The sequence below is a fragment of the Pseudomonas fluorescens genome (assembly GCF_902497875.1).
Lineage (GTDB): Bacteria > Pseudomonadota > Gammaproteobacteria > Pseudomonadales > Pseudomonadaceae > Aquipseudomonas > Aquipseudomonas fluorescens_BR.
Map to the genome: position 1 here is coordinate 1 of NZ_CABVHY010000026.1, position 100,382 is coordinate 100,382.

The following is a 100,382-nucleotide window of genomic DNA, read 5'->3' on the forward strand; positions in this document are numbered from 1 at the left end:
CAGGCTGTTGGCCAGGGCATTGCCGGTGCCGTTGAGATTGGCACTGCCGCTGAGTTCGATATTTTCCAGGTTGGCGCCAAGGGTGTAGTTCAGCGAAGTACGGACAGTATCGTTGCCGCCCCCTGCCAGTTCGATCAGGGTGTCACCGAGATTATCGAAGACATAGATATCGTCGCCGCTGCCACCCGTCATGCTGTCGCTACTGGCACCCCCATCGAGCAGGTCATTGCCGGCATCGCCGTTCAGGGTGTCATTGCCGATGCCGCCGAGCAGCGTGTCATTGCCGTCGCCGCCCTGGAGCAGGTCGTTGCCGGCACCGCCGTCAAGCAGGTTGTTTCCGGCATTGCCGATCAGGGTGTTGGCCGCCCCGTTGCCGGTGCCATTGAGGTTGCCGCTGCCGGTCAGGGTCAGGCGCTCGAGGTTAGTGCCCAAGGTGTAGCTGATGCTGGCCTGGACCAGATCATCCCCGGCGTTGCTGCCCTCCACCACCCCATCGCCGGCGGCATCCACCACAAACGTGTCATTGCCCAGACCGCCTTCCATGCGGTCGTTGCCGCTGCCGCCGTCGAGGAAGTCATTGCCGCCGTTGCCATACAGCGTGTCATTGCCTCCCAGGCCCAGAAGACTGTCATCGCCGGGATTGCCGTTGATCACGTCGGCGCCGTTGGTTGGTACCACCGGCGGGTAATAGAGATTGGCCAGTGCCTCGGTGACACCCCACACGCTGCCGTCGGCGAACTGGATGCGGTCGATCGCATGGGCCGCGTCGAGAAAGCACAGGCTGACGGTGAGGGTCTCGCCAGTGGCCAGCACGGAGAGCACCAGGTCGTTGCCGATGCGGGTCAAGCGGATCTGGTTGGCGTTGAGGTTGGTCAGCCGCAGGGTGTCAATGTCGGTGCTGGCACTGCCGGCGTTGTCGATCACATCATTGCCATAGCCCTGGCCGAAGCGGTAGGTATCGTTGCCGGTTCCACCCAGCAGCCGGTCATTGCCAGTGCCGCCGTCCAGGGTATCGTCACCCCCATTGCCGTAGAGGGTGTCATTACCGCCCAGACCATTGAGGGTATCGGCCGTAGCGCCACCCGTCAGAGTATTGGCGCTTTCGTTACCGTTGATCGTGGCCATGACCTAACCCCTTATGAGTACGATGTTTTATCCGACTCTAGGACTGTAGACCGTGGCAATTGAATGGCCTTCATCCGTTTGAATGACCACGCAACCTTTCGTCTAATACTCGGATCCAACACGGGATCAGGGGCGCAGGAAGTCCTGGCTGGAGCTGCCGAAGACTCAACCAGTCATTGACACTTTCGACACTTCGGCCGGCGGTTTTCCGGCCCAGAGGTTGACCCGCCAGGCACAAATGATCGACCTCTTTACCCGGCTGATCGGGGGTTGAGGACGGGTTTGTCCTGCCCCCGGCACCCTAGGTATCTACATTTTTTGATGCCTGGAGGGGTGTAGCAGCTGTCGAGTAGAACGAGGCAGCGTCCGGCTGCAAAGCAGCCGTAAGACCCTGCACCTCGGTGTGTCAGATAAACCGCGAGCACAGCTTTTACGAGGACTCCGTCCTCGGACGCTGCCTCGTTCTACTCGACAGCTGCTACGGGAGTTCTAGCCTTTCGAGATGTGCAGATACCCATGCCCCGGCACCTTAGACGTACAGCTGCACATCACTCGCCGTCAGGGTCGCCACACCAGTCAGGGTCACCACCGCGATGGCGTTACCATTGGCTGCGCCGTCGGCATCGTAATAGAGCGTGTGATCATTCTGGTTGAACACCAGATGCGCTCCGGCCACCTCGTTTTGAGTGCCGTTGACATTGGCCAGCATCTCGGCGACGGTCTGGCCCTGCAGGTTGAACAGCCCGCTGTTGAGCGCCAGCATGTCGGCGCCCTGCGTGAAGTCGGTAACGGAGTCGATATTGTCGGCCCCAGGCGCGGTGGAGAAGCGGAAGATGTCGTCGCCCACGCCACCGCTCAGTATGTCGTTGCCACTACGCCCGTCGATGTCGTCATTGCCGGCCAAACCGTTCAGCGTGTCGTCGCCGTCACCGCCGTTGAGCGTATTGGCCTGCGCGTTGCCATTCAGAATGTCGGCGGTCCGCGCCACCGACGCGCTGGTAGGCGCATCGATGACGATGCGCAGATCGAACATCACCGTTGCCACTTGCGATGAGAGGGTGGCGTCGTTGATGTCTTTGACCAGCATGGTGCCGGCGGTCGTGCCGTCGGTGATCCAGAGTTCAGAACCGTTGGCGATGTCAGAGGCTCGGAGCAAGACTTGGCCGCTGCTCAGGGTCGCTACCAGGGCTGGGCTCGAACCTCCAGAACCCGGATTGATGTCCTTGAGCAGCATGGTGCCGGCGGCCGTGCCGTCGGTCACCCAGAGTTCCTGGCCGTTGACGGACTCGAACGCAGTGAACAGGACCTGGCCGTTGCTCAGAGTGGTCAACAGGCTGGGGGTCGAAGAACCGTTCGGACCCGGATGGATGTCCATGAGCAGCGTGGTACCGGCGGTCGTGCCGTCGGTGACCCAGAGTTCCCGGCCGTTGCTGGCGTCGACCGCACTGAACAGGAACTGGCCGTTGCTCAGAGTGGTCAATGGGCTGGGGGACGAACCGCTCGGCCCCACAAAGATGTCCTTGAGCAGCGAGGTGCCGGCGGCCGTGCCATCGGTGATCCAGAGCTCCTCGCCGTTGCTGGCGTTGAGCGCAGTGAACAGGACCTGACCGCTGCCCAGGCTGGTCACCAAATGATTGACCGGCTGCGAACTGCTCGCACCCGGATTGATGTCCTTGAGCAGTACCGTGCCCGCCGTCGTGCCATCGGTGACCCACAGTTCCTGACCGTTGGTGGCATCTTGCGCGCGGAACAGGACCTTGCCGTTGCCCAGGGTGGTCATTGGGCTGGGGGATGAACTGCCCGATCCCACAAAGATATCCTTGAGCAGTGAGGTGCCGGCGGTCGTGCCATCGGTCACCCAGAGCTCAAAACCGTTGGTTCCGTCCGTGGCGACGAACAAGACCTTGCCACTGCCCAGCGTGGACAACAGGCTGGGATTCGAATTGCTTGAACCCACAGAGATGTTTTTGACCAGGGTGGTACCGGCGGTCGTACCATCGGTCACCCAGAGTTCCCGGCCATTCGTGCCATCGAACGCGCTGAACAAGACCTTGCCGTTGCTCAGGGTGGTCCACAGGGCGGGGTTCGAAGCACCGTTCGGACCCGGATTGATGTCCTTGAGCAGCGTGGTACCGACGGCCGTGCCATCGGTCACCCAGAGTTCCAGATCGTTAGGGGCACTGAGCGCAATGAACAGGACCTTGCCGTTGCCCAGGGTGGTGAACAGAGCCGGAAACGAACCGTCCGTACCCGGATTGATGTCCTTGAGCAGCGTGGTGCCGGCGGCCGTGCCATCGGTCACCCAGAGCTCCTGGCCGTTAGTGGCACTGAGCGCACTGAACAGGACCTTGCCATTACCCAGGGTGGTCAACAGGCTGGAGCCCGAACTGCCCGTTCCCACAAAGATGTCCTTGAGCAGGCTAGTACCGGCGGTCGTGCCGTCGGTGACCCAGAGTTCCCGGCCGTTGCTGGCGTCGACCGCACTGAACAGTACCTTACCATTGCCCAGGGTGGTCAACAGGCTGGGGGACGAACTGCCCGCTCCCACAAAGATGTCCTTGACCAGTGAGGTGCCGGCGGTCGTGCCATCGGTCACCCAGAGTTCCTGGCCATTGGTGGCGTCTAGCGCGAAGAACAGAATCTGGCCGTTGCTCAAGTTGATGAGGGCGATCGGGGCTGAACTCTGCGTGCTGGCACTCGCAATATCCTTCAGCAGCATGGTGCCCGCTGGCGTCCCGTCGGTTACCCAGGGTTCTGCGCCATGCGTGGCATCTACGGCCCAAAACAGAATCCGTCCATCGGACAAGTGCTGGGCGCCTGTAGGCCCTGAATTGCCCGTATTGACATAAATATTCTTGAGCAGCGTGGTGCCGCTGGTCGTACCATCGGTGATCCAAAGTTCTCTGCCGTTGCTGGCATCGCTCGCGCTGAACAGGACCTGGCCATTGCTCAAAGTGGCCAACAGCGCGGGACTCGAACTGCCCGCACCCGGACTGATGTCCTTGAGCAGTGAGGTGCCGGCAGCCGTGCCATCGGTCAGCCAGAGTTCCTGGCCGTTGCTGCCATCGTTCGCACTGAACAGGACTTGGCCATTGCTCAAAGTGGTCAAGAGGGCGGGACTCGAACTGCCCGCGCCCGGACTGATGTCCTTGAGCAGCAAGGTGCCCGTGGTCGTGCCATCGGTCACCCAAAGCTCCTGGCCATTAATATCCTGCGCGCGGAACAGGACCTTGCCGTTGCCCAGGGTGGTCATTGGGCTGGGGGATGAACTGCCCGATCCCACAAAGATATCCTTGAGCAGTGAGGTGCCGGCGGTCGTGCCATCGGTCACCCAGAGTTCCTGGCCATTGGTGGCGTCTAGCGCGAAGAACAGAATCTGGCCGTTGCTCAAGTTGATGAGGGCGATCGGGGCTGAACTCTGCGTGCTGGCACTCGCAATATCCTTCAGCAGCATGGTGCCCGCTGGCGTCCCGTCGGTTACCCAGGGTTCTGCGCCATGCGTGGCATCTACGGCCCAAAACAGAATCCGTCCATCGGACAAGTGCTGGGCGCCTGTAGGCCCTGAATTGCCCGTATTGACATAAATATTCTTGAGCAGCGTGGTGCCGCTGGTCGTACCATCGGTGATCCAAAGTTCTCTGCCGTTGCTGGCATCGCTCGCGCTGAACAGGACCTGGCCATTGCTCAAAGTGGCCAACAGCGCGGGACTCGAACTGCCCGCACCCGGACTGATGTCCTTGAGCAGTGAGGTGCCGGCAGCCGTGCCATCGGTCAGCCAGAGTTCCTGGCCGTTGCTGCCATCGTTCGCACTGAACAGGACTTGGCCATTGCTCAAAGTGGTCAAGAGGGCGGGACTCGAACTGCCCGCGCCCGGACTGATGTCCTTGAGCAGCAAGGTGCCCGTGGTCGTGCCATCGGTCACCCAAAGCTCCTGGCCATTAATATCCTGCGCGCGGAACAGGACCTTGCCGTTGCCCAGGGTGGCGAACACAGCGGGGAACGAACCGCTCACACCCGGTCTGATGTCCTTGAGCAGCGTGGTGCCGGCGGCCGTGCCATCAGTCACCCAGAGTTCCGAGCCATTAGTGGCATCGCTCGCGCTGAACAGGACCTGACCATTGCTCAAAGTGGTCAATAGGCTGCCCGTTCCCACAAAGATGTCCTTGAGCTGTGAGGTGCCGGCGACCGTGCCATCGGTGATCCAGAGTTTCTGGCCATTGGCATCGAACGAACTGAACAGAACCTTGCCGTTGCCCAGGGTGGTCAAGAGTCCGAGGATCGTACCGCCGACACCTGGGTTGATGTCCTTGAGCAGCGTGGTGCCGGCGGCCGTGCCATCGGTGATCCAGAGTTCCTGGCCGTTGGCGGCATCGAACGCGGTGAGCAACACCTGGCCGTTGCCCAGGGTGGTCAACAGTCCGAGGCTCGAACCGCCGACACCTGGGTTGATGTCCTTGAGCAGCATGGTGCCGGCAGCCGTACCGTCGGTGACCCAGAGTTCCTGGCCGTTGGCGGCATCCAACGCGCTGAACAACACCTGGCCGTTGCCCAGGGTGGGCAATTTCGCGAGGTTCGAACTGTTCGCCCCCACAAAAATGTCCTTGAGCAGTACCGTGCCCGCCGTCGTGCCGTCAGTAATCCACAGTTCCTCACCGTTGGTGCCGTCACTCGCTCGGAACAGGACCTTGCCATTGCCCAATGTGGTGAACAGGGTGGGACTCGAACCACTCGCACCCGGATTGATGTCCTTGAGCAGCGTGGTGCCGGCGGCCGTGCCATCGGTGATCCAGAGTTCCTGGCCGTGGGCGCCATCGTCGGTGGCGAACAGCTTGACGCTCCGCGTGGCCGCGACGTTGACCGTCACGCTTGCGCTGTTGCTGCTGACACCACCGTCGCTGGCCACGTAGCTGAAGCTGGCCGCGCCGTTGAAGTTGGCATTGGGCGTGAAGCTGACGCTACCGTCAGCGTTGAGCACGGCCGTACCACCGGTGCCGCTGGTGACCGAGGCGATCACCAGGCTGGCATTTTCGACATCCGTGTCGTTGCCCAGCAACTGCGCCGCCGTGTAGGTCACTGGCGTGCCCTCAATGGCGACCAGGGTGTCGGGGATGGCCTGCGGCGCATCGTTGACCGGCGCCAGGTTGAAGCCTTGCGTAGCGGCGACCGAACCGCCGTGGCCATCGATGACCTGGTAGTTGAGCGCAACCGCGCCGTTGTAGTTCGCATCCGGCGTAAAGGTCCAGCTGCCGTCGCCGTTATCGAGCAACGCCCCATGGTTGGCGCTGAGGTTGGCGACGGCCAAGGTGTCACCGTCCAGATCACTGGCGTTGGCCAGCAACTGCGCAGCGGTAATGCCATAGGCCGTGTCTTCCGTGCCCGAAGGTAACGCGCTCGGGGCGCTGACGATCGGCGCATCGTTGGTGTTGCCGATGCTCAGATTGAAACTGCTGCTGGCGGTGGCATTACTGGCATCGGTCGCCGTGACTCTCAGGCTCAGGCTGCCGACATCGGCATTGCCCGGCGTACCACTGAAACTGCGGTTGACCGAATCGAAGCTCAGCCAGCTCGGCAATGGGTCGCCATTGGCCAGGCTGGCGCTGTAGCCGAGGCTATCGCCGACATCCACATCGGCGAAGGTGGCGAGCGGCACTGTGTAGCTGAAGGGCGAGTCTTCGCTGGCGTTCTGCGCGAGCAGTGCCGTCGCCACGTTCGGTGCATCATTCACCGCCACCAGGCTAAAGCCCTGGGTAGCGACAACCGAACCGCCGTGGCCATCGATGACCTGGTAGTTGAGCGCAACCGCGCCGTTGTAGTTCGCATCCGGCGTAAAGGTCCAGCTGCCGTCGCCGTTATCGACCAATGTGCCGTGGTTGGTGCTGAGGTTGGCGACGGACAAGGTGTCACCGTCCGGATCGCTGGCGTTGGCCAGCAACTGCGCAGCGGTAATGCCATAGGCTGTGTCTTCCGTGCCCGAAGGCAACGCGCTCGGGGCGCTGACGATCGGCGCATCGTTGGTGTTGCCGACGGTCAGGGTAAAACTGCTGCTGGCCGTGGCATTGCTGCCATCGGTGGCCGTGACTTTCAGGCTCAGACTGCCCACATCGCCATTGCCCGGCGTACCACCGAAGCTGCGATTGACCGGATCGAAGCTCAGCCAGCTCGGCAATGGGTCTCCGTTGGCCAGGCTGGCGCTGTAGCCGAGGGTATCGCCGGCATCGACATCGGCGAAGGTGGCGAGCGGCACGGTGTAGCTGAAGGGCGAGTCTTGGCTGGCATTTTGCGCGACGAGTGCCGTGGCCACGCTCGGAGCATCATTCACCGCTACCAGGCTGAAGCCCTGGGTAGCAGCGGCCGAACCGCCATGGCCATCGATCACCTGATAGTTCAGCGCAACCGCGCCGTTGTAGTTGGCATCCGGCGTAAAGGTCCAGCTGCCGTCGCCGTTATCGAGCAACGTGCCGTGGTTGGCGCTGAGGTTGGCGACGGACAAGGTATCGCCGTCCGGATCGCTGGCGTTGGCCAACAACTGCGCGGCGGTAATGCCATAGGCCGTGTCTTCCGTGCCCGAAGGCAAGGCGCTTGGGGCGCTGACGATGGGCGCATCGTTGGTGTTGCCGACGGTCAGGTTGAAACTGCTACTCGCCGTCGCATTGCTGCCATCGGTGGCAGTCACTCTCAGGCTCAGGTTGCCCACATCGCCATTCCCCGGCGTGCCGCTGAAGCTGCGGTTGACCGGGTCGAAGCTCAGCCAGCCCGGCAGCGGGTCTCCGTTGGCCAGGCTGGCGCTGTAGCCGAGGGTATCGCCGGCATCGACATCGGCGAAGGTCGCGAGCGGCACGGTGTAGCTGAAGGGCGAGTCTTGGCTGGCATTTTGCGCGACGAGTGCCGTGGCCACGCTCGGAGCATCATTCACCGCTACCAGGCTGAAGCCCTGGGTAGCAGCGGCCGAACCGCCATGGCCATCGATCACCTGATAGTTCAGCGCAACCGCGCCGTTGTAGTTGGCATCCGGCGTAAAGGTCCAGCTGCCGTCGCCGTTATCGAGCAACGTGCCGTGGTTGGCGCTGAGGTTGGCGACGGACAAGGTATCGCCGTCCGGATCGCTGGCGTTGGCCAACAACTGCGCGGCGGTAATGCCGTAGGCCGTGTCTTCCGTGCCCGAAGGCAAGGCGCTAGGGGCACTGACGATCGGCGCATCGTTGGTGTTGCCGATGGTCAGGGTGAAGCTGCTGTTCGCGGTGGCATTGCTGGCATCGGTCGCCGTCACTCTCAAACTCAGACTGCCCACATCGGCATTCCCCGGCGTGCCGCTGAAGCTGCGATTGACCGGGTCGAAGCTCAACCAGCTCGGCAATGGGTCGCCGTTGGCCAGGCTGGCGCTGTAGCCGAGGGTATCGCCAGCATCCACATCGGCGAAGGTGGCGAGCGGCACGGTGTAGCTGAAGAGCGAGTCTTGGCTGGCGTTTTGCCCGAGCAGTGCCGTGGCCACGGTCGGCGCATCATTCACCGCAGCCAGGCTCAGCTGCGCCGTGGTACTGACCGGAACGCTGCCATCGCTCACAACCACGGCAAAGGTCACTGGCCCATTGAGGTTGCTCGCCGGGGTGAAGGACCAAGTACCGTTGCCATTATTGGTCAAGGAACCGAGGCCTGCGCCAACGCTGACGCTCTGCACGCTCAGGGTAGTGCCGGCATCCACGTCGCTGGCGTTGGCCAGCAGCTGGGCGGCGGTGATCGAATAGGTGCTGTCTTCCGTGCCGTTGGGCAAGTTGACCGGTCCGCTGACAGTCGGCCCATCGTTGACCGCGGTGACATTGATGTTGAGGGTATTGGGGTTGACCGCGAAGGCCGTGCCGTCGCTGACCTTGAAGCCGATGCTGGCGTAGTCGCTGCCATTGCCATTGAGCGCCGGGACGAATTGCAGTTTGCCGGCGTCGAGGTCGGCCTTGCTGATGACCTGGTCCTGAACCACCGCGATCCAGGCGCTGCCGTTGTGGTACTGCAGGCTGCCGAGCACTGGCAGGCTGGTGATTTTCACCGCGGCCAACGGGGTGTTTTCCGGGTCGCTGTAGGTGCCGAAGTCGGCGCTGCCGAGGATGACCAGCGTGTCTTCCAGGGTGGTCCGGGTGTCGTTGGTGGAGGTCGGCGCGACGTTGACCGGGCTGGTCGCCGCGGCCTTGAGGGCGGCAGCGTTCCAGGTCACGTTGTTGTCGAAGCGCACCCGGTCGATCTCGTAATCGAGGCCCAGATAAAAATTTTTCAGGGTCAGGGTCTGGGAGGTCGCGAGCACTACCATCTGCAGGTCGTTGCCGCTTTGCACGAAGCGCACGTGGTTGCTGTTGAGCCCCACCAGTTGCACGGTATCGATGTCGGCGCTGACGCCGCCGCTGTTGTCGATCACGTCATTGCCGTAGTTAGTGCCATACAGGTAAGTGTCGCTGCCGCGGAGGCCGGCGAGCAGGTCATCGCCGGCACCCCCATCGAGGCGATTGATTCCGGTGTTGCCGGTCAGGCTGTTGGCCAGGGCATTGCCGGTGCCATTGAGATTGGCGCTGCCGCTGAGTTCGATATTTTCCAGGTTGGCGCCAAGGGTGTAGTTCAGCGAAGTACGGACGGTATCGTTGCCGCCCCCTGCCAGTTCGATCAGGGTGTCACCGAGATTATCGAAGACGTAGATATCGTCGCCGCTGCCACCCGTCATGCTGTCGCTGCTGGCACCCCCATCGAGCAGGTCATTGCCGGCATCGCCGTTCAGGGTGTCATTGCCGATACCGCCGAGCAGCGTGTCATTGCCGTCGCCGCCCTGGAGCAGGTCGTTGCCGGCACCGCCGTCAAGCAGGTTGTTTCCGGCATTGCCGATCAGGGTGTTGGCCGCCCCGTTGCCGGTGCCATTGAGGTTGCCGCTGCCGGTCAGGGTCAGGCGCTCGAGGTTAGTGCCCAAGGTGTAGCTGATGCTGGCCTGGACCAGATCATCCCCGGCGTTGCTGCCCTCCACCACCCCATCGCCGGCGGCATCCACCACAAACGTGTCATTACCCAGACCGCCTTCCATGCGGTCGTTGCCACTGCCGCCGTCGAGGAAGTCATTGCCGCCGTTGCCATACAGCGTGTCGTTGCCTCCCAGGCCCAGAAGACTGTCATCGCCGGGATTGCCGTTGATCACGTCGGCGCCGTTGGTTGGTACCACCGGCGGGTAATAGAGATTGGCCAGTGCCTCGGTCACCCCCCACACGCTGCCGTCGGCGAACTGGATGCGGTCGATCGCATGGGCCGCGTCGAGAAAGCACAGGCTGACGGTGAGGGTCTCGCCAGTGGCCAGCACGGAGAGCACCAGGTCGTTGCCGATGCGGGTCAAGCGAATCTGGTTGGCGTTGAGGTTGGTCAACTGCAGGGTGTCAATGTCGGTGCTGGCGCTGCCGGCGTTGTCGATCACATCGAAGCCATAGCCCTGGCCGAAGCGGTAGGTATCGTTGCCGGTTCCACCCAGCAGCCGGTCATTGCCGGTGCCGCCGTCCAGGGTATCGTCACCCCCATTGCCGTAGAGGGTGTCGTTACCGCCCAGACCATTGAGGGTGTCGGCCGCGGCGCCCCCCGTCAGAGTATTGGCGCTTTCGTTGCCGTTGATCGTGGCCATGACCTAACCCCTTATGAGTACGATGTTTTATCCGACTCTAGGACTGTAGACCGTGGCAATTGAATGGCCTTCATCCGTTTGAATGACCACGCAACCTTTCGTCTGATACTCGGATCCAACGCCCGTTGCCGGGCGGGATCAGGCTCGGCGAACCAGTAGCAGAATGAGCGCGGCCGCAGAAAACGCGGCCCCGGCATAAACGTCATCGCTGATCCATGGGTTTGCTAAAGAAGCCCTGCCACGCCACTTGCCAGCGGCATGGAAACACCACTCACCATCAACCCGCCTGCGAGCAGACGGGTGCGACGGTGCTGAGCCTGAGCCAACCTGGTGGGTGAGCCCAATCAACACTCCTTTCTCCAATGCTGACTGGGCTCTTGCAGGCGGAGGTTACTTCGGCTGCGCCACAGTGCGCAGGTAGGGCTTCAAGGTCTTGAAGCCTTGCGGGTATTTTTTCCTGGCGTCTTCGTCGGACACCGAAGTGGGAATGATGACGTCCTCGCCCGGCCGCCAGTTAACCGGGGTGGCGACCGTGTGTTTCGCATTCAATTGCAGCGAATCGAGTAGGCGCAACACTTCGTCGAAGTTGCGCCCGGCGCTCATCGGGTAGATCAACATCGCCTTGACCTTTTTGTCCGGGCCGACGATGAACACCGAGCGCACCGTAGCGTTGTCCACCGCAGTACGCGAGCCACCACCGGCATTCGGGTGAATCATGTCGTAGAGCTTCGCCACCACCAGATTCTCGTCACCGATCATCGGATAGTTGACCGCATGACCCTGGGTTTCCTTGATGTCGCCGACCCAAGCCTGGTGGTCGCTGACCGGGTCGATGCTGAGCCCGACGATCTTGGTATTGCGTTTGTCGAACTCCGGCTTGAGTCCGGCCATGTAACCGAGTTCGGTGGTACAGACAGGGGTGAAATCTTTCGGATGCGAAAACAGGATGGCCCATTTGTCACCCATCCACTCGTGGAAGTGCAGCGGGCCTTCAGTGCTATCTGCGGTGAAATCCGGTGCTTCGTCGCCTATGCGGATTGCCATGTTCGATCTCCTGCAGGGACTGGGAGGGAAACGGTCAGCACGCTGACTGCTGCTGCGACAGCGTTCTAGGATCTGCGCTGAGCTGTCGGCGCGAATCAGTATAGGAGACATGCCAAAGGGTGCCGGCTTGCGGATTTCAGGGCTCCTGCGCGGCTCAGCGCGAGCAAGCTCGCTCGCCACAGGTGCGATGTTCATCTGGAAATCCTTAAGCTCAATCGTCCTCGTGCAAGCGGATGCCGCGGGCGTGAAGCAGGTGCGGGATCACCAGCACCAGCAGTGTCAGCGCCAGGACCGAGGCCGCAATCGGTTGCGTTACAAACACCAGCCAGTCGCCCTGGCTGATGGACAAGGCGTTGCGCAATTGTTTTTCGGCCATCGGGCCGAGCAGCATGCCGACGATTACCGGGGCGACGGGAAAGTCGAAGCGCCGCATCAATACCCCGCCCCAGCCGATCGCCAGCATCAGCAGCAGGTCGAAGGAAGAGTGGCGCATGCCGTATACGCCGATGGTGGCAAACACCAGAATGCCGGCATTCAGGTACGGCCGGGGGATCTGCAACAGCTTGACCCAAAGGCCCACCAACGGCAGATTCAACACCAGCAGGATGACGTTGCCGATGTACAGCGAAGCGACCAGGGTCCAGACCAGCTCTCCCGAGGTCTGAAACAGCAGCGGACCCGGCTGCAGGTTGTAGTTCTGGAACGCCGCCAACAGAATCGCCGCAGTGGCGGAGGTCGGGATGCCGAGGGTCAGCAGCGGCACCAAAGACCCGGTCGCGCTCGCGTTGTTGGCGGCTTCGGGGCCGGCCACCCCTTCGATGGCGCCCTTGCCTTTGCTGGCCGCAAACTCTTGCGGGTATTTACTCAGTTTGCGTTCGGTCGAATAGGACAGGAACGTTGGAATTTCCGCGCCACCGGCCGGAATGGAGCCAAAGGGAAAACCGATCAGCGTTCCCCGTAACCAGGCGGGAATCGAGCGTTTCCAGTCGGCGCGGGTCATCCACAACGAGGTCAAGCGGTGCCGGTCGGCCGCTTCTTCTTTTTGATACAGCAGGCTGTACAAGGCCTCCCCCACCGCAAACAACCCGACCGCCACCAGCACCACCTCGATGCCATCGACCAACTCGGGAACCCCCAAGGTGTAGCGGGCAATGCCTGAGGTCGAGTCCAGGCCGATCAGGCCGATGGTCAATCCAATTCCCAGCGAGGCGAAGCCGCGCAGCATCGAAGCGCCAAGCACCGCCGACACCGTGGTGAAGGACAGCACCAGAATCGCAAAATACTCCGCGGGACCAAATTTGAGCGCCAGTGTGGCAACAAGGGGGGCGAACAGGGTCAGCAAAATCGTCGCGATGGTTCCGGCGAAAAATGAGCCTATGGCGGCCGTTGCCAGGGCCGGTCCTGCTCGACCATTGCGGGCCATGAGATTGCCTTCCAGGGCCGTGACCATGGAGGACGATTCCCCGGGGGTATTGAGCAGGATGGAGGTGGTGGAGCCGCCGAACTGGGCGCCGTAATAGATCCCGGCGAACATGATCAGGGCCCCGGTGGGATCGACCTTGGCGGTAATCGGCAGCAGCAACGCCACCGTCAGCGCCGGCCCGATGCCCGGCAGCACACCGATCGCGGTGCCGAGCAAACAGCCGATAAACCCCCACATCAAATTGATCGGCGTCAGAGCAGCGGAAAAACCCATCGCCAGGCTTGAGAGAATGTCCACCTTGTTATCTCCTTCGGCCCGGGTCAGAGCCAGGCGTTGATCAGGGGCGGCAGGGAAACCCCCAGTCCGGCGTTAAACAGCCAGTAAATCGGCAGGGTCAAGGCAATGCCGATCGCCAGGTCCCGCAGCGGACGACGGCTACCAAAACCCCGTGCCGAACAGGCAAACAACAGCGCGGCCGCCAACACGAAGCCGATGAGGTTGATCAACAAGGCCACCCCCACCAGGCCCGCGGTCACCCAGGCCGCGCCGAGCTTGCCGCCAGGCAACGCGTTGGCCGTCTCGTCGCTGTGCTCTGCCAGCTCGCGAAAACCACCGGTGAGCGCTTGATAGCTCAGCAACAGGCCGACAACTCCGAGGAACGCCGCGACCGCGTAGGGGTAGACATGGGCACCGAGGATGACGAAGCCCATCTCGGGAGGAAACCGGAAAGCGCCGATTGCCAGGATCAAGCTGATGGCAATCAGACCTGCGCCGATCGCCAGCTGGGCCGGCACTACTCTGCGAAGCCGGGCCATCTCAAAGCAGCCCGACCTTGACCAGCATTGCGCGCAACCGTACGTGCTCTTCTTCGACGAATTTGCCGAACTCATCTCCGGTCAGAATGCTCGGTGACCAGGCATTGGTTTTGACATTGTCTTGCCAGACTTTGCTGTTGGTGGCGGCCAGGACCGCGTCGGTGACTTCTTTGCGCTGCTCGGGCGTGAGGTTCGCGGCGCCGTAAACGCCGCGCCAATTGCCGATCGTCACGTCGTAGCCTTTCTCTTTGAGGGTCGGTGCGTCGATGCCTTCCACGCGGTCCGGGGCACCGATGGCGAGTAAACGGAACTGCTTGGACTGGACGTATTTAGCCAGCTCGGCGTAGCCGCCCGTGATCACCGTGATGTGACCTCCGAGCGTCGCCGCAACCACTTCGCCCCCGCCGGCGTAGGCAACGTAATTCACCTTGTTGACGGGGACATCCATCTTGCCTGCCAATTCAGCGATGCCAATGTGGTCGATCGAACCCTTGGAGCCACCGCCCCATTTGATACTGGACGGGTTGGTCTTGAAGTCTTTCAACAAGTCGTCCAGGGTTTTGTACGGGGACTCCTCACGGACGGCCAGCACGTTGTATTCGGTAAAAAGCCGGGCGATCGGTGTCACGTCCTTCAAGGTGATTTGCGGCTTGTTCTGTTCTATGGCAGCGACCATGATCGCGCCGACGACGAGCAGCGCATTCGGGTCGCCCTTGGTGCTGTTGGCAAATTGCGCCAGCCCCAGCGTTCCGCCCGCGCCACCCTTGTTCTCGAAGGTGACGGATTTGGCCACCTTGGCCTCGATCAAGGCCTTGCCCAACACCCTTGCAGTCTGGTCATAACCACCACCGACCGAGCCAGGGGCCATGAACTTGACGGTGTCCAATGCAAAGACCGGGGTTGCAAGGGCGGCTGCGGTAACCGCAGTTGCAATCAAGCTGCTGAATCGACGGAACAAGGCGGACATGAGTTGTCTCCCGATAGCAGTGTTCTGTGGGCGCCGGATGAGTTGCGATCAGGGAAGATCCCCTGTTCATGAACATGCGTCTGGGGGTAAGCGTAGGTCATAGTTATGTTTGTTGACGTCCTTTCAACTAGCCTGCCCGCGCTTGTGAAACCTCACCGGTACAGCCTTACCAACGAATCCGCCAATCAACAGGTTTTGCTCGATGTCCAGGGTGATCTCAGGTGAAAAAACGGTAATTAATCAATTGATAAAAATCAATAAATTCATAAAAATGCATAGCTAACTTGAGGTCAGTTATCAAGATAAGGCCGCACCTGTCATTGACAGGTGCGGCCTTATGGATCAGCTGGACCCGCACTGCGCCACCATGGATGCGCAGGCGTTCGTCATACGGCGGTTCAAGCCCGCTCGTTTCACAGCTTGGCGATCGAGACCTCGGTGGACTTGACGAAAGCGATGACCTCACTGCCTACCTTCAAGTCAAGATCGCGCACTGAACGGGTGGTAATCACCGAGGTAACGATTCCGGAAGCGGTTTGCACCTCGATTTCAGAGACCACTGCACCTTCCAGTATTTCCTTGACGATGCCCTTGAACTGGTTCCGAACATTGATCGCTTTGATGGTCATGATGAGGCTTCCTGGCTGTTGTTGAGCAGATCCGCACCGATGTGCAGGTCTTCAAAGTGCACGTTATGAGCCACCAACAAAAGGAATAAATAATGATTTGTTTATTCCTTAAAAGAATATGAGAGCCATCACAGCCAGTGGTGCCGGGCACGCGCCCTGATGTCGGTAAGCGTGAAATTCCAGTAGTGCACCAGGCTACGGCTGGAAATGCCAAGGGCCGTCTTTAGCTTGGGGTGGTCGCCAGGGGATAAGTGTGGCTTTACAGGGACAGTTGCTGAAGCGCACAGACTCACGAGCGCACTGGAATCGAGCAAAGCGCCCGCCCAGAGAATTAACTCAAGGGTCTGGAGAGTAAATAGGACGTTTCTCGACTACCTGTCAGAAAGGTCGGAAGCCTTGGCGTACGATTTTTTCCGAGTTCTATAGGCTCCCCCTATTTACCTTGCAGCTGGCATTGATGGAGTTGCTGGCATAAGCGGCTCATTCGAAAAAATTCTTTCAGTAGAAATCCAATCCGCCATAAGTTGGTCTACATTAAATTTGTCGCGTCGCTACTGGCCTGCCCGGTCGTCCGTGCGCGTCGAAAAAAACCTGCGCTGATTCATACCGGATCCAGGGTCGCGATTCACTATGCGATACTGTTGAATTCTCTTGTAAGCGCACTGTCATTTTTTATGACTTCCCACCGCATTATCCCCTGCAGCATCAGGTGAATTGGGGAAGCCCAAGCAAGGAGCGCCGCCACGTAACGGAGTCTGGAATGAGCCACATGCCGATTGATGAACCCGACACCGCTTGCGAGGCTACCTATAGCCCCACAAACAAGGACCCGGGTTTGTACTCAGCCACTCAAGAAATGGGCGTGCATGACATTCTTGAAGCCCTGCCCGAGGCCGTTTACACCACGGACGCGAGGGGGCTGATCACTTTTTTCAATACCGCCGCGATTTCTCTATGGGGAGTTACTCCCAAACTTGGGGAAAGCGAGTTTTGCGGTTCCTGGAAGCTCTATTGGCCTGACGGCACTCCCCTGCCCCACGCCGAATGCCCAATGGCCATAGCGTTAAAGGAAAGACGCCCGGTCAGAGGGCTTGAGGCCATTGCAGAGCGCCCGGATGGCACGCGTATTCGCTTTCGGGCGTACCCCTCGCCGATCTTCGATGCGACTGGAAATCTCATCGGCGCCGTTAACATGCTGGTCGATCTCAGCGACCAGGAGATCGCCGACGAAGCCGCGCGCCGACATGATGCGATTGTCGAATCCTCCGACGATGCCATTGTTGCCAAGGACCTGAACGGGACGATTATCAACTGGAACAGTGGAGCCCAGCGACTCTTCGGTTATACGGCCGAAGAGGCCATCGGCAAACCGGTTGCCATGCTGATTCCCGCTGATCGACAAGATGAAGAACCAGGCATATTGGAACGCATCCGTCGAGGCGAGCGCATCGAGCATTATGAAACCATCAGACGCCGCAAGGACGGCAGCCTTGTCGAGATATCCCTGGCCATCTCACCCATCAGAAACCGCGAGGGTCGGATCATCGGCGCGGCCAAGATCGCCCGCGACATCACTGAACGCCGACAGGCAGAAGAACAGAAAAATCTGCTCATCAAAGAAATGGATCACCGGGTAAAAAATCTGTTTGCGCTGGCTAACAGCGTTGTCTCGCTGAGCGCCCGTTCGGCCACGACGCCCGCGGAACTCGCCTCCGCCGTTTGTGCGCGGCTGAACGCATTGGCACGCTCGCACGCGCTGACCATCGCCCATGGTTTGAACAGCGAGCAGCCAACGACCTTACATACGCTGATTCAAACGATCGTCGCGCCTTATGCAGGTGGAGACGACAACTGCCAATCCCGCGCATTCGTTACCGGCCCGGACATCTCGATTGCCGGTAGTGCGGTAACGAGCTTCGCGCTGCTGTTGCATGAGTTCGCAACAAACGCTGCAAAATATGGCGCACTCTCCTCGTCCGAAGGTTTTCTGGATATCTCCTGCAGCGAAAGCGGGGATCTGTTTACCCTTGAGTGGAGCGAAAGAAACGGGCCGGTGATTGACCAGGTACCCGATGGTGTTGGTTTTGGCTCTCTGCTCGCCAAGGCGACCGTACGTGGTCAGCTTGGCGGCGAGATTTCCCGTGACTGGAAGCGCGAGGGACTGACGATCAGGCTGGTGGTTGCCAAAAGTTCCTTTGGCACCCAATAGGCGTGCCGAAAGAACACGGGTTGATCACTCGCCGTAGATATCGAAATCGAAATACTTCTGGCGAATCCTGTCGTAGGTACCATTGGCACGAATCGTCGCCAATGCCTGGTTGAAACGGCCTGCCAGCGGATCGTCCTTGCGCACCGCGATCCCGATACCGGTGCCGAAGAATTGCTCTTCGGTGAAATTCGGGCCGACGAATTCAAATTCACGCCCTTCTGGCCGCTTCAACAGGCTTTCATCGATCACCACCGAACTGGCCATGGTCGCATCCAGTCGCCCGCCCAAAAGATCGAGGAACACTTCATTCTGTGAACCGTAGCGGATCACTTCGGCACCGGCCGGGGCGAATTTCTCGGTGACGTAGCGATCGAAGTTGGTCGCGCGCTGGACACCGATCCGCTTGCCTTTGAGCTGAGCTGGAAGGTTGCTGATGCCGCTGCCTTTCTTGAACACCAGACGCGCCGGAATACGGTAATAGCGATCAGTGAAATCGACCGATTTCAGACGCTCGGGGGTGATCGATACCGAAGAAATCACCGCATCGACTTTCTTCACCTTGAGTGCGGGAATCAACCCGTCAAACTCTTGTTCCTGCCACAGGCACTGGACTTTCATCTCGGCGCACAGCGCCTGGCCGATGTCGTAGTCGAATCCGACGATGGTGTTGTCCGGGGTTTTCGAAGCGAACGGTGGGTAGGCCGCCTCGATGCCCAGGCGCAGGGTTTGTTCTGCCGCCTGCAGGCTGGCGCCAAACGCCAGCAAGGAGACAAGGCCGACTTTCAATACAGCGCGTTTTACGTTCATTCATAGCTCCGGATGCGATGTTGTTGATTTCGGGCGCTCCGCAAAGGAAGGCGTCCGTTATGGCAGCAGCAATGTGAACAAGCGGGAGCGGCGACTCTGGCGGCCGTCTGCTCCGTCGCTACGCAAGGCCTGATCGAGCGCAGCGGTTACCCCAGGATGGGGTCAGAGCGCGGCGGTCACGATCAACTCCAGCAGGATCTGCGGGTCATCGAACATCACCTGGGCCGTGGCCCGTGCCGGCATTTGCCCGGCATCGGCCCAGGCACTCCAGGTTTCATTCATGCCGGCGACATCGGCGCGCATGTCTTTCATCCAGATCTGCACGCTGAGCAGCCGGCTCTTGTTACTGCCAGATGCCTCCAACAACTCATCGACCCGCTGCAGCACCTGTCGGGTCTGGCCGCGGATGTCCTGGCTGCAATCGGCGGCGACGATGCCGCTGAGCCAGACCACGCCGTTATGCACGACACTGCGGCTCAGGCGTGGATTGCTCTCGATGCGTTGAATACTGCTCATAAGTGCTCCTGGGTCAAGGGTTTCTCGGTGGCCAATTGGCCAAGGGTGATGGGTTTGAGCGGCGACCGTATGCGGTAGTACCCGACCTCCGCGGCCGGTACCTGACGATGTTCGGCAATGATTTCGGTGACGCTCAGACCGCACAGACGGCCCTGACAAGGCCCCATGCCGCAACGGCCGAACGCCTTGGTCTGATTGGGCCCCAGACAGCCAAGCTCGACGTAGTGACGAATCGCGCCGGCGCTGACCTCTTCGCAACGACAGACAATCACCTCGTTGGCCGGAATGCGGTTTTGCTGTTGCGGGCGGTACAGCGCATCGATCAGCGGCCGTGCGGCACGCTGGCGGCGCAGGGCTTTTCGGTAAGGCTTGGCGAGTTGTTGCAACTGTTGCGCGTCAATGTTTCCAAGCTTTGCGACAACCGCCAGCGCTGCCAGGCGGCCTTCGAGCTGCGCCACCTGGGCGCCGCCGATCGCACCACTGTCACCGGCGATAAAAATCCCTGGCAGGCTGGTTTCGCCCCAGCGGTTACGGCGGGTGATCCAGCACAGTTGTTGTTCGTTCCAGTCATGTTCGGCGCGCAACGACCAACTGATCTGGGTGTTGGGCACCACGCCTTGATGCAGCAAAACCCGCGTGGCGGGAATGTTCCAGCGGCAACCGTTGCTGTCGAAACTCAGGGAGTGGGCCTGTGCCTGGCCCTCGACCAGCAGATTCCGGGCATCACGAAAATGCCTGATACCGGCGCGCTTCAATTCGGCAAGCAAGCCCAACCCCTTGAGCAGCTCGCGCCAGCCACGCAGTGCTCTGGGGACTTTGCGCCAGGCACGTGCCAGATCGCCCCGCCCGCTGGTGTCCACCAGGGCTTCGAGGGTGATGCCGGCGCGCAGGTATTGCACCGCAAGCAGGTACAACAAGGGACCGCAGCCGGCCAGCACCACTGGCCCGCCCGGCACCAGCGCGGCGCTTTTGAGCAGGATCTGCCCGGCTCCGGCGGTCATGACGCCGGGCAAGGTCCAGCCCGGGATAGGCATCGGTCGTTCGAACGCACCGGTGGCGATCAACACATGACGTCCTTGCAAGACCTCAGCGCGGCCATCGATCAGGTAATGCACTTGACGCTGTGGCGTGACCTGCCAGATCGCCGCATTGGCCAGATAACGTGCCCCGCACTGGAGGAACGCCGCAGCGAGCCCGGCGCCTGCTTCATAGTCTTCACCCAAGACGCTGCGGCTGCGCGGATCGGCCTGCAGGACATTACGATAGATCTGACCGCCGGGGCCGGGCTGTTCATCCAGCACCACCACCGAAAGCCCCTGTCGCGTGGCTTCAAGGGCTGCGCTCATGCCCGCCGGGCCGGCGCCGATCACGATCAGGTCGACCGTCTGGTTATTCATCAGCGCCCTCCTCGCCGTGGTCACCGACCCGCACATCGCGGGCGCCGCGCTGGCGACGCACACGCATACCCGCTCGAACCGGCAGCAGGCAGGCCTGGCAATTGGCTTGGCCATCCACCTCGACCAGACACTCGAAGCACACGCCCATCATGCAATAGGGCGCACCGGGCCTGCCGTTGACCGCGCTTTCGCGGGTGTGAGTGACGCCACTGAGCAGTAATGCGGCGGCCAGGGAAATGCCAGCAGGAACCGACAAAAACGCGCCTTCGAATTCGATCAATACGGATTTATCCGCCGGGCCCAAGGCCCGAAACAGGCTGTCAGCCGGCATGGCACACCTCTTTCTTTTGACTGAAGCGCTGCAGGCTGAAAGGCAGCACAGCCGGATCGTCGAATTCACCGGCAATCCACGGTGCCAGGCGCAAGGCGTGGATCGCCGCCAGGGTCACGCCGCTGTGGCAACTGACCACAAAGGCTCCGGGGCAGGCTTGCGATGCTTCATAGATCGGAAAACCATCGGCACTCAACACCCGTAGCGCACCCCAGGCCCGCACCAGGCGCACCTGGTCCAACTGCGGAAAGCACTGCACCGCACGCCGGGCGATATCGGCCATCACGGCGCTGCTGGTGCCATCGTCGAAACCCAAAGACTCATGGGAGTCGCCCAATTGCACCGTGCCTTCATCGGTCTGTCGCACGTAAGTGGTGGGGTAATGCAGAAAAGGTTTGAGTCGCTCAGTGACCAGGATTTGCCCCCGATTGGGATGCACCGGCACGTCCATGCCCAGCTGCGCGCCCAGCTGGCGATTGCCAAGCCCTGCGGCCAGCACAATCTGCCCGGCGTACCAGCGCTGCTCACCGGCCTGTAGCTCGAAGCCCGAGGCAAATTGGCCAATGACGCTGACCCGGTGGCCGTTGATGATCTTCACTCCGCGCATCCGGCAAGCGGCATACAGAGCCCGCAACAATTTCAGCGGATTGACGTGCCCGTCCATGGGCGAGTAACAGCCACCGACCACGCTCGGCCCCACGCCAGGCAAGCGGGCGCGCAATTGTGCCGAGTCCAGCAGTTCGAAGGGGTAATCGCCCGCCAAGGCTTCGCGCAGCCAAAGCAGTCGGCGGCTTTCTTCGGCCATTTCATCGTCAGTCAGGCACAGCTGGAACCCGCCGGACTGGCGCAGATGAACGTCAATCCCGGTGTCTGCCTGCAACGACGCTTCGAGCCGTGGCCACAGCGCCACCGATTCGCGAGTCCATTGCGCGTATGGACTCATCCCATAGCCCTTGCCCTGGACCCACAACAGGCCGAAGTTGCCGCGCGCGGCGCGAAAAGCGTCGTCACCTTCATCCAGGACGCTGACCTGGCGCCCGAGCAAAGCCAGTCCATAAGCGATGGACATACCCACCAGACCACCGCCGACGATAATCACATCAGGTTTTTGCATGAGTCCCGTTGTCGCTCGTTCAACGCTGAAGAATCACCTGCAGCGCAGGCACCCAGCTTGGAGAATCTTGATAGAGAAGATCCTAGAGAGCTGACAGCGCATTGAAAAATGCTTTATTTTGGTAAGCCCATGTCTTTTTGTTATGGATTTTTTGAAGGAACCCCCCGCCATGAATCTTCGTCAGCTGGAAGCCTTTCGCGCGGTGATTCTGGGCCAGACCGTGACCCGCGCCGCTGAAATGCTGCACATCTCGCAACCGGCGGCGACGCGACTGATTGCCAGCCTCGAGGAGGACATCGGTTTCAGCTTGTTTGACCGGATCAAAGGCCGGCTACAGCCGACCCCCGAGGCCATGACGCTGTATCAGGAAGTGCAACGCTCACTGATCGGGGTCGAAACCATTGCCCGAACGGCCCAGGACATTCGCAGTTTAAAACGTGGTTCACTGCACATCGCCTGCGCACCGGCCATGGGCTTGTCGTTCCTGCCACGGGCCATCGCCGCGTTCATGGCCGAGCATGATCAGGTGCAGATATCGCTGGTGGTGCATTCATCGCGGGCGGTGGTGGATCTGGTGGTCGGCCAGCGCTGCGATCTGGGTATCATCGTGCTGCCCAATACCTACCCCAGCCCACGCGCAGAGCAACTGTTGGCCACTCGCATGCTCTGCGCGCTGCCGGCCGGCCATCGTTTACAAGGCAAGACCACGATCGTCCCGGAAGACCTGCACGGCGAGGCGTTTATTTCCTACCCGCAATCCATCGGTTCGCGCCAACACATCGACGCGATATTTGCCGCCCATGGGGTCGAGCGCGAACTGCGCCTGGAGACCCAGCTGTCGCTGCCGATGTGCGCGTTTGTCGAACAGGGCCTGGGGGTGGCGCTGGTCGATGCCATCAGCGCGGTCGAGTACCGCGGCAGTGGCATCCTGTTCAGAGCGTTCGAACCGGCGATCGAAATGGACTTCAGCATGCTGTTGCCGGTTCAGGGGCCGGTGTCGAAACTGCACATCAGCTTTCTCGAACACATGCAGCAGTTCATTGCCCGGCAGATTCCTGCGGCTTACCGCTTTTAGCCCCTCGCTATTTCAGGTACCAGCCCCAGGGCCCGCCGATGTATTGCGTGATCTGCTTGGTCTCCAGGTAATTGTTGTAACCCCATTCACCCAGTTCTCGACCAATACCGCTCTGTTTATAGCCGCCCCAGGGCGCCTCGACGAATGTCGGCTGCGAGCAGTTGACCCAGACAATCCCGGCACGCAAGCGCCGAGCGACTCGCTGGCAGCGCACAAGATCTTGCGACATCACGGCCGCGGCGAGGCCGAACGGTGAGTCGTTGGCCTGGCGCAAGGCTTCGTCTTCGCCGTCGAAGGCCCGCAGGCAAACCACCGGACCGAAGATTTCCTCGCGCCATACCGAACTGTGTTCCGGCACGTCGGCGAAGATCGCCGGGGTCAAGTAATAGCCCTTGTGCAGATGCCCGGGGCGAGTCCCGCCATAAACCAGTCGCGCGCCCTCCTCCTGGCCTTGGGCAATGGCCGCGAGCACCTTGTCCAGTTGTCCCTGGCTGACCAGCGGCCCGAGCAGCACGCCGTCCTCGAAACCCTGGCCGATACGAATCCGTGCTGTGGCCTCGATCAACCTCTCGAGCAACGCCGGATACAACGCCCGTTCCACCAGTACCCGTGAAGTGGCCGAACAGACCTGCCCCTGATTCCAGAAAATGCCGAACATGATCCATTCCACCGCTGCGTCCAGATCGCTGTCGGCAAAGATCACCAGGGGCGATTTGCCGCCCAGCTCCAGGCTGATGTTTTTGATCTCGGCAGCGGCCGCCTGCATGATCCGGCGGCCGGTGGGCACACTGCCGGTGAAGGCGATCTTGTCCACCTCCGGGTGCTCCGCCAGCGGCGCTCCGGCATCGGGTCCCAGGCCACTGACGACATTCAGTACGCCGGCCGGCAAGCCTGCCTGATGGGCGATGGCGGCCAGCTCAAGGGCCGTGAGCGGCGTCAGTTCCGAAGGTTTGAGTACCAGGGTGCAGCCGGTCGCCAAGGCCGGCGCGACTTTCCAGGACGCCATCAACATCGGGAAATTCCACGGAATGATCGCGGCCACCACCCCGACCGGCTCCTTGATCCCCGCGCAACTGAAACGCTCGTCCGCCAGCGCGATGGGCTGCTCCGGTTGCTGGTCCGAGGCTTCGGCCAGATCGGCATAGAACTCGAAACAACCCGCCGTATCGGCGATGTCCCATAGGGCTTCCGGCAAAGGCTTGCCGTTGTCGCGCACCTCAAGGGCCGCCAGTTCATCCTGCCGGGCCCGAATGCCTTCGGCGATCCGCCGCAACACCACCGCCCGCTGTGCACCCGACCAGCGTGGCCAGTCACCTTGGTCAAAGGCCTTGCGGGCCGCCGCGACGGCCAGGTCGATGTCTTCAGCGGTGGCCGCCGCGACACGGGCCAGAAGGCTTTCGTCGCTCGGATCGAAGGTGTCGAATCGACCGTTGTGCACCGGGGCGACCCATTCGCCACCGATATAAAGCTGTTCATAGTCACCCATGGCAAACTCCCTCTATAAGTGCCCGCTCCAGACGGACGTTTTCCAGCCGACTGAAGGCATCGATCCGCACCCCTTGGCCGACGCTCACTCCAGGACCGAACACCACGCACGGCTCGACCCGGACATCGGCCGCCAACTGCGTGTCGGCGCTGAAGAACACGGTGTCCGCCGCCACCAGGCTGACGCCGGCCTGCAGCATTGCCCGGCGTCGACGCTGCTGGAATACCTGTTCGGCGGCGTGCAACTGCTCACGGTCGTTGACCCCGAGCACTTCCTCTTCGGCCACTGCCACCGCTGTCACCGGCAATCCGGCGGTAACGGCCAGCGCCACGGCGTCCGTGAGGTAGTACTCGCCTTGGGCATTATCATTGCCGATCTGTTCCAGCAGCCAGAGACAGCTGTCGGCGCGCAACCCCATCACCCCGCCATTGCAGAAATCGACTTCAAGCTCTTGCGGGCTGGCGTCCTTGGCCTCGCGGATCGCCAATAGCCGGCCGTCCTCGACCAGCAAGCGTCCATAAGGGCCTGGCCGGGCGCTATGAAAGCCGGCCACGGCCACCGCCGCGCCATCGACCAGGGCCTGGCGCAACCGCTCCAGGGTCGTTGCGCTGATCAACGGCGAATCACCGAACAGCACCAGCACGCAGCCCTGCTCCAACGCTTGCAAAGCCGGTCGCGCCGCCAGCAGCGCATGGGCGGTACCGAGCCGCTCATGCTGGATAAATAGCTGCGTGCCCGGTGCCAGTTGATGAACGTAGTCGGCAACCTCGCCACTGTCCGCCCCCAACACCACCGCCAGACGTTCGATGCCAGCATCCTGAACGGCGGCCAGTACATGCCCCAGCAACGGCCGGTTGCCCACCGGGTGCATGACCTTCGGCAGCGCCGAACACATGCGGGTGCCCTGCCCGGCGGCCAGTATCACCGCGAGGGACGGCCACGAAAAATGATCGCTCATGCTGTCTTCCTGTTTCGTCCAAGGGAGCGTGGATCAGGCCGGGTCGCGGTAGAACACGTCATCGGCATAGGGATACCACCAGTCCTGGATGCGCGGCTGATGATCGATGATCACCATCTTCGAACGGCGGAAGGCTTCCAGGCCCTGGCGACCCAGCTCACGCCCCAGGCCCGACATTTTCCAGCCGCCAAACGGCAGTGCGTCGTTATCGATCAGCGGGTTGTTGACCCAGACCATACCGGCTTCCAGTCGCTCGGCGGCCTCCATCGCTTCGGCCAGATCGGTGGAGAACAACGACGCGCCAAGCCCGAAGGGCGAATCGTTGGCCAGGCGCACGGCTTCGTCGAAATCGCTGACCCGGCAGATCGCCGCCACAGGCCCGAAGCACTCCTCATGCAGAATCGCCATTTCGGCGGTGATGCCGGTGAGAATGGTCGGTTCATAGAACCAGCCGACGGGCCGGTCTGGTGGTATCCGCCCGCCGCACACCAGGGTCGCGCCCTTGGCCAAGGCGTCATCCACCAGACGAATGACTTTGTCGCGCGCCGCTTCACTGACCATCGGACCGATCTCCGAACGCTCCAGGCCATGGCCGATGCGCAATGCCCGGGTGCGCTCGGCGAATTTGGCGACAAAGCAGTCATGGACCTCGTCGACCACGAAGAAGCGTTCCGCCGAGGTGCAGATCTGCCCGCTGAGGTGGAACGCAGCCGTCACCGCGCCGGCCGCCGCCACGTCCAGCGGCGCATGCCGGGAGATAATCAACGGGTCGCTGCCCCCGGCCTCGATTACACAGGGTTTCATCCGTTCGGCGCAGGCCACCGCCACCGCCTTGCCCGCCGCGACACTGCCGGTAAAGGCCACCGCATGGGTGCCCGCCGATTGCACCAGCAGTTGCGCGGTGAGCGCATCGCCCGGCACACAGGAAATCAACCCCGGCAGCAGTGAAGTGAAGTGCTCCATGAATTTGAGGGTACAGAGCGTGGTGGCTTCCGCCGGTTTGACGATACAGGCGTTACCCGCGGCCAGCGAGGCGGCGACGGTCCAGCACATCAACAGGATCGGAAAGTTGAATGGCATAATGTGCACGCTGACGCCATAAGGCTCGTAGCGCACATGCTGGAACGAGCCGATCTGCGTGGTGCCGGCGACTTTGCCGGCGTCGTCCCGGGCCATTTCCGCGTAGTAGCGAAAAATCGGCGCGCAGTTGGCCAGTTCGCCCATGGCCTCGGGAAAAGGCTTGCCCATTTCCAGGGTCATCAGCCGGGCGACTTCGCGGTTGCGCTCGATGGACTGCTCGATGGTGTTGGCCAATTGATGCAGGCGCGCCGCGCGGCTTTTCGCATCGATCTTGCGCCATTCCTTTTGTGCTGCGTTGGCCGCATCGACAGCGGCTTGCACATCGACTTCGTCGCCCAGGCCGATCTGCCCGACGCGCGCAAGCGTCGCCGGATCGAAGATCTCGCGCAAACGGCGGCTGGCCGGTGCCAGGTACTCGGGGTTGATGAAGCGCAAAGCGGTGTCACAGTGAAAAGTGGCCATGGGAAATTCCTTGGTCAAGAAAGGGGGCGGCATCCGGCAAGCCGATCAAGCGCGGCTGGCGGCAATCCGTCGCGCCAGCCCGGCAGGTTCTGCTCGAGGAACTCGCGCAATGGATGCAGCGCTTGGGTGTCGAGGGCCCGGGCAAATAACCCAAGGGTTCGCGGCAGGTACGCCAGATAGCCGCGCTTGCCGTCGCGCCAGGCCAGCCGGACAAAAATCCCCAGCACCTTGGCATGCCGTTGTGCGGCCAGGATCCGGTAGTCGCTGATGAAACGCTGGGCGTCCAGTAGCGGTCGCTGCATCAGGTAATGGGCCAACAAGGCGATACGCAAGGATTCGGGCACATCGCGCCGCGCGTCCTCGAGCAACGACATCAGGTCATAGGCCGAGGCGCCGAACAGCGCGTCCTGGAAATCCAGCAAGCCGCAGGCGGCGACGCCGCTGCGACCTTCGAGCAGCATCAGGTTGTCGACATGAAAATCGCGTAACACCAGCGCTTCACGGCGCCCCGCCACCTCGGTGCAAGCGTTGGCAAACAGCTGCAGATACGGCTCGCGCAGTGCCTTGGCCGCTTCGTTACCGATCAGCAACGGCGCATACCAATCGATGAACAACGCGTACTCGTCAGCCAACCGGGCCGCATCGTAGGGCGGCAGCTCTTCGGCACTTGGGGCCGGTGCCCGATGCAGTTCGACCAGGGTATCGACGGCCAGCCGATACAATGCCTTCTCCCCATGGCCGGCCGCCAGCAGCCGGGTATAGGTGCCCTCACCGAAATCTTCGATCAGTGCCAGGCCCGCCTCTTCATCGGCGGCGAGGATGTTCGGCGCTGACAGCCCCAGGCGCTGCAGGTAACGGGCGACTTGCAGATAGGGACCCAAGGGTTCGCTGGCCGGCGGCGAATCCATCAGCAAGGTTGCGCCATCGGCCAGACGGAAATAACACCGGCTCGAGGCATCCGCCGGCAAGGCTTCGAGGGCTATACCGGCGTACCCGGCACGGGCCAGAAAAGCCTCCCGCGCAGCGGCACGTGCCGCTGGCGATTGAACTGCATCAGTCATGTCGTTCACCGGATCATGTAGACTTTTTTCACCGTCTCATGGACGGTGCAGACGCCCTTCCAGTCCTTGCGGAAGAAGGCAATGGTGTCGGGCTTGATCTCGATCACCTCGCCGGACTCATGCACATAGGTGCAACGACCCTCCAGGAAATGGCAGAACTCGTCGCTGGTCACATGGCAAAACCACTGGCCTGGGGTGCAGATCCACAGACCGCATTCGGACTGGCCTTCAGGGCCTTTGTGCAGCACCACGCCAGACACCCTGGATTCGCCTTCGAGCATGGTCGGGATCACGCCCCAATCCTTGGTTTCGGTGATGTTCAGCGGGTCATACAGAAACGGGGTAGTCATTGGGTGTTCTCCAAAAAAGTGTGTTTATTCCGTGAATCGATTTGGCGTCCGCCCCCGATCCATGTAGGAGCTGCCGCAGGCTGCGATCTTCTAAAAAACACCATCAGTCTTCAGCCAGCATGTAGACATTGCGCAGGGTTTCCCGGACGTGGCATTCGCCGGTCCAGCCGGCCGGGAACAGCACCAGGGTGTTGGGGCGGACCTCGATCACTTCGCCGTCGTCATTGCGGTAGGTGGCAACACCTGCAAGGAAATGGCACAGCTCGTCACGCGGAATCGACAGCCGCCAGCGTCCCGGGGTGCAGACCCACAAGCCGGTTTCCGGGCGGTTGTCCGGGCCTTTGAACAACAAGCGGCCGCTGGAACGCGAGACGCCTTCGACGGCATCGCTTTGCACTCCCCAATCCACCAGGTCGGTGCGACTGCTCACGGCTTCGAGGAACGGCGTATTGCCCGCCGTGGTGTTTGGGTCAGTCACGTTTGAGTACCTCATCAAGAATTTTTGCCGCGTCTTCCGGGCCCTTGCGTGATTGCATCTGGGCGCTGGTGCGTTGCAAGCGTTGGCGCATCGATTCGTCGTCCAGGCAAGCCGCCAGCTTTTGCGCCAGCTGCGCCTCGGTCCATTGGTAACGGTCGAGCTTGAAGCCGTGACCGCTTTCTTCAGCGCGCATGGCGTTGTCGTGACCGTCCCAGACGTAGGACATGACAATCGCCGGTTTGCCGAAGAACAGGCATTCGGTGAAGCTGTTGTTGCCACCGTGATGGATCACCGCGTCAACCTGGGCGATGACCGAGGGCTGCGGGAACCAGTTGGAAATCTGCACGTTGTCCGGCAGATCCGGGTACTCGTCGAGGTGTTCGCCGACATTGAACAAGGCCCGGTAGGGCAGCTTGCCAACTGCCGCGATCAGCCGCTTGAGCAGCTCGACATCACCGGAACCGAGGCTGCCGAAACTGGCGTAGAGCAGCGGTTTGTCGTTGTTGGCGCGGAATTCGGGGATCTCATACGCGGTGTCGTTGCGCACGCAACCTTGCAGGTAATGGAAACGCTCGGCCGGCAGCGGATGACGGCGCTCGAATTTGACCGCATCCGGATACAGCAGCAGGTTCATGTACGGCGACGCTTCGAAGAAGGTGCCCAACGGATACGGCTGCTCGCCATGGGCCTCGAGGAAACGGTTGAAGTCCTGGTGAATCGGCCCGACCACCTCTTCGAAGCGCTGACGAAATTGTGCGTGCCCGGCCTTGTCGTCGATGCTCATGCCCGACAGGTGCGGCGGGATGTCCGGGTCTTCGATCTCATTCTCCGAACAGGAAATGATCCGTACCCAGGGCTTGCCGTATTGCTTGATCGCCGGGAACAGGATCACGTTATCGACGCAAATCATGTCCGGCTTGACCTTTTCCAGTACCGCTGGCAGGTCCTTCTGGGCCCATTTGGCCGTGTCGACGATGGCGGCCCAGCACGCCTTCACATAGTTGTCGATCTGTTCCAGCGGCGACTTGCGAAAGTTCGGGATATGCCCGTTGATGAAGTCGAGCCAATAGCGAGCCATCTCCTCGGCCGGCATCGGCGCCGACATGTTCACTATGTGCTCTTCGAAGCCATAACCGGCATACACACCACTCATGCCCGGGTCGGTGAGGAACACCGCCTTGTGCCCGAGGGCCTCGCATGCCTGGGCGATGCCGACCGAATTCAGGGCCGGGCCATAAGCGGCTTCCGGAAAGAAGGCGATCACTTTCTGTTTCATCGAGAGGTACTCCTGCCTGGTCTTTTTATTATTTGGTGCGTCATGCTCGTGCGTCAGTGCTCAGTGCGTCAGTACGCGGGCATGCCGGGCGTGCCAGCCCAGCCGGATGTTCATACCGCTGGCAAAGTGCGCGAACTCGAACTGCGAGGACGGCACGCGGACAATCAGCGCCTTATCGCTGAGGGCCGTTTGTACATGCAGGTTGGTGTCCAGGCCGTGGTAGGCAACTTCGACGATCCGCCCCTCGACCTGGTTGTCGCAGTCGCTGGCCTGCTCTCCCAGCACCTGCAGACGCTCGGGGCGCACCACCACGGCAACCGCTTCACCACGGGTCGTTCCCGCCTGCCCTTCGACCTTCAACTCCTGCCCCCTGACCAGCACGCGCTGCTCGCCCGCGCGTTGGCCTTCGAACAGGTTGCTGACCCCAATAAAGTTGGCGACGAAGCGGCTGTTGGGATTTTCGTAGAGTTCGGTCGGGCTGCCGCACTGGCAGACCTTGCCGCCGTCGAGCACGGCCATGCGGTCGGACATCACCAGCGCTTCTTCCTGATCGTGGGTGACGATGATGAAGGTGATGCCGCTCTCGTGTTGCAGGCGCTTGAGCTCCAGCTGCATCTTTTCCCGGAGCTTTTTATCCAGTGCGCCCAAGGGTTCGTCGAGCAACAGCACCCGCGGCCGCTTGACCAATGCACGGGCCAGGGCAACCCGCTGACGCTGGCCACCGGACAGCTGATCGGGCTTGCGTTCGGCCAGTTCACCGAGTTGCGCAGTGCTCAGCACCTCGTCGACCCGCCGCCGAATTTCCGCCTCCGGCAGGCGTTCCATCTCCAGGCCGTAGGCGATGTTCTTGCGCACCGTCATGTTGGGAAACAGTGCATAGGACTGGAACATCAGATTCAGCGGACGCTTGTTGGCCGGCAGTGGCGAGATGTCCAGGCCATCCAGGTAAATGCAGCCGGAGCTCGGGGTTTCGAAGCCGGCGAGCATCCGCAGCAAGGTGGTCTTGCCGCAGCCGGAGGGCCCGAGCAGTGCAAAGAACTCGTTCTCGCGGATATTCAACGACACCTCGTCGACCGCCAGACCGCTGCCATAGGACTTGCTGACCTTGTCCAGAATCAGTACCGCAGAAGAATTATTCATGGGTGCGAGGAGCCTTGTTGAGACGCTGCGAGGCCAGCAGCGCGGTGATGCTGACCAGCATCACCAGCGTCGCCAGGGCATTGATTTCCGGCGTGACACCGAAGCGGATCATCGCGTAGATCTGCATCGGCAACGTGGTCGAGGCCTGACCGGAACCGGAGTTGAAGAAGGCAATGATGAATTCGTCCACCGACAGGGTGAACGCCAGCAGCCCTCCCGCCAGCACGCCGGGGAAGATCGCCGGCAGCAACACCCGCCGGAACGTGGTGAACCAGCTTGCGCCGAGGTCGATGGAGGCTTCGAGAATCGAGTAGTCGAAGTGTTTGAGCCGGGTGCGCACCACCGCACAGACGAAGGCGATGTTGAACACCGCATGGCTGACGATGATCGAATGCAGGCCGAGGCCGACCTTGAGCAGGTTGAAAAAGCTCAACAGCGCTATGGCCAGCACGATGTCGGGAATAATCATCGGTGCCATCAGCAAGGTATCGACCACCTGCCCCTTGTCGTTGCCCTTGCGCCTTAACTCCACGCCCAATGCGAGGAAAGTCCCCAGCACGCAGGCAATAAAGGTCGCCGATAGCGCTACAACCAGGGTATTGAGTGCCGCCGAAAGAATCGCCGTGTTATGGGCCAGCGCGACGTACCACTTGAACGAGATACCACCCCACGCGGTGGGCAGCCCGGACTTGTTGAACGACAGCAGGATCAGCACCAGGATCGGCACATAGAGGAAGGCATAGACCAGCCCCAGGTGCGCACTCAGGACGGCGGTGCCGGGAGAACGTGGCTGGCTCATGCGCGGCCCCCTTCTGCACGGCGCGCGATCAACGCCTGGATGAACAACAGGATCAACATGATCGCGATCAGGAAGAAGCTCAGCGCCGCGCCGAACGGCCAGTCCCGCGCCGTGAGGAATTGCGAATAGATCAGGTTGCCGACCATTTGCACCTGCTTGCCGCCCAGCAGGTCGGCGGTGATGAAGTTGCCGATACTGAGGACGAAGACGAACACCGAGCCGGCGGCGATGCCGGGCACGCTCAGGGGCAGGATGATTCGCCGGAACGTCATCCAGCCAGAGGCACCGAGGTCCTTGGAGGCGTCCCAGAGTTCGCTGTTGATGCGTGACAACGAAGAGAAGATCGCCAGGATGACGAAGGGGATGTAGTTGTAGACCAGCCCCAGCACCACCGACGCTTCGGTGTACAGCAGGCTGATCGGCTCACCGCTGTAGCCCAGCAATTGCAGTAGGCGGTTGATCAGGCCTTCACGATTGAGCAGGACGATCCATGCATAGGTGCGGATCAGGTAGTTGCTCCAGAACGGCAACATCACCAGAAACAGAAACACTGCCTGGCGCCGACGAGGCGCACGGGCAATCGCATAGGCCGCCGGGTAGCCGATTAGCACCGCAAACAGGGTCGCCAGGCCGGCGATTTTCGCCGACTTGAGCAGGATTCCCAGGTACAGCGGGTCGAAGGCGCGCTGGTAGTTTTCCCAGCTGAACACCCAGTCGATACCGCCATAGGCACCGCGCTCGACGAAGCTGTAGACCAACACCAACACACAGGGCACTACCAGAAAAACCAGCAACCAGCCCAAGCCAGGCGTGAGCAGCCAGGCCGACAGACGCCTGTCAGCATGCAAAGCACTCATTAGGAATATCCTCCAACCCCGGACACAGGGTGGCTTGCGAAGAGTGGCGAGGCATGCAGCGGCATGCCTCGTTCAGAACCGGACGAGGGCCTGGTGGCCTAGTTCTGTGCCGCCATGATCTCGGTGACGGCCCGGGTGTAGGCCTTCTGCGTGGTGCCGCCCAGATCGCGTAATTGCTCCATCTTCAACAAGTCGCTGGGGGCGATTGTCAGGTTCGGGTATTGCTTGAGCAGCTCGGGGGACAAACCGGCCATTGCGGCCTGGTTCGGAATTTTGTAGAGGATGTTTTCCGCGACCCAGACGTGGTTTTCCCTGGCCAGCATGAAGTTGACGAACTGGAACGCCTGGTTCTGATGCTTCGAGCTTTTGAGCACCACCATGGTGTCCACCCACAGGTCGGAACCTTCCTTGGGCACCACGAATTTGATGGCGGCGTTGGCTTGGGTTCCATAGTTGCACCAGCCATCCCAGGCATGCGCCATCAGCGATTCGCCGGAAGCGAGCTTGGAATAAAAGGTGGTGTCGTCGAAGGCGAGAATGCGTTTCTTGGTGGCGGTCAGTTGGTCGCGGACGGCAGCGATATGGCTGCTGTCACCGTCATTGACCGACCAGCCCTTGGCCAGGAACCCCGCCCCGAGCATCCAGCGGTCGGTGGCCAGCATCGTCACCTTGCCATTGAGGGCGTCACTGGGGTTGAGCAGCTCGTTCCAGCTTTGGGGGGCGGGACTGACCTTGTCGGAGCGATAGCAGATGCCCGTGGTGCCCCAGGTGTAGGGGACCGAGAAGTGGTTGCCGGGGTCATATTCCAGGCGGGTCGCTTCGGGGTAGAGGTTTTTCAGGTTGGGGACTTTGACCGGATCGATGTCTGCCAGCAGTCCCTGCTTGTGCAGGACTTCGGCGAAGGGCGATGAAACGAACACGACGTCGTAGCCTTCTCCGCCGGACGCCATCAGCTTGCCCATGATTTCTTCGTTGGTCGCGTGCAAGGCCTTGTCGACCTCGACGCCACTGGCCGCCTTGAACGTGTCCAGTGCATCAGGGGCCATGTAACCGTCCCAGATGGAAATCACCATGTCCTTGGCGCTTGCTGCCGAGGCGGCCATGCCTATGGAAACGGCCAATCCTGCGCACAGAAGGTCTTTCAGCTTTCTCATAATGCTCACCTGACGACTGTTATTGTTGTGATCGAAGGCAGTACGGCAAAGAAGAAACGTTTTGCTATGTTTTTTTTTAGAAATTAGGACCAGAAAAGAAAGATGTCAATCATTTTCTTGCGCCTGACTGACGCGCCGCGCATGACATAAGATGGGTGCATGAGTCCCACGCGACCGAGAAGAGACCACACGTTTGAGCACGACAACCGAGAAAAAACCCCGCTCCAACCACCTGGAACTGGCGCGCCGCATCCTTGAGCACACTCAGGAAACCGGAATGGCGGTCGGCGAGCCTGTCTCGGAACAGGCCCTGGCCCGAACCTTCCAGGTATCGCGCACACTGGTTCGCGGCGCACTGAAAGTGCTACTGGAAGAAAACCTGCTGAGCCATGAGGCCGGCAAAGGCTATCGTCTCGTCGCCGCGCCTGCGGGCCAGACGTTCAATAGCGCGCTGCCCCAGGCAGAGGAAGAAGAACTGGCCACCTCGGTATTGCGCGACCGCATGGCCGGCCGCCTGGGCGACAGCATCAGCATCAGCGAGCTGATGCGCCGCTATGACATCGGGCGTCCGGCCGCGCAAAAAGCCCTGACCCAACTCAGCGAAAGTCAGGCCATCGAGCGCGGTCCCGGCCAGTCATGGCTGTTTCGCCCGTCGCTGAACAGCCTCGCAGCCCTGGAGGAAAGCCTGAGATTTCGCCTGACCCTGGAGCCCGAAGCGCTGCTCGGGCCGAACTTCAACGCCGACCCGCAACGCCTGTCGTTGCTGCGCGGCGGCATGGAAATCTTGCTGGCCAGACCCGTGGAAGACTTCGATCTCCAGCAGTTTCGCGAACTGGATATCAGCTTCCACGAACTCATCGCACAAAGTTGCGGCAACCGCTTTATCGGCGACGCCCTGCTTGCGCATCAAAGCCTGCGACGCCTACCCAACGTGCTGCCGACCGTCAGCGTGAACCGCCTGCAAGAGGCGTTGCGAGAACACCTGCAGATCATCGCGCAGATCGAACGCGGGCAGATGGAGATTGCCGCTGACCTGATGCGCCTGCACCTGCGCCTGTCCGCCGCCCTGCGCCCGCAAACCGCTAACCGCGGCATCCCGCAAGGCCATCCGTTCGGACGCCGTTGAGCTTTCAAAAAATTCTGGTGCTTTTTTTTATAAAATAAGACAGCATCCAACTCATCTTCAGGAAAGGCGGGGCTTACCCGCCACGGACGTTCCTTCGCCATGCACACACAAAAACTGATCGCCCTGTTCCCCGAAGCCAGTTTCGGCGCGGCATTGAACTGCATCGGTATTGCCCAGTCGCTGCGCGAACTGGGGGCAAAACCGGTGTTCATTTGCCATGCGCATTTTCAAGGAATCTTCGCCGAGTACGGCTTCGCCGAATACCCCATTCCGCAAACCAGCCCGCTGTCCGCGGCCGAGCACCAGCATTACTGGGAGCGCTTCATCGAGCGCAACATTCCCTACTTCGACCAGACCCCGCTGGAGCAGATCGACAGCTATGTCGTACCGGCCTGGGAAGCGATCATCGATACCGCCATCGAGGCGGAAAAACCGCTGCAGCAACTGCTCGCCAGGCTCAAGCCGGACGCCATCATCCTCGATAACGTGGTGATGTTCCCGGCCATCGCCAGCGCTGGCTGCCCTTGGGTCAGAGTGGTCTCCTGCGCCGAAACCGAACTGCCGGACCCTGCCGTACCGCCTTACCTGTCGGGCTGCCGCAGCGATGACGTTGCGGGTCGCGAGCGCTTTGTCGAGCATTACCAGAACGCCGTCGCCGCGGCCCATGCGCGCTTCTCGCGCTTTCTCGCCAGCACGGGCACCGCGCCCTGCCCGCCCGGGCAGTTTCTGGTCGATTCGCCATGGCTCAACCTGCTGCTTTCGCCAACGCCAGTGCGCTATGAACGCGAACAACCGCTGGATCAGCGCAAGTATGTTTATCTCGACGGCTGCGTACGCCGCGAGGCGCCTTACATCGTTCCCGATTTCCCCCGGCACAACGACGCGCCGCTGATCTATGTCAGTTTCGGCAGCCTGGGCGCCGCCGACACCGACATGATGAAACGCCTGATCAGCACCCTGGAACATTTGCCCTACCGCTTCCTGATCAACGTGGGCGCCTACCGCGAGATGTACACCACTGTCCCGGACAACGTTTACCTCGACAGTTGGTTTGCCCAGCCAGCGGTGCTCAAGGAATGCCAGTTGTTCATTCATCACGGCGGCAACAACAGTTTCTGCGAAGCGCTGTTTTTCGGCCTGCCGTCGCTGATCATTCCGTATTGCTGGGACGGTCACGACAATGCCGCGCGCGCCGAGGAGGTCGGCGTCGGTCGGTATTTGCCGCGCTTCGCCGACCCGTTGGCCGCCTTGCCCGCCGCCCTCGAACAGTTGCTGGCCGACCAGCCGATGCGCCAGCGCCTGAAGACGCTGAGTGCCCGCATGCAAGCCACCCGCGGCACCGAGATCGCCGCGCGCGCGATCCTGGCGTTGCCCACTACCTAGACAGCCATAAAAACAAGAGTCCGCAATGACCCATTCAGCCTTGCACAGCCTCAAGAACGCGATCCCCAGGCCTTATTGGCTGGACGTCGATGCTCCTGCCCAGCCTTGCTCGCGGCAGACCGGTGACATCAGCGCGGAGCTGGTGATAGTCGGCGGCGGTTTTACCGGCCTCTGGACCGCTTTGTTGGCTCGCCAGCGCAAGCCTGCGGCGCGGATCGTCGTGCTGGAAGGTCGTACTTGCGGCGCCGCGGCCAGCGCCAGGAGCGGCGGGTTCTGCGCACCGAGCATTTCCCACGGCGTATCCAATGCGATGAAACGCTGGCCAAAGGAAGCGGATCAGCTGATCCGTCTGGGCCGGGAGAATCTCGACGAGCTGGAGCAGGATATCCGGCGTCTGGGTCTTGAGGTCGAATTCGAAAGAAGCGGAAAACTGAATGTCGCCACCACGCAGTGGCAAGTCGAGGGCCTGCGCGCCCTGCAGAAAAAGTATCAGCGCGCCGGCATTGAATGCACTTATCTCGAAGGCCCGGCGCTCAAGCCTTATCTCGATTCGCCGACCTATAGCGCCGGGCTGTTCGAACCGAACTACGCGCTGCTCAACCCGGCAAAAATGGTCCGGGAGCTGCGCCGGGCCTGTCTCGAACAGGGCATCGAACTGTACGAGCACTCCCCGGTGGAAACCCTCGAGCCCCAGGCCGAGGGCGTTTTGTTGCGCACAGGCTACGGCAGCGTTCAGGCGGGCCGGGTGGCGCTGGCGACCAATGTTTTTCCCTCGTTGCTGCCACAGCTGCGATCGACCGTCATTCCGATCTATGACTTCGCGCTGACCACCGAACCGCTGACGGAAGAACAGCTGCAGTCCATCGGTTGGAGCCAGCGTTATGGCATCGCCGATTCGGGCAATCAGTTTCATTACCTGCGCAAGACCGCCGACAACCGCATCCTCTGGGGCGGCTACGATGCCATCTACCCCTTTGCCAGCAAGCTGGATGAAAACCTGACCCAACGCCCGGAAACCTTCGTGCGCCTGGCCGAGCAGTTCCAGCAGACCTTCGCCCCACTGCGCGACGTGAGCTTTAGCCATGCTTGGGGCGGCATCATCGATTCTTCGGCACGCACGACGATGTTCACCGGCAGCACGGACGACCGACGCATCGCTTACGCCATGGGCTTTACCGGCCAAGGCATCTCCGCCAGCCGCTTCGCCGCCGCGACCATGCTTGATCTGCTGGACGGCCAGGACACCCAACGCACGCGCCTGAAAATGCTCAGTCGTGCGCCGGTGCGTTTCCCACCGGAGCCGCTGCGATTTATCGGCGTCAGCCTTGCGCAGCGCGCCCTGGCTCACGAAGACCTTACCGGGGAGCGCAGCCTGCTGCTGAAAACCCTCGACGCCTTCGGGGTCGGTTTCGACTCCTGATTCAGCCATAAGAACCGTCACCCCAAGGAGCGCCCCATGCCGCGCAAAATGCCCGCGTTCGTCACCGACTTCGCCACTCAACCGACAACCGCCCTGACCCGCTCAATCTGCGACCCACAGATCGTCGAAAAACCCTACCAGAGCACCACCTGGCGCCATTTCAGCAACGACCAGAAACAGCTGAGCGCCGGCTTCTGGGAAGCCGGCCCGCACAAGGAATTCTGCGCCTGTGATTACGACGAGCTTTGCCATCTGCTGGAAGGCCAAGTCCGCCTGACCGACGCAGACGGCAACAGCCGCACGTTCGAGGCAGGCAGCACGTTCGTGGTGGCTGCGGGCTTCAAGGGCACTTGGGAAAACCTTACTGATGTCAGAAAGGTATATGTGATTGTCAATGGATGAGAGGCAGCGCTTTCATCCATGGGTGACCAGCCTGAACAGCAAGGAACCACTGGCTTATGGCATGAGCAGCGCTTCATGGATCTCTATATAAGGTATCCCGCCGTTCCTGCGCTTTTCTGCAAGCCAGACCCTCATTTTGCTCACATCAAAAATCTGTCCCTGCTCCATCAGGGTTAACACCAGGGCATCAGAAACCCGGTAATGCCCACAGGAGGGGCAATCTCGCTCTTCCCAATCACCATCACACATAATGCGCTCGGCGGTTCCTGCACAAATGAGACAGCTCATGGGCGCACCCTCTTTCTTTTTTCAACAGTCTCTACCCGACCCGCGATTCTCGCACCCGCTTCCCATCCGAAAAGCTGCCGCCTATCCAAAGCTGCAGTGCTTTGAAGCAACCGGCCATGCAAATGCCGGCATTGGCAGCTGACTCCAGGTGGACGTGTTTCGCCAACGAAGGTCTTGTGCTAGAAGTCCGGATTTTCTCTGCTAATCTGGCCCCATCGTCTCTGAAACTGGATGGAACCTGATGTCATTCGTAGATTCGTTTGTTGCCCAAATCGTGGCGCTTGAAGTCAGGCTTTACCATGCACAAGCTCGAATGGAAGCCAGGACGGACAGTGAGGCTTTGCATGACCTGCGAATCAATCTGCGGCGCATCAGAAGCCTGTTGCGACCACTACGTGAGACAGAGGGTGTCGCGCCACTGAATGAGGCCGCTGCCGCGGTGGGCAGGCTGACCACGCCTGCGCGTGACCTTGAAGTGTTGATAGAAGAGCTTGAGGCGCAAGGATTTCCAAAGCAGGCGCATGTCAGAAAAGCGACTTTACAGGCCAGCTATAGCCGCATCGTTAAAGCGCGCGCGATCAATCAGCTCTTTTCCCAACTGGATGAGTGGCCTTCAGTCTTCCGCGCGGCTGAGCGGGCGGGTGAATTAGGCCGGATTGAAAAGACCATCAGCAAACGCTTGCACAAGCAGATCGAGCGCCTGAAAACTGCGTTGGCAGACCCGCAGTTTGATCGTCACCAGTTAAGAATCCTGGTCAAGCGTACGCGCTACCTCAACGAGGCTTTTCCTCAGCTGTCACCCCTGTCTGGTGAGGCCGCAGCGTCGCTCAAGTCTGTGCAGTCGGCCCTGGGCTCCTGGCACGACCATTTTCAATGGTGCCTCAAAGCCGAGCACGAAGAAGATCTCCAGCCCCTTGAACACAGGTGGCACGCAGCTGCCGCGGCGGCGCTCTTGAAAGCAGAGGCACAGCTGACACGACTTTTACGGTTGCTTGCAAAGACTTAGCCCCTACATGATCGATGAGCCAGGCATCCGCATCAGGCCGTGAAGTACACCCATTCTCAAACCTGGTTCGGAGGGGATCATCTCTTCGATGCCTAACACTTTGAAAGCAGCGAGCATTACCGCCAGCCCACCGGGCAAAGTACTCAATCGTTGTGCTTGCATGCCAGCCAGTTTCAACTGTTTGACGTGGCCTGCCTCCAGCAAACAAATGGACAAGCGCAACAGGCCAGCATAGGTAATGCCGTCTTGGCCATAGGCATTCAGGCCATTGGCCTTGAGTACCTTTGCCAGCATCCTTGCCGTGCCGGAAGAGCCAATGGCTTGCTCCCAGCCCAGCTTGCGATAACGGTGGGCAACTTTTTCAATTTTATCGCTGGCGATTCGTTCGGCCTCCTGGAGAGAGCGACTGTCAATAAAGCCACCGACAAAATAGCGCTTGCTGAAACTGCCGCTGCCGATCGCTATGCTTTCAGTCAACAACGGACGATCACCCTGCCCCACAATGAGTTCGGTAGACCCGCCACCGATATCAACGACCAGTCGAAGGACTTGCGCACTTGGCATGGTGTGGGCCACCCCCGCATAGACGAGTTTGGCTTCCTCACGCCCGGAAATCACATCGATACGGAACCCCAGGCGTTGTTCGGCACCAGCAAGAAACACGTCGCAGTTATTGGCCTCGCGTACTGCGCTGGTAGCTACCGCGCGAACACGGCCAGCCTCGAAATTTCGTAGCTGCTTACCGAATCGCTCCAGGGCCAGCCACCCCCGTTCCAACGCCAAACCATCCAATGCTTTTCCTTGAAACCCGTCTGCAAGACGCACGGGCTCGCGAAAGGTTTTCACCTCCTGGATAACCAGCCGCTGGTTGCGCTTGACCTGTTGGCCAATCATCATCCGAAACGCATTGGAACCGAGATCAACGGCGGCAAACAGCGAAGCGTCACCCTTCATGCAGAATTCCTTTTGCGTTCACGAACCGAGAGCACTTTGTCCGCGAGACGATAAAAAGTAGGGGGGTGAAGAATCTTGCCACTGGGACCATGACATTACGATGACATCGGCTGAGCTGGAGTCCGATACAGAGCCACGAGCAAAAAGGATTTATTGATCTCCAATGCGCTTCACTGCCTCGTCTTCACAGTGATGAACATTTTGATGCGATCATGAATTTCCTGTAGCGCATGACGAAAGGGATCATGCCTTTCGCTGGTCACTGGATTCTCGAAGTTCCAGACGATCACTTCTCCGGAGGACGGCATTTGCGCAGCCTCCTCCGAGGATTTGTCGCAGAGCGTAATCACATACTGGAACTGCTGCCCCTCAAACTCATCGATAGCCTTACTGCGTAGACCCGTCGTGGCAATGCCGATGTGATCAAGAGAATCAAGCGTGCGTGGATCGACCTCACTGGCCACCAGGCCTGCGCTGAAGGCTTCGAAGTGTTCGGCATCGGTATGCCGAAGCAGTGCTTCGGCCATCAGGGAGCGAACGTCATTGTCCGCGCAGACAAACAAAACCCGGATTTTTTCCGCCATAGCTACTTTTGCCCTTTCAATCCGATTGACCTGATTATCGAAATAGAGATACCCGCTATTCCAACAGAGCTTTCTGACAACCGTATTTCAAACCGATAAAAGGCTCAAAAAGGTCGTACGCATCTGGCTGGTGCTTGCAAAGAGCTCCTTTAGTACCCAGTAGCCGCGATGGGAGACCGCTTCAATTGCCGCCATTGCGACGCTGGAGGTCGTCAGCTGCGGTTCGCGCGCTGGATCACCTGGGGTGGCTGACCAAAAGCCCTGAGAAAGGCCCGGCGCATACGTTCCCGGTCGCCAAATCCAGTAGTGGTGGCCACCACATCGATGGAGTGTCGACCGGATTCCATCATCAACCGCGCCGACTCCACCCGCAGGTTTTCGATGGCTTTAGCCGGTGATTGCCCGGTCTCCGCGTGAAATACGCGACTGAATTGCCGGGGGCTTAAATTGGCCGCCTCGGCCAAATCTTCCACCGACAGATCGGATTTCAGATTCTGCTTGGCATACGTCAGGGCGGCCTGGATGCGATCGGTCTTGGGATGGAGTTCGAGCATCACCGAAAACTGTGATTGCCCACCTGCTCGCCGGTGGTAGACCACCAACCGCTTGGCAACCAACCTTGCAACCTCAGCGCCCAGGTCGTTCTCCACCAGAGCAAGCGCCAGATCGATGGCCGCGCTCATGCCCGCGGAGGTCCAGACCGTCCCGTCGTTGATGAAGATGCAGTCTTCCTCGACCTTCACTTGCGGGTAGATTCTCTGGAGTTCTCGTGCGTGAAACCAGTGAGTCGTCGCACGGCGACCATCGAGCAGGCCAGCTGCGGCGAGCGCAAAGGATCCGGTACAGACAGAGGCTACGCGCCGGGTATCAGGGTGTGCGCGACGCAAATAGGCAATGACACCCGGTGTTGTCGGGATGATGACGTTGTCGCCCAGGACGATCAACGTGTCGAAATGACGGTCATCAAATGCAGTGGTATCGACGCCAAAGCCCACCGAGGTCTTGATCGGTCCACCCTGCTCCGACAACAGGCTGATTTGGTATAGCGGTTTGTCCACCACCACATTGGCGAACTCGAAGGTTGCACAGATAGCGAGTCCCAGCACCTGAAACCCGGGGTAAAGGATGAGACCGATATTTTGCATGACAGCAGCGCCCGCATGACCTGAAGGGTGGTGTATACGAAGGATCTGACACAATCATGTTATCGCCCGGAATGATCATTGCCACTTACTTACAATGATCACCGGCCATAGGTATCTACACATCTGTCGCGGTACACACCGAACTTGTGGCGAGGGGGCTTGCCCCCGCTGGGTCGCGCAGCGACCCCAATAAGGTTACTTCGGTCTTTCAGAAAGAACTCAGCGACCTGTTAAGGCTGCTGCGCAGCCCAGCGGGGGCAAGCCCCCTCGCCACACGTTATTCGCAGCCCTTGAAAGATGTGTAGATACCCAGGCTTATCGGCTTACTTCTTCCAATCGGTCCGCAGCCACCCACTCAGGCTGGACGCTACGCTCATGCACATGGTTGTGCGGGGTGCGGTCGATCAGCAGGCTGAGCAATTCAGGACGGCTGTAATGGCCGCGCGAATCCATCATCCGCTTGCGTTTGTCGATCAGGCTCAGGTCCAGATCCATGATCACTTCGCCTTCGCCTTCTGTCAGGGCCCCCATCACCTCGCCGTCCGGGTTGATGATTGCGCTGTAGCAACCGCCCGAGATCGGGCCAATCGGGCAACCGGTGTCGGCCATGATCCGCGCTTGTTGCTCTGGATTCAGCCAGGCCGTGGAGTTGACCACGAAGCAAGCCGACTCCAGGGCGTGCTGGCGGATGTTGACTTCCATCTGCGAAGTAAACAGCGGACCGGCAAAAGAGCCCGGGTACATGGCGGCGTGGATCTGCTCACCATCGGCCATCAGGGCGTAACGAGCCAGCGGGTTGTAGTGTTCCCAGCACGCCAGTTGACCGATGCGGCCCACGGCGCTGTCGACGGCTTTCAGCCCGGAGCCATCGCCCATGCCCCAGATCATCCGCTCATGATAAGTCGGGGAGATCTTGCGCCGACGCTGGATCAGGGTGCCGTCAGCATCAAACAGCAATTGAGTGTTATAGAGGGTGCCGCCATCGCGCTCATTAACGCCGATCGACACCACCATCCCCGCTTGCCTGGCAGCGGCGCCGATGGCATCGGTGGCGGCCGAAGGTACGGTCACCGCCTGGTCCAGCAGCTTGTAATGTTCCGCGCCCATTTGAAAAGGCGATTGGACGAAGGAGAAATACGGGTAGTACGGCACAATGGTTTCCGGGAAGACGGCGAACTGCACACCTTTGCTACCGAGCTCGAGAATCTTCTGCACGACTTTTTCCACGGTGCCTTCACGGCTGTAAAGCACGGGGCTGATTTGTACGGCGGCGGCTTTGACGATGGTCATAATGACGTTCCTCAATGAATGAAGCTTTCGGCTTTCAATGAAGAAAGATTACGACTGTAATATTGTCGACCGCAATGTCATATACACCACCTTTTAGGTCGTAACCCTGGACGCGGGAGACGATCAATGGCGAGGCTACCCACAGAAGTACCCAGTGCCTCGGACGTTGCGGTGTGACATCCGCCGTTTGAGGATTATGCTGCGCCGCGTGACCACGGTTTTTTACTTTCCCTTTTGAACACCACGCAGGAGACCCCCTATGAATCTCGGCATCGCAGGACGTTGGGCACTGGTTTGTGCCGCCAGCAAAGGGCTTGGCAAAGCCTGCGCCCAGGCGCTGGTCAGCGAAGGCGTCAACGTTGTGATCACGGCTCGGGGCGAAGAGACTCTGAATGAAACCGCCAAGCAGTTACGTGCGCTGAACCCCGCCGTAACCGTGATTGCCGTTGCCGGCGACATCTCGTCTGCGGCAGGCCGGGCGGCTGCGCTGGCAGCCCATGGGCAGTTCGACATCCTCATCAACAATGCCGGCGGGCCGCCTGCGGGAGATTTCCGCGACTGGGACCGGGATGCCTGGATCAAGGCCCTGGATGCCAACATGCTCACCCCCATCGAGCTGATCAAGGCAACGGTGGATGGTATGGCCGAACGCGGTTTCGGCCGAATCGTCAACATCACCTCGAGCGCGGTCAAGTCGCCCATCGAGAGTCTTGGCCTGTCTAACGGAGCCCGCAGCGGGCTGACCGGTTTCATCGCCGGGCTCGCCCGGCAAGAGAACATCGCCAGCCGCAACGTGACCATCAACAACCTGCAACCGGGTTCGTTCGACACCGATCGACTGCGCAACAACCTGGTCGAAGCCGCCCAAGCCATGGGCCAGGACAGCGAAGCGTTCCTGGATGAATGCCGTCAAGAAATCCCGGCCAAACGCTTTGGCACACCTGAAGAGTTCGGCGCTTTGTGCGCGTTTGTTTGCAGCGCTCACGCCAGCTACATCACCGGGCAAAACCTGTTGATCGACGGTGGAGCCATTCGCTCCAGTCAATGATGCACAGGGCCTAATGCCCGTAGCAGCTGCCGAAGGCTGCGTCCGGCTGCGCAGCAGTCGTAAAATCAGGCACCACGGTATTCCAGACAAACCGTGCAAGCAGGATTTGCGATTGCTACGCAGCCGGACGCAGGCTGCTACGGGGGACGGTGCTGAGCCTGAAACTCCTTATCTTACCGGCCGCTGCGAGCTGTGCTCCGAGTCGCCATTGGGTATTAATGACCGCATACGGTCTTAATGACCTCATTATCCGATAGTCATAACGACCCCAGAATTCAAAACCCATTGATTTACCTAACAAAATAATCTGGCCCGCTTTTTGATCGCTCCCCCTTGGTTTCCACTCTCTGACTCTTCAAGGGGAAGTATTTATGAGCAATGAATTCGAGGGTCGCCTGGCCGTAGTCACCGGTGCAAGTTCCGGCATTGGCCTGGCCGTCACCGAGCGCCTGTTGGCTCAAGGCGCTCAAGTACTGGCGATGTCACGCCAGATCGGCGGCCTGGGGGATCTGGCCGAACGCTTTACCAAACAGCTGCACTGGATCCCCGGCGATGTCACCCAAGAGGCCGACCTGATGCGGTTGGCGAATAAGGCTTCGACAATCGGTCCAGTGGATTTCCTTGTGCCCAATGCTGGCATCGCACAATTGGCGGACGGCCTGAACGTATCGGCGTTTGATCGTCAATGGGCGGTCAATGGCGCGGGTGCCTTGAACACCCTGGCCAACCTGCGCAGCCAAATGGCGAAACCGGCTTCGGTGGTGTTCATCGGCACTTTCCTGGCCCAGCTAACCTTCCCTGGACTCGCGGCCTATATCGCCTCGAAAGCAGCGCTGCAAGCACATGCCCGTACCCTGGCGGTCGAACTGGCGCCTCTCGGGATACGCATCAACATGGTTTCCCCCGGCCCCACCGCCACGCCCATCTGGTCCACATTAGGCTTGAAGAATGAGGAACTGGACAGCGTCGCCAACGCGGTAAACCAGCGACTGCTCGATGGCAAGTTCCTCGAGGCCGGAGCGGTTGCCGATGTGATCCTGTTCCAGCTAAGCAACGGCGCCCGCGGCGTCTATGGCCAGGACTGGATTGTCGATAGCGGCTACACCGTGCGCTAGATTCAAATCTTCCGAGCAACGACAGGCGCCATCCCTCACATTTCCACCTGTGTACCTAGCTCTATCACCCGGTTCAGCGGCAGCTTGAAGTACTTCAAGCTGCTGTTGGCGTTCTTCAGCAAAAAGGCGAACAGGCTTTCTCGCCAACGGGCCATGCCGATACGCCTGGTCGCAATAACCGTCTCGCGGCTGAGGAAATAGGTCGTACGCATCGGGCTGAAATCCAGCTCGCTCAAGTGACAGAGACTTAATGCTGCGGGTACGTCCGGCTCTTCGATAAAGCCAAAGTGCAGACTTACCCGGAAGAATCCCTCGCCATAAGCTTCGACTTCGAACCGCCGATCGGCCCCCACCCGAGGACTGTCTTCGGACACCACCGTGAGCAGCACCACCTGTTCGTGCAACACTTGGTTGTGCAGCAGATTGTGCAAGAGTGCATGAGGGACGGCGTCTGCCCTGGCCGTCAGAAACACCGCGGTGCCTTGCACTCGATGGGGCGGCTGCATCCGGATGCTGCTGATGAACAACGGTAACGGCAGAGCCGTTTCGTCCAGCCTTTCCAGCATGATCTTGCGGCCGCGCTTCCAGGTCGTCATCAAAATGAACAACCCTATACCCGCGATGACGGGGAAGGCGCCGCCCTGAAAAATCTTCGGCGCATTGGCCGCGAAGTACAGGCTGTCCACCAGCAGAAAACCGAGAAGCATCGGGATGGCCAACCAGCGCGGGGTTTTCCATAGGAGCAGGACGACCGCCGAGGACAGGATGGTGGTGATCAGCATGGTGCCTGTCACAGCAACCCCGTACGCCGCAGCCAAAGCACTGGAAGACTCGAAGCCGACAACCAGCAGCACCACCCCCACCATCAGTGCCCAGTTAACCGTGCCGATGTAGATCTGCCCCTGCTCCTGGCTGGACGTATGCTGGATAAACATGCGTGGGACATAACCCAGCTGGATGGCCTGTCGAGTCAGGGAGAAGGCCCCGGAAATCACGGCTTGCGAGGCGATGATGGTTGCCAGGGTGGAGAGCCCGACCATCGGCAACAACGCCCAGCTCGGCGCCAGGAGATAGAAAGGATTGCGTACAGCCTCCGGATTTTCCAGGATCAATGCGCCTTGGCCGAAGTAATTCAGCATCAGTCCTGGCAATACCAGGATGAACCAGGCACGCGCAATCGGTTTGCGACCGAAGTGGCCCATGTCGGCATACAGCGCTTCGGCGCCCGTCAGCGCGAGCACGACTGCACCGAGGATGGCCACACCGATACCCGGATGAGCGATGAAAAAATGTGCTCCCCAGTATGGGTTGAGCGCTTGCAACACTTCGGGGCGCTGCAAGATACCGTAGATCCCAAGAGCCCCGAGCACCAGAAACCACAGCACCATTACCGGTCCGAAGAGCGTGCCAATCCGCGCCGTACCGTGTTTCTGAATCAAGAACAGCGCCACCAGTACGATCACAGACAACGGGACAACCCAGTGCTCGATCCCGTCAAATGCCAGCTGGAGCCCTTCAACGGCAGAAAGGACCGAGATGGCCGGGGTGATCATGCTGTCACCGTAGAACAGCGCTGCACCGAACAGCCCGAGCAGCACCAGCACTTTACTCAACTGCGGATAGGGAGCGGCAGCGCGACGGGCCAGCGCCGTCAAGGCCATGATGCCGCCCTCACCCTGGTTGTTGGCGCGAAGAATGAACAGCACGTATTTGATCGAGACCACCCAGATCAGCGACCAGAAGATCAACGAAAGAATGCCCAGTACACCATCGTGGTTGGCTTGCACCCCGTAGTGACCGGCAAACACCTCTTTGAGGGTGTACAGCGGGCTGGTACCAATGTCTCCATACACCACTCCCACCGCTGCCATCAGCAAGCCTGCCGCCGAGGTTTTTGCATGAGGTTCTTCGATTGCGTGGGAAGCTGATTGGCTCACTTAGTGTTTCTCGAAAATTGGGGTGTTGAAGAACCGCACGCTACCTTCGGGCCTGTTGTAACAAGCAAAATACCTCACTGTCTCGCGCTTTGGCGAACAGATCCGAGGTATCCAGGAAAATTCCGTATGGCGGGGGGCATTATGAGCTGTACCTGAACTGCGTCTGCCAGTATCCGTTGCAGCGCCCCTATCTGCCGTAAAAAAACCGTAAAAAAACTATGGGCGCACTGCTTGGAGTGAGCGCCGACGTAGCGCAGTCCGTAAATTTACTTTCAAACCACAGTGCAACCCCTGGGAATGCAGCGCGGTACGCTGGCTGCAATACCTAAGATGTTGCAGCCACTACTCGACTGTCGGGCTGCTCGCGAGCGTAAAGAATCACCGAGGCGCGCAGCTTGTTGCCGCCGAAAGCGCACATCTTGTCGAACGCCTGATGGCTGACGGGCAGATGCTGGCAGTCGAGTGCCTGACGGTGCTGGCTGTGATCGATGTCCGGATCATGCAGGTAGACGAAGTCTTCATCGCAGTCGGTGACGATTACCCAGTGCGGGGCTTTCGAGCGAGTCAGGCGGTAGTTGCTGATCAGCACCAGGGGTTGACCGCCGGCCTTCAGCGCGAGAGCCAGATCCAGCTGGTTGCTGCTGATCTGCTCCACATCGCTGTGCAGTAGCTCCGCGCAGAACTCTTCGTGTACCAGGCGCATCACCTCCTTTTTGTGTTCGTCGCGCACACCGTTGAGGAACAGCGGACCGGCGATGCTGACTTGCAGGCGCACGCGAAACCCTCGGCGCCAGGCCGCCAGTGCCAGCCCCTGGGGACTGCAACCGCCGTGGCCCGAGGTCATGAACACAGTGGTCGCTTCACGCCAGATTTGCAGTTCCTCCCTGCGCTCGGCCAAGCGATCCGGCTGCAGAGCACTCATGGCCATCAAGAGGCAGGCCGGGCCACAGGTGAAATCGGTGGTCTGCTGGTAATAGGGCACCCGGATATCGCGGTTTTCACGATGCTGCAGGATCCGTTTCTCCAGGCGCAGCGCATGCACATGGTCTTCGTAGTAGTCGTTGACCACGGCGAAGCGCCGGTACCCATTGCGCTCATAAAGACTGATGGCGGCGGGATTGTCCGGACGGACTTCCAGACGCAGGTAGGCACAGTCGTGCGCGCGGGCACAATCTTCGGCCTGGTCCAGCAACTGTTTTCCCAGGCCCAGACCGCGACTGTGGGTGGCAATGGCAATGGAGTACAGACGCGCCAGCGAAGTGCCGCGGTGAAACAGCACCAGGCAGTAGCCCATCAACTGACTCCCGGCCTGTGCGACGATCAGGCTGGCATGGGCGCGACTGATCATCCACTGAAAACTGCGCGGAGTAAGCCGGTCATAGGTGAAGCTCTGGTTTTCAAGTTCCAGCAGGGACTTCAGATCGTCTTGTGTAGCGTTGCGAAATACCAGGTTCATACAGCCGCCGTAAAAGTTGCGTAACGAAACGAGACTTTCTCAAAAGTTCGTGTTTAATAGATCAGGACTTGTTCTCAAACGGACCTCCTCATATGTCAGCGGTACAAGGTGATTTGCGTGAAGTATCAGAGCAAAATCGGTTGACGGCAATATCTCGACCTACTTATTTATCTGATGTAACCCGAAGTTCCAGCCAGCTGGTTATTATTGTCGAGCGCAAAGAAGACTGGGCGTCTTACTTCCCTTCCGAGGATGTGATGAGTGCGCAGGAGTATCTCGAGCAGCCCCTTGAAAACGAGGCCGGCAAGCGAATTCAGGTGATAAACCTGTGCCGCAGCTACAAGTATCTGGGGCACGGGTATTACTGCTCATTACTTGCGGAAGCGCGTGGCCACAAAGTTATTCCATCCGTGCGAACCATCAGCGAGCTGACACGCAAGTCACTGTATGGGTTGGCACTCGACGATCTGGACAAGGCGCTCGACAAGGCACTGAACAATCATATTTACAGCAATACTGAGGGCTTCACGCTAACCCTGTATTTTGGCAAGACCAACCTTGAACCCTTGCAGGAACTGGCTCGACAAATATTCGAGATATTCCCGTGCCCGGTCCTGTTGGTCGAATTCCGTAAAAGTAATAGTTGGCGCATCGAGGGAATAAAGTCCGGCACCTTGCACAAGCTACGCGAAGACCAGGAAGATCAGTTTGCCAACTCGCTGGACAGCTTCAGCCGCAAGATCTGGCGAATGCCGCGCTCGCCACGCGTGGCCCGCTACGACCTGGCCATACTGCATGACCCGCAAGAAGCGCTGCCGCCTTCCAACGCCAAGGCGCTGGCGAGTTTTATAAGGGTTGGCAAGGGTCTGGGCATTGATGTTGAACTGATCGAGAAGAAAGACTATTCACGAATCGCCGAGTATGACGCCCTGTTGATTCGCGAAACCACCAGCGTGGATAACCATACCTATCGCTTCGCCAAGAAGGCGGAAAGCGAAGGTCTGGTGGTGATGGACGACCCCACTTCAATCCTGCGTTGCACCAACAAGGTGTACCTGACCGATCTGCTCAAGAGTCATCAACTGGGCATGCCGGCAACCGAGATTCTCTACAAGGAACGACCGGAAGACTTCGAGCGAGTCGGCGAACGCCTGGGCTTTCCATTGGTGCTGAAGATTCCCGATGGTTGTTTCTCCCGTGGCGTGATCAAGGTCGAAAGCCAGCAGGCATTGCTGGAAGCCACTTCTGAGCTATTCGAACACTCGGTGTTGTTGCTGGCTCAGGAGTTCTTTTACACCGAATACGACTGGCGCATCGGCGTGCTCAACCGCAAACCGATCTTCGCCTGTCAGTACTTCATGTCCAAGGGGCACTGGCAGATCTACAACCACAAAGCCAAAGGCCAGGACATCAACGGTGAGTGCCGCACCCTGGCGGTCCACGAGGCGCCGCGCGCGGTGGTCGAACTGGCGGTGAAGACCGCCAACCTGATTGGCGATGGTTTGTACGGGGTCGACCTGAAGCAGTCGGGCGATAAAGTGGTGGTGATCGAGGTGAACGACAACCCCAACCTGGATGCGGGTATCGAAGATGCCTACCTGCAAGACGACTTGTATTCTCTGGTACTGGAAGAATTCATCCGCCGCCTAGAGCTGAAACGTCGCGGCCAGGCCTGGTGAGCGGTTGACCCTCTGCTTGCCCTGCAAGACACTTGATTTTCGCAGCCGATAACGCCAGAGGATAAACGTGATCAAGAGTTTTCAACTTGCCCATGGGGCACTGGTACCGGTTGAACGCCTCGATGCCGAGGTCATGTTGTTCAGCAATCCCGATATCGCCGAACGGGATCTGCTGCGCAGCGATTTCAAACTGGACGATCATGCACTGGCTTCGGCGCTGGATCCGGACGAAGTTTCGCGTATCGAGTTCCACCCGGATAACCTGTTCTTGATCTGGAAGCGCCCGGAAAGTTACTCGGGTGGCGACAGCCTGGCCTTCGAAGTGTCGTCGTTCGGTTTACTGTTTTCTAAAACACGCTTGCTGGTCATCGCCACCGACGATTCCCAGTTGAGCGGCCTGGGTGATCGGCACCCCTTGCACACACCGCTGGATGTACTGCTGGACATGCTGTTCAACAACCTCCATCACTACCTGGGCCACCTCAAGGTGATCAAGATGGTGGCCCGCGAGCTGCAGCAGAAGTTCAATTCCTCGATGGAGAACCGCCATCTGATTCAGATGTTCAACCTCAGCGAGAGCCTGATCTATTACATCAACGCGATTCATAGCAATGGTGCGGTCCTGATCCGGCTGCGCAACCATGCCGAGAAGGAGCACTTCAGCGCCGAGGCGATCGCGCTTATCGATGATCTGATCATCGAGAACACCCAGTGCAACAAACAGGCGGAAATCTACTCAAGGGTGTTTTCCGGTTTGATCGATGCGCGCGGCAATCTAATGAACAACAGCATGAACAACCTGCTGCGCAAACTGACGCTGATCAACGTGGTCTTCCTGCCGCTCAACCTGATCGCCAGTATCGGCGGCATGTCCGAGTTCAGCATGATGACCGCAACCGTACCTTGGTGGATCGCCTATCCGCTTTTTGTCACAGGCATGCTGGTTACCGGAGGCCTGATGGTGATCGTGCTCAAGCGTCTGACGCGTGGCTCACCCAGTATGAACCGCCCCCACTGAACCCTTCATGAGACTGAACTGCCCCAGCCTCCTTGCTCTTCATCAATGATTCGCTCAAGGAACAAAACGATAGCCAACACCTGTTTCGGTGATGAGATGGCACGGCTGCGACGGGTCAGCTTCGATCTTCTTGCGCAGGCCTCCCATGAACACTCGTAGATACTGTGTATCTGCTTGATGGGAAGGCCCCCATACCGCCTTAAGCAATTGCAGATGCGTCAGCACTCGGTCCGGGTGGGCACACAAGTGCGTCAGCAGGCGGTATTCCAGTGGGGTCAGGTGCACGGGAACGCCGGCGCGCTCCACGATGCGCCGATCCATGTCGATCCGAACATCACCAAAGGTCACGATCGAGGTGCTTTCAATACTCTTCACGCTCCGGCGCACCTGGGCCCGGACTCGCGCGAGCAATTCACCCGTGCCGAACGGCTTCACCAGATAGTCATCGGCACCGGTATCCAGCGCAATAATCTTGGCGGACTCGGCACTGCGCGCCGACAAGACAATAATCGGCACCTGCGACCAGGTCCGCAGATCGCGGATGAGGTCGACGCCATCGCCATCAGGCAACCCGAGGTCAAGGACAATGAGGTCGGGTCGTCGTGTTCCGGCTTCAATGAGACCACGCTGCAGCGAGTCGGCCTCATACACCAGCAGCCCCTCGGCCTCGAGCGCCATGCGTACGAAACGCCGGATCTCGATTTCGTCCTCAACGATCAGGACACGCAGTGCCGTTTCACTCATGATTCTAGTCCTCGTCAGTCGGCTCCGGCGACAGCTCGATAATCGGCGGCTCTGTGCGTGGCAGGCGCAAAGTGAAACGTGCGCCACCCTCCGGACGAGTGACACCGAGAACCGTTCCTCCATGAGCCTGGGCAATGGCACGGCTAATGGCAAGCCCCAGTCCGACACCCGGGATCGCGCTTTCCTTTTTACCGCGCTCGAACTTGCTGAATATCGCTTCCTCGTGCCCTCGCGGCAGTCCGGGACCATAATCGTCGACCCATAATTCAACAGTATCGTCGGTGGCGGCAGCGCCAATTCTGATGGGCGTATCGGGAGGGGTGTACTTGCCGGCGTTTTCCAGCAAGTTGACCAGCACTCGCTCGATCAACACCGCATCGATATGTACCAGCGGCAGGTCTTCAGGAAGAGCAACCTGTACCGGGCGCACTCCCAAGGCTGGTCGAATGGCCCTCAGCGAACTGCCCACAACTTCCTCCAAAGGTTGCCATTGCAAATTTAGCGCAACCGCACCAGATTCAAGCCGTGCCATGTCGAGCAGGTTATTGACCAGTATGTTCATGCGTAGCGCTGATTCACGTATCGCATGGGCAATCTCGACTGGCTCGCCGGTCAACGAAGGCTTCGTCAGCGTCAGCGTCTCGGCCAATCCGACCATCGCCGTGAGAGGCGTTCGTAGATCATGTGAGATCGCAGCAAGCAGCGAGTTACGCAGGCGCTCCGACTCCATCTGAACTGTGGTGTCCTGAGCGACATTGACGTAATGGATTCTTTCGAGCGAGATGGCCAATAGCGACGCGCAGGTGTCGAGCAGGCGTCGCTGTTCCGGAACACCCAATCGGGTAGCGTCACGCGGCTGCACGGCCAATACACCGCGTACGCGCATTGGTGCCGACAGCGGCAGATAGAGTGTGGGGCTGGCCGGAAGCGTATCGGTTCCCTGCCCCGCCGCCTGGACTTTATCGAAGGACCATTGGGCAATGGCAGAGTCGACCTCAGGTGCATCGCCTGTGGTCATCGGCGTTTGCAGCTTGTCGTTGTCATCCGCGACGAGCAAGGCTGACCGGGCGTTGAATTCGTCTGCGAGGAAGCGAGTCCCGATCTCGGCCACTTGCTCGGTCATTAGCGCGGCGGATAACTGTCGTGAAATCTCATACAGCGCTCGTATGCGATCTTCGCGTTTTTGCGCAACCCGTGCCTGGTAGGTCAGGCCGGCAGTCATTTGACCGATCACCAGTGCCACAACCAGCATTACACCGAAGGTCACCAGGTACTGGACGTCGCTGATGGCGAATGAAAAACGTGGTGATACGAAAAAGAAGTCAAACGCACCCACCGAAAAAAATGCGGCGAGAATCGCCGGACCGCGACCGTAGCGAACCGCGATGCCGACGACCGCGAGCAGGAACAGCATCACGATATTGGCCAGTTCGAACACCCGCAACAGCGGCGTGGCGAGCAAGGTGGTCGCCGCACAGATCGCGGCACTCATGGCGTAGGCGGGCCACGCCACGCGACTTTCACCCCCGATGGCTGCCTTCTCGGGCCGTGTCCTTTGTAATGCCGGGAGTGCTATCTGAACTACGTCCAGGTCGGCTCCAAACTCACCGATCCGATCCGCCAGCGCGGTCGGATTTTCATAGGGATGCGCCGAGTTGGTGTTGAAGAAACCGCCGCCGTTGGTGCCAAGCATCTTGATCGCCTCTTGCGACGCCACCGGTCCCATCGCAAGCGTTTGCGTGTGGCTGGTGGTGTCCTGCATGACGGCCTTGCCTTGGGCGTCCATCATCGGTTGGCCGGAAGCATCGAGCTTGGGTGACTGGTACTGTATGACTTCAAGCGTCGCCACTTCTTTATACGGTTCGAAATTCTGGATCACCCCCTGGCTGACGAAAAACAACCCGAATATCAGCGATAGCGGCAGCAAGACCCACAAGGTGACACGGGTGAGGTCAGCCCAAATATTGCCGATGCTGGTCGCGCTGTGGCGTGCGAAGCCACGGATCAGTGCCATCACAACCACAATGCCAGAGGCCGCCGACAGAAAATTCTGCACCGCCAGCGCGAGCATCTGGGTCAGATAGCTCATTGTCGCTTCGCCGCTATAGCCCTGCCAGTTGGTGTTGGTGACGAAACTGGCTGCCGTGTTGAACGACGAGTCAGGGCTGACGGCGCCAAAACCCTGCGGATTGAGCGGAAGGAAAGCTTGCAGGCGCTGTAGTGCATAGACTACCAACAGCCCGAGAATGTTGAACAGCAGCAGCGCGAGCACGTACTGAAGCCAACCCATCTCGGTGTCGGCCTTGACTCCCGCGAGGCGATATAGCGGTGCCTCAATACGTTTGCCGAAAGTGAATCGCCCCTCCATCACCGTGGTGAGCCAACTGGCGAGCGGCCACGCCAACGCAACCAGTACCAGAAGATAGACGCCAAGCAGAGTCCAGGCCTGGATCGTCATAAGAAATCCTCCGGAAACAGCAGCGCGGTGATGAGGTAGATCAGCAGCCCGAACGCCAGCAAGCCGCCCAAGAGGTAGAGGCCGTTCATGAACGCCTCCTGTTCAGTGCAGCACAACCGTAAGCCAGGCCCACTACGGTGACGAAGCACAGTGCGCCGAGCCCTAGAAAGACCATGTCCATCACGATTCCTCCGGTGATGGTGTCTAGCCTAGGGACTCATGTATCAAGATGCTGAAAATACTCCGGCGGGCGAGATAAAGATCTCGAAAAGACGGAACGGGGCTTTTAGCGCTGTTTGCACTCTACGACCTCACCGCAGGTTGCGTCGCATCCAACCCTCCCCGTGTCGCGTATGAGTTGTCGGATCTAGGAATGGGCTTGCTGGTCCATATGATTCCAGTATGGACATGGGTGTTGGAAAACGCAGATAGAGTGCGAAGTGCTCGGGCGAACTATGATACCCGCGGCCCTCACTCTTCCTGAGCCACCAGGCGCAGACCTTTGCGCGTGACTTGCTGGCCCACTGTGAAGCGCTCGTTGGGCGAGCGCACGGTACTGAGGTTGCCTTGGGCATCCTTCACTTCGTAGGCGGTCCCACTCTGGCCAGAGGCTTGCTGCGCTGCACCGCCCAGGAAGAAACCGGCACCGGCCCCCACCAGCGCGCCCAGGGGACCGCCCACTGCGCCGACCATCATTCCGGTGAGCGTGCCATAGCCTTTGCCGCCCGTGGTATCGGGGACTTCGCGGACAACCTTGTCAGCCATGCATAGGGGGGAAAGAAGAACAAGGCACAGCGAGAAACTGAGGGGGATTGAATGAGTCATGGTGGATTCCTTTGGCGGTTACTGTTTGCTATTGGATCATCACAAACCGTGCCAGTTTTTTTATTCAATTAAATCAGTCTCTTATAAACACTGAGGTCATAAAGACTATGAGCGAAATACGTCATATCGACTATGCCATATGTCATTATGACTATAGCCACCAACGCTCAACCCTCCCCGCCCCTGGATTCCCCGAGCCGTCAAACCACCATCCCGTCCCGAGCCACCACCACGCCCGGTGGCAACGCGTTATCGGGCAGCCACGCATCCAGTGTGTGCCCGATGTGCGTCAACACCGCCAACCGCGGCTTCAACTCGGCGATGCAAGCCAGTGCCAGGTTGAGGTCGTTGTGGTTACGGGGTGACTGCGGTTGTGGCGCCATGGTGCAGTCCAGCACCAGCGCGTCCAACGGCTGGCGTTGCAGGAAGTCGCGAGTGTGCTCCGGCAGGCCGACGGTATCGGTCAGGTAGGCAATACGTCGCCCCTCGCCTTCCAGTAGGTAACCCAAGGTCGGTTTCGAATGCACCAAGGGTACAGCCGTGACGCGAAGCGCACCAAGTTGCCGGCTTTCAAAGGCGCTGAACGGCTGACTGAAATCCAGAATCCCCGGGTGTTTGTACAGATCCGCCAAGCCCTCGGGGTCCACCGGACCGTGTACCGGAATCACCAGCCCCTGCCCCCAGCGCAAGTGCAACAACCCTTGCGCATGATCTGCGTGGTAATGGGTCTGCAGGATGCCGTTGAAGCTACGCGGCGGGAAACGCTCGACCAGATCGGTGAGCCCCGAATCGATCAGCCAGCGTTGATCAGCGCACTCAATGAGCGCGCTGCACGGCCGACGGCGTAACCGTGGATCGACCTGCGCGGCGGCACACGCGCAACACTCACAACCGTAGACCGGTACCTGCCGCGCATCGGCAGTGCCCAACAGAGTCAGGCGCATACCGCCTCCTTGCCGATCAGTTGCAGCAGGCGACCCAGGGTTTGCTCGATAGACCCGGAATTGTCCAGCAGTTGCAGGCGCTTGTCCTTGCTCGCCATCAAGCTTGCGGCGAAGTCAGCATTGCGCGCCAAGCGTGCCTCGATCTCCGGCAACGACTCGCGACCACGGACCAACAAGCGCTGGCGCAATATTGCCTGATCCACCGTCAGCAATAGGCCGAGCAACGTCGGATAACGCTCACACGCCTGAGGCAAATGTCCACGTGAGCCGTTGACCAGCACATCCAGCCCGGACTCCAGCCACGCATCGATTTCCTTCGGGATGCCATAGAACAGGCCGTTGGCCTGCCAGCTCAAGGCAAACGCGCCCTGAGCCTGCAACGTTATGAACTCGTCGACGCTGACCGCCCGTGCGGCCTCGCCCACAGCTTCCGTCGAACGGGTGATGACCCGCCGCACGATCCGGCAGTCCCGATCGACCAGCGATTCGCGTGCAGCATCAAGCAGGCTGTCCTTGCCCGAACCGGAAGGTCCAATGAGATAGATCAACCTGCCGGCCATCAAAACACCCTCTTCGCTTGTCGCCAGACCTGCTGGATCACCGGCATGCCGTCCTGGTTCCTGGCGTGGATCAGGTCGGCCCGCAAGCCGACGCGGATCTCTCCGCGATCATTGAGCCCCGCCGCCTGCGCCGGTGCACGACTGACCATGCCCACCGTTTGGGGCAGATCGCACTGATTGTCTTGCGCCGCGAGCATGAACGCCGCTTGCAGCAGGCTGGCGGGATAGTAATCGCTGGAGAGAATATCCAGCAGCCCTTCTTTCGCCAGGTCAGCCGCCGCCACGTTGCCAGAGTGCGATCCGCCGCGCACGATGTTCGGTGCGCCCATCAATACGCTCATGCCCAACCGATGGCTGGCGCGTGCGGCTTCCAGGGAGGTCGGGAATTCGGCAATGGTCATGCCCAAGCGGGCCGATTCCTCGACATGCGCCAGGGTCGCGTCATCGTGACTGGCTACCGACAGGCCCCGGGCCAGGCAGTCCTCAACAATGGCGCGGCGATAACGGTCGCTGAACTCGCGGGAGTTGGCCACCTGGGTGAGGATGAATTCGTCCATCTGCAGCGTGGTCAGGTGGTATTTGCCCATGTAGTACTCGCGGTACTTCGCTTCAAGGGCGAATTGACGCTGACCCGGCGAGTGGTCCATGACTGACACCAACTGCACCAGCGGGTGCTCCACCAGATCGCGAAACACGCTCAGGGTGTCCGGATGGCACAGCTCGCAACGCAAGTGCAGCCGGTGTTCGGCACGGGTCAGGCCGGCGGTGTTGGCCGAGGCAATGCCTTCGAGCATCGCCGACAGTTTCTGCATGCGGTTGCCCTTGGGGTTGACGTCACCAATCGACAGCGCGTCGAAGACCGTGGTGATGCCCGCCGCGACGATCTGCGCATCATGACTCAAGATTGCAGAGGTCGAGGGCCAGTCCACGCCAGGGCGCGGCGTCATATGCTTTTCGAGGTTGTCGGTGTGCAGCTCGATCAGCCCCGGCAGCAGGTAGTCGCCGTGCAGGTCTTGCGCCTGTGGCAAACGGCTGGAGCACTCATCTATGTGTGTGATCAGGCCGTTGCGCACCACCACGGTGCCGTTGAACACCCGGTCTGCGGTGACGATTTGAGCGTTGCTAAGAATCTGTTCGGTCAGCATGGCAGGGCGTCCTTGGCAGTCGGGGTCATGTCGAGGTGGCGGTCGGCGACCGCTTCACGGGCGGCGCGGTCGTGAAAAATACCGATCAGGGCGGCGCCTTGCGCTTTGGCTTCGTGCATCAGTTCCAGCACCACTTGACGGTTGGTGTCGTCCAGCGAAGCGGTCGGTTCGTCGAGCAGCATCAGCGGCCAAGTGACCATGAAGCCGCGCGCGATGTTGACCCTCTGTTGTTCGCCCCCGGAAAACGTGCCCGGCGCCAGTTGCCACAAGCGTTGCGGAATGTTCAGTCGCGCCAGCAGCTGTTCGGCCCGGGATTTGGCGTTGTCTTTCGACCAACCGCGCGCCAGGGCTGGCTCCATGACCACGTCCAGTGTCGCGACCCGCGGGATCACCCGCAGAAACTGGCTGACATAGCCCAAGGTCGTTTGCCGCACTTGCAGCACTTCACGCGGCTGCGCACCGACCATTTCCAGCCATCCGCCTTCATGGCGCACGCGGATGCTGCCGCCCGCCGGTAGATAGTTGCCGTACAGCGTGCGCAACAAGGTGCTTTTGCCGGCACCGGACTGCCCGTGCAACACCAGGCATTCACCGGCGCTGACGGTAAAGTTCAGGTCGTCGAGCACGTTCAGGACCACACCGTTTTGCTGGTGCAGCGTGAAGGTTTTCGAGAGGTTGCGAACCTCGATCAGCGTATTCATCATGCACACCCCAAAAAGACGGCGGCGACCAGGGACCGCCCGGTCGCCGGTTGAATCACGGTTGCAGCACCGAGGACACCAGCAGCTGCGAATAAGGATGCTGCGGGTCGTCGAGGATCTGATCGGTCAGCCCGGCTTCTACCACCCGGGAGCGGCGCATCACCATCAAACGGTCGGCCAGCAAGCGAGCAACGGCCAGGTCGTGGGTAACGATTACCACCGCCAGGTCCAATTCACGCACCAGGCCACGCAACAGGTCGAGCAAGCGCGCCTGCACCGACACGTCGAGGCCACCGGTGGGTTCGTCCATGAACACCAGGCGCGGGCCAGACACCAGATTGCGGGCGATTTGCAGGCGCTGCTGCATGCCCCCCGAGAAGGTGCGCGGCAGGTCATCAATGCGCAACGGGTCGATTTCTACCTGGCTCAGCCAGTCAATCCCGGCAGCTCGCAGCTGGCTGTAATTGCGCACGCCTTGGGCCATCAAGCGTTCGCCGATGTTGGCGCCGGCCGACACGCCCATGCGCAAGCCATCACGAGGGTTTTGTTCGACGAAGCCCCATTCGGTGCGCAGCAAGGTGCGGCGTTCGGCTTCGCTGGCGCTGTACAGGTCCAGCCACTGGCCGTCTTTGCCGCGATAACCGATGGTGCCGCGGTCCGGCGGGCAACGGCCGCTGAGCAGCGAAAGCAGGGTCGACTTGCCCGAACCGGACTCGCCGACGATGCCCAGCACTTCGCCGGGATACAGGTCGAAACTGACGTCGTCACAGCCTTTCTCCGGGCCATACAAACGCGACAGGCCCCGTACTTTCAGCAGCGGTTGCGCGCGCTCTACCTGACGGTTCCGCAAGGTCTGTTCAGTCTGTTCAGTCTGCACTGACATGTTCATTGACCGGCCTCCTGTTGGCTGCTGCGCTGGGCGCAATAGTCGGTGTCCGAGCAGACGAAGCTTTGGCTGCCGGCGTCGTCGAGGATCAGTTCATCGAGGTAGGAATCGCGGCTGCCACAGATGGCGCAGCACTGTTCCCATTTCTGTATTTCAAACGGGTGATCTTCGAAGTCGAGACTGACCACTTTGGTGTAGGGCGGCACGGCGTAGAGACGCTTCTCGCGACCGGCGCCGAACAGCATCAGCGCCGGGCTCATGTCGAGTTTCGGGTTATCGAATTTCGGGATCGGCGAAGGGTCCATCACATAGCGTTCGTCGACCATCACCGGGTAGGCGTAACTGGTGGCGATGTGGCCGAAGGTGGCGATGTCTTCGTAGAGTTTGACGTGCATCACGCCATAGTCGTTGAGCGCGTGCATGGTCCTGGTTTCGGTTTCCGACGGTTCGATAAAGCGCAGCGGCTCCGGAATCGGCACCTGATAAACCATGATCTGATCGGCGTGCAACGGGGTTTCAGGAATCCGGTGACGGGTCTGGATCACGGTGGCTTCCGGCGTGCGTTCGGTGGTGGCGATGCCGGCGGTACGGGCGAAAAAGCGGCGGATCGATACTGCGTTGGTGGTGTCATCGGCGCCCTGGTCGATGACCTTTAGCACGTCATCGGCAGCCAGAATCGCGGCGGTCATTTGCATGCCACCGGTACCCCAGCCATAGGGCAACGGCATTTCACGGCCACCGAACGGCACCTGATAACCGGGAATCGCCACGGCTTTGAGCAGGCCGCGGCGGATCATGCGTTTGGTTTGCTCATCGAGGTAGGCAAAGTTGTAGGCTTCGTCCCGCTCCGGGCGGACAGGCGTCACACGGCTCATTGGTTCTTCTCCGGCGCGGCAGGCTTGCGCATCTTGCGGACCAGTTCCAGTTCGGACTGGAAGTCGACGTAGTGCGGCAACTTGAGGTGCGACACGAAACCGGCGGCTTCGACGTTGTCGCAGTGGCTGAGCACGAACTCCTCCTGCTGGGCCGGCGATTCGATTTCTTCGTTGAACTCTCCAGCGCGCAGCGAACGGTCCACCAGGGCCATGCCCATGGCTTTACGTTCAGCGTGGCCGAAAGCCAGGCCGTAACCGCGAGTGAACTGCGGCAGCTCTTTACCTGAACCGACGAACTGGTTGACCATTTCGCACTCGGTCACTTCAATGCTGCCGATAGCAATCGGGAAACCCAGCTCTTGCGGTTCGATCCAGACCTCGACTTCACCGATGCGAATTTCGCCGGCGAACGGGTGATTGCGGCCGTAGCCACGTTGCGTCGAGTAACCCAACGCCAGCAGAAACCCTTCGTCGCCACGGGCCAAGGCCTGCAAGCGTTGAGCACGGTTGGACGGAAACTCCAGCGGTTCGCGGGTGATGTCCGGAACAGCGTGATCGTTGCTGGCTTCGTTCTTGATCAAGCCTTCTTTGGCCAGTATCCCCAGGACCCGCGGGCACGGTTCCAGGCTCGCGCCCTCTTCCACCTGGGGCCCGGGATATTCGCCTTCGGCCAACAAGGCGAAGTCCAGCAAGCGATGGGTGTAGTCAAAGGTCGGGCCCAGCAATTGGCCGCCCGGGACGTCCTTGAACGTGGCCGACAGCCGACGGTTCAATTGCATGACCGACGTGTCAATCGGCAGGCTGGCGGTGAAGCGCGGCAACGTGGTCCTGTAGGCCCGCAACAGGAAAATCGCTTCGACCAGATCCCCGGCCGCCTGCTTGATCGCCAGCGCAGCCAGTTGCTCGTCGTACAGTGAGCCTTCGGTCATGACCCGTGCGACCGCCAACGGTAGCTGCTGACGAATCTGTTCGACCGCCAGTTCCGCAATCGAGGTGTCGCCCCGGCGTTTTTTGGCCAACAATCGGTGGGCATTGTCGATGGCCTGTTCGCCACCTTTAACGGCTACGTACATCAGGCTTGCTCCTCGGTTACGCTGGGGCTGACGCGGGTGCTGCGGGGCAAGCCAATGACGCTGTGGCCGGCCAGGAAGAACGCATCCAGTCCACGCGGAAAATCGTTGCGGGCGTCGCGCTCACGCCAGAAGCTGTCGGCCAAGGGCAATGCCACCTGGTTTTCGCTCTGGATACCGGGGCCGCGCCACGTCAGAGGACGACCGCCTTGCAGTTGCGCCAACTGAATCAGCAGCGTGCAGGACTGATCGGGATAACGGTCGTTGCCCAGGTCGAAACCACGCAGGTCGCTCAGTTCGCTGTCGTCAAGCAAGGCAAAACGCGCCTGCTCACGGCTGCTGACAATAGGGCAGCCACAGTGGAACGCCAGGTTGGCGCGAATCGCCGGCGTGTCGAATGCCGGCGCCAGCCACAGCGCAGTGTCGATATCCAGCAACGCCAGGCACAGCGCGTAACTGGCCGGTGCCAGGCCATCCAGTGGCGCCACCTGTACCAGCGGTTGAATCACGCCGGGTCCGGCCAACGCCTTGAGCGCGGCGCGGAAGCTGCGCGCGGAATCCAGCACGGGGTCGGCGAAAGCCGGTAGCAGAAGGGTTGTGCTCATCAGTCTTCTCCTCTGACCAGGGTGAAGAACTCAACCTTGGTCGCTGCGGTTTCGGCGTCTTTGGCCGCACGGCGCGATGCTTGCGCACGGGCCATGGGTTCGATCAGTTCACTCATCCAGCGCGCCTGTTGCGTGCCTTGCAGATGGGCGTCGGCCAGCGCGGCCAGTTCGGCGTGGGCCTTGTCGCGGCCGGCCAGGTAGCTGTAACCGGTGCGCCCATCAGCCAGGCGCACCACACAGCGGGTGACACTCATTTCGCCAATGTTGAAGGGCGCACCGGTCCCGCCCATGCGACCGCGAACCAGGGTCATGCCGATTTCCGGGGCACGGATCAGTTGGTATTCGGTGTCGCGCAGGGCCGCTTCATGGCGCTTCAACTCGGCACTGCCCGCTTGGGCGAGGACACCGATCCACTGTTGACGGGCAGCGTGTTCGGCTACGGGAGCAGCATTCATCTTCGACATCTCCATCATGTGATGACCTGGTATTGGAAGCGGTCCGAACGGCTGGTGGACTGTGAAAGCTCCACCGGCTGACCGAACGCATCACGGGAAAGGGTCAGGACGCTGAGCGCGGGCAAGTGCCGGGGCATCATGAGCAAGCCCGCTTCCTCGCGGCTCGGCAAACGCGCACCGATCAGGCTGAAGGAGCGGGTCAGCGGCACGTCGCGTTCGGCGAAAAACTGCCGCAGCGAACCGCCGGTGTAGGCCGCCAGCAGCTCAGTACGGCTAGCGCAAAATCGGTGACGAATCAGGCTCACCGGCTGGTTGTCGATCAAGCGCAAGGTTTGCAGCTCAATCAGCGGCGCTTGATCGGCAAGGCCCAGATGCATGGCCTCATCGCGACTCGCCAGACAGTTGCTACGTTTCAACAGTTTGGCTTCAACGCCATGACCGAGGGCCGAGACGGACTGGCTGTAGGCGCTTTCGGCGACCATTGGGTAGATCAAAGGGCGTTCCAGCACTTGCGTGCCTTTGCCCTGGCGCCGCAACACGCTGCCCTCGGAGACCAACTCGTCAATGGCACGCCGCACGGTGTGGCGGTTGACGGCAAAGCGTGCCGCCAGGCGTATCTCGGCAGGCAGGTAATCACCGGCCTGGTAATCACCCAGCTCGCGACGCAGGGTGTCGGCCAGTTCGCGGTAAACGGGTTCGATTTGTCTAGACAACTGCATGGTAAAAAAAAGCGCCGTCAGGCACCCTCTCCGTCAAATGAACTGTTTGCGCAGGCGCTGCGACAACACGTCGATCAGGGTCACGACGCAGATAATTACCAGCAATACAGCGCAGGTTTGGGTGAACGCGAACGAGCGGATGTTCTCCCAGAGGATCACGCCAATCCCGCCAGCACCGACCATCCCGACCACCGTGGCCGAGCGCACGTTGGACTCGAAACGGTACAGGGCGTAGGAGATCCACAGCGGCATGACTTGCGGGATAACCCCGTAGATCACTTCTTGCAGTGCGCTGGCGCCGGTAGCACGCACGCCTTCGACCGGGCCTGGATCAATCGCTTCCACGGCTTCGGCAAACAGCTTGGCGAGCACGCCTGTGGTGCTGATCCACAACGCCAGAACACCCGCGAACGGACCGAGGCCGACGGCGACCACAAACAACATCGCGAACACCATTTCGTTGATCGAGCGGCAAGAATCCATGACGCGGCGCAGGGGTTGGTGGACCCACCACGGGGTGATATTTTCCGCACACAGAATGCCCAGCGGAACGGAACAGACAATCGCCAGGACCGTGCCCCAGAGCGCGATCTGAACGGTGACGAGCATTTCCTTGAGGTAGGAGCGCCATTCCTGGAAGTCAGGCGGGAAGAAGTCGGCAGCGAAGGTCGCCATGTTGCCGGAGTCTCGGTACAGCGCCAGCGGATTCATCTCGGCACCCTGCCAGGCCCAAGCCAACATGGCGAGGAACAGGCCCCAGCCGATGTACTGCGGCCAGGTGCGTTTGCCAACAAGTTCGGCGTGTGCAGCATGGGAAGTCATAAACGGCTCTCGAAAAATCAACATCATTCAAAGGCAGCGATCAGGCGACGCCCTCCCTGGCGTCCCTTCAGCCGGCATCAGCCAGCGCTGGCGGTATTCTTTTTCTCAAGCTCGGCGATACGGTCTTGCAACTTGGCCAGACCCGCGTCGATCTCTTTCAGACGGGTCTCTTTTTCCTTGGTATCCAGGGTGGTGCTGGCCACGACTTCGTTGCGCTGTTTGAACAGTTCAAGCTGACGGATCGGCAACAACTGGTCGTCGGAGGACTTGAGGAACTTGCCCAACTGCATGCCTTTGAGCACTTCTTTTTCGTGATCGGTGTCACCGTAGGTGGCGAAGAAATCACGAATCCTGGTTTTTTCTTCGTCGGTCAGACTCTTGCTCCAGACCATCGGGTCGGCCGGGATGATCGGCGACTTCCAGATCACTTTGAGCATCGCGGCTTTGTCAGGCTGAGTGACTTCCAGACGATCCCAGCTTTCGGTGTTGAAGGTGGCGACGTCGAGTTGACCTTTGGCCACGCTCAAGGCGTTCACTTCATGGCTGGAGTTGAGGGTGCGTTTGAATACGCTGGCTGCATCGATGTGATTCTTGGCGAACACGTAGTAGCCCGGCACCAGGTAGCCAGACGTGGAGTTTGGATCACCATTACCGAAGGTCAGGTTCTTGGCGTTCTTGAGCATGTCCTCAACAGAATTGATCGGGCTGTCCTTGCGCACGATCAACAGGCTCCAGTAGCCGGCAGCGCCGTTGGCCGCCGAGGTCTGGGCGAAGATTTCGCCATTGGAACGGTCCACGGCTTCGATGGCCCCCTTGTTGCCCAGCCAGGCGATGTCAACCTTGTTGAAGCGCATGCCCTGGATCAGGCCGGCGTAGTCGGATGCGAAAGTAGCGTTGACCTTCAGGCCGGTCTTCTTCGACATGTCGTCGAGGAAGGGTTGCCAGATGCTCTTCAGGTTCGTCGAAGACTCAGTGGACATGAGGCCGAAATTGATGACTTTCTCTTGCGCCTGGGCAGTGCCGAAGGCGCAGGTAGCCAGCAAAGCGGCAGACGCGAAAGCGCGACCGATACGATTCAACATGGAAGGATTCCTGAGGTTGACGTTGGTGTTTGAATAGGGGAATCAGGCGCGGGCAAAGGCCAGCGCAACGGGCGGCTCGGCGTTGCGAGCTTTGTCGGAGAACAACAGGCTGGTGTCCAGGTCCGCGCCATACAGGTCGTTGAGGAACTGGGAACTCAGTTCGGTCGCGGCGCCATCGAAGTGAATGCGCCCGGCCTTGAGGGCGACGGCACGCTGGCAATAACGCACGGCGTAATCCACCTGATGCAGGGTCACGACCACGGTCTTGCCGTCGCGACGGTTGATGTCAGCAAGTATTTCCATGACCTTGCGCGCGGACTCAGGGTCCAGTGACGCAATCGGTTCGTCGGCCAGAATCACTTCGGCACGCTGGGTCAAGGCACGGGCAATCGCCACGCGCTGCTGCTGCCCGCCGGAAAGCGTGGAGGCGCGCTGCTGGGCGAGATCGGCCAAACCAACGCGGTCCAGCGACTCCATTGCCTGCTGATTCTCTTGCGCGTTGAACAGGCCCAGATTTCCGCGCCAGCCCGGCATGCGACCCAGGCAACCGAGCAACACGTTGTCCAGCACGCTAAGGCGATTGACCAGGTTGAACTGTTGGAAGATGTAGCCGATGTCAGCGCGCAAGCGACGGACATTGCTGTTGAGGTTGCCAGAAGCTTGCACTTCACGACCCAACACCTGGACGCTGCCGCCGTTTTTACGGTCGCAACAGGCCAGGCCCGCCATATGGCGCAACAGCGTGGACTTGCCGGACCCGGAAGCGCCAATCAGCGCAACCATTTCACCGGGTTGTATAGACAACGCAAGATCAACCAACGCGGTCTTGCGAGCAAAAGTCTTGTTCAGACGGTCGACATGGATAGCTGCGTTCATGGGCTTCTCTGTCAGGTTGAACAGCCTCTGCATGGCTGCGTTCGAAGTGCGACTGACATTAGAGACCGTGTGTTTCAGACCCATGAACCGTGTATGACAATATGGTAGCTATTCGTTGACGGTTTGAAGCGCAGAGCGCTTTCGCCAAGCCCGTGACCGACTGCGGTGCTTGCCCGGTTGGAGTAAACCAGGGCGTTAGTGTGTACCCGGTCGGCGTAGGAGCTGGCGAAGCCTGCGATCTTTTCTGCGGGGTACGAGCGTCGCAAAGATCAAAAGATCGTAGCCTGCGCCAGCTCCTACACAGCTTTTTAGCCTGCCTGTTTGAGTGCCGGCTTGTCCGCCTCGGTCAGGGGCGTACGCGTGTCCGGCGTGGGCTTGATCGCCCGACTGCTTTGGCCGCTGACCGACACCGGTATCTCGCCGTGGACAGTGGTACGACGCACGACGCGCCTTGCACTGCCGTAATCGTCGACGGCGATGTGCTGGGTCGCACGGTTGTCCCACAGCACGACATCGCCCTGAGTCCAACGCCAGCGCACGGTGTTTTCCAGCTTGACGATGTGCGCCTGGAAGCGCTCCAGCAGTGCCCGTGAATCCTGAGTGTTGAGGCCCACCAGCTTCTGTGCGAAGTGGCCGAGGAGTAGCGCTTTTTCGCCCGTTTCGGGGTGTATGCGCACCAGTGGGTGCTCGGTCTCGTAAACGGTGGAAGTAAACTGCTCGCGAAAGCGCTTGGTTGCCACCGCTTCGATTTGCTTGGGCGCGATATAGTCGTAGGTGTTGCTGTGCAGGGCCCAGAGGCTGTCGGCCAGTTGTTGCAGCACCGGTGGCAGGTCCTGGTAGGCGCTGACTGTGTTGGCAAACACCGTGTCACCGCCGACCTCGGGGATCACTTCACCGCGCAGAATGGTGATCTTCGGGTAGTCGGTCACGAAGGTAATGTCGGTGTGCCAGGAATTGGCCCGCGAGCGCTCGGAGTCGACCTCGAGAATGCCGGCAGTGTTGGCCTCCGACGGCGTGGTCGGATGCACCACCAGATCGCCGAAGCGCCGGCCGAAGGCCTCCTGTTCGGCATCGTTCAAGTGCTGGTTGCGCACAAACAGCACCTTGTGTGTGAGCAGCGCCTGATGCAACTCGGCGAACTGCGCGTGATCCAGATCGGTCAGGCGCACGCCGCTGATAATGGCACCGGTGCGACCGGTTACGGGTTCAATGGTCAGGCTCATAGTGGTTCTCCTGGCAGGTGTACCCGCCGATGTTGATGACAGATTGATCACGGGGTGGATGAGGTTTCCAGCCCACGCAGCTGCTTGCCGCTCAGCTCGCGACCCGTTGTTCACGCCGCAGCAGGTATTGGTTTTCCGGGCGCGCCAGCCCCAGATGCTCGCGCAGAGTGCTGCCGCTGTACTCGCTGCGAAACAGCCCGCGACGGCGCAGTTCGGGAACCACCAGCTCGATGAAGTCCTCCAGCCCGCCCGACAGCCAAGGCGGCATGACATTGAAGCCGTCGGCGGCACCGTTCTCGAACCATTCCTGAATCTGATCGGCCACCTGTAGGTAGGAGCCGACCACGACCCAGTGCCCACGCGCTCCGGCGATACGCAGGTACAGCTCGCGGATGCTCAGGTTGTCGCGTTCGGCCAGATCCAGCAGCAGCGCCTGGCGACTCTTGCCGCCATTGGTTTCTGGCAGATCCCGTGGCACCGGCCCGTCGATGTCGTAGGCGGACAGATCGGCACCGATCATCCCGGACAGTAACGACAGCCCCACCTGCGGATGAACCAAATCCTGCAGCTTTTGGTACTTGGCCTGGGCCTCCTCCTCGGTGCGGCCAACGATCGGTAAAATGCCGGGGAGAATCTTCAACTCATCGGGACTACGGCCGTAACGGGCCAGACGGCCTTTTACGTCGGCATAAAAAGCCTGGGCATTTTCCAGGCTCTGGTGTGCGGTAAACACCACCTCGGCGGTACGCGCGGCGATTTCCTTGCCGGCCTCTGAAGAGCCTGCCTGCACCAGCACCGGATAGCCCTGGGGCGGACGGGCCACGTTCAGCGGGCCGCGGACCTGGAAGTGTTCACCCTGGTGATTCAACTCTCGCAACTTGGCCGGGTCGAAGAATTGGCCGCTGTCCTTGTCGCGGATAAAGGCGTCGTCTTCCCAGCTGTCCCACAGGCCCTTGACCACATCGAGGAACTCGTCGGCGCGCTCGTAGCGCAGGGCGTGATCCAGATGACTCTCGCGGCCGAAGTTCTGCGCCTCGGCGTCATTGCCGGAGGTGACCTGATTCCAGCCGGCGCGGCCGTTGGAAATCCAGTCCAGCGAAGCGAATTTGCGCGCCAGGTTGTAGGGTTCGTTAAAGCTGGTGCTGACGGTGGCGATCAGGCCGATCTTGTCGGTGCTGGCGGCCAGCGCCGAAAGCAGGGTAAAGGGCTCCAGGTACGAGCCGCGTGCGGTTTTCGCCACCGTGTCGTATTGGCCGGTGGTGCCGGCACTGCTGGATTTGCCCACGGCAACCCCGTCGGCGACGAACACCGCATCGAATTTGGCCGCTTCGGCCAGTTGGGCCACACGCAGGTATTGCTTGAAATCAAGCTCGGCGCCGACCGGAACATCGGGGTGGCGCCACGCAGCAATGTGGTGACCCGTACTCATCAAAAAGGCGTTCAAGCTGAGTTGACGTTTGCTCATGCGCAGGCATTCTCGGAAATGACAGGGGGTTCAGTGCCGCATTGCAGTACTACGCAACGACACGCTTTCCCTGACACTGCAGAAGCCATGCCATACTTATAACTGATTGATTAGTAATAATTTTTTCTAAACTTCGGATTTTTTTCTGTGAGAAATCCAACATTTTCCGGACCCAACTGTGGCGCTTTGCTCAGTGACCTCCCACACAAACAGGCGGATGCTCGGGCTCTTTTATATAATTAAAATGCATATACAATTAAAATTTGATTATTTTTAATCATATACAAGCTTCTCTATAGTTCCCTGCCGCCTTCATGGACAGAGGATGCTTGATGAACGCTTCGATACTCACATTGGCCCCTCATGAGAATCACCGTGAGGAGATTCGCGCCAAGGCCCTGCTGTTTGCCGATCCGCGCTCGCAACAACTGAAAAGCCAGACCGAGCGGGTCGCCGCCAGCAGCGTGCCGGTGTTGATCCAGGGCGAAACCGGTACCGGCAAGGAATTGTTGGCCCGTCACCTGCACCAGTGCAGCGGCCGCCGGGGCCCCTTCGTGGCGGTCAACGGCGCAGCCATCAACGAAAATCTCGCCGAGAGCGAGTTCTTCGGGCACGAGGCCGGTGCCTTCACCGGTGCCAACGCGCGCCGGCAAGGCTGGTTCGAAGCGGCGCAAGGCGGCACTCTGTTTCTCGATGAGATCGGCGATTTACCCTTGTCGCTGCAGGTCAAGCTGCTGCGTGTACTGCAGGAAAAGGAGGTGGTCCGCGTGGGTGGACGCAAGCCGATTCCAATCGACGTGCGCGTGGTCACCGCAACCCATGTGGACCTGAATTCGGCGATCGCCAGCGGGCAGTTCCGCGAGGATCTGTACTATCGCCTGAACCTGGTGACCCTGCAGATTCCGCCCTTGCGTGAACGCCCGGGGGACATTCTGCCGCTGGCGGAGCACTTCCTTGAGCAGTTCGCCCGCGAGCAGCAGCGGCCCATAGCGAGCCTCGGCCCAACGGCTCGCCAGGCACTCCTGGGCTATTCCTGGCCAGGCAACATCCGCGAACTGGAAAACGTGCTGCTGTCGGCCGCCCTGCAAACCGGCGAAAGCGTGCTCGAAGTCGAGCATTTGCAGTTGAGCGAACGTCGCCAGGTTCGGACCGGGTCGCGGGAGCAAGCTCCCTCGCCACAGAAGTCCGACACTCCCGCCGCGCATATCTGGCAGAGCATCCACAGCCAGATCCGCGACTTGCTGACCCAGCATGACGATGACCAACTGTGGACCCAGTGGGAAGCCACGCTACTTGAAGAAACCCTGCGCCATCACCACCACAATCAAGTACACAGCGCGCTGCGCCTGGGGATCAGCCGCCATGCGCTGCGCACCCTGATGAAACGCCACGACCTGATGCCGCCGGTGCATGGCGCACGCGGTAACAGCGCGGGCTGAGTGCGGCTTGCTGGCGATGGCGTTCTTGAAATCGCCATCGCGAGCAAGCTCGGCTCCCACAGGATTTGTGTTTGCCTGCAAGAGCATTGAACGATGAAGATCCTGTGGGAGCGGCGTCAAACCGGGCTGTTGTGACCGGCGCAAAACCTGTGGGAGCGAGCCTGCTCGCGAAAGCGATGTTCGCCGCAAAACAGGCATCGGCTGAGCTGACGTCTTCGCGAGCAGGCTCGCTCCCACAAGGATAACGGCCAGGCACAGACATTGTGTCCGCCGCAAAATCTGTGGGAGCGAGCTTGCTCGCGAAAGCAATGTTTGCCGCGAAACAGGTGTCGGCAGAGATAACGTCTCGCGAGCAAGCCCGCTCCCACAATACCCCCGCCAGCTCCCACTGAGCCCCAGACCCAAGCTGTTGGAAATCCGACAGAACCCTTGCGGTGCTGCGTTGTTTGCTACAGCGCTATGCCCTGCGGGCCAGGTACGCTCGGTTTTTGTCGATCCAATGTGCACGGCCGCACCCCAGGCCAGCTGTCTGTTTGCGCGCCATATACCCAATAAGCATGAGTAATCGGAGTTATCCGCTGTTATTGGCATAAAGCCTGCAGTACCTCATCCAGGCCCGGCGCTTTCGCGCGGTCACAGGACTTGGAACAGAGGATCACCAATGAAGCACACCTTACTCAAGCCGTTGCTGGCGGCCCTTCTCAGCGGCGGTTTATCGGTAGCGCTGGCCGCCGCGCCCAATCCTCAGGTGATCCACTTCGGCATGGCCACCGTGGGCAAGGGAGGAGTCCCCTACTCCGTGGATAACACCTCGGAACTGGCCCATCAACGCCACACCATCGAAGAGGAGCTCAAGGCCGACAATATCCAGGTCGAATGGCATTACTTCAAAGGCGCAGGTCCTGCGGTCAACGAAGCGCTGGCCAACCAGCAACTGGATTTTTCCATGCAGGGTGACCTGCCGGCGGTGATCGGTAAGTCTGGCGGCCTGGACACTCGCCTGATCACTGCCGACCGCCTGTTGAACTCCACCTACCTGGTGGTCCCGGTGGGTTCGCCGGCCAAAACCCTGGAAGACCTGAAGGGCCAGCGAGTTTCGCTGTTCAAGGGCACCAATCTGCACCTGGCAATCCTTCGTTCCCTGGGCCATGAAGGCTTCAGCGAACGCGACTTCCGCTTCGTCAACATGGACACCGCCACCGCTTCGGCCGCACTGGCCTCCAAGGACATCGATGGCGGCTGGTTCGGTCCGGAAGCCTTTCAGTTGCAAAACCAGGGCCTCGGTCGAATCATTTACGACTCGGCCGCGGCGGACGACAACCTGACCCGCCAGACCCACGTGCTGGTGCGCGGTGAATTCGAGCGCGAGCATCCGCAAGTCGTACAGAAGGTGGTCAACGGCCTGGTCAGGGCCGCCGCCTGGGCCGCGGAACCCAATAACCGTGAAAGCGCCCTTGCCCTGTGGGCCAACTCAGGCACCTCGATTGAAGCGCTACGCGAGATCCATACCGGCAAATCCTTTCTGCGCAACTATTCGCCGCGCCTCGACCCATTCTTCATTGCCCGATACCGCGCCACGGTCAGCGAAGCCAAAGCGCTGCGCCTGATTCGCGGCGACATCGACGTCGACCAGTGGATCGAGCCCAAGTACGTCGACACCGCCATCGAGCAGCTCGGCTTTCAATCGCTGTGGCCGCGTTACGACGCCCACAACCAACCCATCGCTCAGTGAAGTCCGGCATGCCCTCCACCTCCGCCGGATTGAGCGACACCCGCACCCTGGGCCGCTTCATTCTCTTGTCGACCCTGGCCGGTGCGGGGGTGGGCGTGGCCAAGGTCAGCACCTCGCTGTATGCCTTGTTCCTCAACGCCTCGCCTCTCGAACTGGGACTGATTGCCGGGGCGCAGACCGGCGGCCTGCTGCTCACCAGCCTGCTCTGCGGGGTCCTGGTGGAACGGTTAGGGCCGCTGCGGCTGTTCTGCCTGGGCAGCGCCTCGGCCGCGGCGCTCTACGTGCTGGTGGGGCAAGCGCACAGTTGCGGACTGCTGATGTTGATCACGCTGTTGATCGGCCTGTGCATGCCCTGCCGTTTCGTGTCGTTGAACACGGTGTTCATGCAGCAACTGGCTAGCATGGCCGCCAGCCGTGCCGGCTGGTTCCGGGGTTCGCAGATGGCCGGGGTGTTGTTGCTCGGACCGGCCCTGGCCGCAGTGCTCAATCAGCAGCTCGGCCCGGCGGGGGTCTGGCCCGTGGTGGCGCTGGTGTTCGCCTTGCCGTTGCTGCTTGCACCCTGGGTGTTGAACATCTACCCGGCGCAGCGTCAGGCCGCCGCGAAACTCAGTCTGAGTACGGTGTTTGGCCAACTCAGCCTGCTGCGCCATGACCCGATTCTGCGGCGTAACAGCCAGCTGGATTTTTGCGTGCAGGCCGCCGCCATGTACTTCGCCTACTTCATCGTCGCGATCACTGTGCAGAACTATGGCTGGTCACCCAGCCAGGCCGCTGCCCTGCTCAGCGCCCATGGCCTGGCCTACATCTTTGCGCTGTTCTTTCTCGGCCGCCATGGCGAGCGGCTCAGCCCACGGCGATTGCTGGGCTATGCGCTTGCGTGCGGCAGCACGCTGTTAGTGCTGGGCCTGGCTCAGGGCGCCTGGACACTGTCGCTGGGCGCTATCGGTCTGGGCTTGAGCCTGGGTTTGCTGCAGATCGTCACGCTGTTCACTTACGCCCAATGCGGGGTGCGCCTGGGCCACGGCCGGGTGGCGGGCGTCGCGGCGCTGGTCGGACCGGCAGGCAGTTTGAGCGGCTGCCTGATCGGCGGATTACTCGGTGAGGTCTTTGCCTTGCAACACCTGTTCATGCTGTTCATCCCGCTGTTTGTACTGCTTGCCTTGCTGCCGACAGTGCGCAACCGCTGGACCCTGTTTCTTGCCCGGAGGGCCGTTCCATGAGTATCAGTAAAACCTTTGCTACGGCGCACCCGCGACCGACCTGGCCACGCTTGCAGCTGCGCCTGAGCTGGCTCAACCACGTCGCAGTCGCGCTGCTGGTGCCAACCGGCCTGGTGTTGTTCTGGCACCTGGCCGGCGTGTGGCAGTGGGTCTCGCCACAGATCCTGCCGCCGCCTACACGGGTGTGGAGCACCTTTGTCGAGCTGACGCTGAGCGGCGACCTATGGTCCGAGCTGTCGATCAGCCTGGGGCGAGTGGCGGTCGGCGTGGTGATTGGCGTCAGCGCCGGACTGGCACTGGGACTGCTGATGGGCCTTTCGCGCCAGGCCGAGGCTTACCTGCTGCCGCTGTTCCAGGCGATCAGTCAGGTCCCGGTGCTGGGCTGGATCCCGCTGCTGATGATGCTGGTGGGCATCGATGAAACCCTCAAGTACCTGGTCATCGCCAAGGCCGTGCTGGTGCCCATGACCATCAATACCTTCGCCGGGATTCGCAACATTCCAGCCAGCTACCTGGAAGTGGCGCAGGTGTATCGCTTCAACCTGCGTCAGCGGCTGAGCAAGGTGATCATCCCCGGCGCCCTGCCGAGCCTGTTCACCGGCCTGCGATTTGCCTTGACCAAAGGCTGGGTCGCCCTGGTGACTGTGGAGCTGTTGGCCTCCAGCGAAGGCATTGGCTACCTGATGGTCGACGGCCGGCAGATGTTCCAGCTCGACCTGGTGATCGTCGCCATGCTGGTGATCGGCCTGGTGGGCCTGCTGCTGGATAAAGGCCTGGCCTTGATCGAAACCCGCTTGCAACGCTGGCAGCGCCAAGCCTTCTAAAAGGACTCTCTCCATGACCACGACTTCAAGCAAACGTCCCACGGATCTACGCGGCTGGGTAGTGCCCGGCGCCCTGGTCATACTCTGGTGGCTGGCCACCGATCGGCAGTGGGTCGACACCCGCATCGTCGCCAGCCCGCAGGCGGTGATCGACAGCGCCTGGCTCGCGGCCAGCAACGGCGAACTGTGGCGCAACCTGAGCGCCAGCTTGCAGCGCAACCTGATCGGCTTTGCCGTGGGCGGGCTGCTCGGGCTGCTGTTCGGTGGCTGGCTCGGCCTGTCCCGGCTGGCCGATCGGCTGCTCGGACCGACCTTTCATACCCTCAAGCAAATTGCCCTGTTCGCCTGGATTCCCCTGCTCTCGGTGTGGTTTGGCTTCGGCGAGCCGGCCAAGGTGGCCTTTATCGCCCTGGCGGTGTTCTACCCCGTGGCCCTCAATAGCTTCGAAGGGATTCGCAGCACCCGCCAGGAACTTCTCGAAGTCGCCCAGGCCCTGGGGCTGACACCCTGGCAGAAGCTCTGCCGGTTGATTCTGCCCTGCGCCGCGCCGGCGATTTTCACTGGCTTGCACCTGGGCTTGATCTACGCATGGCTGGCCACCATCGGCGCGGAATACTTCTTCTCCGCCGGCCCGGGCATCGGCAACACCATGATCGATGGCCGAGAACACTTCCAGATGGACCAGGTGATCTACGGCCTGGTGGTGGTCGGCAGCGTTGGCTTGCTGCTCAACCGTCTCGCCCGCTGGGTCGAGTCCCGCACATTGCACTGGCGCACTAGCCACTGAGGATCACTGCCATGAACGCACCGGTATTTCTATCACTGGACGGGGTCAACAAACGCTTCCCCTTGAAGGAAGGCGAATTGAACGTTCTCCAGGACATCAGTTTGAATATTCGCCAAGGCGAATTCCTCAGCATCGTCGGCGGCAGCGGCTGCGGCAAGTCCACCCTGCTGCGTCTGCTGGTCGGACTGGATCAGGCCAGCAGCGGCCAATTGTTGCTCGACGGGCAACCGATTCGCAGCACCGACCCGGAGCGCGGCATCGTGTTTCAGGACCATCGGCTGTTTCCCTGGCTGAACGTTACGGACAACGTGCTGCTGGCCCTCGCCAACTCGCCCCTGAGCAAGACCGAGCGTCTGGCACAGGTGCATAAACACCTGGAGCTGGTGGGCCTGGGCGCCTTCGCCGAGACCTATCCCAGTCAGTTGTCAGGTGGCATGAGGCAGCGCGTGGCGATTGCCCGCGGCCTGGTCAATCGGCCGAAGATCCTGTTGCTGGATGAACCCTTCGGCGCTCTGGATGCCCTGACCCGTAGTCAACTGCAAGAAGAGCTGGCGCGCATCTGGCTAGCCGAGGGCATCACCACCGTGCTGGTCACCCATGACGTTGACGAAGCGGTATTTCTCGGTGATCGGGTGGTGGTCATGCAGCCAAAGCCGGGGCGTATCAAGCGCATTGTCGAGGTGGATCTGCCGCACCCCAGGCGGCGCGACGACCACCGGCTAAGCGCCCTGCGCAACGACATCCTGCAGGACTTCAGCCAGCACAGCGATGCCCTGATCGTGCCGCCCCCCCATGAAAATCGTGCCTTTCGCAGCTTCGCCGTGGCCTGGTAATTCCTTCACCAGGACGCCACCCACAAGCGGCGTCCATTCCCTGCGCCTGTGACCGCCCACTCGACCACGAAACGCCCACACAGCCGATTTTTTCCTGCAGTAAATTTCGGAGCATCACGCAAAATGAACACTTCTACCCTGGCTCTGGCCATTGGGACGGGCATCGTCGGCCTGCAATTCGCCTCACTGTCGTGCGCCAACGGATTTATCGAAGACAGCAAAGCCAGCCTGGGCTTGCGAAATTTCTACTTCAATCAGGACAACCGCAGCGGCCCAGCCGCGCCGTCCAAGACAGAGGAATGGGGGCAAGGCTTTCTCCTCAACTACCAGTCCGGTTACACCGCGGGCCCGGTCGGTGTCGGTGTCGATGCACTGGGCCGGCTGGGCATCAAGCTGGACTCTGGCAGCCGCGTCAACAAAGCCGGGCGCAGCCGCAATCCCGGCCAGCTGTTCCCGCAGGACAGCGATGGTAGCGTTGTCGATGAATTTGGCAGCCTGGGGCTGACCGGCAAGCTGCGCCTGTCCAAAACCGAAGCACGCATCGGCACCCTGCAACCCCGGCTGCCGGTGGTGGTATTCAACGACGGACGCCTGCTGCCGCAGACCTTTACCGGTGGGCAAATCACCTCAAACGAGTTCGCCGATCTGACCCTGATCGGCGGTCAACTGGAACACGCCCAGGGCCGCGACTCCAGCGACGACCAAAGTCTCTCGGTGGCCGGTGCCAACGATCCAAAACCCGGCCAATTCAGCAACAAATTCTATTACGGCGGCGCCGACTACCGCCTCGGCAAAACCTTGTTGCTGCAGTACTACTACGGCAATCTCAAGCAGTTCTACCAACAACACTTCCTCGGCCTGACTCACACCCTGGCGCTGCCGGCCGGCAGTCTGATCTCCGACCTGCGCTACTTTCGCAGCAGCGCCGATGGGCACAATGCCAGCGCAGCCGGCCGTGCCGAAGGCTACCGGATTACCGATGCACGCCTGGCCAGCGACCCGGACAAGGGCAAGGTGGACAGCAGCCTGAGGAGCGCGAATTTCACCTGGAAGGTCGGCGGCCACGCCCTCGGCCTGGGCTTTCAGGAAAACGACGGCCTCAGTGAACATGCCCGTCTCAATCAGGGCAATGGCACCAGCAGCTACGACGTTGGCGGGCGCATGATCGGCAGCTTTCTGCGCCCTGAACAGCGCACCTGGCTGGCCGGATACAGCTATGACTTTGCCGCCCTCGGCACACCCGGCCTGACCTTCGGGGTGAGCTACAACAAAAGCGACAACATTGCCGTCGCCAGACAATCCCGGACCGAGAAAGAGTGGGAACGCGACTTGCGCCTTGCCTACGTCGTGCAGAGCGGCCCGCTCCAGGGTCTGGGACTGGCCTGGATGAACGCCTCGCTGCGCAGTAGCCTGGCCAGCCAGCGCAACATCGACGAGAACCGCGTTATCCTCAGCTACGCCCTGGCTTTGTTCTGACCGCGGATTGTCTGAATAAACGCGCCGCCCTCCATCGCCAGCAGGCTCGCTCCCACAGGTTTTGCGGCGAGGCACAATGTTGTGTCTGGCCATTATTCTTGTGGGAGCGGGCCTGCTCGCGAAAAGCCCGAGAGCGCCGAGGTGCATCTGGCTTCTCGCGTCATCGTTAACGACCATCGCGAGCAAGCTCGCTCCTACAGACCCAACGCCACTTACCTCATAAAAGCCTCTCCTGACGCCATGCCCCCCGGCCTCTGCCTTTCAGCCAATTTCATTTGGTGATGGCAAAAGACTCTGGCACACTAACGCCATTAATAATCATTATCACTTAGATTGTCTTTTGTGCGATTGCACTACACCCGGGGAAGTCTCATGCAACAACGTTCTCTTGCACCCTCAATGCTCGCCAAAGGACCTGGCATTCCGAGCCTGCTGGTGTTGGCCTTGTACATGGCCAACGCTTACTCTCCGCTGCACGCCGCGGAAGGTGATCAGGCATCGAAAAGTCCTTCGGCCAGTGATGGTTCCGGGGATCTTGTTGCATCAACCAAAGAGCCAGCGGCGCTGGAGCTGGAAGCCACCAGTATTACCAGCAATCAGCTCGGGACTGTCACAGAAGGCAGCGGCTCCTACACTCCCGGGACCCTTGCCACCTCCACCAGGCTGGTCCTGACTCCACGCCAGACGCCGCAATCCATCAGCGTCGTTACTCGCCAGCAGATGGACGACTTCGGCCTCAATAGCATCGATGACGTCATCCGCCATACACCGGGGCTGAGCGTCTCGACGCTGGATAGCGAACGCACCACCTATTACTCCCGCGGTTTCGCCATCAGTAACTACCAGTACGACGGCGTGCCGTTTCTCAGCAACTCCGCGTACGCCTCAGGCAACAACCTCAGCGACATGGCGATCTACGACCGCGTTGAAGTCATCAAGGGTGCGGCCGGCCTGCTGACCGGCAGTGGCGCCCCCGGCGCGACGATCAACCTGATCCGCAAAAAACCGACCAGGGAGTTCAGCGGTCATGTCAGCGCCGGCGCCGGTTCCTGGGACAATTATCGGACAGAGGTCGATGTCGCCGGCCCCTTGACCGAAAGTGGCAACATCCGTGGACGGGCGGTGGCGGCCTATCAGGACAAGCATTCGTTCCAGGATCATTACGACCGCAAGACCAGTGTGTACTACGGCATCCTGGAAGCGGATCTGGGTCCGGATACGTTGCTGACCGTCGGCGCGGACTACCAGGACAACGACCCCAGGGGTTCCAGCTGGGCGGCGATTCCGCTGTTTGACAGCGCGGGCAATCAAACCGATATGTCGCGCTCGTTCAACCCCGGCGCGAAGTGGAGCAGTTGGGAGCAGTACACCCGCACGGTGTTTGCCACCCTCGAACATCGCTTCGGCAATGACTGGGTGAGCAAGCTACAGCTGAATCATCAAATCAACGGCTACAACGCTCACCTTGGCTCTGCCAGTGGCGGTAACCCGGACCCCGTAACAGGTGAAGGCGTGTTCATGTATGTGGGCAAGTACACCGGCGAAACCACCAGCAACGCTGCCGACCTGTATGTCACCGGGCCGTTCGAGTTCCTTGGGCGCGAACATGAACTGGTGGTGGGCGCCAGCTACAACAATGCCCAGTGGAAAGGTAAAAGCTACTGGAATGTGACAGCCCCCGAGGTAGGCAACTTCTATCAATGGACGGGTAACGTCGCTGAGCCCGATTGGGGCAGCGTAAGCGGTACCAATGATGAAACCGTGCGCCAGAGCGGTTTCTACACCACCGCTCGCTTCAAGCCGACCGACGATCTCGCGGTCATCCTTGGCGCACGCCTGGCCAACTACACCCTGAGCGCGGTCAACGCCGACGATGCGAAGGAAACCGGGCGCGTCGTACCTTACGCGGGGGTGATCTATGACCTGAACGACAACTACTCGGTCTATGCCAGCTACACCAGTATCTTCAACCCGCAGACCACTCGCGACCGTACCAACAAACTGCTTGACCCGGATGAGGGCGACAACTACGAAGTCGGCATCAAGGGCGAGTTCCTGGGCGGCCGTCTGAATACCAGTCTGGCGTATTTCGAGATCCACGAAGACAACCGCGCCGAAGCCGATGACGAATACAACAGCAACCCGACCAACCCGGCAATTGCTTATGCGTATGAAGCCGTCCAGGCGAAGGCCAAAGGCATCGAAGCGGAACTGTCCGGCGAACTGGCACCCGGCTGGCAGGCCATGGCGGGTTACACCCACAAGGTGATTCGCGACGCCGACGGCGAGAAGATTTCCACTTGGGAAGCGCAAGACCAGGTGAGCCTGTACACCACTTACAAGCTCAAGGGTCAGCTTGATCGCATGACCATCGGTGGCGGCGCACGCTGGCAGAACAAGAGCTGGCAATCGGTCGGTAATCCGGTTCGTGGCACTGAAGACGTTACCCAGGATGCCTACTGGCTGGTCGATCTGATGACCCGCTACCAGGTCAGCAAAAACCTCTCGGCCTCGGTCAACCTCAACAACTTGCTGGACAAGAAATACTTCAGCAACGTCGGCTTCTACAATTCGGTCTACTACGGTGACCCGCGCAACGTCATGTTCAGCACACGCTATGACTTCTGATAGTTGATCCCGTGATTGCCCGGCGCTGAGTCGGGCAATCATGGGTACCATTTAAATACCGCATAGCGCTGAGTCCGTAGCAGCTGCCGAGCTTGCGAGGCTGCGTTCGAGCCGGGTACGAATCTCGAATGCCGGTCACGCCCTCTTCCGATTTTTTTTGGAATGCCGTTCTCCGTTCCTGGTCAAAAACAGAACTGAAGCGCAACCGAGAAATCAATCACATCGAAGCGAGGCAAGCCATGAGCAATAAAGAACTTGAGAAAGAAATCCTCACGCGTTTGTTGCACGCGCATCCTGAAGGCCTTGGCAAGGAAGTCCTTGATAATTTTCGCGGAGAAAAGGTGGTTGCCGGAGCACTCAAGCTGTTGCAGGACAAGGGCTGGATCCAGGGTGGAACCGTGTCCATCGAAGGCCATGAACCGTCGGTAACCTATCCGGTTAAATTGACGGCTTCAGGAGTAGACGCGGCCAAAGAATGCGAATCCCGCAAGGACTGAAAACCCTGCGGGGTGGCCGGGCTTGATGCTGCCAGGAAGCCCGGCTCCCTGCCGGGCATGCTCACCACTAATCGTTGTCCTGCTCAGGTGTTTCCTCTGATTCTGTCCGATCGGGATGATGTTTTTGCGCAAGCGATGTCGTGTCCTTGCGTACCGGGGCACCCTCGCTTTTCGGTGGATAGCCAGGCAGCCCCCGGTCATCTTGCGAAAGGTTTTCTCCGGGTTCCTGAGCGCTACGCTCTGCGTAGGTGGTACACGCATTCGGATCCTCGTCTCGCCCTGCAGTACCCAGGACGCACCCATCATCATTGGGGTTGCCCAGATCTTCAGGCGGCTGAGAGGTGGAGACGGGTCTGGATTGCGGCTTGAAATCGTTGCTCATAAGAAACTCCTGCTCAGGCAGTCCAGTCCGGATCAATCAGCAGGTCCGCGTCATCCGGCCCTAACGTCGGTTCCGGATCCTGCAGGCTGTTGGGGCCGTGCGCTTCGCGCTGTTCTTTCAGGCGCTTGCGGGCACGCTCCGAGTCAAAGGTCTTGCCTTCGGCCACATTGATCAGGGTCGATGAAACTCGAAAGAAGCCACCACAGGGCTCGCAATAGAAACGCATTCCACCGCCGAACGAAAGATCCTCCCGAGCGCCATGGTTTCCGCACACCGGACAACTCATATTCCACCTCCGTTACATGAACGTGCGAACTCATCAGCGCGATTAAGAAAAGCCCGTTGTTCCTGGCAATATCCTCATCCTGGCATAGGTTACCGGTCCTCGCAGAATGTGTGTTTTTCATGGCGGCACCTTCGTTCTGGTCCGCGTAGACCTCCGTCGACACTGCGTGTTTCAGCGGCGAGCAGCAGATTTTACTGCTCCCTAATCTTTGGACCTCCACCCTCCATCTGTTATCCGTACCACAAAAAATAGCGACTTGCAGCATGCTGGACGCAAGAATATATTATGATCGTAATATTAACGTCGAGAACGTAAAGAGCATTCCCCATCGGAGTTGATCCCATGAATAACGCAGCCACCCCTCACACGCTGTTCCTTGACGACTTATCAGTCGGCGACACATTCCGCAGCGGCACTTACCTGATCGATGAGCAGCAAATAAACAGTTTTGCCCTGCAATTCGATCCCCAGCCTTTTCACCTGGATAACCAGGCGGCCGAGCACAGTTTTTTTGCCGGGCTTGCCGCAAGCGGCTGGCACACAGCCGCGATCACCATGCGCCTGCTTGTCTCATGCCTGCCTTTGGATGCTGGTCTTATCGGCGCCGGCAGCGAGTTGAGCTGGCCCACCGCTACGCGTCCTGGAGACGAACTGCGGGTCGAGACCTCGGTTCTGGCCATCAACCCTTCGAAATCCAGGCCTGATCGCGGTCTTGTGACTTTCCAGACCGACACGCTCAACCAGCACGGTGAACTGCGTCAACGTTCAGTCGCGAAATTGCTGATCTTTCGCCGCAGCACTGGCGCGACCCTCTGAAACGGTTCAATTAAAGGTACCTGTCATGTCCAGTCAAAAACCAATTCTTGTCACAGGTGCTGCGGGCAACATCGGTGCCGTCGGCAGAACCCTGACCGAACTGTTGCTGGCCAGCGGAAAAAACGTCCGGGCCATGGTCCACCGCGAAGACGAGCGTGCCCAGGCGTTACGTGACATGGGCGCCGAGGTGGTCATTGGCGATTTGCTGGACCTTGAGGATATGCACCGGATTATCGAGGGTTGCGGATCCATTTACTTCGGTATGTCGGTGTCTGCCGCCTACCTGGAAGCCACCGTCAATGTGGCTGCGGTGGCCAAGCACCATGGCGTCGAAGCATTCATCAACATGTCCCAGATGACCCTCTCGCAAATGAGCATTACCGAGACCACCGCCAGCCCGCAGCATAAGTTGCACTGGCTCGCCGAGCAGGTACTCGACTGGTCCGGGTTACCGGTGGTTCATGTCAGGCCGACCGTGTTCATGGACGGCTTTTTCCTTAAATTCACTGCAAGCACCATCAAGGCGCAGAACGAAATTCGAGTGCCATTTGGAGAGGGAAAAACCTCACCGATTGCGGCGCATGATGTGGCCAGGGCAGTCAGCGCCATTTTGCTCGATCCACAGCAGCATATTGGTTCGATTTACCATTTGACCGGCCCTGAGTCACAAAACATGGCGTTTTATGCGGATGTGTTCACTCAGGTATTGGGACGCACCATTAACTACGTCGATACCACCGTCCCTGCCTGGCGCGAAAGCATGAGCAAGGCCGGTTTGTCCGATCATGTGCTCAATCATCTCGCAACCATGGCCGACCTGCATCGGGCTGGACGTTATGCCCGAATGAGCGATGACTTCCATAAGCTCACAGGGGCCCAGCCGATGACTGTGAGTGAATTCGTGCGCCGCAATATCGAAGCTTTCAATCCCTAGTCAAACCAGCAACCGTGGCGAGCCGTTACTCAGCCAAAGCCTGCTCAAAGGAGTGGTCGATAATCGGCGCGGTCGCCAACGGTGCCGATAGCGCCTTGACCTTGAACAGAAAGTCCGCGGTGCTTTGCAGGTCCGTCGCGGCCTGTTGGTCCACCGGGCCGACGGTCATGTGCGCCTGACGCAGCCAGTGGCGGGACACCCCTGGTCGAGGTTGGCCTTTTTCGCCCAGAGGTCGGCGTACTGGTCGGTATGGTTGTCCACCCAGGCCCGAGCCTTTTTCAGCCGCACCAGGAAGTCGGCGATGGATTCACGCTTGCTGTCGATCGAGGGTGTCGCGGCGGCAATCGCGCTGAGGCCGGGCATCAGCTGGTTGGCGGTGAGAATCGGTCGGGCGCCGGAGAACAGGATCTGCTGGGAGATGTAGGGTTCCCAGACCGGGAAGGCATCGATGCTGCCCTGAGGCAAAGCCGCGGCGGCATCGATGGGCATTAGTTTAACGAATTCGACGTAGTCCTCCGGCAGTCCGGCCTGTTCCAGGGCGCGCAGGGTCAGCTGCTGGCTCCAGGCGCCGGGCCAGTAGGCGACCTTCTTGCCCTTGAGGTCGGCGATAGTCCTGGCCGGCGAGTCCTTGGACACCAGCAAGGCGATGGTGTCCGGGTTCTGCCGCGACACGCCGATCAGCTTCACCGGCGCTTGCCTGGCGGCCAGGAACAGGAAGCCGGAATCGCCGAGAAAGCCCAGGTCCAGGGCTCCGGTATTCAGCGCTTCGGCCAGCGGCGCGGCGGCCTGGAAGTGCTTCCAGTCGACGGTATAGGGCGCGCCTTCAAGCACCCCGGAGGCCTCCACGCAAGCGCGGATGTTGTAATAGTTCTGGTCGCCGATGCGCAGCACCGGCTGGTCAGCAGCGTGAACCAGTGGCGCGGCAAACAAGGCGCCGGCCAGCAGAGCGCGCAGGTGTCGGGAAAAGGTCATGTAAACCTCGGAACGATTATCGGATTGATGGGATGGAGCGGACTCAAATGGAGCAGCTGCTGGCGCTGTGTTTCTAAAATGGACCGAGCATCAGGCCCTGACCGCGGACGGTATAAAGCTAAACGATCTTAAAAATATCAAACAAATACCATTTTGGAATTAGCTTAGGCTGATCCACGGAAACAACACAGGCTGCTTTCTATAGGGGCGTGGTCCTGGTCCGGCACTGTTGGCGTGGAAACAGTGATTCAACAGGCGCGTCAGTCAAGAACGACCGACGCCCTGGCCTGAGCAAGAACGAAGTGGGGATGTCGTCAGGATGTCGAGCGGAGGGAGGGAATGGCATGTTAGTGTGTTTGCCACCGACGGGTGCCTCCAGCATATCTATGCTGATCCTCTGGTTTTTGCACTGAATGCCTCAGGTTTGACCGGAATTTCTTCGAGAAGATGTTATGAGTAGTGGTGTCAACCCTGTTGTCTCGGCCGTCAAACAGTTCGTGTATTCGTATAGTCCATTCTTTCTACCCTTAGGTGTTCTGTTCATTGGGACAGTACTTTCCTATGGCGTGGGAAAGCTGGATATCGAGCATCAGCGCAACATTGATCGCGCCGAAGTCGCAACAAAACTCCACAGTCTGGGTATGCAGCTGGAGGAGCGGATTCGTTTTGCTTTTAGCGAGACCGAGGGTATCGCTCAGTTGCTCAGTACCGATGGTTTCATCTCTGCCACGCATTTCCAGAGTATGGCCCAGAGCGCTATGGACTCGGTGCCGTACATTCGTCACATCGCTATCGCGCCAGACGACATCCTCAGAGTGGTGTACCCGCTCAAAGGTAATGAAAGTATCCTCGGCCTGAATTATCGATCGTTGGTCGACCAGTACCCTCTGCTGGAAAAAGCCCGACTGTCTGGATCTGCATCACTTGCAGGCCCGCTCGAGCTGCAACAAGGCGGACGGGCGCTGATTTATCGCCGTCCGGTTTTCCGTTCCGTGGATAAAGAACACAGGGTGTATTGGGGCAACGTTTCGGTGGTGGCCACTGTCGACCGGTTATTACTGGCCGGTGGAATGAGCGCCGATAACGGTCTTGCCGTTGCCTTGCGCGGGCACGATGGCCTGGGCGCAGCCGGTGGAATAATCCAGGGTGATCCTGGCCTTTTTCATAAGCGTGCGGTCCTTCTCACGGTGGCTATCCCCGGCGGTAGCTGGCAATTGGCTGGCGAGCCAGTGGGTGGATGGCCAACCATTTCGCTGATGGATTCCTCGCTCTTCCTCATGGCCCTGGTCGGAATCCTCTTGCTGAGCATTTTTGCTTTGCAAATCAGTCTGAGCCACCGCCTGATTCGCAAACGTAATACCGAGTTACTGGAAGAAATCAGGGAGCGCCAGATCATAAAGTCTTCCCTGATGCAAAGTGAGGACCGCTTTCGAGCGTTGTTTGAGCGCTCCCCTGATCCGATATGGATCGTCGGGCAGGATGGGCGGATTAACCTGGCGAACTCCGCCGCGCTACAGACGCTGGGTTTCGATCACGACGTGTTTCATGGCATCACCCTGGCCGATATCTCTCCGGCGTTTCAAGCTGATGGGCAAAACTCGGCAGACAAGGCAAAGGCCTTGCTCGCCTTGGCCGATAACGAGGGATCGTTACGCGTTGAATGGCTGCACAAACGCGCGGACGACAGTCTTTTCCCCGCCGAAATGACGTTGTGCGCGCTGCAGTTGGCCCAAGAGAAAGTTACTTATATGGTCGTTCGGGACATCTCCGAACGCAAGAAGGCCGAGGTCGAGCTTGAGCGTCTGGCCCATTTTGATTCGGTGACGGGCCTGCCTAATCGGGTGTTGTTTCACAAGCGGCTAATGCAAGCCATCGAGCACGCGAACTCCCAAGGCAACAGCCTCGCCGTGCTCACCCTGGATCTCGACGGATTCAAGCTGGTCAACGACAGCATGGGCCATCCCCTGGGGGATGTGCTGTTGCAACAGGCTTCCCAGCGTTTCGTTGAGGTGCTCAGGCCAGGCGATATGCTCGCTCGACTGGGGGGAGATGAGTTCGCGTTCATACTCGATGACCTGAGTGGCGCGGAAGATGCCATCCCGGTCGTGCAAAAAATACTCCAATCATTGCATCAATCCTTCGACCTGGAGGGTACTGCGGCACTGATCACGGCGAGCATTGGCGTGGCAATGTGTCCTGAGCACGCATTGACGGCACAAACCCTGCTGACGCAATCCGACACGGCGATGTACGCGGCCAAGGAAGCCGGGCGCAATGATTTCCGTTTCTACCAATCGCAAATGACCACCTCGATCCAGGCCAGAGTCACGTTAGAGGGGGCCCTGCGCCATGCGCTGAAGCACGAGGAGTTCGAGATCTGGTACCAACCCAAGCTCGACCTTGCAAGTGGCCAGGTTGACGGAGCGGAAGCACTGATCAGATGGCGCAGTCCTGAACTGGGACTGATCTCTCCAGCTGATTTCATTCCATTGGCGGAGCGCACGGGCCTGATTATCCCGATCGGGGAATGGGTGCTCGATAAAGTCTGTCGCCAGCTTCAGAGCTGGCGAGAATCCGGGCAATTCAACCAGCGGGTGGCGGTCAACGTCGCGGTCTTGCAAATCGAACGAAGCGATTTCGTTGAAACGGTACGGCTGGCTTTAGAACGCTACAACCTGCCAGCCCGGGCGCTGGAAATCGAAGTGACGGAAAGCCTGGTCATGGATCGCCAGGAACTGGCGCAAGATGTGCTTGGCCAATTGCAATCGATGGGCTTGACGGTGGCGGTCGATGATTTCGGCACAGGCTATTCCTCGCTGGCCTATTTGAAGGATCTGCCGATCGACAATCTGAAAATCGACCGCACCTTTGTTTCGGATCTGCCCCATGGCAAAGCCTACATCGCGATAACCCGGGCAATCATAGATCTGGGACACGCCCTGGGTTTCACGGTGACAGCAGAAGGCATCGAAACCCCCGAGCAACTGGAGTTCTTGCGCAACGCCGGTTGCGATACAGGTCAGGGCTACTTGATCAGTCCACCGATGCCAGCCAGGCATTTCGAGGCTTGGCTGAGGCATGCCGTGGTGCTTGAAAACGGCTGAACCCTGCCTATGTTTCACGGCGCCATTGACTGAATGAAAACGGACCTGATGATCTCAAACCGGATACCGGGCTACTTTGCGCTACGCCTTTAGCAGGCGGTTAAGTCAGTCTGTTGTCAAGCACATCATTTGCGGTAAGCGGCTGTACTGTTGAAATCCTATTACGAAGATCCCGTAACCCGAAAGGGCTGATATCGAAACGTTTCAACCACTGATCTGCCGACCAACCCGTTAGGCGAATTTCCCCGTCATGAGAGCCGCCATGCAAACTCCCAACCGTTTCATATCGAAGACAGCTAAGCAGATGATCAACTAGCACATAGGTGGCAGGGGCCGGGTGTTCTGAGTCACCAATCAAGGATGGACTTGCGCCTGCTTGAACAACATATCCAACCTCATAATCGTATATCGCAAAATGACTCGAAGGCAGATTGCGATGAAGAAATGCCAGGTTACCAATTTGTACTAATCTGGATTCATGAATTACCGTCAGCCAACTTACAGTTTTGATCTTTGATCCTTTGAATTCTGGTCTGTTAGCAAGCAGTGCGGCGGTTCCAACATCCAGTCCCGGCATTTGTTCACTCATGAATGCTTCAGTGGGTTCATTGTTATCTCGTTTTGTTACTGACAAATTGAGGGCATATCCGGCATATCCCTGTTCGGCTCGCAAAAAACGGGCCGAAGAGACGAACAGGCGAATAAAGTCGATGCGGTGTTGTTCAAAAAATATGATCGGGACAGAGAATTCAAGCACGCTCAAATTGTCACCCATTTTTGCCTTCCAACCTCTCTGGCCATATATCGAAAATAGCCAAGGGCTTGCATCCTCCGGCTTCCCTCCACTGGTATAGTAAAAACTCAAATGGTCATCTTCATCCATTTTGTTCATCATGTCAGGTAATGGCTTGGCTTTGCCATATGGAATCAAATTTTTACCTTCGGGTGGGTCTTCTCGCCAAAGCCAAACCAGCGAATCTCCGGCCAACTTCAGGAACTCATTAAAACATTTACATAGTTCCTCTCGTACACCTTTTGTATGAGCATCTTTGAAATATAGGGTTCCGCGAATACACAGGGCCGCGCCGATGTAGTCCTGAGGACCTCCTTTCATCAACAGACTTCCAGGAATCTCCATTGCCCAAGGCAAGCGGGCCATTTCAGAAGCTATATCAAAGTCATCTTGCATCACTGTATATCTCTAGTCAGTAGACGGGAACCGGGCGGGCCGGCGTGAGTATTGGACGAGGACCTTTGCCACGAGATAAGAGCCACAATATTGCAGTGACGATGGTAGTAGCCATCCCGAGCTCCTCGACAGGGACCTTTGAATCTTGCTTCTCTTGACCGCAATCACAATCAGGCGGTCGTAAGGTTACCACCTTGTTTTCGTCTCCCGCGATTTTTGCATAGTCATTGAGCTGTTCTGTTCTTGGGGTGTCCGGGGGGAACTTCATCTCAACAACTTGCTTGATATTGTCCTGTGTCGGTGGTTTTTTCGGATCTATCAGAATCACAACATCCGGGCGGCGAATCATGCCCTTGCCTGCCTTAAATGGCGGATGTTCCGGATCCGTGTCCCAGTACTTTTTTATCCAGCCGGGGATCCAACCATGTGCACCGCTTTTACTTTCACTGTCAAGAATAGGAGAAGGCGGAGCTTTGGTCATGTCATAGCTGATCTCTGGTTTCCATGGGCTTCGTCCTTGGAACTCCATATACACCTTATCCAATTCTGTAAGCCGTTGGGCTACACAGCTTTGTTTTAGTTCTTGCCCGTCTTTACCTATATTGGGTGTTGATTCGCAATAACATATGGCAGAACACAAGACTTTCTTGTCTAAAGGGTCTAGCTGTGGTTGATTTAGCCCTACATCTGTAGTGCGCCCCTTTCCTGAGGTTCCACCTGTTGATAGAGGTGATTGTCCAGTCACACGCTGTCCTCGTAAGTTAGCTCAATTTGCAACACGTGCGATTGGTCGTGAGTGACCCAAGTCGTATATCCTTCACTGTCAGTCAGTTCCGATACCCTATGGCCTGCACTTGAAAAAATGCGAACTGATCGTTCCGGGACTGCCTGCCCAGTGTGACGATCAAATAGTCTGAAACGACCTTTGAATGGTTGTAGTGTTTCGACCGCTCTTGGACGAACCTTCGCTCCATCTCTGCCGGAGGACTTCATTGAATTATTTAACGCAGGTGATATTTCATTGGGGGGTATTGGCGAAGTGGTACTTGAGGCTGCCTTGTCGTTCATCGCTACTCCGATTATCGTTTCTAGCTTCCATACAGAGCCTTCAGCGAGGTAGCGATAGTTTGCTTTAATGCTACGAAGTCTCGCTGAAGCGTTTCGTGCCCGATAGTAGGAATGAACTCTAGCCAACGAGGCCTGCCTTGAAAGTAGGACGGTTCTCTTTTGCTTGAAGGAAGCATCTACAAAGGTCTGTATTTCGCTGTTTCATCCACCTCACTCCCAAAAAAGCGTGCGGCTGTAGGGAGGGCTTTAGTCAATGCTTGTTTGCGTATCGCACGTCGTATCAATCCGGCACAAGGCAGCCTGATTTCCATGCGGCATGGCTCGATAAGCTGCCAAACTTCCGCCTCTTGACAGTCAACGCTTTCAGTAAGCAATAGCAGTCGACGTCGAGCTAGTGGCCTGAGCGGTTAATCCATTAATTTATTTTTATCACACTCAGCTTCGCCTTATGTACCAAGCTAATGAAGGCCTCAGCCGTTTTATTCCATTTGAGCGGTTTGGCTGAATGCGCATTGAGAGCCTCGATAAATTGGCGGATAGCCGACTTCAGGTCGGCGACGCTGGTGAAGGCGCCCCCGGTACAGCGCTAGCCTTTCCAGTTGTGGAACAAGCCTTCCACGGCATCCAGCCAAGACGCACTGGTCGGTGTGAAGTGCAATTTGAAACGCGGATGCTTTTCCAGCCACTGCTGGATTGCAGCCGTTTTGTGAGCATACCGTGAGCCCACACCGTCGCCCTTTGGAGTTGCGGTTCAGCAACCACTCACTGGACTTCATGCCATTACTGAATCATCGGACAGATCGATCGCGCCCCCAATCGCATGCATGAATTGGGACTATCAGATTTTTGAATAGTCCTGTTTTTACGGCTCCGGGTAAAATCCGTCGCCAAGCCCTCTCCTTCTCATTGCATGCCTGAGATTGTCTAGCGGCCGCCAAGCGCGCTGAGAATCAGTACGACAATTAGATACGCCTGGATAGATAACCAACTAACGGACTGCACATGAACGTTTTATATAAGTTGCCATGACCCCTGACCAACGATTTGCGCGCCATGTCCGCTTCGCCATTTTGATATTGACCGGTCTGTTCATCTACTTCCTGGTAGCAGACCTCTATATGCCGCTCACACCCCAAGCGCAATTGACTCGTTCGGTGGTGCGTATTGCACCTCGTGTATCGGGGCAAGTCATAGAAGTGACCGTGGTCAATAATCAGCATGTCGCGGCCGGGCAGTTACTGTTCCGGCTGGATCCCCGGCCCTTTTCTTTAAAGGTCAAGGAAGCGCAGTTGATGATTGAGCGCGCCCGACAGGATTATTCGGAACGTGATGCGAATCTCGGCGCCGCCCAGGCGGACCTGTCAGCAGCCAAGGCTAAAGTTCAGGAGTTGGCAGCCCAGGCGGGTCGCATGCGAACCTTGCATGACAAACACTTCGTCTCCACGCAGTTGCGGGATCAGATCAACGCCAACCTGATGATTGCCCAGGCGCAAGTACGGGCCGCGTCCAGCACCATTGATGAAATCAAGGCACGCCGGGGTGGCCCCGGCGACAACAATATTCACGTCCGTCAGGCGCATAACGCGCTGGAACAGGCCCGGCTGCAACTCGAATACAGCGAAGTCCGGGCTGAACGTGCCGGCGTGGTTGGCAATCTGCAGCTTAGCCCCGGTGCGTACCTTCAGGCCGGCGCAGCCGTCATGGCGTTGGTGGAAGATAATGCCGATGTCACCGCCGACTTCAGAGAAAAGGCCTTGCGTTATGCGCAGCCCGGCACAACTGCCTCGGTCGTGTTCGATGCCCGGCCAGGGGAAATTTTCCCTGCGAAAGTCAGCAACCTGGAGTCAGGGGTGAAAGAAGGACAGATCGACGCAAACGGCGATCTGGCCGCACCGCAGCAATCGGATCGCTGGGTCAGGGATGCGCAGCGCCAACGAATCCACCTGGTATTCAATACTGATCTTCCGCCCTCGTTACCCTCTGGCGCGAAGGCCACCGTGCAGCTCTTTTCCAGCGACAACCGTGTGGCGCGCCTGCTGGGTTCGCTGCAAATCCGCCTCGTCAGTATCATCCACTATGTCTACTGAGCATGGCGAAGCGCATCGCCTGAGCGAAAACGATTTGCGTCAATGCCTGCGCATTGCCGGCGGTGGTTCGCTGGGTTTGTTGATCTGCAAGGTTTTCAATCTGGAGTACGGCGCTTTCTTTTGCGTTTACCCGATGTTGATCCTTGGCCTGGTTCCAACCCTGAATGCCCATCTGGTCCGCCAGTTCCTGGCCCAGGGCGTGGTGGTCAGCCTGGAGGTCGGGGTGCTTTATGGGCTCTTTGGTGACCGACCGGTGTTGGCGGTGCCAGTGGTGTTCCTGTTGTTCCTTTACCGCTTCGCGCTGATGGCGAAAGGGCCGCTGTTTTTCTTCAGCGCTCTGAGCGCGGTGTTTCTCTCGATTTTGCTGCACTTTTCCAGCTATCCGCAAACCGATGTCATCGATCTGCTCTGGTGCAATGGCGCGGCAATATGGCTGTCTGCGGCGATCGCCGGCCTGATGTTTTACCTGTTTCCAGATGTCACTGCGCGCAGTCCCAGACAACCGATAGAAAAAGACCTGCCCAGCCAGCGCCATGAAGCCCTGCTTGGCGCAACGGTCGCTACCGCGTCGTTTGTTGCCTTCCAATGCATGGACTTGAAGGATTCATTGTCCGCGCAAGTGGCAAGCATCCTGATCCTGTTTCCCATGCACTGGAAAGGCGCGCATTTCGCCGGACGCATTCGTGCCATAGGCACGCTGATAGGTTGCGCAGTGGGCTTTATCATGCAGTTGTTGCTCTACAACCATCATGACATTTTGCCCTTGGTTTTAGTGATGTTCTGGGTGGCCTTGATGGTCTGCGCCCGTTGGCATTCGATAGAAAAAGGGGTGCCGGGAATAGGCTTCGGCGCCATCACCACCCTGGCGATTCTGTTCGGGCAGTACCTGACGCCGTCCCATGACATCATGTTCGATATCTTTTATAGATTTACCTCGGTGTCGATCTCGGTAGTCCTGACCCTGATCCTGGTTTTTATAACCCATGGATTTCTTAACCGCTTCACCGTGACTCGACATATGAGCCATTGAAATACTGCCTGGTCTGTATGCAGATACCGAAGGTCACGCTGCGTAGCGGTGAGGCCGATGATTCATCGCAATGATCAGGTTTAACACCACCGCTCCCGCTATGGAGACGATGAGCGCTGACACACTCACCACGTACAGCGAAGCCAGCATGACCACAATGTCCACCATCAATTGCAGTTTGCCGGCACGCAGGCCGAGTCGGTCCTGCAGGTAGAGCGCGAGGATGTTGACCCCGCCCAGGCTTGCCTTGTGCCTGAACAGCACAATGAAGCCCAGCCCCATGATCAGGTTGCCGAACAAGGTGGCATAGATCGGCTGGAGTTGATCGATATGGATAAATCGCAGATGCAGGTCAGTGAACAGCGAAACCAGGGCGACGGCGCAAAAGGTCTTGAGGGTGAACGCCCAGCCCATGCGCCGGATGGCGAGGTAATAGAAAGGCAGATTGATCAGGAAGAAGGCCGTACCGAATGAAACCTCCCAGGTGTAGTGGATCAGGAAGGCCACCCCCGCCGTACCGCCGGTGAGTGCACCCGCCTGGCGTAGCAGCATGATGCCGAACGAGACCATCAACGTGCCGACGAGCACAGCCAGAACATCTTCCAGCAGGGTGTGCTGCACACGAGAAACTGAAGTGACATCAACCATACAGATTGCTCAATCGCCGGAAATTTCGTGGGCTGGATTGATCGTGAGCATCCGCAACAGGATCCAGCCGCAGACGGCTGAATCCTGTTGCGGATGCTCACGATCAATAATTCACTACTGAACCAGCAGGCAGGCCACCAGGCCCGCCCACAGCAGGCCGGCCATAGACCAACCGCCGACCGGCCCTGAACGAACATCGTCCACGGCTACCGGGCGCCTGGAATTGACAAGATATGCCGCAAAGCACTCGGCATTTTGCTCAAGGTTGCCAGCGTTGACTTCAAACATAAGAATCGCCCCATTGGTGCGACACATCACTGCGCTGGATCAAGGTTCCATAGCATGCGTCATGTCGATTGCACAAATGCGGGTCGCCACCTGAGGCCCGGCCCGCCTGGTATGGCCAGCAGCGCAGCAGGTTTGATGATTCGCTTCGCTGATGGAACTCGACCTTATGCAATCCATTAATCATGCCAACCATTAACTGGCGGTTCATCAAGGCGCTGGAATCATTCGGGTAGTTTTAACCCCGGATTGACGGGTGAATTAAACCCTGACTCAGGGTAGTAAGTACCATGGCCTGGTGTGTAGCGGGAACGGTAGGCAAAACCGATGATCCGATCAGGTGACCCTGGATTTCCGATAGGGATAGCTGGCTCTACAAGGAGCAGCCGGTCGACGCTCGATTGCTCGCGATGACGGCCTGACAGCCGCCCTGGATCTCGCGGATGTACCCAATCAAATGTGGGAGCGAGCTTGCTCGCGAAGCGATGTATCCGTCAACATGGATGTTGAAGGTGATGGCCTCTTCGCGAGCAGGCTCGCTCCCACAGGTTGCACACCTTAACTGACTGGCATTAGGACAAACCCCCTTCGCCTGACCTAACGCCCCCTACGCCCCCCGGGATGACGCCGTCACAGACACTACCGCTTTGCTGCGCAGCGAACGCCGAATGCGTCTCCAGCCCAGTACCACACCGGTGAGGCTGATCAGCATTCCGCCTGCGCTGAACAGGATCATCCAGGCGTCCCATAACGGGCGACTCGCCAACAGCGGCAACCAGTCCCAGCTGTGCAACAAGGAAAACAACCAGCGCGATGCACGTCGTGGCTGGTCGAGTTGGCCGACAATCGCGCCGGTATACAGATCCAGGTGCAGCCAGGTCTGAGCGGGGTCGTCGAGGCGCACCCGCAGCATGGGCAGGCGTTTTTCCAGGTGGCCGAGCATGCTTTGCTCGTCACGCCCGTAGTAATAGAAGTCGAAGGCTTGCACGCGTTCCACGGCCATCTGCCCTTGTGGCAGGACCGCCCGGGCCGCTTGCTCGAGGATGCTCTGGCTGAACTGGCCACTGACCCGCCCGTCACTCATGGACAGCACGCGCGTCTGCCCTGCCCCGTCATAGGCAATCAGGTAACCCTTGCCCGCGATCAACCGCCATTCCAGCTCACGAGCCTTGAGGCCGTCTCGCTCGAAGCGCTGCAGCGCCTCGCCGGTCGCCATGGGAAAAGCCTCGGCGCTAAGAGCACCGCCTTGATAGGCAGCCACCGACAAAGGTTGAGCGCTACTGAATATCTTCCAGGGGTTCATCGACATCAGCCCACTGAAGATCCAGGTAATGGCCAACACGCCGAACAACAGACCGCCCAGGTGATGCCAGCGGGCGAAGCCCTTGTAGGGCGAGCGCGAGCCACTTCGATAAGGCCGCTGAAAACGCCAGCGCAGCACGCCGACCGTCAGGCCAAACGCCGTCATCAGCGTCGCCGCCAGTGACAGGTAAATCACAATCTGGGTCCAGGCAGCGTCCAGGCCGATGCCGCGTAACGGGTACAACCAGTGCAGCCAGGTACCGACCCAGTTCCAGGCGCGCTCCTGGGCGGTGGCGTCACGCACCACTTCGCCGGTCTGGCCGGAGACGTACAGCAAGCGCTGCTCGGCGTCCGCCAGTTCGACTCGCTGTAGCGGCCGGTCAGCATCCAGTGCCCGGGACAAGCTCCAGACATCCTCCTGCACCAGGCCACGACTCTGCACCGCCGCCGCGGGATCGAACTGTCGGGCGGCTGCCAGGGCCTGTGCTTGCGAGATCGCCGGCACCCGCACGCCGGTACGGGCATCGACTGCGACATTGGCCTGGCCCGGATAACTCAACAAATAACGAGGCTCACCGGCCACCGTGCTCAGCCGGATACTCTGCGGCACCTTGTCAGGCCCGGCAGCTTGCAGCACCTGCGCCAGGCCCACGCAGCAGTGCTCCAGTTGCAGTTCCGGCAAATGCGCCAGGTGCTCGCGAGGCGTGAGCTTGGGATAGCCGACATACATCATCACCACGCCGGACATGAACCACAGCGCCATGAACAGGCCGATGAAAATGCCCAGCCAGCGATGCCAGAGATAGAGATAACGTTTCATAACGGTGTATTCCTGAGTTGACCGGGTCAGCTACACGACCCATGACCTGCATCCGCCGGCCTACGCCTCAGCGCGAAAAAGACAGAAAACCGACGACGAAAAAACAAGCAGCGACCGGCTAACGAAGCCGTGCGCTTGCAAGCATCAACTCAAAGGGGAAGCGCGAGGGTTGGCCGATGGCCAGGAATATCGGGGAGGCGCCTTGCAGCGCAGCTCATGGCCATGGCGCGGCTTTTGTCCGATCCGTAGCAGCCAGGCCAGGCAAAACAGCAACGCGATGCTCAAGGCCACCGAGGAACAGACCGGACAGGAAAACAGGCTGGCCCAGTTGCTGGCCGACGGGTCACTGAATTCGGTGTCCAGCGTTGGACCCTTGTTACCCAGCGCCGAGCAAAACTGACCGCCCACGCCATTGAGCTCAAGGCCCATCATCTGCCCATGCCCCAAACCGCAGGCAAACACATTGAACAGGACACAAAAATACAAGGCCCAGGCAATCAGCGAGCGATCTGCGGAGATCCGTTTCATGGCGGCGACTTTAACACCGAAGACTATGGGGATGAAAAAAGTCTGCTGACGTGTTGGCACCAAGGTTTTCCAAAGGGCCGTCAGTGCCCGTTTTATAGCCCCCCGCCAAGGGATGGACAAGAGTAAAGAAGCCAATGTGTCGACAATATTGTTGATTTCGCCCAATAAAATCATTATGTTTCGCCTGCGTTGCGAGAATGTGTCGACAATAATCACTATCAACGATGAATGATGCACTTCGCACGGAAGCCAAAATGGCGCAGATGCAGATCTGCTGCCCTCTCGCTTTGCGGGACAGAACAGGTTTTGTAGGAGCAGCTAAATTTGGCGGTTACGGGCGGTCACCCTCGATTGCCGAAACTGTTCCTGCTTTTATTTTGCGGACAAGGCTCGGCCAGCTACCCGCCCCTCGTGCACTCAGCAAAGTGCGGCAATGACAGGAGATACCCAGTGCTTGAAGCCTACACCCGACATTTACTGGCACGCGCCGAAGAAGGGCTCCCGCCCTTGGCGCTGAACGCTGATCAAACCGCCGGCCTGGTCGAGCTGCTGAAGAATCCTCCGGCTGGCGAAGAAGCTTTGCTCGTTGACCTGATCACCCATCGCGTTCCACCAGGCGTGGACGAAGCCGCCTACGTAAAGGCCGGTTTCCTCTCTGCCCTCGCCAAAGGCGAAGCAAAATCCCCTCTGATCGACAAGAAACGCGCGGTTGAACTGCTCGGCACCATGCAGGGCGGCTACAACATCGTGACCCTGGTCGACCTGCTGGACGACGCCGAACTGGCGCCCGTCGCCGCCAAGGAACTCAAGCACACCCTGCTGATGTTCGACGCTTTCCACGACGTCGCGGAAAAAGCCAGGAACGGCAACGTTCACGCTCAAGGCGTACTGCAATCCTGGGCCGATGGCGAGTGGTTCAAGAATCGCCCAGTGCTGGCCGACAAGATCAGCCTGCGCGTGTTCAAGGTTACCGGCGAAACCAACACCGACGACCTGTCCCCCGCTCCCGATGCCTGGTCCCGTCCTGACATCCCGCTGCACGCCCTGGCGATGCTGAAAATGGCCCGCGACGGCATCGTGCCGGACCAGCAAGGCGCCATCGGCCCGATGAAGCAGATCGAAGAAATGCGCGGTCAAGGCTTCCCGATCGCCTACGTCGGCGACGTGGTCGGTACCGGTTCTTCGCGTAAATCGGCGACCAACTCGGTGCTGTGGTTCTTCGGCGACGACGTTCCTTACGTACCGAACAAGCGTGCCGGCGGTTTCTGCTTCGGCAACAAGATCGCTCCGATCTTCTACAACACCATGGAAGACGCCGGCGCACTGCCAATCGAATTCGATGTCTCGAACATCAACATGGGGGATGTGATCGACCTGTACCCGCATGCTGGCAAAGTCTGCAAGCACGGTACCGACGACGTCATCACCCGCTTCGAAATGAAGACCCCGGTACTGTTGGACGAAGTTCGTGCCGGCGGCCGTATTGCGCTGATCATCGGCCGTGGCCTGACCGAGAAGGCTCGTACCGAGCTGGGCCTGCCGCCTTCGAACCAGTTCAAACTGCCGCAAGCCCCGGCTGAAAGCACCAAGGGTTACACCCTGGCACAGAAAATGGTCGGCAAGGCGTGCGGCGTGACGGGTGTTCGTCCAGGCACCTACTGCGAACCGAAAATGACCACCGTCGGTTCCCAGGACACCACCGGTCCGATGACCCGCGACGAACTCAAAGATTTGGCGTGCCTGGGTTTCTCCGCCGATCTGGTGATGCAGTCGTTCTGCCACACCGCGGCCTATCCAAAACCTGTGGATGTGACGACCCACCACACCCTGCCTGATTTCATGCGCAATAGAGGTGGTGTTTCGCTCAAGCCTGGCGACGGCATCATCCACAGCTGGCTGAACCGCATGCTGCTGCCGGACACCGTCGGTACCGGTGGTGACTCGCATACTCGCTTCCCGATCGGTCTTTCATTCCCGGCGGGTTCCGGATTGATCGCGTTCGCCGCAGCCACCGGCGTCATGCCGCTGGACATGCCAGAATCGGTCCTGGTGCGTTTCAAAGGCAAGATGCAGCCGGGCATTACCCTGCGCGACCTGGTTCACGCCATTCCTTACTATGCGATCCAGGCCGGCCTGCTGACCGTGGAAAAGAAAGGCAAGATCAACGCTTTTTCGGGGCGCATCCTGGAAATCGAAGGCCTCGACAACCTGACCGTCGAACAAGCTTTCGAACTCTCCGACGCCTCCGCCGAACGCTCCGCTGCCGGCTGCACCATCAAACTGCCGGAAAAAGCCGTTGCCGAGTACCTGACCTCGAACATCACCCTGTTGCGCTGGATGATTAGCGAAGGCTATGGCGATGCACGGGCTCTGGAACGTCGCGTGCAAGCGATGGAAGCCTGGTTGGCCAATCCTGAGTTGCTGGAAGCCGACAAGGACGCCGAATACGCCGAAGTGATCGAGATCGACCTGGCCGACATCAAAGAGCCTGTGCTCTGCGCGCCGAACGACCCCGACGACGCCTGTCTGCTTTCAACCGTTCAAGGCCAGAAGATCGACGAAGTGTTCATCGGTTCGTGCATGACCAACATCGGTCACTTCCGCGCTGCCGGCAAGTTGCTGGAACAGGTCGAGGGTCGGTTGCCAACCCGTCTGTGGCTGTCGCCGCCGACCAAAATGGACGCTCACCAGCTGACCGAAGAAGGCTACTACGGCATTTACCGCAAGGCCGGCGCACGCTTGGAAATGCCAGGCTGCTCGCTGTGCATGGGTAACCAGGCACGCGTAGAGCCGAACGCCACCGTGGTGTCGACGTCGACCCGTAACTTCCCGAACCGTCTGGGCGACGGCGCGAACGTCTACCTGGCTTCGGCCGAGTTGGCGTCTGTCGCCTCCATCCTGGGTCGTCTGCCGACCGTCGAGGAGTACATGGAATACGCCGGCAAGATCGACAGCATGGCGGCCGATGTTTACCGCTACCTGTCCTTCGACCAGATCGCCGAGTTCCGTGAAGCGGCTGCGAACGCCAACATCCCGGTCGTTCAAGCCTGACGCCTGTGGCGAGGGAGCTTGCTCCCGCCGGCCTGTCCGCGCTCGGGCGCAGCAATCGTAAAATCAGCCCCCGCATTCCATCTGGATACTCGCGGTGGCTGATTTTCGGGCCGCTTCGCAACCCAGCGGGAGCAAGCTCCCTCGCCACAAAAAAACGCCGCCCATCGTGAGATGAGCGGCGTTTTTTCATGCCTGTACGAAGATCAACCGTCTGGGCGACGGCGCGAACGTCTACCTGGCTTCGGCCGAGTTGGCGTCTGTCGCCTCCATCCTGGGTCGTCTGCCGACCGTCGAGGAGTACATGGAATACGCCGGCAAGATCGACAGCATGGCGGCCGATGTTTACCGCTACCTGTCCTTCGACCAGATCGCCGAGTTCCGTGAAGCGGCTGCGAACGCCAACATCCCGGTCGTTCAAGCCTGACGCCTGTGGCGAGGGAGCTTGCTCCCGCCGGCCTGTCCGCGCTCGGGCGCAGCAATCGTAAAATCAGCCCCCGCATTCCATCTGGATACTCGCGGTGGCTGATTTTCGGGCCGCTTCGCAACCCAGCGGGAGCAAGCTCCCTCGCCACAAAAAAACGCCGCCCATCGTGAGATGAGCGGCGTTTTTTCATGCCTGTACGAAGATCAACTGTGTGGGCGTACTCGCGGGGTGTCAGTAGGCACTTGTATTGACTGACACACCGCCTTCTCGCAGCCCCTCAATTGTCTGGGTACATCCGCGAGAGCCAGGCCGGCTGTCAGGCCGCCTCGCTTTGGCTCTGGCTTTTGCTTTGGCTTTTGATCCTGATCTTGATCTACCCGCCCCTTCGGCAGGCCGAGTGGAGGTGTTCATCAGGGGGGTGGCGCGTAGCGCCGTCAGCGCAGCTGACTCCGCCGCATTGCGGCGCCCCCTGATGGACACCGGAGCGAGGGAACACCGAGCCTTGGCGAGGTGCCGAACGCTTGGGG

Annotated in this window: 83 protein-coding genes and 3 pseudogenes; 27 read left to right on the forward strand and 59 right to left on the reverse strand. The window is 59.7% G+C overall.

The window, feature by feature from the left end; translation table 11 throughout:
* From F8N85_RS23630 to F8N85_RS23660, 7 genes are all read right to left on the reverse strand, one after another.
* The coding region (locus tag F8N85_RS23630) for a calcium-binding protein (protein ID WP_150805928.1) at positions 1 to 1,125 on the reverse strand (1,125 nt) is incomplete at its 3' end.
* A gap of 529 nt (positions 1,126 to 1,654) precedes the next feature.
* Complete coding sequence (locus F8N85_RS23635) at positions 1,655 to 10,759, reverse strand: ELWxxDGT repeat protein (protein WP_150805929.1); 9,105 nt, start codon at positions 10,757 to 10,759, stop codon at positions 1,655 to 1,657.
* Positions 10,760 to 11,149: 390 nt separating this feature from the next.
* The gene (locus F8N85_RS23640; RefSeq protein WP_150805930.1) at positions 11,150 to 11,803 is read right to left on the reverse strand and encodes a peroxiredoxin; all 654 of its coding nucleotides are present in this window, start codon (positions 11,801 to 11,803) and stop codon (positions 11,150 to 11,152) included.
* Positions 11,804 to 12,014: 211 nt separating this feature from the next.
* On the reverse strand, positions 12,015 to 13,523 hold the full coding sequence (locus F8N85_RS23645) for a tripartite tricarboxylate transporter permease (RefSeq protein ID WP_150805931.1): 1,509 nt from the start codon (positions 13,521 to 13,523) through the stop codon (positions 12,015 to 12,017).
* A 23-nt stretch (positions 13,524 to 13,546) separates the two neighbouring features.
* The gene (locus tag F8N85_RS23650) at positions 13,547 to 14,041 is read right to left on the reverse strand and encodes a tripartite tricarboxylate transporter TctB family protein (protein ID WP_150805932.1); all 495 of its coding nucleotides are present in this window, start codon (positions 14,039 to 14,041) and stop codon (positions 13,547 to 13,549) included.
* Between the two features lies 1 nt (position 14,042).
* Positions 14,043 to 15,008, reverse strand: coding sequence for a tripartite tricarboxylate transporter substrate binding protein (locus F8N85_RS23655; RefSeq protein ID WP_150805933.1), 966 nt, complete (start codon positions 15,006 to 15,008; stop codon positions 14,043 to 14,045).
* A 413-nt stretch (positions 15,009 to 15,421) separates the two neighbouring features.
* A complete protein-coding gene (locus F8N85_RS23660; protein WP_150805934.1) occupies positions 15,422 to 15,637 on the reverse strand; it encodes a TOBE domain-containing protein in 216 nt (71 codons plus the stop codon).
* A 760-nt stretch (positions 15,638 to 16,397) separates the two neighbouring features.
* Here F8N85_RS23660 and F8N85_RS23670 point away from each other — a divergent pair.
* On the forward strand, positions 16,398 to 17,846 hold the full coding sequence (locus F8N85_RS23670) for a sensor histidine kinase (RefSeq protein ID WP_150805936.1): 1,449 nt from the start codon (positions 16,398 to 16,400) through the stop codon (positions 17,844 to 17,846).
* Positions 17,847 to 17,870: 24 nt separating this feature from the next.
* On the opposite strand, the gene F8N85_RS23675 is transcribed toward F8N85_RS23670, so the two are convergent.
* From F8N85_RS23675 to F8N85_RS23695, 5 genes are all read right to left on the reverse strand, one after another.
* Positions 17,871 to 18,653: an ABC transporter substrate-binding protein gene (locus tag F8N85_RS23675; protein WP_150805937.1), complete on the reverse strand. Its 783-nt coding sequence runs from the start codon at positions 18,651 to 18,653 to the stop codon at positions 17,871 to 17,873.
* Positions 18,654 to 18,815: 162 nt separating this feature from the next.
* Complete coding sequence (locus F8N85_RS23680; RefSeq protein WP_150805938.1) at positions 18,816 to 19,169, reverse strand: RidA family protein; 354 nt, start codon at positions 19,167 to 19,169, stop codon at positions 18,816 to 18,818.
* Complete coding sequence (locus F8N85_RS23685; protein WP_150805939.1) at positions 19,166 to 20,566, reverse strand: FAD/NAD(P)-binding oxidoreductase; 1,401 nt, start codon at positions 20,564 to 20,566, stop codon at positions 19,166 to 19,168. The genes F8N85_RS23680 and F8N85_RS23685 overlap by 4 nt, the downstream gene beginning before the upstream one ends.
* Entirely contained in the window at positions 20,559 to 20,897 is a 339-nt protein-coding gene (locus tag F8N85_RS23690) for a (2Fe-2S)-binding protein (RefSeq protein ID WP_150805940.1), read from the reverse strand. Before F8N85_RS23690 ends, F8N85_RS23685 begins: the two co-directional genes overlap by 8 nt.
* The gene (locus F8N85_RS23695) at positions 20,887 to 22,011 is read right to left on the reverse strand and encodes an NAD(P)/FAD-dependent oxidoreductase (RefSeq protein WP_150805941.1); all 1,125 of its coding nucleotides are present in this window, start codon (positions 22,009 to 22,011) and stop codon (positions 20,887 to 20,889) included. The genes F8N85_RS23690 and F8N85_RS23695 overlap by 11 nt, the downstream gene beginning before the upstream one ends.
* 169 nt (positions 22,012 to 22,180) lie before the next feature.
* Here F8N85_RS23695 and F8N85_RS23700 point away from each other — a divergent pair, with 169 nt between their 5' ends.
* Positions 22,181 to 23,086 (forward strand): LysR substrate-binding domain-containing protein, encoded by a 906-nt coding sequence (locus tag F8N85_RS23700; RefSeq protein WP_150805942.1) that lies wholly within the window; start codon positions 22,181 to 22,183, stop codon positions 23,084 to 23,086.
* A 7-nt stretch (positions 23,087 to 23,093) separates the two neighbouring features.
* On the opposite strand, the gene F8N85_RS23705 is transcribed toward F8N85_RS23700, so the two are convergent.
* The 11 genes from F8N85_RS23705 to F8N85_RS23755 form a co-directional block, all read right to left on the reverse strand.
* Positions 23,094 to 24,572: an aldehyde dehydrogenase family protein gene (locus tag F8N85_RS23705; protein WP_150805943.1), complete on the reverse strand. Its 1,479-nt coding sequence runs from the start codon at positions 24,570 to 24,572 to the stop codon at positions 23,094 to 23,096.
* On the reverse strand, positions 24,565 to 25,530 hold the full coding sequence (locus F8N85_RS23710) for an NTP transferase domain-containing protein (RefSeq protein ID WP_150805944.1): 966 nt from the start codon (positions 25,528 to 25,530) through the stop codon (positions 24,565 to 24,567). Before F8N85_RS23710 ends, F8N85_RS23705 begins: the two co-directional genes overlap by 8 nt.
* 33 nt (positions 25,531 to 25,563) lie before the next feature.
* Positions 25,564 to 27,072, reverse strand: a complete 1,509-nt coding sequence (locus F8N85_RS23715) for an aldehyde dehydrogenase family protein (RefSeq protein ID WP_150805945.1) — start codon at positions 27,070 to 27,072, stop codon at positions 25,564 to 25,566.
* Between the two features lie 14 nt (positions 27,073 to 27,086).
* The gene (locus F8N85_RS23720) at positions 27,087 to 28,133 is read right to left on the reverse strand and encodes an aminoglycoside phosphotransferase family protein (RefSeq protein WP_150805946.1); all 1,047 of its coding nucleotides are present in this window, start codon (positions 28,131 to 28,133) and stop codon (positions 27,087 to 27,089) included.
* Positions 28,134 to 28,138: 5 nt separating this feature from the next.
* Positions 28,139 to 28,483, reverse strand: coding sequence for a cupin domain-containing protein (locus tag F8N85_RS23725; RefSeq protein ID WP_150805947.1), 345 nt, complete (start codon positions 28,481 to 28,483; stop codon positions 28,139 to 28,141).
* A 103-nt stretch (positions 28,484 to 28,586) separates the two neighbouring features.
* Positions 28,587 to 28,961, reverse strand: coding sequence for a cupin domain-containing protein (locus tag F8N85_RS23730; RefSeq protein WP_150805948.1), 375 nt, complete (start codon positions 28,959 to 28,961; stop codon positions 28,587 to 28,589).
* Positions 28,954 to 30,237 (reverse strand): nucleotide disphospho-sugar-binding domain-containing protein, encoded by a 1,284-nt coding sequence (locus F8N85_RS23735; RefSeq protein WP_150805949.1) that lies wholly within the window; start codon positions 30,235 to 30,237, stop codon positions 28,954 to 28,956. The genes F8N85_RS23730 and F8N85_RS23735 overlap by 8 nt, the downstream gene beginning before the upstream one ends.
* A gap of 60 nt (positions 30,238 to 30,297) precedes the next feature.
* Positions 30,298 to 31,377, reverse strand: a complete 1,080-nt coding sequence (locus F8N85_RS23740; RefSeq protein WP_150805950.1) for an ABC transporter ATP-binding protein — start codon at positions 31,375 to 31,377, stop codon at positions 30,298 to 30,300.
* Entirely contained in the window at positions 31,370 to 32,176 is an 807-nt protein-coding gene (locus F8N85_RS23745) for an ABC transporter permease (RefSeq protein ID WP_150805951.1), read from the reverse strand. The genes F8N85_RS23740 and F8N85_RS23745 overlap by 8 nt, the downstream gene beginning before the upstream one ends.
* Positions 32,173 to 33,033 carry an ABC transporter permease gene (locus F8N85_RS23750; RefSeq protein ID WP_150805952.1) on the reverse strand — a complete coding sequence of 287 codons (861 nt, stop codon included), beginning with the start codon at positions 33,031 to 33,033 and terminating at the stop codon, positions 32,173 to 32,175. Before F8N85_RS23750 ends, F8N85_RS23745 begins: the two co-directional genes overlap by 4 nt.
* Positions 33,034 to 33,131: 98 nt before the next feature.
* A complete protein-coding gene (locus tag F8N85_RS23755; protein WP_150805953.1) occupies positions 33,132 to 34,187 on the reverse strand; it encodes a spermidine/putrescine ABC transporter substrate-binding protein in 1,056 nt (351 codons plus the stop codon).
* Between the two features lie 193 nt (positions 34,188 to 34,380).
* On the opposite strand from F8N85_RS23755, the gene F8N85_RS23760 reads away from it, so the two are divergent.
* The 4 genes from F8N85_RS23760 (at position 34,381) to F8N85_RS23775 (ending at position 38,518) form a co-directional block, all read left to right on the forward strand.
* Entirely contained in the window at positions 34,381 to 35,313 is a 933-nt protein-coding gene (locus tag F8N85_RS23760) for a GntR family transcriptional regulator (RefSeq protein WP_150805954.1), read from the forward strand.
* A 99-nt stretch (positions 35,314 to 35,412) separates the two neighbouring features.
* Complete coding sequence (locus tag F8N85_RS23765; RefSeq protein WP_150805955.1) at positions 35,413 to 36,696, forward strand: glycosyltransferase; 1,284 nt, start codon at positions 35,413 to 35,415, stop codon at positions 36,694 to 36,696.
* A gap of 25 nt (positions 36,697 to 36,721) precedes the next feature.
* Positions 36,722 to 38,116: an NAD(P)/FAD-dependent oxidoreductase gene (locus F8N85_RS23770; protein WP_150805956.1), complete on the forward strand. Its 1,395-nt coding sequence runs from the start codon at positions 36,722 to 36,724 to the stop codon at positions 38,114 to 38,116.
* 36 nt (positions 38,117 to 38,152) lie between these two features.
* Positions 38,153 to 38,518 carry a cupin domain-containing protein gene (locus F8N85_RS23775; protein WP_150805957.1) on the forward strand — a complete coding sequence of 122 codons (366 nt, stop codon included), beginning with the start codon at positions 38,153 to 38,155 and terminating at the stop codon, positions 38,516 to 38,518.
* Between the two features lie 54 nt (positions 38,519 to 38,572).
* On the opposite strand, the gene F8N85_RS23780 is transcribed toward F8N85_RS23775, so the two are convergent.
* Positions 38,573 to 38,806, reverse strand: coding sequence for a hypothetical protein (locus F8N85_RS23780; protein ID WP_150805958.1), 234 nt, complete (start codon positions 38,804 to 38,806; stop codon positions 38,573 to 38,575).
* Between the two features lie 241 nt (positions 38,807 to 39,047).
* On the opposite strand from F8N85_RS23780, the gene F8N85_RS23785 reads away from it, so the two are divergent.
* Positions 39,048 to 39,812, forward strand: coding sequence for a CHAD domain-containing protein (locus tag F8N85_RS23785; protein ID WP_150805959.1), 765 nt, complete (start codon positions 39,048 to 39,050; stop codon positions 39,810 to 39,812).
* Positions 39,813 to 39,815: 3 nt separating this feature from the next.
* Here F8N85_RS23785 and F8N85_RS23790 read toward each other — a convergent pair whose 3' ends face one another.
* From F8N85_RS23790 to F8N85_RS23805, 4 genes are all read right to left on the reverse strand, one after another.
* Positions 39,816 to 40,766, reverse strand: coding sequence for a Ppx/GppA family phosphatase (locus tag F8N85_RS23790; protein ID WP_150805960.1), 951 nt, complete (start codon positions 40,764 to 40,766; stop codon positions 39,816 to 39,818).
* A 170-nt stretch (positions 40,767 to 40,936) separates the two neighbouring features.
* Entirely contained in the window at positions 40,937 to 41,350 is a 414-nt protein-coding gene (locus F8N85_RS23795; protein ID WP_150805961.1) for an arsenate reductase ArsC, read from the reverse strand.
* 212 nt (positions 41,351 to 41,562) lie between these two features.
* The gene (locus F8N85_RS23800; RefSeq protein ID WP_150806006.1) at positions 41,563 to 42,495 is read right to left on the reverse strand and encodes a GlxA family transcriptional regulator; all 933 of its coding nucleotides are present in this window, start codon (positions 42,493 to 42,495) and stop codon (positions 41,563 to 41,565) included.
* A gap of 315 nt (positions 42,496 to 42,810) precedes the next feature.
* Entirely contained in the window at positions 42,811 to 43,785 is a 975-nt protein-coding gene (locus F8N85_RS23805) for a nitrilase-related carbon-nitrogen hydrolase (protein WP_150805962.1), read from the reverse strand.
* A gap of 259 nt (positions 43,786 to 44,044) precedes the next feature.
* Between F8N85_RS23805 and F8N85_RS23810 the strand changes: the two genes are divergently transcribed.
* Positions 44,045 to 44,833: an SDR family oxidoreductase gene (locus tag F8N85_RS23810; RefSeq protein ID WP_150805963.1), complete on the forward strand. Its 789-nt coding sequence runs from the start codon at positions 44,045 to 44,047 to the stop codon at positions 44,831 to 44,833.
* A 371-nt stretch (positions 44,834 to 45,204) separates the two neighbouring features.
* Positions 45,205 to 45,948, forward strand: a complete 744-nt coding sequence (locus F8N85_RS23815) for an SDR family NAD(P)-dependent oxidoreductase (RefSeq protein WP_150805964.1) — start codon at positions 45,205 to 45,207, stop codon at positions 45,946 to 45,948.
* A 35-nt stretch (positions 45,949 to 45,983) separates the two neighbouring features.
* Here F8N85_RS23815 and F8N85_RS23820 read toward each other — a convergent pair whose 3' ends face one another.
* Both F8N85_RS23820 and rimI read right to left on the reverse strand, forming a co-directional pair.
* On the reverse strand, positions 45,984 to 47,819 hold the full coding sequence (locus F8N85_RS23820) for a potassium transporter Kup (RefSeq protein ID WP_412072507.1): 1,836 nt from the start codon (positions 47,817 to 47,819) through the stop codon (positions 45,984 to 45,986).
* 391 nt (positions 47,820 to 48,210) lie between these two features.
* The gene (gene rimI, locus F8N85_RS23825) at positions 48,211 to 49,341 is read right to left on the reverse strand and encodes a ribosomal protein S18-alanine N-acetyltransferase (RefSeq protein ID WP_150805966.1); all 1,131 of its coding nucleotides are present in this window, start codon (positions 49,339 to 49,341) and stop codon (positions 48,211 to 48,213) included.
* Between the two features lie 92 nt (positions 49,342 to 49,433).
* Between rimI and F8N85_RS23830 the strand changes: the two genes are divergently transcribed.
* Together F8N85_RS23830 and F8N85_RS23835 are read left to right on the forward strand one after the other, a co-directional pair.
* Positions 49,434 to 51,020 carry a RimK family protein gene (locus F8N85_RS23830; protein WP_150805967.1) on the forward strand — a complete coding sequence of 529 codons (1,587 nt, stop codon included), beginning with the start codon at positions 49,434 to 49,436 and terminating at the stop codon, positions 51,018 to 51,020.
* 67 nt (positions 51,021 to 51,087) lie between these two features.
* Positions 51,088 to 52,038 (forward strand): magnesium transporter CorA family protein, encoded by a 951-nt coding sequence (locus F8N85_RS23835; protein WP_150805968.1) that lies wholly within the window; start codon positions 51,088 to 51,090, stop codon positions 52,036 to 52,038.
* Between the two features lie 54 nt (positions 52,039 to 52,092).
* Here F8N85_RS23835 and kdpE read toward each other — a convergent pair whose 3' ends face one another.
* From kdpE to F8N85_RS23935, 19 genes are all read right to left on the reverse strand, one after another.
* A complete protein-coding gene (gene kdpE / locus F8N85_RS23840) occupies positions 52,093 to 52,782 on the reverse strand; it encodes a two-component system response regulator KdpE (protein ID WP_150805969.1) in 690 nt (229 codons plus the stop codon).
* Positions 52,783 to 52,786: 4 nt separating this feature from the next.
* Positions 52,787 to 55,240, reverse strand: coding sequence for a potassium-transporting ATPase subunit KdpA (locus F8N85_RS23845; RefSeq protein WP_150805970.1), 2,454 nt, complete (start codon positions 55,238 to 55,240; stop codon positions 52,787 to 52,789).
* Positions 55,237 to 55,329, reverse strand: coding sequence for a K(+)-transporting ATPase subunit F (gene kdpF / locus F8N85_RS23850; RefSeq protein WP_150805971.1), 93 nt, complete (start codon positions 55,327 to 55,329; stop codon positions 55,237 to 55,239). The genes F8N85_RS23845 and kdpF overlap by 4 nt, the downstream gene beginning before the upstream one ends.
* A gap of 382 nt (positions 55,330 to 55,711) precedes the next feature.
* Positions 55,712 to 56,065, reverse strand: a complete 354-nt coding sequence (locus tag F8N85_RS23860) for a hypothetical protein (protein WP_150805972.1) — start codon at positions 56,063 to 56,065, stop codon at positions 55,712 to 55,714.
* Positions 56,066 to 56,265: 200 nt separating this feature from the next.
* A complete protein-coding gene (gene phnP, locus F8N85_RS23865; RefSeq protein WP_150805973.1) occupies positions 56,266 to 57,009 on the reverse strand; it encodes a phosphonate metabolism protein PhnP in 744 nt (247 codons plus the stop codon).
* A complete protein-coding gene (gene phnN / locus F8N85_RS23870) occupies positions 57,000 to 57,569 on the reverse strand; it encodes a phosphonate metabolism protein/1,5-bisphosphokinase (PRPP-forming) PhnN (RefSeq protein WP_150805974.1) in 570 nt (189 codons plus the stop codon). The genes phnP and phnN overlap by 10 nt, the downstream gene beginning before the upstream one ends.
* Positions 57,569 to 58,714, reverse strand: coding sequence for an alpha-D-ribose 1-methylphosphonate 5-triphosphate diphosphatase (locus tag F8N85_RS23875; protein WP_150805975.1), 1,146 nt, complete (start codon positions 58,712 to 58,714; stop codon positions 57,569 to 57,571). The genes phnN and F8N85_RS23875 overlap by 1 nt, the downstream gene beginning before the upstream one ends.
* Entirely contained in the window at positions 58,708 to 59,415 is a 708-nt protein-coding gene (phnL, locus tag F8N85_RS23880; RefSeq protein ID WP_150806007.1) for a phosphonate C-P lyase system protein PhnL, read from the reverse strand. The genes F8N85_RS23875 and phnL overlap by 7 nt, the downstream gene beginning before the upstream one ends.
* 55 nt (positions 59,416 to 59,470) lie before the next feature.
* Positions 59,471 to 60,298 carry a phosphonate C-P lyase system protein PhnK gene (gene phnK / locus F8N85_RS23885; protein ID WP_150806008.1) on the reverse strand — a complete coding sequence of 276 codons (828 nt, stop codon included), beginning with the start codon at positions 60,296 to 60,298 and terminating at the stop codon, positions 59,471 to 59,473.
* Between the two features lie 2 nt (positions 60,299 to 60,300).
* Positions 60,301 to 61,176 carry an alpha-D-ribose 1-methylphosphonate 5-phosphate C-P-lyase PhnJ gene (locus F8N85_RS23890; RefSeq protein ID WP_150805976.1) on the reverse strand — a complete coding sequence of 292 codons (876 nt, stop codon included), beginning with the start codon at positions 61,174 to 61,176 and terminating at the stop codon, positions 60,301 to 60,303.
* Positions 61,173 to 62,249, reverse strand: a complete 1,077-nt coding sequence (locus F8N85_RS23895; protein WP_150805977.1) for a carbon-phosphorus lyase complex subunit PhnI — start codon at positions 62,247 to 62,249, stop codon at positions 61,173 to 61,175. Before F8N85_RS23895 ends, F8N85_RS23890 begins: the two co-directional genes overlap by 4 nt.
* Positions 62,249 to 62,851, reverse strand: a complete 603-nt coding sequence (phnH, locus tag F8N85_RS23900; protein ID WP_150805978.1) for a phosphonate C-P lyase system protein PhnH — start codon at positions 62,849 to 62,851, stop codon at positions 62,249 to 62,251. The genes F8N85_RS23895 and phnH overlap by 1 nt, the downstream gene beginning before the upstream one ends.
* Complete coding sequence (phnG, locus tag F8N85_RS23905; protein ID WP_150805979.1) at positions 62,851 to 63,306, reverse strand: phosphonate C-P lyase system protein PhnG; 456 nt, start codon at positions 63,304 to 63,306, stop codon at positions 62,851 to 62,853. The genes phnH and phnG overlap by 1 nt, the downstream gene beginning before the upstream one ends.
* A gap of 14 nt (positions 63,307 to 63,320) precedes the next feature.
* On the reverse strand, positions 63,321 to 64,025 hold the full coding sequence (phnF, locus tag F8N85_RS23910) for a phosphonate metabolism transcriptional regulator PhnF (protein ID WP_150805980.1): 705 nt from the start codon (positions 64,023 to 64,025) through the stop codon (positions 63,321 to 63,323).
* Between the two features lie 33 nt (positions 64,026 to 64,058).
* Positions 64,059 to 64,847 (reverse strand): phosphonate ABC transporter, permease protein PhnE, encoded by a 789-nt coding sequence (phnE, locus tag F8N85_RS23915; RefSeq protein ID WP_150805981.1) that lies wholly within the window; start codon positions 64,845 to 64,847, stop codon positions 64,059 to 64,061.
* Positions 64,848 to 64,924: 77 nt separating this feature from the next.
* Positions 64,925 to 65,929, reverse strand: coding sequence for a phosphonate ABC transporter substrate-binding protein (gene phnD / locus F8N85_RS23920; RefSeq protein WP_150805982.1), 1,005 nt, complete (start codon positions 65,927 to 65,929; stop codon positions 64,925 to 64,927).
* A gap of 42 nt (positions 65,930 to 65,971) precedes the next feature.
* The gene (gene phnC / locus F8N85_RS23925) at positions 65,972 to 66,805 is read right to left on the reverse strand and encodes a phosphonate ABC transporter ATP-binding protein (protein WP_150805983.1); all 834 of its coding nucleotides are present in this window, start codon (positions 66,803 to 66,805) and stop codon (positions 65,972 to 65,974) included.
* 308 nt (positions 66,806 to 67,113) lie between these two features.
* Entirely contained in the window at positions 67,114 to 68,028 is a 915-nt protein-coding gene (locus F8N85_RS23930; RefSeq protein WP_150805984.1) for a TauD/TfdA dioxygenase family protein, read from the reverse strand.
* A gap of 91 nt (positions 68,029 to 68,119) precedes the next feature.
* Positions 68,120 to 69,493, reverse strand: a complete 1,374-nt coding sequence (locus tag F8N85_RS23935; protein ID WP_150805985.1) for an LLM class flavin-dependent oxidoreductase — start codon at positions 69,491 to 69,493, stop codon at positions 68,120 to 68,122.
* Positions 69,494 to 69,825: 332 nt separating this feature from the next.
* Here F8N85_RS23935 and F8N85_RS23940 point away from each other — a divergent pair, with 332 nt between their 5' ends.
* The 9 genes from F8N85_RS23940 (at position 69,826) to F8N85_RS23980 (ending at position 80,929) form a co-directional block, all read left to right on the forward strand.
* Positions 69,826 to 70,932: a sigma-54 interaction domain-containing protein gene (locus tag F8N85_RS23940; protein ID WP_150805986.1), complete on the forward strand. Its 1,107-nt coding sequence runs from the start codon at positions 69,826 to 69,828 to the stop codon at positions 70,930 to 70,932.
* Positions 70,933 to 71,593: 661 nt separating this feature from the next.
* Positions 71,594 to 72,664: an ABC transporter substrate-binding protein gene (locus F8N85_RS23945; protein WP_150805987.1), complete on the forward strand. Its 1,071-nt coding sequence runs from the start codon at positions 71,594 to 71,596 to the stop codon at positions 72,662 to 72,664.
* 8 nt (positions 72,665 to 72,672) lie between these two features.
* Entirely contained in the window at positions 72,673 to 73,884 is a 1,212-nt protein-coding gene (locus tag F8N85_RS23950; RefSeq protein ID WP_150805988.1) for an MFS transporter, read from the forward strand.
* On the forward strand, positions 73,881 to 74,708 hold the full coding sequence (locus F8N85_RS23955; RefSeq protein WP_150805989.1) for an ABC transporter permease: 828 nt from the start codon (positions 73,881 to 73,883) through the stop codon (positions 74,706 to 74,708). The genes F8N85_RS23950 and F8N85_RS23955 overlap by 4 nt, the downstream gene beginning before the upstream one ends.
* Positions 74,709 to 74,721: 13 nt before the next feature.
* On the forward strand, positions 74,722 to 75,495 hold the full coding sequence (locus F8N85_RS23960) for an ABC transporter permease (protein ID WP_150805990.1): 774 nt from the start codon (positions 74,722 to 74,724) through the stop codon (positions 75,493 to 75,495).
* A gap of 11 nt (positions 75,496 to 75,506) precedes the next feature.
* Complete coding sequence (locus F8N85_RS23965; RefSeq protein WP_150805991.1) at positions 75,507 to 76,328, forward strand: ABC transporter ATP-binding protein; 822 nt, start codon at positions 75,507 to 75,509, stop codon at positions 76,326 to 76,328.
* A gap of 123 nt (positions 76,329 to 76,451) precedes the next feature.
* Positions 76,452 to 77,804, forward strand: coding sequence for an OprD family porin (locus tag F8N85_RS23970; protein WP_150805992.1), 1,353 nt, complete (start codon positions 76,452 to 76,454; stop codon positions 77,802 to 77,804).
* 372 nt (positions 77,805 to 78,176) lie between these two features.
* Complete coding sequence (locus F8N85_RS23975; RefSeq protein WP_150805993.1) at positions 78,177 to 80,432, forward strand: TonB-dependent siderophore receptor; 2,256 nt, start codon at positions 78,177 to 78,179, stop codon at positions 80,430 to 80,432.
* Positions 80,433 to 80,671: 239 nt separating this feature from the next.
* Positions 80,672 to 80,929, forward strand: a complete 258-nt coding sequence (locus F8N85_RS23980; RefSeq protein ID WP_150806009.1) for a hypothetical protein — start codon at positions 80,672 to 80,674, stop codon at positions 80,927 to 80,929.
* Between the two features lie 67 nt (positions 80,930 to 80,996).
* Here F8N85_RS23980 and F8N85_RS23985 read toward each other — a convergent pair whose 3' ends face one another.
* On the reverse strand, positions 80,997 to 81,311 hold the full coding sequence (locus F8N85_RS23985) for a hypothetical protein (RefSeq protein ID WP_150805994.1): 315 nt from the start codon (positions 81,309 to 81,311) through the stop codon (positions 80,997 to 80,999).
* 13 nt (positions 81,312 to 81,324) lie between these two features.
* A complete protein-coding gene (locus F8N85_RS23990) occupies positions 81,325 to 81,597 on the reverse strand; it encodes a hypothetical protein (protein ID WP_150805995.1) in 273 nt (90 codons plus the stop codon).
* A gap of 342 nt (positions 81,598 to 81,939) precedes the next feature.
* Here F8N85_RS23990 and F8N85_RS23995 point away from each other — a divergent pair, with 342 nt between their 5' ends.
* Entirely contained in the window at positions 81,940 to 82,413 is a 474-nt protein-coding gene (locus tag F8N85_RS23995; RefSeq protein WP_150805996.1) for a MaoC family dehydratase, read from the forward strand.
* Positions 82,414 to 82,438: 25 nt separating this feature from the next.
* Positions 82,439 to 83,347 (forward strand): NAD(P)H-binding protein, encoded by a 909-nt coding sequence (locus F8N85_RS24000; protein ID WP_150805997.1) that lies wholly within the window; start codon positions 82,439 to 82,441, stop codon positions 83,345 to 83,347.
* 25 nt (positions 83,348 to 83,372) lie between these two features.
* On the opposite strand, the pseudogene F8N85_RS24005 reads toward F8N85_RS24000, so the two are convergent.
* Positions 83,373 to 84,319, reverse strand: a pseudogene (locus F8N85_RS24005) (ABC transporter substrate-binding protein).
* Positions 84,320 to 84,771: 452 nt separating this feature from the next.
* Between F8N85_RS24005 and F8N85_RS24010 the strand changes: the two are divergent.
* A complete protein-coding gene (locus tag F8N85_RS24010) occupies positions 84,772 to 87,423 on the forward strand; it encodes an EAL domain-containing protein (protein WP_150805998.1) in 2,652 nt (883 codons plus the stop codon).
* A gap of 100 nt (positions 87,424 to 87,523) precedes the next feature.
* Here the strand turns inward: F8N85_RS24010 and F8N85_RS24015 are convergent, their stop codons facing one another.
* The 3 genes and pseudogenes from F8N85_RS24015 to F8N85_RS24025 form a co-directional block, all read right to left on the reverse strand.
* On the reverse strand, positions 87,524 to 88,612 hold the full coding sequence (locus F8N85_RS24015) for a type VI immunity family protein (RefSeq protein WP_150806010.1): 1,089 nt from the start codon (positions 88,610 to 88,612) through the stop codon (positions 87,524 to 87,526).
* Between the two features lie 16 nt (positions 88,613 to 88,628).
* Complete coding sequence (locus tag F8N85_RS24020; RefSeq protein WP_150805999.1) at positions 88,629 to 89,357, reverse strand: VRR-NUC domain-containing protein; 729 nt, start codon at positions 89,355 to 89,357, stop codon at positions 88,629 to 88,631.
* A gap of 738 nt (positions 89,358 to 90,095) precedes the next feature.
* Positions 90,096 to 90,389 (reverse strand): annotated as a pseudogene (locus tag F8N85_RS24025) (transposase); the annotation flags it as partial.
* Between the two features lie 316 nt (positions 90,390 to 90,705).
* On the opposite strand from F8N85_RS24025, the gene F8N85_RS24030 reads away from it, so the two are divergent.
* Positions 90,706 to 91,767, forward strand: coding sequence for an HlyD family secretion protein (locus F8N85_RS24030; protein WP_150806000.1), 1,062 nt, complete (start codon positions 90,706 to 90,708; stop codon positions 91,765 to 91,767).
* Positions 91,757 to 92,797, forward strand: coding sequence for a DUF2955 domain-containing protein (locus tag F8N85_RS24035; RefSeq protein WP_150806001.1), 1,041 nt, complete (start codon positions 91,757 to 91,759; stop codon positions 92,795 to 92,797). The genes F8N85_RS24030 and F8N85_RS24035 overlap by 11 nt, the downstream gene beginning before the upstream one ends.
* Before the next feature lie 33 nt (positions 92,798 to 92,830).
* Here F8N85_RS24035 and F8N85_RS24040 read toward each other — a convergent pair whose 3' ends face one another.
* From F8N85_RS24040 to F8N85_RS24050, 4 genes are all read right to left on the reverse strand, one after another.
* On the reverse strand, positions 92,831 to 93,445 hold the full coding sequence (locus F8N85_RS24040) for a YitT family protein (RefSeq protein WP_150806002.1): 615 nt from the start codon (positions 93,443 to 93,445) through the stop codon (positions 92,831 to 92,833).
* 114 nt (positions 93,446 to 93,559) lie between these two features.
* Positions 93,560 to 93,733, reverse strand: coding sequence for a hypothetical protein (locus F8N85_RS34620; protein WP_191636245.1), 174 nt, complete (start codon positions 93,731 to 93,733; stop codon positions 93,560 to 93,562).
* 604 nt (positions 93,734 to 94,337) lie between these two features.
* Complete coding sequence (locus tag F8N85_RS24045) at positions 94,338 to 95,852, reverse strand: PepSY domain-containing protein (RefSeq protein WP_150806003.1); 1,515 nt, start codon at positions 95,850 to 95,852, stop codon at positions 94,338 to 94,340.
* Between the two features lie 144 nt (positions 95,853 to 95,996).
* Complete coding sequence (locus F8N85_RS24050; protein WP_150806004.1) at positions 95,997 to 96,380, reverse strand: DUF2946 domain-containing protein; 384 nt, start codon at positions 96,378 to 96,380, stop codon at positions 95,997 to 95,999.
* Between the two features lie 450 nt (positions 96,381 to 96,830).
* Here F8N85_RS24050 and acnB point away from each other — a divergent pair, with 450 nt between their 5' ends.
* Together acnB and F8N85_RS34625 are read left to right on the forward strand one after the other, a co-directional pair.
* Entirely contained in the window at positions 96,831 to 99,431 is a 2,601-nt protein-coding gene (gene acnB / locus F8N85_RS24055) for a bifunctional aconitate hydratase 2/2-methylisocitrate dehydratase (RefSeq protein WP_150806005.1), read from the forward strand.
* Between the two features lie 205 nt (positions 99,432 to 99,636).
* A pseudogene (locus tag F8N85_RS34625) lies at positions 99,637 to 99,855 on the forward strand (hypothetical protein); the annotation flags it as partial.
* Between the last annotated feature and the right edge of the window lie 527 nt (positions 99,856 to 100,382).

Excerpts from the sequence above, each read along its gene's own strand:
- F8N85_RS23635 (WP_150805929.1), bottom strand. The coding sequence starts at position 10,759 with ATGGCCACGATCAACGGCAACGAAAGCGCCAATACTCTGACGGGGGGC.
- F8N85_RS23640 (WP_150805930.1), bottom strand. The coding sequence starts at position 11,803 with ATGGCAATCCGCATAGGCGACGAAGCACCGGATTTCACCGCAGATAGC.
- F8N85_RS23650 (WP_150805932.1), bottom strand. The coding sequence starts at position 14,041 with ATGGCCCGGCTTCGCAGAGTAGTGCCGGCCCAGCTGGCGATCGGCGCA.
- F8N85_RS23655 (WP_150805933.1), bottom strand. The coding sequence starts at position 15,008 with ATGTCCGCCTTGTTCCGTCGATTCAGCAGCTTGATTGCAACTGCGGTT.
- F8N85_RS23660 (WP_150805934.1), bottom strand. The coding sequence starts at position 15,637 with ATGACCATCAAAGCGATCAATGTTCGGAACCAGTTCAAGGGCATCGTC.
- F8N85_RS23670 (WP_150805936.1), top strand. The coding sequence starts at position 16,398 with ATGAGCCACATGCCGATTGATGAACCCGACACCGCTTGCGAGGCTACC.
- F8N85_RS23675 (WP_150805937.1), bottom strand. The coding sequence starts at position 18,653 with ATGAACGTAAAACGCGCTGTATTGAAAGTCGGCCTTGTCTCCTTGCTG.
- F8N85_RS23680 (WP_150805938.1), bottom strand. The coding sequence starts at position 19,169 with ATGAGCAGTATTCAACGCATCGAGAGCAATCCACGCCTGAGCCGCAGT.
- F8N85_RS23685 (WP_150805939.1), bottom strand. The coding sequence starts at position 20,566 with ATGAATAACCAGACGGTCGACCTGATCGTGATCGGCGCCGGCCCGGCG.
- F8N85_RS23690 (WP_150805940.1), bottom strand. The coding sequence starts at position 20,897 with ATGCCGGCTGACAGCCTGTTTCGGGCCTTGGGCCCGGCGGATAAATCC.
- F8N85_RS23695 (WP_150805941.1), bottom strand. The coding sequence starts at position 22,011 with ATGCAAAAACCTGATGTGATTATCGTCGGCGGTGGTCTGGTGGGTATG.
- F8N85_RS23700 (WP_150805942.1), top strand. The coding sequence starts at position 22,181 with ATGAATCTTCGTCAGCTGGAAGCCTTTCGCGCGGTGATTCTGGGCCAG.
- F8N85_RS23705 (WP_150805943.1), bottom strand. The coding sequence starts at position 24,572 with ATGGGTGACTATGAACAGCTTTATATCGGTGGCGAATGGGTCGCCCCG.
- F8N85_RS23710 (WP_150805944.1), bottom strand. The coding sequence starts at position 25,530 with ATGAGCGATCATTTTTCGTGGCCGTCCCTCGCGGTGATACTGGCCGCC.
- F8N85_RS23715 (WP_150805945.1), bottom strand. The coding sequence starts at position 27,072 with ATGGCCACTTTTCACTGTGACACCGCTTTGCGCTTCATCAACCCCGAG.
- F8N85_RS23720 (WP_150805946.1), bottom strand. The coding sequence starts at position 28,133 with ATGACTGATGCAGTTCAATCGCCAGCGGCACGTGCCGCTGCGCGGGAG.
- F8N85_RS23725 (WP_150805947.1), bottom strand. The coding sequence starts at position 28,483 with ATGACTACCCCGTTTCTGTATGACCCGCTGAACATCACCGAAACCAAG.
- F8N85_RS23735 (WP_150805949.1), bottom strand. The coding sequence starts at position 30,237 with ATGAAACAGAAAGTGATCGCCTTCTTTCCGGAAGCCGCTTATGGCCCG.
- F8N85_RS23740 (WP_150805950.1), bottom strand. The coding sequence starts at position 31,377 with ATGAATAATTCTTCTGCGGTACTGATTCTGGACAAGGTCAGCAAGTCC.
- F8N85_RS23745 (WP_150805951.1), bottom strand. The coding sequence starts at position 32,176 with ATGAGCCAGCCACGTTCTCCCGGCACCGCCGTCCTGAGTGCGCACCTG.
- F8N85_RS23750 (WP_150805952.1), bottom strand. The coding sequence starts at position 33,033 with ATGAGTGCTTTGCATGCTGACAGGCGTCTGTCGGCCTGGCTGCTCACG.
- F8N85_RS23755 (WP_150805953.1), bottom strand. The coding sequence starts at position 34,187 with ATGAGAAAGCTGAAAGACCTTCTGTGCGCAGGATTGGCCGTTTCCATA.
- F8N85_RS23765 (WP_150805955.1), top strand. The coding sequence starts at position 35,413 with ATGCACACACAAAAACTGATCGCCCTGTTCCCCGAAGCCAGTTTCGGC.
- F8N85_RS23770 (WP_150805956.1), top strand. The coding sequence starts at position 36,722 with ATGACCCATTCAGCCTTGCACAGCCTCAAGAACGCGATCCCCAGGCCT.
- F8N85_RS23775 (WP_150805957.1), top strand. The coding sequence starts at position 38,153 with ATGCCGCGCAAAATGCCCGCGTTCGTCACCGACTTCGCCACTCAACCG.
- F8N85_RS23780 (WP_150805958.1), bottom strand. The coding sequence starts at position 38,806 with ATGAGCTGTCTCATTTGTGCAGGAACCGCCGAGCGCATTATGTGTGAT.
- F8N85_RS23785 (WP_150805959.1), top strand. The coding sequence starts at position 39,048 with ATGTCATTCGTAGATTCGTTTGTTGCCCAAATCGTGGCGCTTGAAGTC.
- F8N85_RS23790 (WP_150805960.1), bottom strand. The coding sequence starts at position 40,766 with ATGAAGGGTGACGCTTCGCTGTTTGCCGCCGTTGATCTCGGTTCCAAT.
- F8N85_RS23795 (WP_150805961.1), bottom strand. The coding sequence starts at position 41,350 with ATGGCGGAAAAAATCCGGGTTTTGTTTGTCTGCGCGGACAATGACGTT.
- F8N85_RS23800 (WP_150806006.1), bottom strand. The coding sequence starts at position 42,495 with ATGCAAAATATCGGTCTCATCCTTTACCCCGGGTTTCAGGTGCTGGGA.
- F8N85_RS23805 (WP_150805962.1), bottom strand. The coding sequence starts at position 43,785 with ATGACCATCGTCAAAGCCGCCGCCGTACAAATCAGCCCCGTGCTTTAC.
- F8N85_RS23810 (WP_150805963.1), top strand. The coding sequence starts at position 44,045 with ATGAATCTCGGCATCGCAGGACGTTGGGCACTGGTTTGTGCCGCCAGC.
- F8N85_RS23815 (WP_150805964.1), top strand. The coding sequence starts at position 45,205 with ATGAGCAATGAATTCGAGGGTCGCCTGGCCGTAGTCACCGGTGCAAGT.
- F8N85_RS23820 (WP_412072507.1), bottom strand. The coding sequence starts at position 47,819 with ATGGCAGCGGTGGGAGTGGTGTATGGAGACATTGGTACCAGCCCGCTG.
- rimI (WP_150805966.1), bottom strand. The coding sequence starts at position 49,341 with ATGAACCTGGTATTTCGCAACGCTACACAAGACGATCTGAAGTCCCTG.
- F8N85_RS23830 (WP_150805967.1), top strand. The coding sequence starts at position 49,434 with ATGTCAGCGGTACAAGGTGATTTGCGTGAAGTATCAGAGCAAAATCGG.
- kdpE (WP_150805969.1), bottom strand. The coding sequence starts at position 52,782 with ATGAGTGAAACGGCACTGCGTGTCCTGATCGTTGAGGACGAAATCGAG.
- F8N85_RS23845 (WP_150805970.1), bottom strand. The coding sequence starts at position 55,240 with ATGACGATCCAGGCCTGGACTCTGCTTGGCGTCTATCTTCTGGTACTG.
- kdpF (WP_150805971.1), bottom strand. The coding sequence starts at position 55,329 with ATGAACGGCCTCTACCTCTTGGGCGGCTTGCTGGCGTTCGGGCTGCTG.
- F8N85_RS23860 (WP_150805972.1), bottom strand. The coding sequence starts at position 56,065 with ATGACTCATTCAATCCCCCTCAGTTTCTCGCTGTGCCTTGTTCTTCTT.
- phnP (WP_150805973.1), bottom strand. The coding sequence starts at position 57,009 with ATGCGCCTGACTCTGTTGGGCACTGCCGATGCGCGGCAGGTACCGGTC.
- phnN (WP_150805974.1), bottom strand. The coding sequence starts at position 57,569 with ATGGCCGGCAGGTTGATCTATCTCATTGGACCTTCCGGTTCGGGCAAG.
- F8N85_RS23875 (WP_150805975.1), bottom strand. The coding sequence starts at position 58,714 with ATGCTGACCGAACAGATTCTTAGCAACGCTCAAATCGTCACCGCAGAC.
- phnL (WP_150806007.1), bottom strand. The coding sequence starts at position 59,415 with ATGAATACGCTGATCGAGGTTCGCAACCTCTCGAAAACCTTCACGCTG.
- phnK (WP_150806008.1), bottom strand. The coding sequence starts at position 60,298 with ATGTCAGTGCAGACTGAACAGACTGAACAGACCTTGCGGAACCGTCAG.
- F8N85_RS23890 (WP_150805976.1), bottom strand. The coding sequence starts at position 61,176 with ATGAGCCGTGTGACGCCTGTCCGCCCGGAGCGGGACGAAGCCTACAAC.
- F8N85_RS23895 (WP_150805977.1), bottom strand. The coding sequence starts at position 62,249 with ATGTACGTAGCCGTTAAAGGTGGCGAACAGGCCATCGACAATGCCCAC.
- phnH (WP_150805978.1), bottom strand. The coding sequence starts at position 62,851 with ATGAGCACAACCCTTCTGCTACCGGCTTTCGCCGACCCCGTGCTGGAT.
- phnG (WP_150805979.1), bottom strand. The coding sequence starts at position 63,306 with ATGAATGCTGCTCCCGTAGCCGAACACGCTGCCCGTCAACAGTGGATC.
- phnF (WP_150805980.1), bottom strand. The coding sequence starts at position 64,025 with ATGCAGTTGTCTAGACAAATCGAACCCGTTTACCGCGAACTGGCCGAC.
- phnE (WP_150805981.1), bottom strand. The coding sequence starts at position 64,847 with ATGACTTCCCATGCTGCACACGCCGAACTTGTTGGCAAACGCACCTGG.
- phnD (WP_150805982.1), bottom strand. The coding sequence starts at position 65,929 with ATGTTGAATCGTATCGGTCGCGCTTTCGCGTCTGCCGCTTTGCTGGCT.
- phnC (WP_150805983.1), bottom strand. The coding sequence starts at position 66,805 with ATGAACGCAGCTATCCATGTCGACCGTCTGAACAAGACTTTTGCTCGC.
- F8N85_RS23930 (WP_150805984.1), bottom strand. The coding sequence starts at position 68,028 with ATGAGCCTGACCATTGAACCCGTAACCGGTCGCACCGGTGCCATTATC.
- F8N85_RS23935 (WP_150805985.1), bottom strand. The coding sequence starts at position 69,493 with ATGAGCAAACGTCAACTCAGCTTGAACGCCTTTTTGATGAGTACGGGT.
- F8N85_RS23940 (WP_150805986.1), top strand. The coding sequence starts at position 69,826 with ATGAACGCTTCGATACTCACATTGGCCCCTCATGAGAATCACCGTGAG.
- F8N85_RS23945 (WP_150805987.1), top strand. The coding sequence starts at position 71,594 with ATGAAGCACACCTTACTCAAGCCGTTGCTGGCGGCCCTTCTCAGCGGC.
- F8N85_RS23950 (WP_150805988.1), top strand. The coding sequence starts at position 72,673 with ATGCCCTCCACCTCCGCCGGATTGAGCGACACCCGCACCCTGGGCCGC.
- F8N85_RS23955 (WP_150805989.1), top strand. The coding sequence starts at position 73,881 with ATGAGTATCAGTAAAACCTTTGCTACGGCGCACCCGCGACCGACCTGG.
- F8N85_RS23960 (WP_150805990.1), top strand. The coding sequence starts at position 74,722 with ATGACCACGACTTCAAGCAAACGTCCCACGGATCTACGCGGCTGGGTA.
- F8N85_RS23965 (WP_150805991.1), top strand. The coding sequence starts at position 75,507 with ATGAACGCACCGGTATTTCTATCACTGGACGGGGTCAACAAACGCTTC.
- F8N85_RS23970 (WP_150805992.1), top strand. The coding sequence starts at position 76,452 with ATGAACACTTCTACCCTGGCTCTGGCCATTGGGACGGGCATCGTCGGC.
- F8N85_RS23975 (WP_150805993.1), top strand. The coding sequence starts at position 78,177 with ATGCAACAACGTTCTCTTGCACCCTCAATGCTCGCCAAAGGACCTGGC.
- F8N85_RS23980 (WP_150806009.1), top strand. The coding sequence starts at position 80,672 with ATGAGCAATAAAGAACTTGAGAAAGAAATCCTCACGCGTTTGTTGCAC.
- F8N85_RS23985 (WP_150805994.1), bottom strand. The coding sequence starts at position 81,311 with ATGAGCAACGATTTCAAGCCGCAATCCAGACCCGTCTCCACCTCTCAG.
- F8N85_RS23990 (WP_150805995.1), bottom strand. The coding sequence starts at position 81,597 with ATGAGTTGTCCGGTGTGCGGAAACCATGGCGCTCGGGAGGATCTTTCG.
- F8N85_RS23995 (WP_150805996.1), top strand. The coding sequence starts at position 81,940 with ATGAATAACGCAGCCACCCCTCACACGCTGTTCCTTGACGACTTATCA.
- F8N85_RS24000 (WP_150805997.1), top strand. The coding sequence starts at position 82,439 with ATGTCCAGTCAAAAACCAATTCTTGTCACAGGTGCTGCGGGCAACATC.
- F8N85_RS24010 (WP_150805998.1), top strand. The coding sequence starts at position 84,772 with ATGAGTAGTGGTGTCAACCCTGTTGTCTCGGCCGTCAAACAGTTCGTG.
- F8N85_RS24015 (WP_150806010.1), bottom strand. The coding sequence starts at position 88,612 with ATGCAAGATGACTTTGATATAGCTTCTGAAATGGCCCGCTTGCCTTGG.
- F8N85_RS24030 (WP_150806000.1), top strand. The coding sequence starts at position 90,706 with ATGACCCCTGACCAACGATTTGCGCGCCATGTCCGCTTCGCCATTTTG.
- F8N85_RS24035 (WP_150806001.1), top strand. The coding sequence starts at position 91,757 with ATGTCTACTGAGCATGGCGAAGCGCATCGCCTGAGCGAAAACGATTTG.
- F8N85_RS24040 (WP_150806002.1), bottom strand. The coding sequence starts at position 93,445 with ATGGTTGATGTCACTTCAGTTTCTCGTGTGCAGCACACCCTGCTGGAA.
- F8N85_RS34620 (WP_191636245.1), bottom strand. The coding sequence starts at position 93,733 with ATGTTTGAAGTCAACGCTGGCAACCTTGAGCAAAATGCCGAGTGCTTT.
- F8N85_RS24045 (WP_150806003.1), bottom strand. The coding sequence starts at position 95,852 with ATGAAACGTTATCTCTATCTCTGGCATCGCTGGCTGGGCATTTTCATC.
- F8N85_RS24050 (WP_150806004.1), bottom strand. The coding sequence starts at position 96,380 with ATGAAACGGATCTCCGCAGATCGCTCGCTGATTGCCTGGGCCTTGTAT.